Genomic DNA, 114081 nt, shown 5'->3' with positions numbered 1-114081 from the left:
CGGTGGCGGCTCGTGCTGGGCTGGCACCCCGACTCGCAGGCCGCCCACAGCTCGGCCAAGCTGATGGGGATGGCGCAGGAGGCGTACCAGGAGGTCGTCGAGCGCAACCCCGACTTCGTCGACTGGATGGCCGGCTATCCGCAGCTGGGCGTGGTGGGAAGCCTCGCCGCCGCCGCGGAGAAATGACAAGGGCCCGGCACGAGGCCGGGCCCTTGCTTCACCGAACGGTCAGACCTTGGCGGGCGACTTCGCCGCGAAGGTCAGCGCACCGTCGGCCACGTCCACCTCGACCGTCTGACCGGGGGCCAGGTCGGCCGCCAGCAGCATGGTCGAGAGCCGGTTGTCCAGCTCGCGCTGGATGACCCGGCGCAGCGGGCGGGCGCCGAACTCGGGCTGGAAGCCCTTCTCGGCCAGCCAGTCGACGGCCCCGGTGGTGATCTCCAGGGTGACGTCCTGGTTGTGCAGGCGGCGCCGCGTCTCGTCGAGCATCAGCTCGGTGATCTGGCGGACCTGCTCCTGCTCCAGCTGCCGGAAGATGATGATCTCATCGATCCGGTTGATGAACTCGGGCCGCAGCTGCTCCTTGAGCCGGCGGTCGAGCCTGTCCCGCAGCTCCTCGTCGGGCGAGGCGCCGCCGGCCGTCCCGAACCCGACGCTGCGGCGGGTGCCGTTGATCAGGTCGGAGCCCAGGTTGCTGGTCATGATCAGCACGGTGTTCTTGAAGCTCACCGTGCGGCCCTGGCTGTCGGTCAGGCGCCCGTCGTCCAGCACCTGCAGCAGGATGTTGAACACGTCCGGGTGGGCCTTCTCGATCTCGTCGAGCAGCACCACGCTGTACGGGCGGCGGCGAACCGCCTCGGTCAGCTGCCCGGCCTCGTCGTAGCCGACGTAGCCGGGAGGAGCGCCGACCAGACGCGACACGGTGTGCCGCTCCTGGAACTCGCTCATGTCGAGCCGGATCATCCGGTCCGAGTCGCCGAACAACGCCTCGGCCAGCGAACGGGCCAGCTCGGTCTTGCCGACACCGGTCGGGCCGAGGAACAGGAAGCTGCCCACCGGCCTGTCCGGGTCGCCCAGCCCGGCCCGCGAACGGCGGACCGCCTCGGCGACGGCCTCGACCGCGTCGTCCTGGCCGACCACCCGCTCGTGCAGGTGCGCCTCGAGACGCAGCAGACGCTCGCGCTCCTCCTCGGTGAGCTGCGCGACCGGGATGCCGGTGGCCCGGGACACGACCTCGGCGATGTCGGCCTCGGTCACCTGGGGCACGCCGCCCTCGGCGGTCACGCCCCGCTCGATCTCGGCCTTCAACTGGTTGATCTCGTCGCGCAGGGCCGAGGCCTTCTCGTAGTTCTCCGCCGCCACGGCCTGGTCACGGTCGCGGGACAGATCCTCGAGGCGGCGCTCCTTCTCCCGTACGCCGGCGTCCGGGGTCTTCACCCGCAGCCGCACGCGCGCGCCGGCCTGGTCGATCAGGTCGATCGCCTTGTCCGGCAGGAACCGGTCGGTGATGTAGCGGTCGGACAGCTCCGCCGCGGCGTCCAGCGCCTCGTCGGTGATCCGCACCTGGTGGTGCGCCTCGTAGTTGTCGCGCAGCCCGCGCAGGATCGCCACGGTGTCGGAGACCGAGGGCTCGCCGACCAGCACCGGCTGGAACCGCCGGGCCAGGGCCGCGTCCTTCTCGATGTGCTTGCGGTACTCGTCGAGCGTGGTCGCGCCGACCACCCGCAGCTGCCCGCGGGCCAGGGCCGGCTTGAGCATGTTGCTCGCGTCCATGCCACCGCCGTCGCCGCCACCGCCGGCGCCGACCAGGGTGTGGATCTCGTCGAGGAAGACGATCAGGTTGTCGCCCTCGCTCTGGATCTCGTCGATGACCTTGCGCAGCCGCTCCTCGAAGTCGCCGCGGTAGCGGGTGCCCGCGACCAGCCCGGCCAGGTCGAGCTGCATGACCCGCTTGTTCTCCAGGGTCAGCGGCACGTCGCCGTCCACGATCCGCTGGGCCAGGCCCTCGACGATCGCGGTCTTGCCGACGCCGGCCTCGCCGATCAGCACCGGGTTGTTCTTGGTGCGCCGGGAAAGGATCTCGACGGCCTGCTCGATCTCGTCGGCCCGGCCGATCACCGGGTCGATCTCGCCGCGACGGGCCATCTCGGTCAGGTCCACCCCGAACTGCTCCAGGGTGGGGGTGTTCGGGTTGCCGGGGGCGCCGCCACGACCCGGGGTGGGCTCGGGGGTGCCCTGCTTGCCCTGCTGCTGCAGCGCCTGCGGGTCGAGCTTGCCGGCGAGCAGACGGCCGGCCGCCGAGTCGGGGTTGAGGCCCAGCGCCATCAGGATGTGCTCGGGACCCACGTACGAGGAGCCCAGCGCCCGCGAGATCTGCAGGCTGTCGAGCAGCGCACGCTTGGCGGCCGGGGTCAGGGCGACCTGCGACGGCAGCTCCTCACGCACCCCGGCCGGGCGGCCCAGGGCGGACAGCAGCGACTCGGGGTCGGCGCCCGCACGGCGTACGGTCTGCTTCATCGGCTCCTGCTGCAGGACCGCCCACAGCAGGTGGTCGGTGTCCAGGTCGGCGACCGGACGATCCGGGTCGGCGAGCTCGGCCGCACGGCGGGCCGCGGCGGAGAGCACCTCGCGCGCGTCGCCGCTCATGTACTTGGTGATATCGATGCGCGCGGAGCGGCGCGGGTCCGCCGCGCCGAAGAAGCGCGCGAAGAAGTCGTCCCACTGGCCGGGACCAGCCGGTCCGATCGGTCCGATGCTCATACGTCTTCTCTCTTCTGCTTCGAGTCCGTCGTGCGAGCGGAACCACCCGCCGCGCACGCCCCCTATCAGCGCTGTGCGCGACGCAACCATTCCCGGATCCCGCAGAAAGTTGACTCGGGTACGCTCAACTTCATGACCGTACCTCTCGTGATCGTCGACGGGGCCAACGTTGTCGGTTCCGTCCCCGACGGGTGGTGGCGTGACCGCGCCGCGGCCGCCGTCCGGCTGCGTGACGCGCTCGTCCCGGTGCTCGCCGCCGGGCTGTCCGACCTGCCCGGTCCGGTGGAGGTTTCCCTGGTCGTGGAGGGTCAAGCACGCGACGTCCCGGCCGTCGAGGGCGGCGTCGACGTCGTCCGGGCGGCCGGCTCGGGCGACGACACGATCGCCGATCTCGTACGCCGGGAGGCCGGCGCCAGGCGCATCGTGGTGATCACCGCCGACCGCGGCCTGCGCGAGCGCGTGACGGCCCACGGCGCCGAGGTGAGGGGTCCCACAAGCGTCCCGCGCCGTTAAGATGTGACCGTGATCGCCCGTTCGCAAGCCCGCTTCGCGAGCTGGGCCACGCCCCCGTTGCCCCTCTACGGCGACGACCACGAGCGCCGCGACTTCGCGCCTTCCGCCCTGCCGCGTGTGATGCCGGCCTGGACGCCCCCGCCGCTCTGGCCCCCGTGGGCCCTCCAGCACGGCTGACATCCTTCCGCGAGGCCCGCGTCTGACGGCCTCGGTTCTCACCGCAAGCTGTCCTGCCGGCTTCGTCTCGCCGGCAAGGGATGCCTACGTTCCGCCCGACAGATCCTTTCGACCGTCAGCCGCCTGATGCCGGGCCCGTTGATCGCATCGGACACCCCCGGTACCGCCATCCCTAACCCCCACCCACCCGGGGCAGAGGGGACTTTAACAGAGGCGGAGGGCGCTTCAGCGAGGCCAAATGGGCGCTTCAGCACGGTCGAAGTGCACTTGATCGGGACAGTGGGCACCCAGCCGGACAGAACGCCCCAGCCGGGCATAGGGCTCCGACCCGGACGAGTCCGGCGGGCTCGGACCGGTCGTCCGCAGGCAGCTTGCCGTTTGTCGCACAGTCGGAAAACGGAGTCGCACCATGTCCACAGCCCCCGCCGAGCGCATCGGCGCCACAGCGGTCCTGCGCCACCCGTACGTGCCCCTGGTCCTCACCGGCAGCCAGATCGGCCGCCTCCCTCTGGCCGCGTCACCCCTGGCCCTGCTGCTCTTCGCCCGCGAGACGGTCAGCCTCGCCCTGGCCGGCGCGCTGGTCGCCGTCTTCACCGCGGGCATGGCCATCGGCGCCCCCGTGCTGGCCCGCGCCGTCGACCGGTGGCGGCAACCACCCGTCCTGTACGGCTCGGCCGCCCTCTCCACGGTCGGCTACCTGATCGCCGCGTCGGGCTCCGGCCGCCCGCTCGTCATCGGGGCCGGCGCCGCGCTGGCCGGGCTCGGCACCCCGCCGCTGGAGGCGTGCCTGCGTGCGCTCTGGCCCGCCCTGGTCCCGCCGGGCACCGTCCACGCCGCGTACGCGCTGGACATCGCCGTGCAGGAGGTCATCTTCGTGGGCGGGCCGCTCGTCACCCTCGGAGCCGTGGCCGTGGGCGGGACCTCGGCGGGCCTCTACGCCGCCGCCGCGACCCAGGTGATCGGCGTGGTCGCGTTCGTGCGGGCCCCGGCCGTACGGGAGTGGCTCGGAACCCGGACGCAGCGGCACTGGGCCGGGCCGTTGCGCTCCGGACGCCTAGCCGTGGTGGTCGGCGGCGTCACCTTCGTGGGGGCGGCCGTGGGCAGCATCCCGGTTGTGCTCACCGGATACGCCGAGGCCGCGGGTGATCGTTCCCTGACCGGCTGGCTGCTGGCCGCCCAGGCCGCAGGCGCGCTGGCCGGCGGCTTGATCTACACCCGGGCGAAACCGGGCGGGCCACGGCGGCTGCCGGTGCTGACCGCCGTGTTCGCCGTGGGCTACCTGCCGTTGCTGATCGCCCCGGGGACGACGGCCATGACCGTGCTGCTGATCCTGAGCGGGCTGATGCTCCCGCCCGTGCTGACGGCGGTCTTTCTGGCGGCCGACCGGCTGGCCCCGAGCGGCACGGCGGTCGAGGCGTTCGCCTGGATCATGACGGCGTTCAGCGTGGGGAGCGCCCTGGGGGCGGCCGCGGCGGGACCGCTGACCGATGTGGGGGTGCGCGCCGGGTTCGCCCTGGCCCCGGTGGTCGCTGTGATGGCAGTCTTGGCGATGGCCGCCGCGACGGCAAGTGATCACTGACGGGTGGCGAGGTCCACGCCCGGGGGTGAATGTCGTCGTTCCCAGGGCGGGCGTACGCTTCCCGCGAGTGCCGCCGGACTGCCACTCTCAGGGTTCATTCCTGTTCATTCGCAGGTTGGATCGAGGTCGTCCGGCAGCGCCGGATCACAGCCCTGGACATGCTGTCCAACAGGGACGCTCCACCGGGGCGGCCCCCATGGCAGGCCGCTGACGGGGCAGTAGTCTGGGGTCGACGGTCGGGTTCCGGTTACAGCAGGAGGGCTCCACGGGTGGCCAGTGTCGCCGAGGTGAAAGCGGCTGTGGACGCTGCACTGCAGCAGGTCACCGAGGGGCAGCAGGCGATACAGGCGGCCCGCGAGAAGCTCGGCGAGGCTCAGCAGAGCCTGGCCGCCGCGCTCGACGGCAGCGGTAACGACGCCGTCGGCGCCGCCCACGCCCAGCTGTCGCAGGCCGACCAGTCCCTCGAGGAATGCCTGGGCGCGACCTTGGTCGCCATCGAGCAAGCCCAGCAGTACACGGCGACCCTCTGACGAGATGTCTCTGATCCAGGAACTCGGCGCCCGGCTCCGCGCGACCTCGGAGGAGTTGCCCACCGGTCAGGTCACGGTCGCGCTCGAGAAACTGCGCAGCGCGACGGAGCTGCTGACGTGGGTGCGGGAGACGTCGCAGGACCCGATGGGCGTGCCGCAGCTCGGCAACGCTACCGAGCACGCCGAGCGGGCCGCGGCCGCGCTGCGCCTCGCGCAGGATTCGATCGCCCGTTATCTCGCGAGCATCGGCCTCTCCGGCGAGGGCGCGGCGCCGCCCGATCGCGACTGGAAGGCGGGGCTGGAGAAACCGGAACGCCGGCCGGAGCAGCAGGAGCAGGAGCAGACCGAGCAGCTGGGCCCGTGGTGGCAGACGCGGGTCACCCAGCTGACCGGGGAGTCACCCGACAATCCGGAAATGTCCGAAAAAGGGAGCGGGGCCGGTGACACCGCCGAGCTCCTCCGCCGGGTGGCCGGCGGCGTCCGTGCGGGCGACCGTGCCCGGCTGGGCCGCGAACTGCACGCCGTCAACGCGTCCACCGGCCTGGGCCTGTCGGCGGTCAGCTCCCCGTTGCTGCACCGCCTGGCCGGCGACCTGCTCGGGCACGAGCCCCGCCCCGACGACGTCCCCAAGCTGCGCTCGGCCGCCGAGGGCCGGGTCAAGTCACTGCTCCCGGGCACCTCCCCGGCCGTGCTGGAGACGCTCATCGACCGCATCTGCCGGGTGCCCGTCGCCCAGCAGCCCAAGGCGCCCACCCACCCCGCCGACAGCGCCGTCACCGCGGGGGTGCTCACCGGGGTGCTGCTCGCCCGCCTGGGCCGCGACGCCGCCTCGCTCGACCCGTCGGCGCCCGACCCGGTGCGCCGGCCGGAACAAACGACCACCCAGAACACGGGACGCCGCAATGGCTGAGCCGACCGCCCCCACCCCGCCGAGCCGGCCGGACCACAACACCACCCGGGCAACGCCCGGCCCGGCAAGCCAACCGGCCCGGAACAGCCGGACCGCGCCCGACCCCGCGAGCCGGCCGGCGCACAACAGCCGGACCACGCCCGAGCCCACGAACCGGCCGGCCCACAACAGCCCGACCGCGCCCGAGCCCGCGAGCCGGCCGGCGCACAACAGCCCGACCACGCCCGCCCCGGCGAGCCGGCCCCCGCGGGGCACTGGGAAGAACGCGGGTCGCGGCCATGGCTGAGTCGACCGCGCAGCAGGTGATCGGCATCCGGGCCGGGCTGTCCCACGCGCTCGGCGCCGCCGCGACAGCGCTCGATGCGGCCCGCCGGGAGTACAGCCGTGCCGTGGAGCGCCGCCGCCGGGTGATCGAGGCGGCCGACGCCCGCCGCCTCAAGCTGGGCGCCGCCCTGGACGCCCGGCTGGCCGAGATCGACGAGCAGCACCGGCACGACCTGGCCGCCTACGCCGGGGCCGCAGCCAAGGCCGCCGACCGGGCCGCGCCGGGCGCCGCCGGTGACCCGTGGGACGACTGGCAGGCCACCCCCCTCGACCGGGCCGCCGAGCTGCGTGTGGGCCGGCTGCTGCTCCCGCATCCCGAGGATGTGCCGGCCCTGGTGCCGCTGCTCGACCGCGGGCACGTGGTGGTGCGGGGCGACCGGGCGGCCGGCGACGAGGTGGTGGCCGGGCTGCTGCTGCGCGCGCTGGGCACGGCCGCGCCGGGAGCGGTGCAGATCATCGGGTACGACCCGGAGCACCTGGGTGGCGGGCTGGCCCGGTTCGCCCCCCTCGCACCGGCCAACGTGCTCACCTTCGTCGGGCCGGGCGGGCTGGGCTCGCTGCTCGACGACCTGACCGACCAGGTGCGGCGGATCAACGAGACGGTTCTGGCCGGCGAGTACACGTCGCTGCGTGAGCTGAACGCGGCGACCCACCGGCGGCCCGAGCCGTGGCGGATTGCCGTGCTGCTGGGCGCGGGCGAGCTGAGCCGGGCCGAGCAGGCCCAGTTGCAGCGGCTGTTGCGCACGGGCGCGGCCTGCGGCGTGCACCTGATCATCCAGGGCATGCCGGTGCAGGCCGCGGACGGCGTCGAGTTCATCACGGCAGCCCCGGGCGACCACGCGCGGATCAGCAGCGCGGGCGCTCTCCCCGTACGGCTTGATGGTGGCCCGCCGCAGGCGGTGGTGGCCGCGACGTGCCGCCGGATCGCCGAAGCGGTCGCCGCCGGTCCCGCCCCGGTGGCCCTGGACAGCCTGTTGCCGCAGGTGGAGTGGCAGGAGAGCGCCGCCTCGGGGTTGACCGCGCCGCTCGGGGACAGTCCGCAGGGCGTGCCGGTGCCGGTGACCTTGGCCGACTATCCGCCGCACGCGCTGATCGCCGGGCCGTCGGGCACCGGCAAGACCAACCTCATCTACGCCTGGATGGGCGCGCTGGCCGCCCGCTACTCCCCCGCCGAGCTGGCCTTCTATCTGCTCGACTTCAAGGAGGGCGTGTCGTTCGCGCGGTTCGCCCCGGGCCGGCGTGACCAGACCTGGCTGCCGCACGTGCGCCTGGTCGGGGTGAACGTCAACACCGACCGCGAGTTCGGGCTGGCGCTGCTGCGTTTCCTCGGCGACGAGCTGCGCCGCCGGGCCGACGCGGCCAAGCAGCACGAGGTCACCAACCTGGCCGAGCTGCGGGCGGAGGACCCGGAGGGCTCGTGGCCCCGGATCGTCGCGGTGATCGACGAGTTCCAGGTGCTGCTGTCGGGGCGCGACGCGGTCGAGAAGGAAGCCGTCGACCTCCTCGAGGACCTGGCCCGCCGGGGCCGCTCGCAGGGCATTCACCTGATCCTGGCCAGTCAGGACGTGTCGGGCATCGAGGCGTTGTGGGGCCGTCCGGCGCTGGTCGCGCAGTTCTCGCTGCGGATAGCGCTGCCCCGGGCCCGGCGGGTGCTGGCCGAGCAGAACACGGCGGCCGAGTCGCTGCCCCGCTATCACGCGGTGGTCAACGCCGATTCGGGGGCCGTGGAGGCCAACCGGGTCGTCCGGGTGCCGGCCGCCGGTGACCGCGAGCGGTGGAACGCGTTGCAGCACCGGCTGTGGCGGCGGCGTCCGGCCGATGTGGGTCCGCCGCGGCTGTTCGACGGTGACGTGGTGCCGCGGCTGGCCGACAGCCCGGATTTCCGGCGGCTGGCCCCGGCCGAGTCGATGCCCGCCCCCGTGGTTCTGCTGGGCGAGACGATCGACGTCCAAGCCCGATCAGCCCGTACGGTGTTGCGCCGCGCCCCCGGGCGCAACCTGGCCGTGATGGGCACGCGGCTGGAGGAGGCGTGCGCGGTGCTGGCCACGGCCGCGCTGTCGTTGTCCGCGCAGTTCGCTCCCGAGGATGCCCGGTTCTCGATCCTCTGCCTCGACCCGGACGCCCGCCCGGCTGCGAAGGCCCTGTGCGAGTCGCTGCCCGACTGCGGGTGGTACGAGCTGGAGAACGCCGACTGGATACTGGAGGGCGCGGCGGCCGAGGCGACGGCGTCCTGGCCCGCCGACCGGCACCACTTCCTGCTCGTGTACGCCGGCGACGCGCTGCCCGGCGGCAAGGCCGTGGCCGACCAGCTGCGCACGATCCTGCGGCAGGGACCGGAGCGGCGCATCCACGTGCTGGGCTGGTGGCGTGGCGCGGGTCTGCTGCGTGACGCCCTGGGCGGTCCGGGGACGCGAACCGACGCGATCGGCGCCTGGGTGGCCCTCGACGTGCACGGCAGTGAGCTCGCGCCGTTCTATCCGGGCGCGGGGGCTCCGGCCTGGTATCCACGGCCCTGGCGCGCCCTGCACTTCGACCGCTCGGTGCATCGCGGGGCCGAGGTCATTATCCCGTACGGGGTGAGCTGAGTGACGCATCCACAGGGTGGGCTCCAGCCGGCCGATTTCGAGACGGCCGACTACCGCAGCGTGCTGCGCCGGCTCACCACCCTGGACGAGGAGGCCGCCGTCCTGCGGGACGAGGCCCAGCGCTGGCACGACGGCCGGGTCGCCGCGGCCGACGAGGCGGTGCGCGGCGCCGAGGCAGCCGTCGCCGAGGCCAAGGAAGCGGTGGCGCAGGCGCAGCGGGAGCTCGAGGAGGTCGACGCGCGCGCCGCGAACCTGTGGTCGGAGTACGTGCACAAGGTCGGGCCGACGGCCGAGCGGTACGGGCGTACGGTCCCGCCGGCCTCGATCCCGCGGCAGCGCACCGACCGGGACGCCGGCGACTACCTCGACGAGGTGGCGACGAAGGTCAAGTACACCGCTCCGGCCCGGCCGATCAACAGCGGCGTCAAAGTGCTGTTCATCGTGTTCGGCTTCCTGGGCGGCGTGGCCGGCGCGATCGGGAACCAGGTGCTGCGCGAGAACGGCGCCGGCGCGCCCGACGGCACGTGGAAGGACGCGCTGCCGGTGGTGGCTCTGCTGGTGCTGCTGGCCTGCCCGGTCCTGGCCGTGGTGGCGGCCAAGCGGGTCGCCGACCGTCGCGGCGCCGGACTGGACGCCGCGACGGTGGCCACCGTGCTGATCACCGGCCTGGTCACGGCCGGCGTGCTGGTGGCGGTGCTGCGAACTACTTAGGCGCGGGTACGACCAGGGCCTCGTTGAGCAGGCGCCGGGCCAGCACCAGCCGGTCGGCGTCGTCGTCGAGGGGCAGATCACCCACCCGTACGGGCTCCCCGGCCAGCACGACCCGCAGCGGCGCGGCGCAGGAGGCGGGGAAACGCATCGTGCGCCCGACCAGCCGCAGCACCACGTGCTCGGGCCCGTCGTCGGCGAGCTGCCAGCGCAACCCCTCGCGCACGCGGACATGGTCGTCCACGCCGAGCCCGGCGGCGAAGTCGAGCTGGGCGAGCGGGCTGACCGGCTCGGGACGGGCGGACGGCCAGTCGCGGGCGCGCAGCCGGGCGGCGACCTCGGCCGGCTCGACGCCGGTGAGCCAGTCGCGCAACGCCTCGACGGTCTCGGTCAGTTCGGGCTCGACCGCGTCGGGGTCGGAGACGTCCACCCCGTACGGCAGGGTGGCCCGCAGGCGCGCGTCCCCGGCCGCCAGGGCCAGCAGCTCCTCGACGACGGCGTAGCGGGTGAGGGCCCGTACGCCGATGGTCAGGTGCAGCGAGCGGTGGCCGAGCGCCTCGGCCGAGTGCAGCCAGCCGCGGGGCAGATAGAGCGCGTCGCCCGGGGACAGCACGATGTCCATCGCGGGCTCGCCCTGCGCCGTCGCGGCCACCTCGTCGGCGTGCCCGCCCCAGGCCTGCTTCTCGAGCGGATCGGCCAGCACCGGCTCGTGCAGCCGCCAGCGTTTGGTGCCGTCGACCTGCAGCACGAACACGTCGTGGGTGTCGTAGTGGGTGCTGAAGCCTTGACTGCCGGGTGGTGTCAGGTACGCGTTGACCTGCAGCGGGCGGCGCAGCTCGGCGCCGAGCCGGCGGCTGTAGTCGATCAGCGGCGGCCACAGGCGGTGCAGGCCCTGGAGGACAAGGGTGGCGCCCTCCGCGTAGAGCCGCATCACCTGGTCGTCGACGACCTGGTCGCCGATCTCGGCCCCGGCCCCGCCGCCGCCGGTGAAGCGGGCCGCGGGCAGCACCTTGCCCTGCTGGGCCACGCGCAGGAAGGGGGTGCGCAGGCCGCGGCGGCTGAGCAGCTCGTCGACGGCGTCCGGGGAGAGCAGGTCGGCGAAGCCGTCCGGCCCGGCCAGCTCACCGGCGCGGGAGAGAAGCGGGGCCTTCCCCCAGTACGCGGCGGCGAACTTGCCCGGCTCGACGGCCACGGCCCGGGACAGCGCCGGGCGGGAGTCGCCCGGCGCGTCGAACGAGGTCCCGGTCATTGTCAGGAAGCGGAGCCGTCGGCGCCGCCGTCGTGCCCGTCCGGGTTGGCGCCGCCGTCGGCCGGGCCCTCGCCCGCCGAGCCGTCCGCCCCACCGTCGTGGCCGCCCGGGTTCGCGCCACCGTCCGCGGGGCCCTCGCCCGTCGCCGAGCCGTCCGCCCCACCGTCGTGGCCGCCCGGGTTCGCGCCGCCGTCGGCCGGGCCCTCGCCCGCGCCGGCACCCGCGGCCGAGGTGATGTCGTCGTCGTTCAGTGCCATGGGAACTCCTTGTTCGGTGGACGTGACAGCACCGGCGAGGTACCCCGTGATCATCAGGTCTAACCGGGCTGTGAGCGGGGTATCCGCCCTGGATGCTGTGGATCGGAACGTCCGGCTGGCAGTACCGGGACTGGAAGGGCCGTCTGTATCCGGAGAAGCTGCCGCAGCGGCTCTGGCTGGAGCATTTCGCCGCGCACTTCCCCACCGTGGAGGTCAACAACGCGTTCTACCGGCTGCCCGAGCGCAGCACGTTCCAGCAGTGGCGCGAGCGCACCCCGGACGGGTTCTGCGTGGCGGTGAAGATGAGCCGTTACCTGACCCACGTCAAGCGGCTGCGGGAGCCCGCTGAACCGGTGTCGCGGTTCTTCGAGCGGGCGAGCGCGCTGGGTGACAAGCTCGGCCCGGTGCTGCTGCAGCTGCCGCCGACCATGAGGGCGGACCTGGACGCGCTGGACGAGACGCTGACGCTGATCCCGGCCGGCACGCGGGTCGCCGTCGAGCCCCGGCACGCCTCGTGGTGGACGGACGACTGCCGCAGGCTGCTCGAACGACACAACGCGGCGCTGTGCTGGGCCGACCGCAAGAGCCGCCCGATCACTCCGCTGTGGACGACGGCCGACTTCGGATACCTGCGCCTGCACGAGGGGCGAGCGCGGCCGTGGCCACGCTACGGACGGGCCGCGCTGGCGTCGTGGCTCGACCGGCTGCCCGCCGTACGGGAGAACTTCGTGTATTTCAACAACGACCCGGGCGGCGCGGCCGTGACCGATGCCGACACGATGTCCGCCATGGCCGCCGGGCGGGGACTTAAGGTGATGTCGTGCGCATCCTCGAACTGAACGGCCGGACGCCGGACGCCGCCGAGATCCACCGTCTGGTCACGATCAACTACGGCCACTTCACGTCGATGCAGGTGCGGGACTCCGGCGTACGCGGTCTGGCCCTGCACTTCGCCCGGCTGGCCGACGGCAACGAGGAGTTCTTCGGCTGGCGGCCCGGCCTCGACGACGAGCACAGGTTGCGCCAGCTCATCCTGCACGCGCTGGGCGGCGAGACGGACGCCTCGGTGCGCGTGTCCTACCTGCCCGGCGCCGACCCGGCCGGCCCGCCCGACGTGGCGGTGGCCGTGAGCGACCCGGCGAGCGACGATCCCCTGCCCCCGCTGAGGGTGCGGATCGACCCGAAGTTCCGGCGCGAGTGGCCCGAGCACAAGCACTCGGCGACGATGGGGCTGCGGCGGGCGCAGCGGCTCGCCGAGGCGGCCGGGTTCGACGACGCGCTCTCGGTGGGCCCGGACGGGCTGGTCCGCGAGGGCACGACGTGGAATGTGGCCTTCCTCAAGGGCGACGAGGTGGTGTGGCCGCAGGCGCCGATGCTCAGGGGCGTCACGATGGTGCTGCTGCAGATCGCGATGACCATGCAGGGCGTGCCGTGGACGGTCCGGCCGGTGCCCGCCTCGGAGCTGCCCGACTTCACCGGGGCGGTCACGGTCAACTCGCGGACCGTCCGGCAGGAGATCGGCTCGATCGACGACCTGAAGTACCCCGCCGGCGACAAGCTGGCCGCGATCATGGCCGAGGCGTACGCGTCAGTCCCCCTCGACGCCCTCTAGCAGCTCGATCAGCTCGGTAGCGTTGCGCTGGGCGTAGTCGCTGTAGCAGTTGTTCATGAAGACCTGGGTGGTGTCCGCCTCGTCGGCGAGTTCGCGCAGGCGCGGCACCCATTCGGCGAGTTCCTGGCGGGTGTACTCGTAGCCGAACTTCTCGTGAATGTCCTTGCTGGTCCACTTGTCGCTGTGGCCGTGGAAGCGCACCACGGCCAGGTCGGCGGTGGCGGCCAGCACCGGCGGCACCGACGACTTGTGGCCCTGGGGCATGTCGACGCCGACGAAGGCGAGCTTGTGGGCGCGCAGGAAGTCGAGCGTCTCGTCCTGGTTGGCGCCGTCGAACCAGGTGGCGTTGCGGAACTCGAACACCGGACGGATCGGTTTGCAGCGCGCGGCGACCTCGAGCAGGTAGTCCTTGTTGGACTTGCGGATGCCGAACCACGGCGGGAACTGGAAGAGCACCGCGCCCAGCTTGCCCGCCTCGCCGAGCGGGTCGAGGGCCGACAGGAACCTGGTCCAGACCTCCTCGTACGCCTGAGCGGGCAGGTCGCCGGGGTAGACGTTCTTTTTGTCCGTGTCGGGCCGCAGGTCCTTGTAGATCGCCGACACCTTGGTCGGGTGGCCGGTCAGCAGGCTGAACGCCTTGATGTTGAAGGTGAAGCCGTCCGGTGTGCGCTGGGCCCAGAGCCGGCTGGTCTGCTCGGCCGGCGGCCCGTAATAGGTGGAGTCGACCTCGACCACGGGAAACTTCTTGGCGTAGTAGGCCAATCGTTTCTCGGGGGTGTCGGCGCTCGCCGGGTACCACCCCGAGGCGAGCAGCGTCCGGTCGGTCCACGACGCGGTGCCGATCTGGATGGCGCCCATACGCTCAAGGTAGCCCGGATGCAGCGGGTCCGCCGCGCCGTCGCGGCGGACCCGGTTTGCCTCCGCGCGGTCAGCCGGCCCGGCGCTCGCGGTTCTGCTTGCAGTTGACGCACGTGGTGGCCGACGGGAAGATCTCGAGCCGCTCCCAGGGGATCGGGTTCGAGCAACCCTCACAGTTGCCGTACGTGCCCTCGTCGAGCCGCTGCATCGCGTGCTCGGCCTGCGTACGCCGGTCGCTCAGGGTGCGGAGCAGCGACGACGCCGCGTCGCGCTCGGCCGTCTTGGACCCGCTGTCGGCCTGGTCGTCCCCGGCGGAGTCGCCCATCTCGGCCAGCCGGAGCTTCTGGTTCTCGGCGAGAGCCTGCTCGTACTCGGCGCTCAGGTCGTCGAACCGGCCCCGCAGGACCGAACGGATCTGCTCGATCTCCTCCGCCGTACGGCCCTTGGCGGCACCCTTGCCCGTGATGACTGCTCCATTGACGAGCATGTGCTCCCCCTGCCCTTCCTCTGCCCCTGCCGGCGGTCCCCCGGAGGCCGGCCCATCGCACCGTGGAGCCGGCTGATACCCGCCGCCGGAGATCCCAAACGGGCGCTCCGCTGAAAAAGTAACCGGAGCATAACTGTCAGTGGTGGGTTGCGCTACAGACTCGCTTCATCAACGTTCGACGACCATCGCCGGACGCCGTGGATCATCGACGCGTACGACCACGTCGGCGAAGGACGCGGGGTCCACCTCGCTCGCGTACCGCTCGAAGGCGGGCAGGGTCCAGGCGCTGTCGGCGAGGGTCCGGCGGGCCAGCGCGGCGGCCGACATCTCGAGGTGCACGGTGACGTCGAACCCGAGCCCGCCGCCGAGCAGCAAAGGGCCGCTGACCAGCAGAATCGTGCCGGGCTTGAGGTGGCTGTAGGGTGCGCGGGCGGCCCGGTCGGCGGAGGCGTCCCAGAGCCTGGTGAGGATGCGCCCGGAGCCGGCGGGACCGGCCGGGTCGAGCACCTCGCGGGCCAGACCGGCCTCGTCGAACCACCCCAGGTAGTACGAGTCGGGGTTGTCGCGACCGAACTCCAGGCGCAGTGACGCGGGTCGCAGGAAGTCGGCGGTGTCGATCCGCACTGTGGGACGGCCGCCGGCCCGCAGCGGGCCCACCAGGGCGTCCGCCAGGGCCTCGGGGCGGGCAGCCGGGGCGCCGTCGAGTGCGACCCGCAGGAAACTGTCGGGTTCCCGACATATCAACAGATCGGCGAGTTCTTGGACCAGAACCTCGGACGAGATCGGACGGACGCGCACGCCGTCGAAGGCTACTCGTTCGGCTTGATCACCACGTGGGCGTCGTCGCTCAGCCGGTAGCCCACGCCGTAGACGGTGGTGATCAACGGGACCGCCCCGCCCAGCTTCAGGCGCAGCCGGCGCACGTGCACGTCGACAGTGCGCTCGCCGGTGTGGTCGTAACCCCAGACGCCGGTGAGCAGCTGGGCGCGGGTGAAGACCCGGCGGGGCCGCTCGGCCAGGAACAGCAGCAGGTCGAACTCGAGGCGGGTCAGCGGCAGCGGCTCGCCGTCGACGAAGACCTGCCGGGTGCCGGTGAGCAGGCGCACCTCGGGGCCCACGGGCGTCTCGGGCTCGGGCTCGACGGCGGGCTCGAGGGCCGGCTCGAGCTGCACGGTGCCGTGACTGACCTCGACGAGCTCGCGGACGGCTTCGATGAGCTTGTGGGCCTGCGGGGAGATCGAGTCGCCGGTCAACGGGATCGCGACCGTGACGGTCAGCGCGGGTTCCGGCGGGCGGCGCGCGGCGGTGGAGCCGCGTCCCGGTCCGCCGGCATGTCGAGCGAGCCGTGGTGAAAGCGCACTGGCCGGCATTTAGTTGATCCCCCTGAAAATACGTCTTGGCAATCGAATACGGCCGATCACCGTCCGTAAAGCCGCGAACGATATTTCCGCCAGCGTCGTTGCCGGGTCAACCCGCCAACCACACTGTGGGAAAATCGTTCCACATCCATGTTGACCGCAGAAAATGCATTCCCCGAACGGATTCTGTCAGACCGATTAAACATCGCCGAACACGCATCTGGCTGCACCAACGCCCGGCACTGGCCGCAGCGCGCGTGTTTGCGCTGGCCAAAGCGTGCGCGGATGACCATCCGCGGTGGCCCGTCCGGGCAAATCCGTGAGACGGAAGACACACACCGCACCGATGCATTCTTCGTGCGGAGTGCAAAAGAAACCGGGCGTCCCGCGAAGGGGAACGCCCGGGTTCTTGTTGTTGCAATTAGTTGTTGCCGCCGGAGATGAGCCGCCGGCCCACGGCCGCAATGAGCCGATCGAGCTCCGAACCGAACGGGTTGTCGTGCACCAGGTACGTCCAGGTGGCGCTGGGCCGCACGATCTTGGCACGCTCGGGCTCCCAGCCGTCGCTGAGGTCGGCTTCCTCGAAGGCCTCGATGGTGCGGGCCTCCACGTCGAGCAGAAGCTTCTGGAAGGCCGGCACGGCGGCGCGGTGGAACTCGTCGAGCGGGTCCAGCTTGCCCAGCGCCCGCAGGTGAACACCCTCGCGCACCTCGCTCAGCTCGGCCAGGTGGTCGACCCAGAGCCGGTCGAGGTGATAGAGCGCGATGGCCCGGGCGGCGTCGGACAGGACGTCCTCGTCGAGCTCCTTGGCCTTCTCGGGCGAGCGCTCGAGCAGCATGATCGCCGCGACCTCGGAGGTGAGCAGGCGCTCACGGCGCTCGGCCAGTGCCACCCGCTGCTGCTCGATGACGACGCTGTAACGCCAGGTGTTGCGGTGGATCTCGTGGTTGACGCCCTCGGCGACGCGCTGGGCGTGCTCGACCGCGTACTCCACCTGGTCGTCGTGGACGACGCCGTCCATGTCCATCCGCGGCGAGGCGGGCAGGATGTCGCCCGCGTGCCGGGTGACCAGCTCGTCCTCGAGGCTGACGAAGAAGACGGAGCCGCCGGGGTCGCCCTGCCGGCCCGCGCGGCCCCGCAACTGGTCGTCGACGCGGCGGCTGTCGTGCCGGCCCGCGCCGATGACGTAGAGGCCACCCAGCTCGACGACCTCGTCGCGGTCGGCCTCGTCACTGCCGCCGAGGCGGATGTCGACGCCGCGACCGGCCATCTGGGTCGAGACGGTGACGGCGCCCTTCGCGCCCGCCTCGGCGATGATCCGGGCCTCCTCGGCGTCGTTCTTGGCGTTCAGCACGTTCGACGGCACCCCGACCGCTGCCAGTTGCTTGGCCAGCAGCTCGGACGCCTTGACGTCGAGCGTGCCGACCAGCACCGGGCGGCCCTTCTCGTGGGCGAGCTTGATCTCTTCGACCAGGGCCTCGTCGCGCGTCTCGTGCGCGGAGTAGATGCGGTCGGGCTCGTCCTCGCGGATGTTCTCGGCGTTGGACGGGACGACCGCGACCTCGAGCTTGAAGTACTCCCGCAGCTGCTCGCCGACGTGCACGGCGGTGGCCGTCATGCCACAGACCGTCTTGTAGAGCGCGATGTAGGCCTGCACGGTGATCGTGTTGAGGACCTCGCCCTCGGCGGTGGCGTTCAGCCCCTCCTTCGCCTCGACCGCGGCCTGCAGACCGTCGGGCCAGCGGCGCCGCTGGGCGACCCGGCCACGCATCTCGTCGATCAGTTCGACGCCGCCGTTGCGCACGATGTAGTCGATGTCGCGGCGCAGCAGGGCGTGGGCGTGCAGCGCCACGTTGACCGCGGACAGGTGCTGGACCTGGTCGTCGGCGTACAGGTCGATGCCGCCGAGCTCTTCCTCGACCTTCTTGAGGCCGGCGTCGGTGAACGCCACGCTGCGGCCGTCCTCGGCCACCTCGTAGTCCTTGCCCGCCCGCAGCTCGCGCACCAGGGCGGCGGCCTCGTGCACCGGGTCGCTCTCGGTGGTGACGCTGCCGGCGAGCACCATCGGCACGCGGGCCTCGTCGATGAGGATCGAGTCGGCCTCGTCGACGATCGCCGTGGCCAGCTCGCGCTGCACCCTGTCTTCCACGTCGGTGACGAGCTGGTCGCGCAGATAGTCGAAGCCGGCCTCGCTGACCGACACGTAGGTGACGTCGGCGAGGTAGGCCTCGCGGCGCTCGGAGTGGGTGGAAGCCTCGGTGACCCAGCCGACGGTCAGGCCGAGCAGCTTGTAGACCGGCGCCATCCACTCCGCGTCGCGACGGGCCAGGTAGTCGTTGACGGTGAGCACGTGAACCGGGCCGTGGCCGAGGCGGACATGCCCGTACGCCGCGATCGTGGCCGTCAGCGTCTTGCCCTCACCGGTGGCCATCTCGGCGACCTTGCCGGAGAGCAGGGCCATCACACCGAGCAGCTGCACGTCGTACGGACGCTGCTCGATCGCCCGGAAAGCCGCCTCACGGCCGATCGCGCACAGCTCGGTGAAGTCACTGGCCTCCCGGGCGGCGGCGGTCAGCGCCTCGTCGTCCAGCTCGCGCAACGCTTCCTCACGAGCGTCGATGGCCGGCAGCCGCTTCGAGAACGGCGCGAGGTCGACCGTTGTGCCCGGACGCTGCAAGAACTTGCGAAACCGGCTCTTCAGCCGCTGCGACACACCCATGGCGGGCAACGGTACTTCATTTTCCTGAGAGCTTGGCGACGACCTTCCGTTTGCGACACCCCCGTCGCGGGCACGTTGTGTTGGCAGGTTGGGCTTTGAAGGGGAGGCAGGGTGCCGAGTCAGCTCGTGTGCCGGCCGGAACGGGGGTTCCCGGTCGCCGCGTTGCGGGTCGCCGGCACTCTCGATCAGGTCACCGGCGACGCGCTTCAGCAGGCGGTCCGGCTGCGCCTGGCCGATCAGCCGACGGTGCTGCTGCTCGACGTGGCCCGGCTGCGGATCGGCGACCCGGTGGGCCTGTCGGCGCTCAGCTCGATCGCCTGCCAGGCGTTCGAATGGCCGGACGTGCCGGTGGTGCTGTGCGGCGCGGACAGCCGGACGACGGCGATGCTCTCGGACGTGCCGGAGTGCGCGGGACTCGACTTCGCCGGCGACTTCGCCGGGGCGCTCGCCGCCGCCCGGGCCGAGACCGTGCCGCCGCGGATCCGGGTGCGGATGCGGCCCGTCCCCGACGCCTGCCGGCAGGTGCGCCGGCTGGTGACCCAGGCCTGCGAGACGTGGAACCGGGCCGGCCTGACGTCGACGGCGACGCTGATCGCCACCGAACTGGTCGCCAACGTCGTACGGCACGCGCGCACCAGCATGGAGGTCACCCTGCGGCCGCTGAACGGCGAGCGGCTCGGCATCACCGTCCGCGACCGCAGCCGCCGGATGCCGAAGCCGGCCGACGCCGGGTTGTCCGACCCGGGCGGGCGCGGCCTGCGGCTCGTACGGGATCTGACCGATGCCTGGGGTGTGCTGCCGGTGACCGACGGCAAGGTCGTCTGGACCCGGATGCGGGCCGACGCGCGATGATCCTGAACGGGTGCCGGAGCGCCGACGTGCGGTAGCGTCTCCCCCGTGCAACCGGCCGACCCTCAATTCGAAGCGCTGCTGGTCTACCTGAAGGAGTCCCGCGGCTTCGACTTCACCGGCTACAAGCGATCGAGCCTGATCCGGCGGGTCAACCGGCGGATGGCCCAGGCCGGCGCCGGCGACTACCCCGACTACGTGGACTACCTGCAGGTCCACCCGGACGAGTTCACCGCGCTGTTCAACACCATACTGATCAACGTCACCGGATTCTTCCGCGACGCCGACGCCTGGGAATTTCTCGCCAAGGACGTGCTCGGGCCGATGCTCACGGCCAAGCCGGTCGACTCGCCGATCCGTATCTGGTGCGCCGGCTGCGCCTCCGGCGAGGAGGCCTACACGCTGGCGATGGTGCTGGCCGAGCACATCGGGCCCGAGGCGTTCAAGGAACGGGTGAAGATCTACGCCACCGACGTCGACGAGGAACAGCTCAACGACGCGCGCCAGGCGACGTACGGGGAACGCGAGATGCAGGCCGTGCCGGCCGAGCTGACCGAGCGCTACTTCGAGGCGGTCAACGGGCGGCACGCGTTCCGCAAGGACATGCGCCGCTCGATCATCTTCGGCCGCAACGACCTCGTCCAGGACGCGCCGATCTCCAGGATCGACGTGCTGACCTGCCGTAACACGCTGATGTACTTCAACGCCGAGACGCAGGCCAAGATCCTCGGCCGGTTCCACTTCGCGCTGCGCGACGAGGGCGTGCTGTTCCTGGGCAAGGCCGAGATGCTGCTCAGCCACGGCAGCCTGTTCACGCCGATCGACCTCAAGCGCCGCGTGTTCCGGCGGGTGCCGCGGCTCTACGCACGCCCCGGCGTCGCGTTCGCCGATCCGCCGCCGATCGCCGAGGCGCCCGTCACCGGCCTCGACGAACTGCGCAACGAGGCCTTCGCGGCCAGCCCGCTGGCCCAGCTGACGCTCACCGCCGACGGTCAGGTCGCACTCTCCAACCGGCAGATGGAGAACCTGTTCGGGGTCTCGTCGCGCGACATCGGCCGGCCGTTCCGCGACCTCGACCTCTCCTACCGGCCGGTCGAGCTGCGGCGATACATCGAGCAGGCCCAGCTGGAACGCCGCACGCTGCGCATCGAGGACATCGACCACATGCGCGCCGGCGAGCCGATCAACCTCGAGGCGCAGATCAGCCCGCTCGCCGGGGCGGACGGCAGCCTGCTCGGCGTCAACCTCGTCTTCCACGACGTGACAGCCTCCCGGCGCCTCAAGGACGAGCTGGAACACGCCAACCAGCAGCTCGAGGCGGCGTACGAGGAACTGCAGTCGACCAACGAGGAACTGGAGACCACCAACGAGGAGCTGCAGTCCACGGTCGAGGAGCTGCAGTCCACGGTCGAGGAACTGGAGACCACCAACGAGGAGCTCCAGTCGACCAACGAGGAACTGGAGACGATGAACGAGGAGCTCCAGTCGACCAACGACGAGCTGCAGAGCATCAACGACCAGCTGCGGATCTCCAGCACCCAGCTCGACGAGGCCAACGATTTCCTCGAGACGGTGCTGACCAGCATGCAAGCGGGTGTGGCGGTGGTCGACCCCGATCTGCGCATCCGCATGTGGAACCGCCGCGCCGAGGACCTGTGGGGCCTGCGCTCGGGCGAGGTCATCGGCCGGCACTTCCTCAACCTCGACATCGGGCTGCCCATCGAGCGCCTGCGGCCGATCCTGCGTTCCGCCCTGCAGGCCGAGGTGGCCGGCGCCGAACTGCAGGTTGACGCGGTCAACCGGCGCGGCCGTACGGTCTCGGTGCGGGTGGCGTGCACTCCGCTGCGACGACGCGAGGGTGGCGTCCAGCCCGAAGGCGCGATAATCGTGATGGAGACCGGGGCGGTCGAACCGAACTGACCCCTGTTTGCCGGTCGCTCACCGCGGGTAACCCCCAGCACGGCCCGGACTCGAAAGGCGGCAACATGGCAATCGAGTACGGGGTCGACTTCAACGGCCTGCACCTGATCGCGACGGTGTCCGGAGCCCTCGGGATGACCGAGGTGTCCGGGCTGTACACGAACATGGTGAAGTCGGTGGCCGAGCAGCCCGACGCCCTGCTGGTCGACCTCTCCCGGATGGTCGTCACCGAACCGCTGGCGCTCGCCGTCTTCACCGCGGCCAACCGGCAGGCCACCCGGTGGCCCGGCACCCCGATGGTGCTGTGCGCCCCCCAGCAGGCGACCTGCGAGCTCCTGAACGGGCCCCCCTTCCGGCACCTCGCCGTGGCCGACAGCCTCGCCGCGGCATGCGACCGGCTGGCCGGCGATCCCGCGGCGACGGTGCTCGCCCTCTCCGACGACCTGTTGCCGATCCGCGGCGCCGCCCGCCACGCCCGCGATCTCACCACCGAGGCCTGTCTGCGGTGGGACCTGCCGAACCTGGTCGGGCCGGCCTGCCTGATCGCCACCGAACTGGTCAGCAACGTGATCGACCACGCCCACACGATGATGACGCTGAACGTGTCGCTGCGCTCGCGATACCTGCACATCGCCGTACGGGACGGCTCGCCGGAGCAGGTGGGCCCGCCGATCGGGCCGCCGCCCGCAACCGGTCGCGGCCGAGGTCTGCTGCTGGTCGACGCCACCGCGCAGACCTGGGGCTGCGTGCCCTCGGCGGACGGCAAGGTGGTCTGGGCCTCCCTGCGCCGCCCGACGAACTAGTTCTGCATCAGGCGGGCCAGGCCCGTCACCTTGAGAATGCTCGCCACGTGCGGCTGGGCGCCGCACAGCGTCAGCGGGACCTCGGCCACCGACGCGGCCGAGGCTGCGTCGACCAGCACCGCGATGCCGGCCGCGTCGAGCAGCGGCACGCCGGACAGATCGATCACGACCCTGTCCCGCTCGCTCAACGCGATCGCGTGCCGCAGGCCGATCCGCAGCCGCTCGGCGGTGTCCCGGTCGACCTCGCCGCGCACCCGGGCGATCACCTCGGTGCCCTGGCGCACCGGCTCGACCTGCAGGGGGTGGCGCTCGGGACGGGTCTCGACGCCCTCCCAGCGCGGCGGGACATCGCTCAGCATCGCCTCACGCAGCCAGGAGAGGGCCCGGGTGAGCAGCCGCGACACGTGCATCTGGGAGATGCCCAGCTCGGTGGCGATCTCGGCCTGGGTGCAGTTGCCGTAGAAGCGCAGAGCCAGCATGCGGCGCTCCCGGCCGGGCAGCCGCATCAACAGGTCGGCCACGGTGACCCGGTCGTCGACCAGGTCGAGGTCGGCGTCGACGTCACCGAGCAGGTCACCGAACTCCGCGCCCTCGTCGCCGCCACCGATCGGGGCGTTCAGCGAGGACGGCGAGTAACCGGCAGCCGACTCCTGAGCCTCCCGTACGGACTCCAGCGGCAACCCGAGCCGCTCGGAGATCTCGGCGGCGGTCGGCGTACGGGAAAGCATGCTCGTCAGGATCATGGTGGCGTGCCCGACCTCGAGGCTGAGGTCCTGCACCCGGCGCGGCACGTGCACACCCCACGTCTTGTCGCGGAAATGCCGCTTGATCTCGCCCGAGATGGTGATGACCGCGTACGCCGTGAAGGAGCCGCGGCCCGGGTCGTACCGGTCGATCGCCTTGACCAGCCCGAGCCGCGCCACCTGCTCGATGTCCTCGAAGGACTCGCCGCGGCCCCGGTAGCGCCGGGCCAGCCGCCCCGCGAACGGAAGGCACAGCCGGGTCAGGGCGTCGCGAAGGGCGGCCCGCTCGGACTCGGCCCCGGACCGGATCCGATCGAAATACTCCAGGGCCGCCGCGTCGAGATCCTCGAGGCCACCGTCCGTCGCCGGAGCGGCCGCTCGATCGAGAGCCTCGACCGTTCTGTTCTCGGGCATCGGTGCTCCCCTCGACGACGCCAGTACGTTGACCGCAGCGGGGCCGTGCGTAACGGGGACGACCAAGCTGTGGCCCAGCCGCCGCCCATCGCGACATTACTGCCCGAGCCGACAGGCGCTCAAACAAAAGCGCTGATATTCACCGCTCGGATTGCTGCGGCGGGTCCGGGCGGTCCTGCTCGGTCAAGGGTTTGTTGAGCTGGCCCATGTTGGGTGCCTCGAGTTTTGGGCGGGCCGGGCGCGGATTGGTTCCCGACGCGGGCGGGCGGTTGAGCTGCCCCGGATTCTCCGGCTCCCGGCTCGTCGCCGCCCGGGGAGCGCTGTTCTGCTCGGGGCCGCCCGCACCGAAACGACCCGGACTGTTGCCGAGGCCGGGCAAGCCGCTCGGCGCCTGATCCCCCGGGTGGACGGGGGCGGACGGGCCGGCGGGCGGCTGATCCGCGTAACCGGGGGCCTGGGCCAGACCGGAAGGCGCTTGATCCTTCTGGCTGGTGGACCCGGGCGGGGTCTTGACGGGCGGCGCCTGGGACGGGGGAACCGTCAAACCGGACGGCTCGCCCCCGGCACCGGTGCCCGGCTCGCTGCCGGCGCGGGCGTTCGGCTCGCTTCCGGCGCGGGCACCCGGCTCACTGCCGGCGCGGATGCCCGGCTCCTGCTCGGCGCGAAGGCCTGGCTCACCCCCGGCGCGATTGCTTTGCTCACCCCCGGCGCGATTGCTTTGCCCACTCCCGGCGCGATTGCTTTGCCCACTCCCGGCGCGATTGCTTTGCCCACTCCCGGCGCGGATGCTCGGCTCGTTTCCGGCTCCGGTTCCGGAGCTCGGCCGGCCCAATGGCTCGTTGCCGTCCGGCGGGGCGCCCGGACCCGAGGGCTCGGAGCCGGTCCGCGCCGGAGCGCCCTCGGCGCCCGCCCGCTGCAGGGTGGTGGGGTGGACGCCGACGTCCGGGGCGTCCGGTTGCGGCTTTGCCTGCGGAGCGGCGGACGGCGCCTGGCCGGGCGGCGACGCGGGCCGAGACGGGGGCTGAGACAGGGGCTGAGACAGGGGCTGAGACAGGGGCTGAGACGGGGGCGAGGCCGCCGGGCGGTTGACGGCGGGCGGGGGCTGTGGCGGCGAGTTGAGGGCGGGCGGAGCCTGAGGCGGCTCGTTCAGCGCGGCCGGTTGCTGCGGCGCGGGGCTCCCGGGCACGGGCGGCTGCTTACCCGGGCCTGCCGGGACGTTGGACATGCCGTTGAGCCCGCCGGACCGCGAGACCGGACGGGCGGGGGTGAACTTGGGGGCGTCGAGCGGCCGGCTCTGATGCCAGTCCGGCGGCAGGGGCGGCATCGGTTTCCTGGTCGCTCCCTCTTCCGCCTCCGGGCGCGCCGGTTCCGTTCCGCCACTCGCGGCGGGCACAGTCGGGCCATCGCCCACTCCACCACCCGCCCCCGGCACAGTCCGGCCGTCGCCCGCTCCACCACCGGCCGCCGACACATCCCGTCCGACACCTACGCCACCACCCGCCGCCGCCGTCAGCCCATCACCCGCTCCACCACCCGCCGCCGACACATCCCGTCCAACACCTACGCCACCACCCGCCGCCGCCGGCACAGTGGCCCCGTCGCCCGCTCCACCATTCGCCGCCGAGACATCCCCTCCAACACCTACGCCACCACCCGCCGCCGCCGTCAGCCCATCACCCGCTCCACCACCCGCCGCCGACACATCCCGTCCAACACCTACGCCACCACCCGCCGCCGCCGTCAGCCCATCACCCGCTCCACCACCCGCCGCCGACACATCCCGTCCAACGCTTGCGTCGCCAGCCGCCGCCGGCGCAGTGGCCCCGTCGCCCGGTGCGCCATTCGCGGCCGGCGCGGTTCGTCCTGCACCGCTGCCCGAACCGGCCGGATCGGCCGTGCCCGGCGTGACGGACCCGTTCTCCCCGGGCCCACCGAACAGTCCTGCGGCGTTGCCGCCACCCTGACCGGCATTGCCGAGACCGCTGGGGGCCGCACCAGGCGTCAAGCCGCCGCTCTCCCCCGCGTCGCCGCCGGGGGCCGGGGGGATCGGGCGGGCCCCCAGCTCGGCGCCGCCGGCGCCGCTCAGCTCGGGGCGCAGGCCGGACGGGGACGATCCGGCGCCGCCCAGGCTGAGGTCGAGCGCGGGAGGCTCGGCGGACAGGGTGCCGCCGCTGAAACTCAGGTTGAGGCGCGGGCCGCTCGGCTCGTCGCCGGACCCGGGCCGGGTGGCCGGGCCGGACGACGTGGCCGGGCTCCCGCCGGTGAACGACACGCCCACCGGGCCGTCATGCCCGGAGGCGCGGTAACCCGGGCCGGTCACCGGATTGTCGTCGTCCTCGCGCTGGGCCCGCCGCGGCCGGTACTCGGACCGAGCCGGCTCGTCCTCGGCCGGAGCGTCGGACGGCGAACCGAAGGTCAGGGGCGACCCGAACGCCAGCGACGAACCGAACTCGGCCGGCCGCTCCTCCCCCGAGCCCGAGCCCGACCCGGAAGCCGGACCCGACCCGGAAGCCGGACCCGACCCGAAAGCCGAACCGGACTCGGCAACGGACTCCGGTCCGGATCCGAAAGCCGTGGCCGGCTCGTCGGCAGAACCGAAGGCCGTGGCCGGGGTGGGCGGGGCGGCCGGTTCGAAGGCGCTGGACGCGTCGGCAGCCCCGAAGGCGGTGGGCGACTGCGGAGTCGCGGTGATCTCGCCGGCGCCGGGCGGGCCCGGGGCCCACGGCGGTTCCACGTCGGCGGCGGGCGCTCCGGCCGCCGGGGCCAGCCCCGGGCCACGGAAGTCGAAACCCGACCCCGGTTCCCCGTACGGCTCCCCCAGCCCCCGCCGGGACGCGGCGATCAGCCCCGACTCCTCGGCCAGCCCGGCCGCCCTGACAACCTCGGCGGCGGCGCTGCCGGCTGCGCACGGCAAATCCTGGCCGCAGGTCGGGCAGACGGTGACGCTGCCGGAGGGGCCACGGCCGCCGGCGTGAGCCAGGAGCATCTCCCGGGCGGTCCGGGCCAGGACGCTGTCCGGATCCACGAACGCCTTGTTGGGTGCCACGTCTGCCGCCCTCCGCTACGTCCGCGAAGCCGGCACCTCACGGAACACGAATCCAGTTCACCGCCGATTCGTGCCGTTCGCGCGCTTTTCAGCTTTTCGGCGACAGGGGTGGCAGACGAGGAAGAACGGCAAACCGGTCTCCGCAGGTCGGCGACGTGCTTACGGTTCTCCCATATTCACTCACGGTGTGTGGGATATGACTCTCCGTACTATATGAGAACCCTTCAGGAGGTGATTCGCATGGATGACGTCGACCTGCACCGCGAGCAGATCCTCCGGCACGTCGGACCCGTCATCACCGGGCGGTTCGCCGGCTATCAGGCCTCGTACACGCGCGAGGTCCGGATCGGCCAGCCGCTGCTGATGGCCGTCGTCCTCGCCGCCGGCGTGATCCAGTTGCTGGCCGCACTGGTGCGGATGAAGCCGGGCCGGCGCAGCTTCAAGGAGCTCAAGAAGGGCCCGGAGTTCCTGGTGACGCCCGTCCGGGTCCGCGACGACCTGGGCCAGACCTACGAGGTCGAGATGCACGGGCAGTTACCCCAGTCGGCGCTGCACCGGGGCGACCTCGTGCAGCTCAGGACGGTCGCGCAGAAGGACGTCACGCTGCCGCACCGGCTCGTCAGCCTGGTCAACCTGACCACCATGCAGCCCCTCACGCCGCGCATCCCGACGATGTGGTCGCACCTGGGCCCGGCGTTGCTCCTGCAGGCGATCCTGGGCTTCCTCATCGTCGCCGCGGTGGTCGCCGCGGTGATGCGCTGAACCTTGGAACAGGCCTTACAGCTTGTCGAGCGGCACGGCCGCGGCCAGGGCCATCATGCCGGCGTCGTTGGGGTGCAGGTGATCGCCGCCGTCGAACTGCGGGTTGAGCCGCAACGGTTGGGCCGGGTCGCGCAACGCCTGGTCGAAGTCGGCGACCGCGTCGAACGAGCCGTCGCCGCCGGTGCGGATCCACTCGTTGACCCGCAACCGCACCTGATCCTGCGCCGGCGTGTAGGTCGTCCAGCCCTTCCACGGGGTGAGCGTGCCGACGACCACGCGCAGGCCCTGTCCGCGCGCCCGGGCCGAGAGGTTCGCGAGCCCGGCCGTGATCTGGGTGAAGTCCGTCTGCCGCGGCTGCTGGATGATGTCGTTGATGCCCGCGAAGATGATCAGCGTGCGGGCGCCGGGCCGCTCGAGCACGTCCTCGGCGAACCGGGCCTGCGCCGACCGGCCGGCCGTCGACGTGATCTGGTACCGCGGATATTGCCCGTCGAGCAGGATCCTGTTGCCGGCCAGCCCCGCGTTCGCCACGCCGTACGCGGGAGCGCCGGCCGACGCGAGCCGGGCGGCCAGCAGGTCGGGCCAGCGCCGGTTGCGGCCCGGGGTCGAGGCCGCGCCGTTGGTGATCGAGTCGCCCAGGGCCACGATCGTGCCGGACGCGCCGGTCACCTCGAGGGCCGAGACGTAGAACCAGGCCGAGGCGCCCTTCGTGAACGCCGTGGCGGCGAGGTCGCCCGCGTGGTCGGCAGCGCCGGGGCTGACGAAGGAAAGCTGCTTGGCCTCGGCGTGATAGGTCGACGCGGCCGGCTTGACCGGGGTCCAGACCGACACCAGCACGTCGGCATCGGCGGGGACGGCGAGGGGCGCGGCGTCGCTCAGGACGTCACCGCCGACCGGCACAGTCACCTCGCCCCGGCCGCCGAAGGTCACGTCGTGCAGGGTGCCCCGCACCGCCGTACCGTCGGAAGGGTTGTTGGCGCCGTCGCGGCGGCCGCCGGAGTGGGCCGAGATCGCGACGGTGACGTGACCGAACCGCACCGGCGCGACGCCGAAGCGGTTGCTCAGGCGGATGCGCACCTGGGGCCCGCCGACCGTGGTGTGCACGACGTTGCGGACAGTGTGGCCGAGCGGGCGCTGGTAGTTCGCCGACGACGGCGCGGCCGCCCACGCCGTCGACCACTCCGGGCCGGCGGCGCCCGGGACGCCGGTCGTGATGGCCGGCGCGGCCTGGGCCGAGGCGTGCGGGGACGGCGCCGACGAACGCAGCGGACCGAGCGTCATCCAAGTCACGGTCAGGATCGTGGAGAGGACCACGGTCACCACGACGCCGATCAGCAAGCGCCGCGCGTTCAAGATATTGCCCTCCCCAGGGTGCTGATCCGGATGAAATCCGGTACGGCAGGGTACCGCTGCGATCGTGTTCGCCGGCGCCGGCATCGCCTGTATCGAAAGATATGAGAGGGACACCACGTGCGATCTCATGGTTTGAGGTCGTCTGGCGCGACACACCGGCGCTGTGCGAGTTTGAGAAGACGTTGAGAGGTGGTGTGCCGTGGGCGAGGACGTCGAGCAGGCCAACTTCACCCGTGAGGACCGTGCGAAGTACAGGCACAAGATCCGCCGGAGCCTGGACGTGTTCGCGGCGATGCTGCGCGAGTCCCGGTTCGACTTCGAGCGGCCGCTGACCGGCATGGAGATAGAGCTCAACCTGGTCGACGAGAACTGCGATCCGGCCATGCGCAACGCGGAAGTGCTGGGCGCGATCGCCGACCCCGATTTCCAGACCGAGCTCGGGCAGTTCAACATCGAGATCAACGTGCCGCCGCGGCGGCTGGCCGGTGACGAGAACGCCGACCTCGAACGCACCCTGAGGGCCAGTCTCAACAACGCCGAGAAGCACTCCAGTACGGTCGGCGCGCACACGGTGATGATCGGCATCCTGCCCACCCTGCGGCGCGAGCACATGACCGACGCCGCGCTCTCGGCCAACCCGCGCTACAAGCTGCTCAACGAGCAGATCTTCGCGGCCCGCGGCGAGGACCTCGACATCCGGATCGACGGCGTGGACAGGCTGGCCGTCACGACCGACACGATCGCGCCCGAGTCGGCCTGCACCAGCACCCAGTTCCACCTGCAGGTCAGCCCGGCGCAGTTCGCGGCGTACTGGAACGCGGCCCAGGTGATCGCCGGCGTGCAGGTGGCCCTGGGGGCGAACTCGCCGTTGCTGTTCGGCCGCGAGTTGTGGCGCGAGACCCGGATCCCGCTGTTCGAGCAGGCCACCGACACCCGCTCGGAAGAGATCCGGGCCCAGGGCGTACGGCCGCGGGTGTGGTTCGGGGAACGGTGGATCACGAGCGTCTTCGACCTGTTCGAGGAGAACGTGCGCTACTTCCCGGCGCTGTTGCCGATCTGCGACGACGCCGACCCGGCCGAGCTGCTCGAGCGGGGTGAGATCCCGCAGCTGAGCGAGCTACGGCTGCACAACGGCACGGTGTACCGCTGGAACCGCCCGATCTACGACGTCGTACGGGGCCGCCCGCACCTGCGCGTCGAGAACAGGGTGCTGCCGGCCGGGCCGACCGTTGTGGACACGATGGCCAACGCGGCGTTCTACTACGGGCTCATCCGTACGCTGGCCGAGGCGGAACGTCCGCTGTGGACGCAGATGAGTTTCAGCGCGGCCGAGGAGAACTTCCACGCCTGCGCCCGGCACGGCATCGACGCCACCGTGTTCTGGCCCGGCATGGGTTACATCCAGGTCACCGAACTGGTGCTGCGCCGGCTGCTGCCGATGGCCCACCTGGGGCTGGAGCGGTGGGGTGTCTCGCAGGGCGAGCGCGAACGGCTGCTGGGCATCGTCGAGCAGCGCTGCCTGACCCACCGCAACGGGGCCGCCTGGCAGGTGCAGACGCTGCACGCGCTGGAGGCCGACGGCATGGACAGGCAGGCCGCCCTGCACGAGATGCTGCGGCGCTATCTGCCGCTGATGCACGAGAACAAGCCGGTGCACGAGTGGCCGTATCCGAGCTGACGGGCGCGGCCGTCAGAGCGATGCCAGGAAAGCGGTCAGCGCGTCGTTGAAGGCGGCCGGCTGCTCCAGGTTCGGCAGGTGGCCGGCGTGGTCGACGACGACCAGCCGCGCTCCCGGGATCAGGGCGTGCATCTCCTCGGCGTCGGCGACGGGGGTGAACTCGTCGTCACGGCCGACCACGACGAGGGTGGGCACGGCGACGGTGGTGAGCAGCTTCCGGTAGTCGTCGCGTTCGGCCCGGCCCCGCAGGGCGGCCGCCGCGCCGGCGGGCGGGGCGCTCGTCATCATCGTCATGACGTGCCCGGCCACGGCCGGCATCGCGTCGACGTTGCGGGCGGCGAGCATCTTCGACAGGTTCTGCTCGGCGTACCCGGTCATGCCCTCCGCCTCGATCCGGCCGGCGGTGGCGCGCCGGAACTCCTGTGCCTCGCCGGTGTCGGCGCGCGGGAAGGTGTCGGCCAGAATCAGGGCGCGGACGCGGGACGGGAACTGCCGGTAGCACTCCATGACGATCTGCCCGCCCATCGACAGGCCGCCCAGCACGAAGTCGCCGATCCCCAGGTGGTCGGCGAGACCGGCCACGTCGCGGGCGAACACCGGCAGCGGCGTCTTGCCCGGGATCACGGTCGTCGCGCCGTAACCACGCAGGTCCGCGGTGATCACACGCCATCCCGAGCCGGCCAGCGCCTCCACCTGCGGCCGCCACATCGAGCGGTCGAACGGATGCCCGTGCACCAGCACCAACGGGCGCCCGGCCCCGGTGTCGTCGTAGTCGATCGTGATCCCGTTGACGCTCGCTGCGCTCATGGGATCGACGCTATGCCGAGGCCCGGGGCTGCTGAACGGCCAATCCCGGAGTCGCGGCTGTCGGGGACGTCATAGCGCGGCGACCAGGCGGGTGGCGAATCCGGGGTTTCCGGCCCAGTGCAGGCGCAGATAGGAGGCGTGAACCGTGGGGGTGGCGAAGCCCTCCGGATCAGCGCCGCGCCAGGCCCAGGCCGCCCCGCCGGCCGGGGAAAGCAGGAGGCCCGAGCGAGGATGAACGGTGCTCCGGTGGAACTCGTGTCCGGTGACGCGTGTGCCCGCGGGGGCGAGCGGGCTGTCGGACAGTGCCACCGCGTCGCGATATCCCGAGGTCGTCGTGGGAGTCATGGCTGCTTCGGCGTCGATGACCGCGCACATGGGGTCGCCGTCGAGGGAGTGGCAGAGCCAGAGCAGGCCGGCGCCCTCGGCGACGATGCTGCCACCGCCGGCGGCCAGGTCGGCCACGGCTTTGCGGAGGGGTTCGTTGGCGGACAGCTCCGCGGCGTACGCCTCCGGGAGGCCGCCCCCGACGACCAGGCCGCGGGCGCCGGCGGGCAGGGCCTCGTCGCGCAGCGGGTCCACGGTGACGACCTCGGCGCCCGCGCCGCGCAGCAGTTCGGCCGTCTCGGCGTACGCGAAAGAAAACGCGGGACCGCCGGCCAGCGCCACCACCGGGCGGCCCGCCACCGGCTCCTCCCCCTGCGGCGACCACGGCGTCACGTCGAGCGGCGGGGCGGAGCGGGCGATCGCCATGACCTCGGCCAGGTCGACCGACGACTCGATCAGCGACGCCAGGGCGCCCACCGATTCCTGGGCCTCGGCCGACGGCGCCGAGGGCACAGCCACAGCGCCGGCCCTGGGCAGCGCCCCGAGCACGGGGGTGCCGACTTCCTCGCACGCCTCGCGCAGGATCGTCTCGTGCCGGTCGGAGCCGACCCGGTTCAGGATCACGCCGGCCATGCGGACGTTGCCGAAACTCCGGAAACCGTGGACCAGCGCGGCGATCGAGCGCCCCTGAGCCGCCGCGTCGACCACGAGGATCACGGGGGCGTCGAGCAGCTGGGCGACCTGGGCCGTCGAGCCGGTGTCGCCGGCGCCGGCGCGTCCGTCGTACAGGCCCTGCGCGCCCTCGACAACAGCGAGCGACGTGCCCGCGGAGCCGTGCGCGAACAGCGGCCCGACCAGGCCCTCGCCGGCCAGCACGGGGTCGAGGTTGCGGCCCGGCCGGCCCGCCGCGAGCGCGTGATGTCCGGGGTCGAGGTGGCCGGGTCCGACCTGGAACGGCGACACCGCCAGCCCGCGACGCGCGAAAGCCGCGAGCAGCCCGGTCGCCACCGTGGTCGTGCCTTGCCCCGAAGCGGGCGCGCCGATCACGACGCGCGGAATGCTCACCATGCGATGCCTGCTGTCCTTTGCGGTGTGCGGTGTGCGGCGTGCCGGGGCCGTCAACGCGGGCCGGTCGGCACCGCCTTCTCGGTGGTGGGCAGTGGCTGCGGCGCGAGCTTGTCGAGTTCCTTGACCACGTCCAGCACGGCCAGCGCCGACGTCTCGACGAGCGGCCGCAACCGCGCGTACAGCTCGGCGTCGACCGGGTCGGGCTCGGTGCGCGTGCCGAGCGGCGCGAACTCGGCCACCGCGTCGAGGTCGGGCAGCTCACCGATGGCGTGCCGGGCCAGCAGGCACGCCCCGAGCGCCGTGCCCTCCGGGGTGTCGGCCACCGACACCGGCAGGTTGAGCGTGGCCGCGAGCACCCCGACCCAGAGCTCCGACGCGACCGCGCCGCCCGTGGCCCGTACGGAGGAAAGCTCGATGCCCTCGGCCGCGAACGAATCCTTGACCAGGGCGAGCTGCTGGCACACGCCCTCGACAGCCGAGCGGACGAGGTGGGCGCGCCCGTGCTCACGACGCAAACCCAGGTAGGCGCCGCGCAGGCCGGGACGCCACCACGGGGCGCGCTCGCCGAGCAGGTAGGGCAGGCACAGCAGGCCGTCGCTGCCGGCCGGGGCGCCCTGGGCCTCGATCAGCAGGGCGGCGTCGCGCTCGTCGGCGTCCTCGCCCTCGGCGCCCGGCCGCTCGAATCCGCCCGCGAAGCTCTGCCCCGCCCAGCGCACGACCGAGCCCGCGTTGTTGACCGCGCCGCCGATCACCCATCGGTCCTCGGTCAGGGCGTAACAGAACAACCGGCCCGCCTTGTCGGCCGTGGGCCGATCGACCACCGTACGCAGGGCGCCGCTGGTGCCCAGCGAGATCGCCGCGACCCCGGGCGGGATGGCGCCGACTCCCAGGTTGGCCAGCGGGCCGTCGGCCGCCCCGATGATCAGCGGCGTCTCCTGGTCGAGGCCGGCGGCCCGTGCCACGTCGGCACGCAGCCGCAGCCGGGTGGTCGTGGGCAGCACCTCGGCCAGCTGGGCCGGCCGCACACCCGTGACCTCGAGGGCTTCCGGATCCCAGCGCCGCTCGTGGATGTCGTACATCCCGGTGCCGCTCGCGATCGACAGGTCCACCACGAACGGCCCCTCGGCCAGCCCGGCCAGCACGAGCTCCTTGACACCGCCCCAGCGCGGCGTCGACCGCAGCGCCGCCGGATCGTTGTCACGCCACCAGGCGAGCTTGGTCAGCGGCGACATCGGGTGGACCGGCGTTCCCGTACGGGCCTGCAGCCCTCTGCCCCGGCCGTCGGCCACGATGCGCTCGCTCTGCTCCCCCGCCCGGCCGTCGGCCCACGTGACGAGCGGGCCCAGCGGGGCGCCGTCCGCCTCCATCGGCACCACCGCGTGCAGGAAGGCGCTGAGGCCGATCGCCACCACACGATCCCCGTTGTCGCGGCAGGCTGCGGCGATGTCGATCAGGGCCTTGACCGCGGCGTCGCGCAGAGCGAACGGGTCGAGCTCGGCCCGCCCCGAACCGGGCACGCTCAACGGGTAGTGGACGCTGGTCAACGCGCGCAGGCTGCCGTCCGGCGCGGCGGCGATGCCCTTGGTCGCGGTCGTTCCCGTGTCGATCCCGATCACAACGTCCATGCGACCAACTTAACCGGCAGCCCTCCCGAGGATTTTCCCGTACGCCTCCCGGAGCGCGTCGAAGCCGTACCGCTCGGCCTCCCGCCCCCGGATGACACCGTGCGGATCGCCGTCCAGGAGGTGCTGCAGCACGACGACGCAGACATGCCACCCGGTCGTGACCGAGGCCGGGTCGCTCGGCTCGACAAGCGTGTGACGCAGCGTCAGCAGGGTCCCGTCACCGGCCGGTTCCAGCTCCCACCGCAGCAGGTCCTGCCCCCAGGTGTACTCGAGCACCTTGGGCGCCTCGACCACCCGGACCACGGCCGGCGTGTCCTCCCGGTTGTCCCCGTCCACCATCGTGAACGTGGTCACACCGGGCTCGTTGAGATCCCGTACGGGAACGAAAGGCGCCCACTGGTCGAGCTCGGCCGGGTCGGTGAGCGCCTCCCACACCACCGGCGGCGGTTGCCGGAGCTCCCGGACGAACACCAGAGTCCACGGCTCACCGGCCCCTTCGAGCCGCGCGTCCCTCGCCGCACCGACATCAAAACTCACCGTTCTCCTCCATCCTGACCAGCCCCTCGACCGTTCCCCGGCTTCGAGGCGGGTTGATCGGCCTGCCCGGCACGGGCCGCCGCCGGGCCCTCGGGTGACGACCCGTCGCCCGTCTTGTGCTCCAGGTGCCGCTCCAGCTCGGCGAGGTGGTGCGTCCACATCCGCCGATAGGGCGCCAGCCAGGCGTCGAGCTCGCGGAACGGCCCGGGTTCGAGCCGATAGACCCGCTGCTGGGCCCGGATCCGCGCGGTGACTACCCCGGCTTCCCGCAGCACCCGAAGGTGCTTGGAGACCGCGGGCTGGCTCATCGCGAGCGTCTCCACGAGCTCGCCCACCGTGCACTCCCGCAGCCGCAACGCGTCCACGATCCGGCGGCGGGTCGGCTCGGCCAGGGCGGCGAGGGCATCCACCCCTTCAACATGCCACCGACGTTATATAACTGTCAAGGCATGTACCGAGCCGCGGGCCGTCGCCGAGGACGGGGTCAGGCGCAGCCCGGCCCGGCCGCCTCGCCGCGGACGATGCGGTAGCCGGAGATGTCGCCCTTCACGTAACCGGCCAGCTCGCGGACCGTCTTGGGGGCGTCCCCGTGCACGCCGGCGTAGGCCAGGATCGCGGAGTCGACCGCCCGGCACGTCGCCTTCTCGGCAACACTCCGGGCCTGCCGCTCGGCGGCCCTCGCGTCGAACTGAGAGTAAGAAGCAGCAGCAATACTCAGAGTGACAGCGGCGGTCACGGGAATATGGATGAGGCGCACGGGAACACCCTAGGCAACTTCACTCACAGTACCGAGCCAACCGAACGGACGAGGAAAGCACCCACCGGTATCACTCCGGGTACAGACTCCGAAGTCCGGCGACCGGGACATTCGCCTGGAGGAAGGCCAGAATCCGACCCGACACCCGGGCATACCGAGCGTCTCCAGGGCGCAAAAACTCTCCGTGACGGGCACCCTGGAGGGTCACGAATTGTTTTGCCGGGAACGGCGCCGACGAGTACGCGTCCAGGCCCGCCCGCAGCGGAACCACCCGATCCCGGTCGCCGTGCAGGAACAGCAGCGGCGCAGCGGGCCCGCCGTAGGCGATCGGCCGCCGTCCGCTGATCGCCACCCCGGCCCGCAGGTACGCCGGATGCCCGGGCCCGAACAGCCCCAGTGTCGTGGTGCCCCCGGCAGAGAACCCGACCGCCACCACCCGGTCCACGTCGAGGTGCCCGGCCAGGGGGTCCCCGGCCGCGCGGTCCAGCGCTCGCACCGCCTTGATCACCCACGCCGCGTCGGCCGGCTGGTTGACGATGTCATGCCGGTCGACCCGCACCCGCCCGTTCGTGTGCGGGTAGGCGGGCGCCGCTACCACGTACCCCGCCTCGGCCCACCCCTCCGCCAGCGGCGCGAACTGCCGGGGCAGGCCGCCCAGCCCGTGGCTGAACAGGATGATCGGGTGACGGCCGGTGAGACGCACGCGGTGCCACAGCGTGGTCGGCAGCGGCCGGTCAATGCCACGGGCGAGGGCGAGCGCGCGGGTCACCACGGCCTGCCGCGCCGACGCCGGCGGAACCGGTCCGAAACCGTCCAGCAGCAGCGCCAGCAGGACCAGCACCACCGCGAGTCTGCGCACGCCGTGAGCGTAGGAACGGCACGCAATACGGTCGATCGCCGTTGCGGGTGACCATGCCCGGCCTGACGGCGGGGCCGCTCCCCGGTCGGGCGGCGGCCGACAGCCGATCGGACGAATCCGGCGATCCGGGTGACCTGCGGCGTGAAGGCGTGAATGACGCGCACGTGGCATGAGTGAACGTTTACGGCACCGGCACCGAGTCCGTACGGTGATGACACAGAGCAACGGTCCCATCACGCTGGAGGAACCCATGCGTCGTGCCGCCGCCGTACTCGCCCTTGTCCTCGCCGGCCTCTGGTTCGCCACGCCCGCGCAGGCCTTCGCCCACAACGCCGTTCACAACACGGCGATGCACGCCCTGCTCGATGCCCTGACCCTGGTCGTGGTCTCCGCGCCGGTGTGGACGGCGCTGCTGTGGAGCGGCGGAAACCGGTGGTGGCTGGCCGGGCTGATCGCCGTCGTGCAGATCCCGGTGGCGATCATCGGGTTCGCGCCGATCGCCAACCCGTACCTGCACCTGTCGCTCTTCGTGATCGCCATCGCCCTGACGACCGTCTCGCTGCGCGTGGTGCGTCAACAGGCCAGAGCCAACCGCCCCGCCCCGGTCAAGCCCTGACGAACGGCCGCCGGGACTCCGAGGTCAAGCCCGGGCCACAACGGTCAAGCCCTGATCCACTCGCCCGACGGCGCCCGCACGGCCAGGCCGACCACGGCCTGGCCGTCACGCACCAGTTCCACATCGGGACACCCGTCGGCCGCGGCATGCCACTCCCCCGACGGATCCTTGACGGCGTTGTGGCGGCAATGTTCCTCGTCCGCGTACCCCCACGCCCTCAGCAACTCGCGACCACCCACCGAGTAGCAGCCCACGGTCGCGACCCTGTCCCCCTCGGGACGCCGGAAGTAGTCGGCCCGCAACCCCGGCACGGGCTCCCCCTCGAACGGGGCGTCGAACACCGTCCGGTGCGGCGTGAATTCGCTCAGGTCCGGAAGCACTCGAACATCGCAGCACACCCCAGCCGCCGAACAAGGCATTTCACAGCGGACCGGCACGGCTGAGTGATCCAGTTTTAACCTGCCTGTCAAGTGTGATGCCCACAATACTCAAGTGGTGACCGAGACGATGGTGCCGGTCAACGGCATCGAGCTGTGTGTGGAAACCTTCGGCGAGCCCGGCGATCCCGCCCTGCTGCTGATCGCGGCCGCGAGCAGCTCGATGGACTGGTGGGACGACGAGTTCTGCCGCCGCCTGGCCGCGGGCGGGCGCTTCGTGGTCCGCTACGACCACCGCGACACCGGCCGGTCGACATCGTTCGGGCCGGGCCCACCGCCGTACTCCGATGTCGACCTGGCCCACGACGCGTTGGGTGTGCTCGACGCGCTCAACCTCCGCCGGGCCCATCTGGTCGGCCTCTCGATGGGCGGCGGTCTGGCCCAGCGCATCGCCGTCGAGCGCCCGCACCGGCTCCTGTCGCTCACCTTGATCGCGTCGAGCACAACCTTCCCCCCGTACGCGCTGAGCCAGGTGGACGCCGAGCGGCGCTGGTCGGATCGCCGGTGCGCGGTCGAGGGCATCGTGTCCGCCACGCGCAGCACGGGTGGCCCGTTCACCGCCGAGGATCAGCATCTGCGCCGCCTGGCCGAGCGGGTCTTCGACCGCACGCAGGACATGACCGCGGCCCGGACGAACCATCTGCGCTGCGCCGCCGGCCCGCCGGTGAGCGACCGGCTCGGCGAGATCTCCGCCCCGACGCTGATCCTGCACGGCACACTGGACCCGGTGGTTCCGCCGGCGCAGGCCGAGGCGATGTGCGCCGAGATCCCCGGCTCACGGCTGGTGTGGCTGGAGGGCGTCGGCCACGAGTACCCTCCGATGGCAGTGTGGGCCCAGGTGATCGACGAGATCCTCGATGAGGCCGGCCGCCGCACGCAGCCGGCCTGATCCCACTGCGACGCCGGCGGGACCGACGGACACACGCACCGCGGCCCGAGCGTTCTACGGGCGGCGCAGGGCGTCGAGCATGCGCATGCCGGCGAACATCGAGCCGCCCACCGCGACCATGTAGCAGAACAGCAGGCCGGCGGAGTTGGCCGTGCCCAGCATCAGGAAGAACAGCCCGGCGGCGAACGCGGCCGTGCCCGAGCCGATCGTCAGGAACCAGCCGGTGGCTTTCTCGGCCGGCGTCCACCGGGGCGACGCGCTGGCCATCAGCATCCCCGCGAAGGGTCCGACGCCCGGCATCACGAACGCACCCGCCGTCATCAGCCCGATCGCGGTGTACTCGGCCGCGCCGCCCACCGCCGCTCCCCCACCGGTGGCGGCCGGCGGGGGAGGCGGGATCAGGGCGGGCAACTTCAGGTGCGGGGGCAGGTAGCCACGCCGGGTGGCCGCCACGAGCGCTTCCGGCGGCCCTAACCGGCGCAGGATCTCGGCCGGGTCCGTGATCGGTGACGACGGCGACGTCCGGCGCATGGCGATGTAGTCAGCCACGGTCGTCATCAGCTCGTCCCGCAACTCGGGCGCCAGGTCCTCACTCTCCGCCCACAGGGCGGCGAGATAGTCCAGGACGATCACGTCCGTGTGCTCGAGCGGTGCCGTCGTCATCGTTCTCCCCCTGCCGATCAGTTAGGACCAGCATCGACGGCCGCACCCCCGCCGGCATCCGCCCGCGGACCAGATCCAGCGGCGCCGCTACGACTTTCGGCTGACCCGCCGGGAGACACTGGGCGCATGCGCCTGGTTTCGCTTCTCCCGTCGGCCACCGAAATCGTCTACGCCCTCGGCCTCGGCGACCAACTGGCCGGGGTCACCTTCGAATGCGACGAGCCTCCGGCGGCCCGCCAGGAGAAAATGGTGGTGGTCGGCGGCAAGGACACGCGCGGCATGACCCCCGCCGAGATCGACGCGTACGTGAAGGCCAGGCTCACCGACGGCGGTGACCTCTACACCCTGCACGCGGACGCCCTCGCCGGGCTGGACCCGGACCTGATCCTGACGCAGGACCTGTGCCGGGTGTGTGCGCTGCCGTCGGGCCATGTCACCGATGCGCTCGACCACCTGGGCTGCCGCGCTGATGTGGTGTCGCTCGACCCGTACAGCCTCGACGAGGTGCTGCAGACCTTCCAGGCCGTGGGCGACGCGGCCGGCGTCCCCGAACGCGCCGAGACCCTGATCGCCGGGTTGCGCAAGCGGCTGGAATCAGTCGAGCAGGCCGTCGCCGGGAGGCCTCGGAAGAGGGTGGCGATCGTGGAGTGGGTCGAGCCGCCGTTCTCCGCCGGGCATTGGGTGCCTGACCTGGTCACGGCGGCCGGAGGTGAGCCGGTGGCCGCCAATGGGGGCGCGCGGTCGGTCGAGACGACGTACGCGGCTTTGACGGCTGCTGATCCCGAGGTTGTTCTCGTCACGCCGTGCGGGTTTCACCTGGAAGGGGCGATCTCGCAGGCTCGCGTGGTCGCGCCGCATTTCCCCGATGCCGAGGTGTGGGCGCTCGATGCCGACGGGTTGATCGTGCGGCCGGGTCCGCGTCTGGTCGACGGGGTCGAGGCGATCGCTGCGATTCTGCATCCGGATGTCTTCGGGGGGCACGACGCCGCTTTCCGGGTGCAGTGATTGGTGCGCCCACCGGATTTCGGCGGTTACTCTTGATCGCTTCGCTCGCGCTGGTCGTTTGATGGATTACTCTGGTCGCGCCAGGACTTTGGTCGCGGTGACCACTTACGGCCGTCCATCGCTTGCGCCTGCCGCAACTCATCATTCGGTGGTTGCGGTCAAAGAAGAGAGAGACCGCTCCGCCGGGTGGGTGACAAAGGGTTTATCGGGTTTTCGGCCCGGACCCCAGAATGATGAGTTGCAGCCGGCCGGCGGCGAGAAGCGGCCGCGAGTGGTCACCGCGACCGAAGTCTCAGGGTGACCAAAGGAACTCACCAAAAGACCAGCGCAACCAATACACACAGGGTGACCGTCGAAATCCGGTGGGCGCATGAAAGCGACCACGGGCGACCGAACTCAATGCACCAGAGCCGGAGCAGCCCCCGACCACCGCTCCCGAGCCGCAGCCCGAATCCGCGAAGCCTTGTAGAGCCACAGAGAATCCCGCCCGAACGACCAGGTCAACGACCCCAGAGCAACGGTCAGGGCGACCATGGTCAAAAAGGTCGGCAGCAGATCGGCCGTGACCAGCGCCAGCACAATCCCCTGCAGAGCCGCGACCACCTTGCGCGAGAACCGGGGCGGCAGAGCGGCGTTGAGCCACGGAGCAAAGAGGGCAGCCGCCACGAAGACGTACCGGAAAGCCCCGATCGCCACCCACCACCAGCCGAAACGGTCACCCGCGTAGACGCTGAGCACCAGGATGAGGAAGGCGTCGACCTCCATGTCGAAGCGGGCGCCCAGGGCCGTTGTGTTCCCGGTGCGGCGGGCCACCTGCCCGTCCACACCGTCCAGGGCCAGGGCCACCCCGGCGATCACCACCAGAACGGGGGTGCTGACCGGTTGGGCGAACGACGTGACCACCATCGCGGTCACCGCGCCGACCAGCAGCGCGCGGGCCAGTGTGACCGCGTTCGCCGGGCCGATCGTCGTCAGGCCGGCGCGGTCGAGCCCGGCGCCGAGCAGGCCGCAGAGGACCAGGCCGTAGGCCGCGCCGGCGATCAGGCCGGTGGCGGTGAGGCCGAGGGTGCTGCCGAGCAGGGCCAGCAGGGCGAGCTGGGCGGCCAGTCCGACCACCGGGGCACGCGAGGAGCCGACTCCGGTGGGTGCGGTTACTGATGTCACCGTGGCCTCCATGTGCAAGATCGGCCGCCGCGTATGGTTGCCGTCGTCAGCGATTGACACGAGTTCGGACGGCGTTCGGTTCAGCGGGCGGAGGAAAGAACCCCTAGCGGGCGGAGGAAAACCCATGACGAGTGACGCGTACGCCTTCTGGATCGCCGAGCCGGGGCGGGGCGAGATCCGCCCGGTCGCCATCGGGGCGCCGGGGCCGGACGAGGTGCTCGTACGCACGCTTCACACGGGTGTGAGCAGGGGAACCGAGACGCTGGTGTTCAGCGGGCGGGTTCCCGAGAGCCAGTGGTCGGCGATGCGTGCCCCCTTCCAGGAGGGCGACTTCCCCGCCCCCGTCAAATACGGCTACCTCAACGTCGGCGTCGTCGAGCAAGGCCCCTCTGAGCTGCTCGGACGGACCGTCTTCAGCCTGTATACCCACCAGACCCGGTTTGTCGCGCCGGTCACGACGGTTTCTGTCGTGCCCGAGGGTGTGCCCGCGCACAGGGCGGTGCTTGCGGGCACGGTCGAGACCGCTGTCAACGCGCTGTGGGACGCCCGCCCGGCGATCGGCGACCGGATCGCGGTGGTCGGCGGGGGCATGGTGGGTGGTTGCGCCGCCGCGATTCTCGCGCGCTTTCCCGGCGTACGCCTGCAGCTCGTCGACGTCGACGAGAGGCGCGCCGAACTGGCCACCCGGATCGGCGTCGACTTCGCCACGCCGCAGGACGCGCTCGGCGACTGTGACCTGGTGATCCACGCCAGCGCGACGCAGGCCGGGCTGACCCGTTCGCTGGAGCTGGTGCGCGCCGAGGGCACGGTCGTCGAGCTCAGCTGGTACGGCGACAAGCAGGTCAGCGTGCCGCTGGGCGAGCACTTCCACTCCCGGCGGCTCACGATCCGCGGCAGCCAGGTCGGCGGGATCGTGCCCGGCCGCCACCGCAGCTACGCCGAGCGGCTCGCGCTCTCGCTGGAGCTGCTGAAGGACGAGCGGTTCGAGGCTTTCCTCACCGGGCATTCCGATTTCGCCGAGCTGCCCGAGGTGCTGCCCCGCCTCGCGGACGGTAGCCTTCCGGCCCTCTGCCACGTGATCGACTACCCCGAGGAGTAGCCCTTGTTCAGCGTCACCGTCCGCGACCACATCATGATCGCGCACAGCTTCACCGGCGAGGTGTACGGACCGGCGCAGAAGCTGCACGGCGCGACGTTCGTGGTCGACGCCACCTTCCGCCGGCCCGAACTGGACGACGACAACATCGTGGTGGACATCGGCGCCGCGAGTCAGCAGCTGCAGGCGATCTGCGGCGGGCTCAGCTATCGCAACCTCGACGACGAGCCCGACTTCCTGGGCATCAACACGTCGACCGAGTTCCTGGCCAAGGTGATCGCCGACCGGCTGGCCGGCAAGGTCGCGGCGGGTGAGCTGGGTGCGGGCGCGGCCGGGCTGACCGGCATCACGGTGACCTTGCACGAGTCGCACATCGCCTGGGCCTCGTACGAGCGCGACCTGTGACGTTGTGGGCGGTGCTGCCCGGCGGCATCGACGATCCGGCGGCGCCGAGCGGCGGTAACCGCTACGACCGTACGGTGCTCTCGCTGCTGCCCGACGTGCACGAGATCGCCGTACCGGGGTCGTGGCCCTCGCCCGCGCCGGCCGCTCGCACCGCCCTCGGCCGGGCCCTCGCCGACATCCCGGACGGGTCCGGCGTGCTGATCGACGGCCTGGTCGGCTGCGGCGTGCCCGAGATCCTCGAGCCGCACGCGGAGCGGCTGCGCCTGATCGTCCTCGTGCACCTGCCGCTGAGCGACGAGACCGGCCTGGCCCCCGACGTGGCCGCCGGCCTGCGCGCCCGGGAAAGGCGGGCCCTGCATCTCGCCGCGACCGTGGTTGCCACCAGCAGCGCGGCGGCCGACAGCATCAAGACCATGCACGATCTCGTACGGGTGGAGGTCGCCCCGCCCGGCGTCGACCCCGCGCCCCTGACCGTGCCCGGCCCGACCGGCCGCCGGCTGCTCTGCGTGGCCGCGGTCAGCCCCCGCAAGGGCCAGGACCTGCTGGCCGGGGCGCTGGAGAACGACCTGGCCGGGCTCGACTGGCAGTGCACGTTCGCCGGTGCGATCATCAAACCTGTCCCGCACTCGGACCCTCGCCTGCGCTTCGCGGGCCCGCTGCACGGCGGCGCGCTCGACGAGGCGTACGGGGAAGCGGATCTTTTTGTGCTCGCCTCGCGGGCGGAGACGTACGGCATGGTCGTCACCGAGGCACTTGCCCGCGGGATCCCGGTGCTGGCCACGAACGTGGGCGGGGTGCCCGAGGCGCTCGGCACAGCCCCGGACGGCACCCGGCCCGGCCTGCTGATCCCGCCCGACGACCGACCGGCCCTGGCCGCCGCGCTGCGGTCCTGGCTCACCGACGCCGCGCTGCGCGACCGCCTGCGCGCCGCCGCCCGGTCCCGCCGGGAAACCCTCCCGCGCTGGTCCGCAACCGCCTCCGCTCTGTCCGCCATCTGTGAAGGAGCCCCCCGATGACCGGTGAGTTCAGTGAGTCCTGGCTCGGCCTGCGCGAGCCCGCGGACGCCGAGGCGCGCGCGGCCGACCTGGTCGAGCGGCTGCCCGAGGGCATCCATGTGATCCGCGACCTGGGCTGCGGCACCGGCTCGATGGCCCGCTGGCTCGCGCCGCTGCTGCCCAAACCGCAGCACTGGATTCTGGCCGACCGCGACCCGAAGCTGCTGCACTACGCGACGGCGCACGTGCGGATCCCGGACGTCACCGTCGAGGGCGCGCTCGGCGACGTGACCGCCCTGACCACCCGCGACCTCGAGGGCACCGGGCTGGTCACCTGTTCGGCGCTGCTCGATCTGCTGACCTCCGACGAGATCGACGCCCTGGTGGCGACGCTGGCCGCGGCCCGGGTTCCGGCGCTGTTCACCCTGTCGGTGGCCGGGGACGTGAGCCTGGACCCGGCCGGCCCGCTGGACGCAACCGTCGCCGAGGCGTTCGACGAGCACCAGCGGCGGACAAGCGGGGAGCGCCGGCTGCTCGGGCCGGACGCTCCGGCGTACGCGGGAAAGGCTTTCGAGCTGGCGGGCGCGACGGTCGTCACCCGTCCGAGCCCGTGGCGGCTGGGCCCGGACCGCCCCGAGCTGACCGCCGAGTGGCTGCGGGGCTGGGTCGGCGCGGCCCGTGAGCAGCGGCCCTCGCTCGACCTCGACGACTATCTGGCCGGGCGTCTGGCATCGCTGCCGAACGTGTCGGTCGGGCATGTGGATCTTTTGGCGATCTTCGACTGAACCCTTTGTGCCCGTCCTGGCGTACTAGGGGAAGACGGGCGAGACGAAGGGGACGACGACGTGGGGCGTATCTGGGCTTGGGCAAGGATTCTCGGCGGGGCCGGGATCCTGGTCTTCCTGCTGTGGAAGCTCGGCACCGGCGCCTTCGTCGACGGCCTGCGGGTGATCGACGGGCCCGCCCTCACCCTGGCCTTCGCGATCGGGGTCGCCACCACGGTGTTCAGCGCCTGGCGTTGGTGCCTGGTGGCGCGCGGCCTCGGCCTGCGGCTTTCCTTCCGTACGGCGGTGGCCGACTACTACAAGGCGCTGTTCCTCAACGCCGCGCTGCCCGGCGGGGTGCTCGGCGACGTGGACCGCGCCGTGCAGCACGGGCGCGACGAGGGCGACGTGGCCAAGAGCGTGCGAGCCGTGGTGCTCGAACGCACGGCCGGGCAGCTCGTGCTGATCGCCGTCGGCGTGACCGTGCTGCTCACCGTCCCCTCCCCCGTCCTGTCCGTCCTGCAGCAACACGGTTTCGTGCTTTTTGTGGTCCTCGGCTCGCTGCTGCTGGCCGGTGTCGTGCTGGCGCTGGCCTTCCGCCGCCTGCGGCAGGGCGGCTCTCGGGTCGCCTCGGCCGTGCGCACCGGGGCCGCCGAGATCCGCACCGGGCTGCTGGCCCGCCGCAACTGGCCGATCGTGACGCTGGCCTCGGTCGTCGTGCTCGTCGGTCACCTGGCCACGTTCGTGGTGGCGGCCCGCGCGGCCGGCTCGGCGGCGTCGCTGACCCGCCTGGCCCCGCTGATGCTGCTCGCGCTGCTGGCCATGTCGCTGCCGCTCAACATCGGCGGTTGGGGCCCGCGCGAGGCCGTCACGGCGTGGGCGTTCGGCGCGGCCGGGCTGAGCGCCACCCAGGGCCTTACGACCGCGGTGGTGTACGGGGTGTTCGCGTTCGTCGCCGCCCTGCCCGGCGCGGTGGTCATTCTCACGCGGGCGGCCGTCAAGCTGCGGACCGTGGCCGCGGTGCGGGTCGCCGCCCCGATCTCGCCGGTCCCGTACGGTGTCGCAGCCGCCCCGGCCCCGCACCTCGGGCGCGAGCTGGCACGAGCCGGCGCCTAGCTTTTATGGCTGCTTTGGACAAACCGGTCGGACAGGGCGTAGCGCAGCAGGACGACGTCGCCGATCTGGCGCACCTCGGCCAGGCCGGCCCGGCGGCCCGGCCCCCACGGGAAGTCGCCGTCGCTGACGAAGCGCGGCGCCCGCGAGTCGCCGACGAAGAACGGCGCAACCACCAGTTGCAGCTCGTCGGCGAGCCCGGCGGTGAGGAACTGCGTGTGCATCGTGCCGCCGCCCTCGACCATGAGCCGGCGCACCCCGCGCCCGGCCAGGTCGGCCGTCACCCGGTGCAGGTCGACCGGGTCGCCGCCGTCGATCACCGTGGCGACCTCGCCCAGCTTCTGCCGAGCCGACCCGCACGAACCGCTCGCGCAATACACCAGTTTGTCCACATCGCCCACGGTGAAGAACTTCGCGGCCGGGTCGATGTCACACCGTCCGGTTACCGTGACCTTCAGCGGATGGGGCGCCTCGCCCCGGGCGACCCGGGCGGCGCGGCGCTCGGCCGAGCGCACCAGCAGGCGAGGGTTGTCCTGCCGGATCGTCGCGGCCCCGACCAGGATCGCGTCGCAGCCGGCACGAACGGCGTCGACCCGGTCGAAATCGGCCTCGTTGGACAACAACAACCGGTCGCGGGTCGCATCGTCGAGATACCCGTCGATGGACATGCCACAACTCAGCAAGGTGTAAGGACGCTCAACCACCGATGACGCCTCCGTTAGAGCGACGATCGTCACCCAGGCCGAACAGTTGCGTCCAAGATAATCCGCGACACGATTACAGGCACATTCGCGGTCTGTTGCGTGGCGGTGACTCCGGCAGCGGGTACAGCGGATCAGCGGGGAACCAAAGAGGAGGACCGATGTTAGAAGCCACGGTGCGGCAGAAAGTAACCGTCCCGCTACGTTTCGGCGACGGCTACGCGACCACCGCACAGGTGATGACCTTCGACGGGCTCGTCGACGGCAAGGAGCATCTGGCCCTCGGCCTGGGCGACTGGCAGCGCGCGCTGAAGAAGTCAGCGGCGGGCGGGCGGGCGCCGCTGGTGCGGCCGCACAGCGAGTGCCTGACCGGCGACGTGTTCGGCAGCCAGCGCTGCGACTGCGGGCCCCAGCTGCGCGAGGCCGTCGAGCGGATCGCCGAGCAGGGTGGCTTCCTGCTCTACCTGCGCCAGGAGGGCCGCGGCATCGGGCTCTACGCCAAGCTCGACGCGTACGCGCTGCAGGACTCCGGGCTCGACACGTACGAGGCGAACGTCGCGCTCGGCCGCGGCGAGGACGAGCGGGACTACTCGGCCGCCGCCCAGATGCTGCTCGCCCTGGGCGCCGACCGGATCCGGCTGCTCAGCAACAACCCCGACAAGGCGATCCAGCTGGAGAAGAGCGGCATCGAAGTGGCCCAGCGGGTGCCGACGGGGGTGCACATGTCGGCGGCGAATGTGCGCTACCTCGCCACCAAGGCCTCGCACACGGCTCACACGATCGAGTTACCCCTCGCCGAGTGACGCCCGGGCCCCCTCGTCCGGCAGGATGAGCCCATGGCCCACGACCCCACGCTGCTGCTCACCGCGGTCGACCAGGTGCCCTTCATCCTGACCGTCTTCGAGGGGCCCGAGCTGCGGGTGCTCACGCTCAACGCGGCCACCCGAGCGGTGATCCCGGGCCGCGAGTTCCGCAGGCGGCCCATCCGCGAGGTGCTCAGCGACCTGATGGGGCAGCAGATCGTGGACGCCTGCCACGAGGTCTACCGCACCGGCGAGCCGGTCGACGGGCGCGAGTGGCGGGTTCACCTCACGGCGCCCGACGGCTCGGTGAACGAGTTGTACGTGAATTTCAGCATCACGCCGTGGACGGTCGACGGCGAACGGCGAGGCGTTATCGGCGTCGGCTTCGACGTCACCGAGATGGTGCGGCAACGGCAGGACGCCGCCGCACAGACAGCCGAGCTGCGGCAGCGCTACGAGGAAAGCCGCAGCGTCGTGACGGCCCTGCAGCGCGAGCTGTTGCCGCCCGGTCTGCCGGTGCTGCCCGGGGCGCGGGTCGCCGCCAGCTATCTGCTGGCCGAGGCCGACACGGCCGCCGGTGGGGACTGGTTCGACGCCGTCGCCCAGCGCGACGGGCGCATCGCCCTCATCGTCGGTGACGTGGTCGGCCACGGGGTGCGCGCGTCAGGCGTGATGGGCCAGCTCCGCGCGGTGCTGCAGGACAGGCTGGAGGACGGCGCGGGCATCGTCGAGGCGCTGGCCGCGGCCGACCGGTTCGCGTCGCGGGTGCCGGCCGCCCACGCGACCACGGTGGTGCTGGTGGCACTCGACCCGGTCAGCGGCGAGATCACGTACTGCACGGCCGGCCACCCCGCGCCGCTGGTGATCACCCTGGACGGCTCGACGCGTTACCTGGCTCCGACCGGCGGGGCGCCGCTGGGCACCGGCGGAGCCTTCCCCGTACGCTCCGACCGGCTCGACGCGGATGAACTGCTGTTGCTCTACAGCGACGGCATCCTCGAACGCCCCGGCCGCACCCACGCCACCAGCTCGTCGGAGCTGGCTCAGGTGGCGGCCGACAGCGCCGCCGGCCGGGCCCTGCACGATCCGGCTGCCTCACCGGCCGAGCGGGTCTGCAACCAGACGGTCGAACTGCTGGTCCGCGCGACCGGCCACACCGACGACATCACGCTGCTGGCCGTGCAGCGCGTGCCGGTCGTACCCGACATGCGCCTGAGCCTGTCCGCCTCCCCCATCGAGCTGCGCACGACCCGGCGGGCGCTGGGCGAGTGGCTGACCGCGGTCGGCGCCACCGTCGAGGACACCTTCGCCCTGCAGCACGCGATGGGTGAACTGCTGGCCAACGCGATCGAGCACGCCGGCTCGTCCCCGTCGTCGACCGTGACGGTCCAGGCCTCGCTGACCCCCGCCGGGGCGGTGACGGCCTCGGTGCGCGACGAGGGCAAGTGGCAGGAACCGCGGGCCAGCGTCACCCGTGGCCGCGGGCTGGCCCTGGCCGCGCAGCTGGTCGACCATCTCAAGGTCGACCGCGACGCCGGGGGAACGGCCGCCGCGGTCGAGAAGCTGCTGAGCCGTCCCGCGCGGCTGCTGGACGTCGCCATGGCGACGTCCCCGCGTCCGCACCGCGGCGAGCCCCGAGCCGAACCGGAGTTCCGCATCGTCGAGCTGCCCGGCGGCGACGAGACCAGGGTCCGCGTCGAGGGGCCTCTCGACGCGACCACAGCGGTGCCCGCCCGCCAGGAACTGCTGCGCCGCAGCCGGGGTGGCACAGTCCCCCTGACGGTGGACCTCTCGGCGGTGACCCACCTGTCCAGCGCGGGCGTGTCGGCGCTGCACTACGTCAGGGGGCGGCACGAGGCCCAGAAAGCCGCCCTGGTCCTGGACGCGGAAGCCGGTTCACCAGCGCAATTGATCCTCGCGCTGGTGTCGCTGTCGCCCCGCGGCGCATAGCAAGATCGTCGGGCCGCCGGCCGGTTGTCCACAGGCCGGGGGTTGTCCACAGGGCTTCGCGCGAGGGCGGCGTTTCTCTGTACTGTCGCGGGGTGACTTCGGCAGACCAGGTTTCCGCGTACGGCTCGGGCGCGGTCGACGTCCTCAACCGGGTGTTCGGCTACCCGTCGTTCCGCGGGCAGCAACACGAGATCATCGAGCACGTGGCCGCCGGCGGCGACGCGCTGGTGCTGATGCCGACCGGTGGCGGCAAGTCGCTGTGCTATCAGATCCCGGCCCTCGTGCGCCCGGGCACCGGCGTCGTCATCTCCCCCCTGATCGCGCTGATGCAGGACCAGGTCGACGCGCTGCGCACGGTCGGCGTCAGGGCCGGCTTCCTCAACTCCGCGCAGGACTACGACGAGCGGCGCACGGTCGAGGCGGAATTCGTCAACGGCGACCTCGACCTGCTCTACGTCGCGCCCGAGGGGCTCGGTGTGGCGGCCACCCAGCGGCTGCTCGACCGGGGCAAGATCTCGCTGTTCGCGATCGACGAGGCGCACTGCGTGTCGCAGTGGGGGCACGACTTCCGGCCCGACTATCTGGGCCTGTCGATGCTGCACGAGCGCTGGCCCGAGGTGCCGCGCATCGCGCTGACGGCCACCGCCACGACGGCCACCCGCGACGAGATCGCGACCCGCCTGCAGCTCATCGGCGCGCGGCACTTCACGGCCAGCTTCGACCGGCCCAACATCCAATACCGGATCGTGCCGAAGAACGAGCCCCGCAAGCAGCTGCTCGACCTGCTGCGCACCGAACATCCCGGCGATTCCGGCATCGTGTACTGCCTGTCGCGCGCCTCGGTGGAGCGCACAGCCGAGTTCCTGGTGCAGAACGGGATCTCCGCGCTGCCCTATCACGCCGGGCTCGACAACCGGGTGCGCGCGGCCAACCAGTCCCGCTTCCTGCGCGAGGACGGGCTGGTCATGGTGGCGACGATCGCCTTCGGCATGGGCATCGACAAGCCCGACGTCCGATTCGTGGCCCACCTCGACCTGCCCAAGTCCGTCGAGGGCTACTACCAGGAAACCGGCCGGGCCGGGCGCGACGGGCTGCCGTCGACGGCCTGGCTGGCGTACGGGCTGCAGGACGTGGTGCAGCAGCGCAAGATGATCGACAGCTCGGACGGGGATCTGGCCTACCGGCGCAACGCCGCGCAGCATCTCGACGCGATGCTGGCGCTGTGCGAAACGGTGACGTGCCGCCGGGCGCAGCTGCTGAACTACTTCGGACAGACCGCCATGTCGGAGAATTGCGGCAATTGCGACACCTGCCTGGCGCCACCGGAATCGTGGGACGGCACGGTCGCGGCGCAGAAACTGTTGTCGACGGTGCTGCGGCTGCAGCGGGAGCGGGGGCAGAAATTCGGGGCCGGGCAGTCCATCGACATCCTGCTCGGCAAGGAGACCGACAAGGTCAAGCGGTTCCGCCACCACGAGCTGTCGGTGTTCGGCATCGGCGCCGAGCTGCGCGAGAGCGAGTGGCGCGGGGTGGTGCGCAAACTGCTGGCGGCGGGGCTGCTGGCGGTCGAGGGCGAGTACAGCACGCTGGTGCTGACCGATGCCAGCGCCGGGGTGCTGCGGGGCGAGACCAAGGTGATGATGCGGCGCGAAGCGCCGGCCAAGGTCCGCGCCCCCAAGCAACGGGCGGCCGCCGTCGACCTCTCCCCCGCCGACGCGTCGACCTTCGAGAAGCTGCGCGCCTGGCGGGCCTCGGTCGCGAAGGAACAGGGCATGCCCGCCTACGTGATCTTCCACGACGCGACGCTGCGAGCGATCGCGGCACTCAACCCTTCGACGCTCGAACAGCTCGGCACGGTCAGCGGCGTCGGTCAGAACAAGCTGGCCAAGTTCGGCCAGTCCGTCCTCGACACGCTGCACGGCTCGGCCGGCACTCCGGCCGGCGGCGCGGCGTCTTCGGGGGCCCCGGGCGCGGCGCCGTCACGGGTTCCGGACTCGGGAGGCGCGCCGTCACGGGTTCCGGACTCGGGGGCCGCGGCTCGGTCCGCGGGTTCTGCGGCGTCGCCGGCTCGCACCCGGCCCACCGGCCCGTCCCGGTTCGGCGACGCCGATTCGGAGCCGCCCTTCATCTTCGACGAGGAGCCGCCGGACTACGAATACGACAGCGAGCCACCGCCCGACTATCACTGACAGGCCCGCGGTTGCGCCGCGCGGTTGCGCCGCCCGGCGACCCACGCCCGCCGGCCACCACCCAGTTCCACCGCCCGCCCACAGCCCGCAACCACCGCCCGCCGGCCACAAACCCACCTCCACCGCCCGCCGGCGATCAACGCGCCCACGCCGCGCGGGGTGGCCGCTCGGCTGGAAAAGATGGCTGGGGGGGTTGTTACGGGCCGGGCGGGAGGGCCGTACCGTGCCTGGCGGTACAACACACTGCGAAGATCGACATGAGGGGGACGCACTGTGGGGGCACGTCTTGTCGTGACGGGCACCGTTCTGGTGGCTCTGGCCGGGCTGGGGTCGCTCTCCGCCTGCACGGGGTCCGACGACGACGCACCGAAGGCGACGGCCGTCGACGACACCGGCAAGGGAGTGCCCAAGGGGGACGAGGCGACGTACCTCAAGGCGTTGCGCGCCATCGACCCGGCCCTGGTGGCCGATGAGAAGACCGCGATCGACAACGGCTACAACCTGTGCCTGGACGCGCGGAACGGCATGACGACCGGCGAGCAGGTCAACGACGCGATCAGCCTCTTCGAGACCGACGTCAAGAAGGCGCAGCGAGTGCTCTCCATCGCCACGGCCAACCTGTGCGAGACCCCGCCCTCGGCCGGCAGCTGAGCCGGGCGGGTCGGGCGTGCTGAGGCGCCCGGCCCGCCGCGGCGCGGACTACTGCCGGGGCGACTACTGCGGGGGCGACTACTGCGGGGCGACCACGTCGATCATCCACGGGACGCCGTACTTGTCGATGAGCTGGCCGTAAAGGTCGCCCCACATCTGCTTCTCGAACGGCAGCTGCACGGTGCCGCCGTCGGCAAGCTTCTCCCAGACCTCCTCGAGCCCCTCGCCGGGGTCGCCGCTGAGGCTGACGGTGATCGTGTTGCCGGGGCTGAAGTCCATGCCAGGCGCCGTGTCCGAGGCCATGAGCACGTAGCCCTTGTCGGTGGTGAGCATCGCGTGCATGATCTTGTCGGCGAGCGCCGGGTCGGGCGCGCCGAACTCGCCGAAGGTGTTGACCTTGAGGTCGCCGCCGAGGACTGCGTGGTAGAACTCCATGGCCTCGCGAGCGTTGCCGTCGAACGTCAGGTACGGGTTGAGCTGAGACGCCATCGCGGACTCCCTGGGCTGGGCGAGAACGTTCAGCGCCGACGCTAGACCTTTTCCCGGGAAAAAGACCGCCGTCCGGGCGACCAGCACCCGGACGGCGACACCACAGAAACCGGCGAAAGCGGTCAGCGGTGGTCGGACCCGGCGGATTCGACGGCCGCCCGGCCGGCCTCGAGCCGGGCGACGGGCACCCGGAACGGCGAGCAGGAGACGTAGTCGAGCCCGACCTCGTGGAAGAAGTGCACCGACTCCGGGTCACCGCCGTGCTCACCGCAGACCCCGAGCTTGAGACCGGGCCGCTGCGCCCGCCCTTCCTCGGCGGCGATCCGCACGAGCCGGCCCACCCCGTCGCGGTCGATCGACTCGAACGGCGAGATGCCGAAAATGCCCAGTTCCAGGTAGCGCCAGAAGAACGCGCCCTCGACGTCGTCGCGCGAGAAGCCCCACGCCATCTGGGTCAGGTCGTTGGTGCCGAACGAGAAGAACTCGGCCGCCTCGGCGATCTGCCCGGCGGTCAGCGCGGCCCGCGGCACCTCGATCATCGTGCCGATCAGCACCTCGACACCGGAGTCGCCGACCACCTCGGCGATGATCTTCTCGGCCTCCGCGCGTACGGTCTCGAGCTCCTGCACGGCGCCGACCAGCGGGACCATGATCTCGGGGCGCGGGTTGCCGCCCTCGGCCGCCAGGGCCACCGCGGCCTCGGCGATCGCCCGCACCTGCATGGCGAACAGACCGGGGATGACCAGGCCCAGCCGCACGCCGCGCAGGCCGAGCATCGGGTTCTGCTCGTGCATGCGCCGCACCGCGGCCAGCATCCGCTCGTCGCGTTCGGACTCCTCACCCCGCGCCTTGGCCACCGCCACCTGCACCGCCAACTCCTCCAACGAGGGCAGGAACTCGTGCAGCGGCGGGTCGATCAAACGCACAGTGACCGGCAGCCCGTTCATCTCGCGGAAGATCTCGAGGAAGTCTGCCCTCTGCAACGGCTGCAGAGCGGCCAGGGCGTCGTCGCGTTCGGCCTTGGTAGGCGCCAGGATCAGGCGTTCGACCAGCTCGCGACGGTCGCCGAGGAACATGTGCTCGGTGCGGCACAGCCCGATGCCGCGGGCGCCGAAACGGCGGGCGCGGGCGGCGTCGGGACCGGAGTCGGCGTTGGTACGCACCCGCAGGGCGGCCCGCGAGTCGGCGTGGGTCATGAGCAGGTGCACGGCGGCAACCAGCGGCTCGTTGGCCTGCGCCGGGTCGAGGTCGCCCTCGAAGTACTGCACCACCTCGGACGGGCGTACGGGTACCTCGCCGAGGTAGACCCGGCCGGTGGTGCCGTCGATCGAGATGACGTCGCCCTCGCGCACGATCTGGCCGTCGACCGTGAACTGGTCGCGGCCCACCTCGACCTGGTCGGCGCCGCAGACGCAGGTCTTGCCCATGCCGCGGGCGACGACGGCGGCGTGCGAGGTCTTGCCGCCGCGGGAGGTGAGGATGCCCTGCGCCGCGATCATGCCGGCCAGGTCGTCCGGGTTCGTCTCACGGCGTACGAGGATCACCTGTTCCCCGGCGGCCGCCTGCTCGACGGCGTGCGCGGCCGTGAAGACGACCTTGCCGTAGGCCGCGCCGGGTGAGGCGCCGACGCCGCGGGTGAGCACGGCCGGGTCGGACGAGAGGTCGAAGCGGGGGAACATCAGCTGCGCCAGCTGCGCACCGGAGACCCGGGTGAGCGCCTCGTCGAGGTCGATCATGCCTTCGTCGACGAGCTGCGCGGCGATCGTGAAGGCGGCCGCCGCGGTGCGCTTGCCGACGCGGGTCTGCAGCATCCACAGCTTGCCGCGCTCGATCGTGAACTCGATGTCGCACAGGTCGTGGTAGTGGCCTTCGAGCGTCGCCATGATGCGCAGCAGTTCGTCGTACGACCTCTTGTCGATCTTTTCGAGATCGGCCAGCGGCAGCGTGTTGCGGATGCCGGCCACGACGTCCTCGCCCTGCGCGTTCTGCAGGTAGTCGCCGTAGATGCCGCTCTCGCCGGTGGCCGGGTCGCGGGTGAACGCGACGCCCGTGCCGGAGTCGGGGCCGAGGTTGCCGAAGACCATCGCGACGACGTTGACCGCCGTGCCCAGGTCGGCCGGGATGCGCTCCTGGCGGCGGTAGAGGACGGCCCGGTCGGCGTTCCAGGATTTGAACACGGCCTCGATCGCCAATTCGAGCTGCTGGCGCGGATCCTGCGGGAAATCGTGACCGACGTGCTTGACGAAGACCTTCTTGTACGCCGCCACGAGCTCTTTCAAATCGCCGGCGTCGAGCTGCACGTCGTCCTTGACGCCCTTGGCCACCTTCGCCTTGTGCAGCGCGTCGGAGAATTCCTCGCCGGGCACGTCGCAGACGGTCTTGCCGAACATCTGGATGAGGCGGCGGTAGGAGTCCCACGCGAAGCGGTCGTTGCCCCCGGCCTGGCGGCTGAGCCCCGCGACCGACTCGTCGTTGAGCCCCACGTTGAGGACGGTCTCCATCATGCCGGGCATCGAGAACTTCGCGCCCGAGCGCACGGAGACCAGCAGCGGGTCGGCCGGGTCGCCGAGCTTGCGGCCCATGGTCTGCTCGAGCGCGGCCAGATGCTGGTCGATCTCGGCGTCGAGACCGTCGACGAGCGCGCCCTCGGCGAGGAAGCGCTGACACGCCTCGGTCGTGATCGTGAAGCCCGCCGGGACCGGCAGGCCGAGGTTGGTCATCTCCGCGAGATTGGCGCCCTTGCCCCCGAGAAGGTCTTTGAGATCCTTGTTTCCCTCGGCGAAGTCGTAGACGAACTTTGTCATCGCCAGCCACCTCCGGTTTTGATTCCTCGGCCGAACTGGTTTCTGCCCCAAGGTTCGTAAGGCTATGCAGATGATGGCCTAATAGTTAACAGTGCCGTGGGGTTTTCCACAGGCGTGCGACACCCCCTGTTCGGTAAGCGCTCTCTCCGCGCAGTTCCGCGCAGCGAAACGGACGGGTACCGTGTCCGCGGTGGAGGGACTGCGACGCCGGTGCGAGGCAAGGCTGCGGGGGATCCGTGTGCCCGTGCCGTTCGACCTCGACCAGTTCTGCGACGAGGTGGCCGCCCGCCGCGGCCGCCCGCTGTTCCGCCGGTCTGTTCCCGGGCTCAGCGACGAGGCGGCCTGCGGGTTGTGGATCGGCACCGACCGGGCCGATCACGTGTTCTTCGACCCGGGCACCTCACCGTTGCACGCCGAGCACATCGTCCTGCACGAGCTCTCCCACATCCTGTGCGGACACTCCGGGTCCGACGCCGCGCTGGGCACCCTCTTCCCCGACCTCGAGCCGGGGGCCGTACGCCGTGCGCTGGGCCGGGCCCGCTACACCGACGACCAGGAGCGCGAGGCCGAGATGATGGCCTCGCTGATCCGCGGCCGGTCGGCCCGTACGCCGCGCACCCCGCTCGGCCGGACGACGGACGCGCTGGGTCTGACGTAATGATCCTCTCCGCTGCCCTGCTGACACTGTTGTGGGGCCTGGCGGTGACGCGCCTGCCCGGGCTCTGGCGGGACCAGCCGCAGCGTGCGCTCACCGCAGCCGTGCTCGCGCTGGCCGTCTCGCGTACCGCCGCCTATCCGCCCGTCGCCGAGGACTTCGAGGAGTTCCGGGCCGGCGCGATCCAGCATCTGGCGGCGATGATCGCGGCGTACTTCCTGCTCCGGTTCCTGCTGCTGGTCACCGGAAGCGGCCCGGACAGGCACCGGGTGTCGGGCGCCGTGGTGCTGAGCCTGCTGCTGATCGCGGCGGTCTCGGTCCCGCTCGCCCCCGGCCTGCTGATCGGCGAGCTGACGACCGGCGCGGTGGCGTACTGGATCGCCCTCGACCTCTACATCGGGGTGGCGCTGGCGGCGGCCGCGCGCTTCTTCTGGACGATCGCCGCCGAGATACCCGTACGGTGGTCACGGGCGGCGTTGCGGTCGCTCGCGGCCGGGGCCGGCCTGCTCGCGCTCGACGCTTTCTTCCGGGCCGGGGTGATGGTGCTGCTGGGCGCGGACGTTGCCGTCGACCTGGCCGCGCTCGACCCGCCCGCGCAGGTCGTGCAGGCGGCCAGCGCGCTGCTGATGGTGGCGGGCGGGGCGGCCACCGCGTTCCCGCGGGCGCGCGCCGCCGTGGCCGCGTACCGGTCGCTGGTGACGCTGCGGCCGCTGTGGACGACCATGCGGGACACGTTCCCCGAGATCATCCTCTTCTCGCCGCGCCGGGCGATCGTCGAGCTGGCCGGCGCCGACGACGTGCATCTGCGGCTCTACCGCCGGGTCATCGAGATCCGCGACGGCATGCTGGCGCTGCGGGGCCATCTGCCCGGCGACGACCTGGGCGACGGACCCGAGGCCGAGGCTGCGCGCATAGCCGGGGCTCTGCGGCGCCGGGCCGCGGGGGCCGAACCGCCGGACCGGCCCGGCGGCTGGGCGCAGGTCGGACCCGAGATGGCCGATGAGGTGGCGTGGCTGAGCGCGGTCAGCCGGGCGTACCGGAAATTGGGGAAGAAGCCCGTCAGCCGTCCGCCTTGTGCTCCGACTCCCAGACCTTTTGGATCAGCTCGCTGATCAAATCGCGGCCGCGCGGCGAGATGTCGGCCGCCCGCATCGCGATCTCGGTGACACCCGCAGCGCGGATGGTTTGCATCAACTGAAGTTGATCGTCGATGCGCCGGGTTTGCTCGTCGTCTATGAAATACGCCACCGGAACACCGAAGTAGGTGGCCAGCGCGGTGAGGTGCGCAACGGTCGGGTTGTCGCGGCGGCCGGTGCGCAACTGCCAGATGTAGGTGTGCGAGATGGCCACGCCCTGGCCGGAGCGAACCGCCTCGGCCACCGCCATGTAGCTGGGCTCCGGCTTGTGCTGCCGGAACAACCGGTCCAGTTTCTCGGCGATGGAGAAGGCGCCCACCCACGCCCTCCTCCCTCGACGGTGACGCCCATGAGCAGGGGCCCGAACCGCGCCGCTGCACATCCCCCGATGTAGGGCCTCATAAACTGTGGTTGATGAACCGTCAGCAGCTTAGGACACTCCTGCGCTCAAGTCCAAGCTTGTATGGTCAAGTAGTGGCGGACATTGTGGAAAGTCGCGAGGTTTCGGCACTTCTGGAGGAGCTCACCACGCTGGTGGGGCGCGAGGATCCGTACGGCCACTACGCGCGTCTGCGCGAGATCGGCGCCTTTGTGCGTGCCGACGACGGCACCCTGATCGTGACCCGGTTCGCCGAGTGCGCGGCCGTCGCCCGCGATCACAAGCTCGGCAAGATGCCCGTCGAGATGCTGGCCCACGCGGGCCTGGCCGACTGGGCCGACCACCCGGCGCTGTACGGCTACTTCACCAGCCTGCTCGGCATCAACCCGCCCGACCACACCCGCCTGCGGCGGCTGGTCAGCTCGAGCTTCACCGCCCGGCGGGTGCAGGCGCTGCGCCCGGCCACCGAGCGGATGATCGACGGCCTCATCGACGAGATGGACGGCACCGTCGACTTCGTCGCGGCGTTCGCGTTCCCGCTGCCCTGCAACGTGATCAGCGAGCTGCTCGGCATCCCGCCGGCCGACCGGGCCCAGTTCCAGCACCTGGTGTCGGACTGGTCGGCGGTGCTCGACGACATCACCCCCGAAGTGCTGTCGAAGGCCAACCCGGCGGCCCGGGCCGTACGGGATTATCTGGCCGGGCTGGCCGCCGAGCGACGACGACGGCCGCGGGAGGACCTGATGAGCGCCCTGGTCGGCCACGAGGAGGCCGGCGACAGGCTCACCGAGGACGAGTTGCTGACGATGGCCGGGCTGCTGTTCGCGGCCGGTTTCGAGACGACCACCAACCTGCTCTCCAACGGACTGGTGGCGCTGCTGGCGCACCCCGAGCAGCTGCCGTGCCTGTTCGCCGATCCGGCCTCGGCCGTGCAGGAGCTGCTGCGCTACGACTCACCGGTGCAGAACATCGACCGGACGGCCCTGGAGACCACGACGGTGGCCGGAGTGACGTTCCAGCCGGGCGACCGGATCGTGGCGTACACGGGTTCGGCCAACCGCGACGCGCGGCGCTTCCCCGACCCCGACCGGCTCGACCTGCGGCGGGGTGACAACACGTCGCTGTCGTTCGGCGGGGGCATGCATTACTGCCTGGGGGCGCCGATGGCCAAGCTGGAAGCCGAGATCGCCTTTCCGCGGCTGTTCGAGCGGCTGCCGAACCTGAAGCGGGCCGAGGGCGCGCAGCGGCGGGACAGCCTCACCATCCGGGGCTTCGACACGCTGCCGGTGACCACCGGGTAGGAAAAGTAAGACGCCGCTGCGAATTCCACGGGGGAAGAACTCGCAACGGCGCACTCGGAACATTAGACGACACTGGGCCGTCGTGTCTATCCCGCCGGGTCAGGAGACTCGCTGGACCACGCTGCCGACCAGCCGCTGCCAGTCCGCGTCGAAGTTCGGCGACGGGCTCGAGGTGTTCAGGCGATAGATCGCGTACGTGTCCACGAGAACCACGTTGCGGCTGGTCAGCACGGCTACCGCGGTGTCGGCCGTGCTGGGGTGAGCCGGTTCGTACTTCTTGTGCCGGATCACCACGAAGCCCTTCCAGCCCGACTCGTCGAGGGTCTTGATCGCGACAGTTTCGGTGTACGCCGGCTCGGCCTTCTCGTCGTTGACGGTGGCCGGCACCGACACCTCGGCCTGGCAGCCGTCGGCGACCGCCCGCAACGCCGTCTGGGCCGCCGTGGCCAGCGCCTCGTCGCCGAAGACGAACGCGGTCTGGTCGAGCGTCTGGGCGCCCTTCTGCCCCTCGTCCACGAAGGACGCGCTGACCACCTCGCCGCCGGGCGGCGCGCTGGGGGCCGTCGTGGTGCCGCCACAGATGCTGGGCAGCCGGCTGGGGTCGGCGCTGGTCTGCGGGGCGGCCCAGGCGGGCCCGATCTCGGACGCCTGCAGCAGCGCGCCGCGCATCGTGGTGACGGTGAGCAGACCGGTCGGCTCGGGGGCCGGGTCGTCGTCGCCGGAACACCCGGCCACCAGCAGCAGAGCACAGGTCCCGATCACAGCAGCACGAGCGAACATCGGGCAATGATCCCAGACCCGCGCGCCGGGCCGAGGGCGGTGCGGCAACTACTACGGGACCGATCGACAGCATCGCGCTGAGTGAGCACTCGGGTTAGGTTGTCCGGAAGGAGGGCTCATGGCAGACATCGACGCGCTCATCCGGCGGCTGCGCTCCGAGCTGGGCGCCGAGCAGGTCATCACCGACCGGCAGGAGCTGCGGACGTACGAGTGCGACGGCCTCGCCCACTACAAGGTCGTGCCCGCCGTGGTCGCCCTGCCGCACACCGCCACCCAGGTCGCCGCCGTGGTCAAGGCGTGTGTGGCAGCCGGGGTGCCGTACGTGGCCCGCGGCTCGGGAACCGGGCTCTCCGGGGGCGCCCTCCCCCACGCCGAGGGCGTGCTGATCGTGACCGCGCAGATGCGCCGCATCGTCGAGGTGGCGCCGGCCGACGAGCGGGCCGTGGTCGAGCCCGGCGTGATCAACCTGCAGGTGACGAAGGCGTCCGCCCCGCACGGCTACTACTACGCGCCCGACCCGTCCAGCCAGCAGATCTGCTCGATCGGCGGCAACGTGGCCGAGAACTCGGGCGGCGCGCACTGCCTCAAGTACGGCTTCACCACCAACCACGTGACCGGGCTGCAGATCGTCGCGCCCGACGGCGACCTCGTCCGGCTCGGCGGGCGGGCGCTCGACCCGCCGGGGTACGACCTGGTGGGCGCGTTCGTGGGGTCGGAGGGCACGCTCGGGATCGCGACCGAGGTCACCGTCAAGCTGACCCGTCTGCCCGAGTCGGTGCGCACGCTGCTGGCCGCCTTCGGAAGCATCGACCGGGCCGGGGCGGCCACCTCGGCGATCATCGGAGCGGGGGTGGTGCCTGCCGCGATCGAGATGATGGACGCGCTGGCCATCGAGGCCGCCGAGGCCGCCGTCGCCTGCGGTTACCCGCCTGGGGCGGCGGCCGTGCTGATCGTCGAGCTGGACGGCCCGGCGGCCGAGGTCGAGGCCCAGTTCGAGCAGGTCACCGGGTTGTGCGAAGCCAACGGGGCGTTCGAGATCCGGACAGCGGCCGACGAGGCGGAACGGGCCCTGTTCTGGAAGGGCCGCAAGTCGGCGTTCGCGGCTGTCGGGCGGATCAGCCCCGACTACATCGTGCAGGACGGCGTGATCCCGCGGACGGCGCTGCCCGAGGTGCTGCGGCGCATCTCGGAGGTGGCTGAGGCGCACGGCGTACGGGTGGCCAATGTCTTTCACGCCGGGGACGGCAACCTGCATCCGCTCGTCCTGTTCGACGCGCGGAACGCGGGCGAGGCGGATCGGGCCGAGACCGTGTCGGGGGCGATCATCGACCTGTGCATCGAGTACGGCGGGTCGATCACCGGGGAGCACGGCGTGGGCATGGACAAGTCGAAGTACATGCCGCGGATGTTCGGTCCCGACGACCTGGAGACGATGCAGCTCGTGCGGTGCGCGTTCGACCCGCTGACCCTGTCCAACCCCGGCAAGATCTTCCCGACGCCGCGGCTGTGCGGCGAGAAACCGGGGTCGGATCTGCGGGAGCGCTTCCCCGGCGTCGAGGTCTTCTGATGGGCGTTCTCGACGAGCTGACCCGGCCCGCCAAGGACGACGACCACGTGGGTGGGGCGCCGGCTCGCCTGGTGGCCGCGCCGGGCTCGACCGAGGAGGCGGCCGCCCTGGTCGCGGCGGCGCAGGGGCTGGCCGTGGTGGTGCGTGGCGGCGGCACGAAGCTGCACTGGGGGCCGGCCCCACGCGAACTCGACCTGATCGTCGACACCTCCCGGATGGCCGGGATGGTGGAACACGCCGCGGGCGACCTGATCACGGTGCTGAAGGCGGGCACGCCGCTCGACGACCTCGAGCTGGGCGGCCAGCAGCTCGCCCTCGACCACCCGCCGGGCGCCACCGTCGGCGGCACGGTGGCGACCGGGGCCAGCGGCCCGCGGCGGCTGCACTACGGCACCGCACGCGACCTGCTGATCGGCATCACCGTCGTACGGCCGGACGGCACGATCACCAGGGCGGGCGGCAAGGTGGTCAAGAACGTCGCCGGCTACGACCTCGGCAAGCTCTACACCGGCTCGTACGGGACCCTGGGGTTGATCACCGAGTGCGTCTTCCGCCTGCACCCGCGGCCTGCGGCGCACGCGTACGTGCGGTCGACCGCCCCGGCGCAGGCGGTGCCCTCGATCCTGGCCGCCCGGGTCGCGCCCACGGCGATCGAGGTCGACTCGGCCACGGGAGAGCTCGCTGTGCTGATCGAGGGCACTGCTGAGGGCGTACGGGAAAGGTCTGCTCTGCTCGGGAAGCTGCTGGCCGGGGAAATCACCGACGCGGCCCCGGCCTGGTGGGGTTTGCCGCCGTGGGATGCGGACGGCATCGGGATGAAGCTGTCGGTGCCGCTGTCGAAGGTGCCGGCGCTGCTCGACGCCGGGGCGACGGTGCGCGGGTCGGCGGGGACGGGGGTGCTTTATGCCGCGGCGTCGGGCATCACCGAGGTGGAGCGGCTGCGGGCGTTGTGCGTGCGGGGTGGCGGGCACGCGGTGGTGCTGACGGCACCCTCTCCCGTGAGGGACATTTTGGACATGTGGGGGCCGGTGCCGGGGCTCGCGCTGATGCGGCGCATCAAGGACCAGTTCGATCCCGCGCACCGATTCGCGCCGGGGCGATTCGTGGGAGGCATTTAGTGGTCGACGCTACGTGGGGAACCGGTGAGCCGCCGCGCGATGTGCTCGCGCCCCTGGAGTCCGGGGCCTTCGACGACCAGCATCCGCCGAAAGCCGAGCTGATCGCGGATTGTGTGCACTGCGGCTTCTGCTTGACGACCTGCCCGACGTACGTGCTGTGGGGCAACGAGGCCGATTCGCCGCGCGGCCGCATCTATCTGATGAACGAGGGCCTCACCGGCGAACCGCTCAGCGCGTCGATGGTCTCCCATTTCGACAAATGCCTGGGCTGCATGTCGTGCGTGACGGCGTGCCCGTCGGGCGTCAAGTACGACCGGCTCATCGAGGACACCCGGGCACAGGTCGAACGTCGGTACTCGCGCGGGCCCGCCGATTCACTGCTCCGGAAAGCCATCTTCGCGCTGTTCCCCTATCCGCGGCGGCTGCGCCTCTTGCGGGGGCCACTGCGGGCGTACCAGAAAACGGGTTTGCGCAAAATGGTGGCGCGCAGCGGATTGCTCGACCGGCTCGGCCCCACCCTGTCGACGCTGGAATCACTCACGCCCCAGCTGCGGAAAGTGCCGGCCCCACCGCGCCGGGTGGCGGCCCGCGGCACCCGGCGGGCGGTGGTCGGCATGCTGACCGGCTGCGTCCAGGGCGCTTTCTTCCCCGAGGTCAATTCGGCCACCGTACGCATCCTCGCCGCCGAGGGTTGCGACGTCGTGATCCCACCCGGCCAGGGTTGCTGCGGCGCACTGAGCGTCCACAACGGCCGACGCGACGAGGCACTCGATTTCGCCCGCCGCCTGATCGACGTGTTCGCGGATGCCGGCATGGACTATTTCGTCGTCAACGCGGCCGGCTGCGGCTCGTCCCTGAAGGAATACGGCGAACTGCTGGCCGACGACCCTGCTTATGCCGCGCGGGCGGCGGCCTTCTCGGCGAAGGTGCGCGACCTGGCGGAACTGCTCGACGAACTGGGCCCGGTGGCGCCGCGGCACCCCTTGCCCGTGACGGTCGCCTATCACGACGCCTGCCATCTGGCCCACGCCCAGGGAATCCGCACCCAGCCGCGGGCCCTTCTGCGCGGAATTCCGGAACTGCGACTGCGCGAGATAGCCGACCCCGAACTGTGCTGCGGTTCCGCCGGAATCTGGAACATCCTGAACCCGATACCGGCCGCCGAACTGGGCGACCGCAAAGCCGCGAACATCCTCGCCACCGGCGCCGACCTGCTCGTCACGGCCAACCCGGGCTGCATGATGCAGGTGGCCGCCGCCCTACGCCGCCAGGGCGCCGAACTGCCCATGGCCCACACGGCGCAGGTCCTCGACGCCTCGATCCGCAACGCGGGGGCTGCGGCCCTGCGCTGAGGGCCTCGTTCGAGGGGCGCTGCGCTCGACGCAGAACTCGCGGCCGAACCATCGAGGATCCGGTTCCGGTCCCGCGGGCTGCGGCGGGACCGGAACCGGATCGGGTCAGCCGATGGCGAAAGACGGGTGCGGAGGCTGGTTGTAGGCGGTGTTCTGCCAGGCCAGGGCCTCGCGGTACTGGATGTCGTGCAGCAGGGTCAGGACCCGGCGGTCGGTTTGGGCGGGGGTTGAGTAGATGCGCAGGGCGGTGTTGTCGGAGGTCGGCCAGATGACCTCCTCTCGCCAGTCGCCGAGCAGGTCGCCGCTGAGGGAGGGGGTGGCCTTGGTGCCGTTGTTGGAGTGGACGCCCGACGCGGTCAGCAGGCGGGTGTCGCCCGAGGTGCCGTACTTGTCGATGCGGGTCTGGTCGAGCAGTTCGCGTTGCGGGTCGCCGTCCCACCAGATCACGAAGTTGGCGGAGCCGGGTTTGCGCGACGACACCACGGCGCCGGAGGGACCCCGTACGCCGTCGGCTGCGGACGACCACGACTCGGCGCCCGGGCTCCCGGCCCAGACGTCGGCGGACACGCCCCGTCCGTTGTCGCCGTTCGCGGGCGTGGTCCACAGGATCTGACCCGTACGGGCGTCGGCGAACCACGACGACGGTTTGCTCGAGTCCTCACTGACTTTGAAGACTTCGAGGCCCGTACGGGACGGGTCGAGGTCACCGACGTGCAGGGCGTCGCCGTGGCCGTGGCCGGTGTTCCACAGTTTCGCGCCGTTGTCGTCGATGGCGAGCGAGCCGTACACGATCTCGTCGCGGCCGTCGCGGTCGACGTCGGCCACCGAGAGCTGGTGGTTGCCCTGGCCGGCGGTGCCGCTGTTGGTGGAGCTGTTGCTGTCGAACGTCCAGCGGCGGGCCAGCGAGCCGTTGCGGAAATCCCAGGCCACGACCACCGTACGGGTGTAGTAGCCGCGCGCCATGATCAGGCTGGGGCGGCTGCCGTCGAGGTAGGCGGTGCCGGCCAGGAAGCGGTCGACCCGATTCCCGTACGAGTCTCCCCAGCTCGACACAGTGCCGCGCGGAGGCACGTAGTCAACTGTGGACAGGGCGGCGCCGGTACGGCCGTCGAACATCGTCAGGTACTCGGGACCGGTGAGCACGTAGCCCGACGAGTTGCGGTGGTCGGCGCCCGAGGAGCCGATGACCTGCCCGGTGCCCGAAACGGTGGCGTCGGCCGTCTTCATGGCGACCTCGGCACGGCCGTCGCCGTCGTAGTCGTACACCTGGAACTGGGTGTAGTGCGCGCCGGCGCGGATGTTGCGGCCCAGGTTGACGCGCCACAGCCGGGTGCCGTCGAGCTTGTACGCGTCGACGTAGACCGGGTCGGTGACGCCGGACTGCGAGTTGTCCTTGGCGTTGTTGGGCTCCCACTTGAGCACCAGGTCGAGCTTGCCGTCGCCGTCGAGGTCGCCGGTGCCGGCGTCGTTGGCCGCGTACAGGGAACTGTTGGGGTTCTGGATCGGGACGTCGAGGTAACCGTTGGCGAAGCTGAGCGACGGGCCTTCCGCACCCTGTTCGGCGCCGTTGAGGACAGCCCGTACGGTGTACGACGCGTTCGCCGCGGCGCCGGCGTCCAGGTAGTTGGTCGAGGTGGTGAGCGGCGACGCGTTGAGCTTGGTGGCGCCGCGGTAGACGTTGAAGCCGATGCCGGACGGGTCGGTGGCCAGCCAGCGCCAGCTCACCAGGTTGCCCGAGCCGGAGCGGACGCTGATCACGCCGCGGTCGAGGCGTTCCCGCTGCTTACCGTCCGCGGGCGCGATCGTGGTGGGCGGGGTCGTCGGCGGCGCGGTGGTCGGCGGCGCGGTGGTCGGGGGCGTCGTGGTCGGGGGCGTCGTGGTCGGGGGCGTGGTTGTCGGGGGCGCGGTCGTCGGGGGCGCGGTGGTGGGCTGGGCCGCGCCGGTGCAGGCGACGCCGTTGAGGGCGAACGACGTCGGGGGCGCCGCGTCGCCGGTGGCGTTGAAGCCGAAGCCCGCGGTGCCGTTGGTCGCTATTGAAGCGTTCCAACCGGCGTCGCGGACCGACACCTGCGCGCCGGACTGCGTGACCGAGCCGTTCCACAGCTGGCCGACGGTCTGCCCGCCGGGGAAAGTGAACGTTAACGTCCAGCCGTTGACCGGGTCGCCGAGGTTGGTGATGTCGACGTTCGCGCCGAAGCCGCCCGGCCAGGAACTCGACACGGTGTAGCGCACCTGGCATCCGGCGGCCGCGTCGGCCCTGGTCGCGACCATGATTCCCGCGCACACGGCGCCGACGGCGAGAACGGCCGCGATCTGTCTTCTTCTGGCCACGAGGATCCTCCGCATAGAGGGAGATGAATGGGAGCGTTCCCAGCGTCGCCTGCCGGGCCGCCCCGGTCAAGGTTGGATTGGGAGCGCTCCCATGTCATCATGCGGAAATCTATCGTTATCAATTCCCGAGAGGTGCCCATGCTCCCACTTGGTGCGGCCTTCCCTCACCACCCGCGAAAGACCGCCTGCCCGGCTCCGCGACCCGCCAGGGGCCGGGCAGCCGCCAAACCCGCCGGGCCGCCGGCCGCGGACCCAACTCAACCAAGATCGGCGGGCGTCACGCACGACCCGAACAGCCAATCGGGGAAGCATGCGGACCCAACCGAGCAGCCGCCGGCCAACACGATTCACAACCCGAACAGCCACCCGCCCGAGAAAGCGGACCCCACCCAACAGCCACCAGCCCGCATCCAGCACGACCCGAGCGGCCGGTGGGGTGGAGAAGCTGCCGGGGAGCCGAGCCCTGAGGACGGCGGAAGGGCGCTGGCCGGCCCTGAGCGACGTCGGCTGCACGCAGACGCATCCGCACGGCTGGCGCGTGAGGACTCCGCTGGGCAGCGCCGAGGCGGGGGCCGCGATCAGACTGGCGACAGCGGCCAGACCGACCACAACCGCCAAACCGGGGACAGCGGCCAGACCGAGCACAACCGCCGGGGCGGTCGGCGGCGGGTGGCTGTGTTGGCTGCTGCTTCCGCGGTGCTGGTCGCTGGGGCGGTCGCCGTTGCCGGGCGGGCCGAGGCGGCGGCCGGCTGTCAGGTCAAGTACGCCGTGTCGAGTTCGTGGCAGGGTGGTTTCGGGGCGAGTGTGGACATCACCAACCTCGGGGACCCGGTAAGCGGCTGGGCATTGACGTTCTCGTTCGCAGCCGGGCAGACGATCACGCAGTTGTGGAACGGCTCGGTCTCGCAGTCGGGCTCGCAGGTGACGGTGCGCAACGCCGGCTGGAACGGTTCCATCGGGACCAACGGCACGGCCGGCTTCGGCTTCAACGGATCGTGGACCGGCAGCAACCCGGCGCCCACCGCGTTCGCCCTCAACGGGGTCGCCTGCACGGGCAGCACTGTCCCGACACCGCCCACCACTCCCCCGACGACACCGCCCACTACCACCCCGCCTACGACTCCCCCGACGACACCGCCCACGACGCCGCCGGTTGGCTCCGCTGTCAAGATCATGGCGCTGGGTGACTCGATCACCGGCTCGCCGGGCTGCTGGCGGGCGCTGCTCTGGCAGAAGTTGCCCGCCGACAAGGTCGACTTCGTGGGCTCACTGCCGGGGCAGGGCTGCGGTTTCCCGTACGACGGCGAGAACGAGGGCCACGGCGGAGCGCTGGTGACCACGGTGGCCAGCCAGAACCAGCTGCCCGGCTGGCTGTCGGCGAGCAAACCCGACGTCGTGCTGATGCACTTCGGCACGAACGACGTCTGGAGCACCATCGCGCCCAGCACGATCCTGGCCGCCTACACCACCCTGGTCGGGCAGATGCGCGCATCCAACCCGAACATGAAGATTCTGGTCGCCCAGATCATCCCGATGAACGCCTCGAACTGCGCTGACTGCGCCCAGCGAGTCGTCAACCTCAACGCGGCCATCCCGGGCTGGGCCGCCGGCCTGTCCACCACGGCGTCACCGATCACGGTCGTCGACCAGTGGACCGGCTTCGTCCCCGCCACCGACACCTACGACGGCGTCCATCCCAACGACAGCGGCAACACCAAGATCGCCAACCGCTGGTACCCGGCCCTCAGCGCCGTGCTCCCGTGACGAAGGCCCGGCCTGCCGCCCCGAGAGCGCCAGACCCGCCCGAGCACCAAACCCGCCCGAGCACCAAACCGGCCCGAGCGCCAGACCCGCCCGAGCGCCAAACCGGCCCGAGAGCGCCAGACCCGCCCGAGCGACAAACCGGCCCGAGAGCGCCAGGCCGGCCCGAGCGACAAACCGGCCCACGCAGCGCGCCAGAGGGCAGGTCAGCGCCAGCTGCAGGTGATGTCGCGGTAGGGCGGGCCGGCCGCGGTGGAGGCCTGCGGCCCGGTGAGCGTACGGCGCGACGTCTCCCCCTGCCGCAGGCTCTTGCCCCGCCACGTCCAGCGGGTCTCGATCGTCGAGGCGGCCGTGATGGCACCCGTACGGGGGTCGCGGGTGAACGTCGCACCGCCCGCCACCAGCTCGGGGCGCCCGTCACCGTCGACGTCGGAGCAGCCGAGACCCGCCGTACGGGTCAGGCTTGACGCCGTCTCGAAGGGCTGGCTGATCAGAACCAGGCCGTCCGGGGTCAGCGACAGCAAGTGAACCGCCGAGCCGGACTGCAGGGCCGCCTCCTCACCGGGTTCGCCGTCCAGGTCGCTGGCCTCCAGCACGGACGGGCGGTCGAGCGGCAGCAGCAGGTCGGAGGTGCGGCCGGCGGCCAGGACAGCACGGGCGGTCCAGCGATCGCCGCGCTGGTAGAGCAGCAGGGTGTCCGTACGGGAATCGCCGTCGAGGTCGGCCCGGACGAGGCTGCGGCAAACCGAGTCGGGCGGGATGAAGGCGTTGGCCGGCGTCTCCTGGCAGGTCACGGTGCCGAGGGCGGCCAGCGAGGTGGCCGCGGCTGACGGGAACTCGCCGGGCGGGGTGGACGCGACCAGCGACGTCCACGTGCCGTCGAGCGCGATGCACAGGCGGTAGTCCTTGCCCCGCCCGGCCGTCTGGCGCACGATGCCGATGTCCTCGTCGGGCAGGCCCAGGTCGGCCAGGCGCGCGGGGTAGGTCAGCAGGTTGGGGTCGGCCAGGCCGTAGACGTAGCCGTCGCGGGAGGTCTCGTCGCACGGCCAGCGCAGCGGGGGGACGGTCACCAGCGCGGCCACGGCGTCGGTGGCGCGCGGGCCGCTGAGGCTCGTGTTGGCGTACGTCAGGCCGCTCGGCGGGAGCACGTCGGTCAGCGAGTCGCGCAGCGCGGCCGCGTACAGGCGTTCCTCGGTGGCGACGACGGCCGCGGGAATGGAACCGCCCGGCTCGTTGAGGGCCTTGCCGGGGATGACGGGACTGCGCCGGGCGGTCACCTGCCACTGCTGCGGGGTTGCCGGGGAGGACGCGAGGTACCCGGTGAGGCCTCGCATCGCCGCGATCACCGACCCCCGTACGTCGGCGCGGTCTGCTCTTGCCTGGTTCTCGGGGACGCCCTCGGGGAGGATGCGCACGGCGTCGAAGGCGTCGCTCACGCAGGCGGACACCCGCCCGTCCAGGGCTTCCGGGGGCAGGGCCAGGGCACACCGTACGGCGGCAACCGTCACCTCGGCGGGCACGAACGCGGAGCTCATGACGTCGACCATGTACTCGGCCAGGGTCACGTCGGAGCCCGTACGGGTGACGAAGCTGACGGTGTGGAAAGCGCCCGGCAGTGTCAGGTCGAGCACGCCGCGACCGGGCAGGAACGTGTAGTCGCGGTCGGCCTCGGCCAGCTTGTGCCACACCGTCTCGGCCACGCTGGCCCGGTTGGGCTGGGCGACGGCGAGCTGCGGGTAACCGCCGAGCCGGGCGAACTGGCCGGTGGGGGTGTTGCTGACCACGCGCATGAGGGCCGGCCGCTCGGCTGCGCCCGCGGCCACGCACGTCTTCATCGCGCCGTCCTCGACGTGGGCCGTCCAGCGGGCGGAGCGGGTGGTGCCGCAGTCCGGGTCGGGCGCGTCGTGCGACCCGGCGCCGGCCCCGGGCACCTCGGGCGGGGTGACGACGGCCCGGCCGGCCGACACGATCGACAGGTGCCCGACGGTCGTGGTGATCGTGCCCGCGTCGCGGTCGACGATGCCGCCCTCGCTGGCCCACACCCGGTGGGCGTCGCGGGACACGACGGTGATCAGGCCGCCGCCGGCCTCGTCGAGCAGCGGCAGGGTGACGGTGGCCGAGGTGCGCAGCGTGCCCGCGCCGAGCGAGATGTCGACCGGCTCGGCGAGCCAGTCGAGCCCGTCGGGCGCCTCGACGCTCGGGCGCGGCACGATGCGGACCTGGGTGTCGGCGCTGAGCGCGCCCGGCCCGAACCGGACCGACACGCCCTCAGCGGTCGTGACGGTGCCGCCGGCCGCCGCCGTGATCCGCGCGACCGTCGCCGGCGACCGCAGCGACCAGGCGACGACGCCGCCGGTTGCCAGCAGCGCGGCCGCCACCACGGCGGCCAGGGCCACGCGCACGAGTCTCCTCCTGAATCCCGGAGGACCCACGGTAGGGAGGGGGCTCAAGTGCGGTGAACCCCCGGTCGGGCACGACCGTGCGTCTGTTCGACGGCGGGCTCGCCCAGTTCGGGCCGGTCGTTCTGATCAATAGTCTGACCGATGCACGTCGGCCAGTGCGGGCGGCGGGGTGGGAAGGGCTTCGTCCGGCCCGGGGTCACGCTTGTGCATCAGCTTGCTGGGCCACCACATCCACCGGCCGACGTCGAGGTTGAGCGCGGTCACCAGCACCGAGCGCACGATCATGGTGTCGAGCAGGACGCCGAACGCCACCGCGAACCCGATCTCGACGAACGCGACCAGCGGCAGGCTGGCCAGCGCCGAGAACGTCCCGGCGAGCACGATGCCGGCCGAGGTGATCACGCCGCCGGTCGCGGCCAGCCCGATCAGCGCGCCGCGGCGGGTGCCGTGCTGCAGGGTCTCCTCGCGTACGCGGGTCATCAGGAAGATGTTGTAGTCGATGCCCAGGGCGACCAGGAACACGAAGACGAACAGCGGGAACGACGTGTCCTCGGCCTCGAACCCGAACACGTGGCGGAACATCAGCACGCTCACGCCGAGCGCGGCGGCGAACGAGAGCACCACCGTCGCGATGAGGATCAGCGGCGCCACGATCGCCCGCAGCAGCAGGCCCAGGATGATCAGCACGACGAGCAGCACGAGCGGGATGATCAGCCGGTTGTCGTGGCGGTTGGCGTCGTTGATGTCGACCACCACCGCGGTGTAGCCGCCGACCTTCGCGTTCGCGCCGGGTATCGCGTGCAACGTGTCGCGGGCCTGTTCGACCGTACGCTGGGCCGCCGCGCTGTCGGGCGGGTTGGCCAGCGTGCCGTCGATCATCGCCAGATCGCCCTTGACCACGGGTTCCGCCACCTCGCTGATGCCCGGCACCGCGGCCAGCTCACGGCTCACCCGCTCGGCGCTCGACGCGTTGGCGATCACCGTGACGGGCTGGCCCCCGCCGGCCGGGAAGTGCCGCGCCAGGGCCTGTTCGGCGACCGTGGACGGCTGCTCGGTGGTGAACTGCTGGGCCGAGGTCAGCCCGACGGCGTTCGACTGCAGCAGGCCCAGCGCCATCGCGCCGAGCGCCACGGCCGTGCCGATCCAGACCCGGCGCGGGTGACGCGCTATCCGGGCGCCCAGCCGGGCCCAGAATCCGGTCGCGGTCGGCTCGGCGGTGCCGAAGCGCGGACGGACCGGCCAGAACAGCCAGCGCCCGCAGATCACCAGCAGGGCCGGGAGCAGCGAGATCATGGCGGCCAGGCCGACCACGATGCCGATCGCGGCCACCGGGCCGAGGCCGCTGGTCGAGTTGAGCTCGGCCAGCGTCAGGCAGAGCATGCCGACGGCCACCGTGGCGGCGCTGGCGATGATGGCCGGGCCGGCGCGGTGCAGGGCGAACTGCATCGCCTCGTGCCTGTCCTCGTGGCGGCGCAGCTCCTCGCGATAGCGGGCGACCAGCAGCAACGCGTAGTCGGTGCCGGCGCCGAAGACCAGCACGGTCAGGATGCCCGCGCTCTGCGCGTTGACCGCCAGGCCGGCGTGCTTGGCGAGCAGATAGATCACGCCCTGCGAGCTGGCCAGCGCCACGCCCGCGACGCTGATCGGCAGCAGCCAGAGCACCGGGCTGCGGTAGGTGACGAGCAGGATGATGGCCACGATGGTGAGCGTGGTGTACAGCAACGTGCCGTCGATGCCCTCGAACGCGCCGGCCGAGTCGGCGGCCGTGGCGACCGGGCCGGCCAGGTAGACGTCGAGGCCCGGCGGCGCGCCCGTCTCGGCCGTCGCCTTGATCGAGTCGGCGATGGCGGGCAGGGCGTCCCAGCCGTCGTCGTCGATCCGCACCGGGACGATGACCTCGATCGCCTGCTTGTCCGGGGCGGGGATCGGCCCGACGACCTCGCCGGTGACCCCGCTGACGGTCTTCATCCGGGCGACGTCGGCCGTGGCCTTCTCGAGGTCGGCCGGGGTGATCGTCCCGCTGGTGCGCTCATAGACGACGATCGCCGGGGCGATGTCGTCCGGCTGGAACTGCCGTTGCAGGTCGGCGACCTGGGTCGCCTCCGCCCCGCCGGGCAGCCAGGCCGAGTTGTCGTTCTTCTGGACGCTGCTCAGTTTGCCGGCCAGCGGCGCGGCCAGTATCAGGATCCCGATCCACAGAGCGAGGACGATCCACTTCGACCGACGGCCGCAGACCAGCCTCGCCACCCCACCCGTAGCCATCTCGTATCCCCCCGAGACCGCGGTGCATGACTCGCGGAGCGTAATCCCGCGGTGGCCGTCCGTCCTACCCCCTCTCAGGGTTATCTCAGGGGAAATAGGGGGAGGCAGGTCCACTGTGTCCCTCGGCGCGGCTTACGTCCTCGGGTCGCGTGCTCCAAGGTCATTTCGGCATAATCCAGGGGTGACCAATTGGGAATTCGCGCGGCTCGAGTACCGCGCCGCCGGCACGCTCGGCGCGGACAGGTTCATGGACTGGACGGCGACCTTCCACCACCCGGGTGGTGTGCTGCGGTGGGGCACCGACGAGCGCTTCGACGACCTGCGCCACCTGAACCGGGCGGGTGCGGCCGGCTGGCAGGCCTACGACCGCGCCGCCATGCATGTGCACAACGAGCCGCACAGGCTGAGCAGCGTGACTTATTCCATGCGGCGGCCCGTGCCGTAAAGCTATCGTCTCTCGCGTGAGCAGGGAGACCGGACGCAAGCTGATCGCCTCGAACAAGAAGGCGCGGCACGACTACGCCATCCTCAGGACGTACGAGGCGGGTCTCGTGCTGGCCGGCACCGAGGTGAAATCGCTGCGTGAGGGCCGGGCCTCGCTGGTCGACGCGTTCGCCCAGGAACACGAGGGCGAGATCATGCTGTACGGGCTGCACATCGCGGAGTACGGCTACGGCAGCTGGACCAACCACGCGCCCCCGCCGCACCCGCAAGCTGCTGCTGCACAAGTCCGAGATCCTCAAGATCCTGGCGCAGCTGCGCGACGGCAACGGGCTGACCCTGGTGCCGCTCTCGATGTACTTCAGCGAGGGCTGGGCCAAGGTCGAGCTCGGACTGGCGCGCGGCCTCCGGTCGTACGACAAACGCCAGGTGCTGGCCGAGCGCGACGCCAAGAAGGAGATCGCCCGCGAGATGGGCCGTCGCCTCAAGGGCCGCACGCGCTAAGACCTAGAGTGATCAAGTGGAATTCGGACTCGATACTTTCGGCGACGTCACCGTCGGCGAACACGGCCAGAAGCTGACGTACGCGCAAGTCATCCGCAACGTCGTCGAGCAGGCCGTGCTCGCCGACAGTCTGGGCATCGACGGTTTCGGCCTGGGCGAGCACCACCGCGACGACTTCGCGGTCTCCTCCCCCGAGATCGTACTGGCCGCCATCGCCTCGCGCACCGAGCGCATCAAACTGGGCACCGCCGTCACCGTGCTCAGCTCGGACGACCCCGTACGCGTCTTCGAGCGGTTCGCCACCCTCGACGCGGTCTCGAACGGGCGGGCCGAGATCATCCTGGGCCGTGGCTCGTTCACCGAGTCGTTCCCGCTTTTCGGCTTCGACCTGACCGACTACGAACGGCTCTTCGAGGAAAAGGCCGACCTGATGGTCAAGCTGCTCGACGAGGGCCCGGTCACCTGGTCGGGCACGGTCCGGCCGCCGCTGACCGACCAGCAGGTCTACCCCAAGACCGAGTCGGGCCGCATCCGTACGTGGATCGGGGTGGGCGGCAGCCCCGAGTCGGTGGTCCGGGCGGCGCAGCACGGCCTGCCGCTGGTGCTGGCGATCATCGGCGGCGAGCCGGTCCGCTTCGCCCCGTACGTCGAGCTCTACCAGCGCGCGCTCAAGGAGTTCGAGCAGCCCGAGCAGCCGGTCGCCGTGCACTGCCCCGGTTTCGTGGCCGAGACCGACGAGGAGGCCGTCGAGATCCTCTGGCCGCACGCGCGCACCATGCTCAACCGGATCGGCCGGGAGCGGGGCTGGCCGCCGCTGAGCCGCGACCGCTTCGAGATCGACGTGCGCGACGGCGCCTGGCACGTCGGCTCGCCCGAGACCGTGGCGCAGAAGGTCGCGCACACCATCAAGCACCTCGGGATCCAGCGCTTCGACCTGAAGTACTCGGCCGGCACGCTGCCCCACGAGCACATGATCAAGGCGATTTCCCTGTACGGCGAGAAGGTCGTCCCCCGGGTGCGGGAGCTGCTCGCCCAGTGACGCGAAAAGGGGGCCGCTCGGGCCCCCTTTTCACCGGTCAGCGTCTCAGCTGTCGTCGTCGTTCTTGTCCTTGGCGAACCGGCCGACACCGTGCTGCTGGCACAGCGCGAGGTACTTGCCCTTGCAGAGCTCGGCCTCGGCGATGTACTTGTCGGTCAACACGACGTCGTTGATGTTGGCCAGCGTGATCGGCTTCGGCTCCAGCGAGATGAACGGCACGTAGCCGCCCGACTCCGGGTCCTTGATCGTGTCGTTGGCCGTCGGGTTCTCACCCTTGAACAGCTGGACCGCCAGCCGGGCGGCGTTGTCCGCCTCCTGCTTCACGGCCTTGTAGACCGTCATGCACTGGTCGCCGGTCAGGATGTTCTGCACGCCCTCGAGCGTGGCGTCCTGGCCGGTGACCGGCACGACGCCGTTGCGCTTGTACTTGCGGAGCACCTTGATGACCGCGTTGCCGATGCCGTCGTTGGCCGCGAGCACGCCGCCGATCTGGGGCGACTGGGTCAGCATCTGCTCGAAGATCTTTTCGGCCTCTTCGGGCTCCCAGTCCGGCACCCACTGGGCGGGGCCGACGGTGTACTGCGCCTTGTCGTACATCTCGTTCAGCACGCCCTCATAGCCCTCCTTGAAGAGGGTGGCGTTGTTGTCCGAGGGCGAACCGTTGAGCTGGGCGATGATCGGGTTCGACACCTTCTTGGCCCGCAGGCACTTCTGCAGCCCGTACGCCTGCAGGGCGCCGACCTGCACGTTGTCGAAGCTGACGTAGTAGTTGGCGTTGCCGTTGAGCGTCAGGCGGTCGTAGTCGATCGTCGGGATTTTCTTCTCCCGCGCCTTGGCCAGCACTTCCTTGCCGCTCTCGGGGTCGAGGTTCGCGATGATCAGGACCTTGACGCCGCTGTCGAGCATCGACTCGGCGATCTGCACGAACTTGGCCCGGTCGCCCCCGGCGTTCACGATCTCGACGGGAACCTTCTGCGCGTCGAACGCCGCCTTCAGATACTTCGGGTCCTCGTTGGTCCACCGGTTCGAGCTCTTGGTGTCGGGCAGGATCACACCGACGCGTTCCTTGGTCTCACCGCTGCCGGCGTAGCTCCCGCCGCCACTCGCCTCACCGGAATCACCGGAGTCGTCACACGCAGTCATGGTGGCCGTCGCCATCAGGCCGACGGCGGCGATAGCCAACAGTTTCTTGCGCATCTTGGGGAAGCTTCCTCTCCGGGTGGAACTTCGACCTGTATGAGGTCCGCTCAAGCCGCCCAAGTATCAGGCAGGCAAGGGCGCGCCCGACAGGGGGTACGGCACCGGAGAGAAAAATAGTTCATTTCCCGTCCGTAAGCACCCTCGAGTTACGTTCGGTATCGGCAATTGTGATCTTTTGCTGGTCAGCGCCCACGGCTCCCGCCGAAAATCGTCCATCAGGACGCTCACCTCGTCCGGACGCCGCCCAGGACCAGCCATTCGGCCTGCAACCTTCCCACAAGGAACGGCAAACCTCGCCCGGCTGCAACCAAATACGCAGAGCAATTCACTAATCACCGACAGCGAAAGCGGTGCGGCATGCAACGGAACCCACGCAGTCGGGGCGCAAGAATACCGATGCGGCGGGCCGCTCGACCACGACACCGATAGAGCCGGCGGTAACGATCCGTACCGACCACCACGGGACGGGGAGGCAACATCAGTCTCGCAAGCGGGAACAGCGCTCAAGATGCGGAATCCACAGCCTGCAAATACGGAAAATTTTGTCCGGAGATGCGGAAGAAGATAGGCTGCCATCCGTGGACGGATCTCTTACCGGCATCGCTCCGCGCCAGCTGACGGCCGTGCTTGCTCGCCGCCTGACCGAGGAACCGGCGTTGGTTCTGAACGGTCCCCGCACCGTTGGCAAGAGCACCCTCCTCCACGCTCTCGCCGAGCGCTTCGAACGGTCCGTGATCGACTGCGACGATCCCGCTACACGAGCTGCGGTACGCGCGGATCCCGGGCGGTTCGTCAGTGGTCCCGGGCCTATCCTGATCGACGAGTACCAGCATGTCCCCGACCTCCTCAGCGCCATCAAGGCCGAACTGAACCGGGATCTCAGCCCAGGACGGTACGTTCTGGCCGGATCGACGCGGTACACGACGTTGCCCGAGGCGGGTCAGGCGTTGACCGGACGCGTCGACATCCTCGACGTACTTCCCCTGACCCAGGCGGAAATCGACGGCGCCGGCGGCGACCCCTTGGTGCATCGGCTGCTCGATGGCGTTGATGTGTCGCTCGGCACCACGCCGTCCACCACGACCCGGGCCGACTACGCCCGGCGGATCACCTCCGGCGGAATGCCGGTGGCGTTGCGCCGGCCCTCAGGGCGGTCCCGCTCACGCTGGTTCGCCAACTACCTCGATCTCGTCATCGAGCGTGATGTGCTCGAGCTGAGCCGGGTCCGTCAGCGAGAGATGCTTCCCCGGCTTCTCCGCGTCCTCGGCTCACGCTCGGGCCAGGTGTTGAACATCACCGGGGCGGCCTCGGCGGTAGGGATGGAGAAGTCCAGCGCGGAGAACTACCTCAAGCTCCTCGAGGCTGTCTTCCTGGTCCTGCGTCTGCCCGCCTGGGGAACAACGCTCGGCTCCCGGGTAGCCCGCCAGCCGAAAGTTCATTTGATCGACTCCGGCGTCATGGCGTGGCTTCTCGCTCTCACGCCGGAAAAGATCGCCACGAATGATCCGGCGGCGTTGACGGAGTACGGCCATCTGGTGGAGACCTTCGCAGTCGGCGAAATCCTCCGGCAGGTGAGCTGGTCGGACGCACCCGTCGCGGTCGGGCATTTCCGCACGTCCGAAGGCCACGAGGTCGATCTGGTGCTCGAACGCGACGACGGGATGGTCTTTGCGTTCGAGATCAAGGCCGGCACCCGCGTCGAGCAGCCCGACCTCGCCGGCATCAAGGCGCTTCGCGCTCGTCTCGGCAAGCGCCTCGCTACGGCCGTGGTGCTCTACACCGGCGCTCTGAGTTACCGATTCGACGACGGCACTCTGGTGCTTCCGCTGGACTCGCTCTGGTCGGCCGTGGCGTGACCGGACGAGGGACGGGTTCCGCGGGAGAATGCGGGGATGTCTCTGACGAGCCGGGTTGCCACCCGGGACGATGTTGAACTGCTGAACGGGCTGGTGGAGCTGGCCATCGCGGAGCTGCTCAAGGGGTTTCTCAACGACGATCAGATTCGCAGCAGCAAGGCGATCATGGGACTGGACACGCAGCTGATCGACGACGGGACGTACTTCGTGATCGAGTCGGACGGCGAGCCGGCGGGGTGCGGCGGGTGGAGCCGGCGGGCCACCCTGTACGGCGGCGATCACTCGGCCACCCGGGACTCGGCGCTGCTCGACCCGGCGAAGGACCCGGCCAAGGTGCGGGCCATGTACACGCATCCCGGCTTCACGCGGCGCGGGGTGGGGCGGATGATCCTCGGGCTCTGTGAGCGGGCGGCCGCCGCCGAGGGGTTCACCCGGCTCGAGCTGATGGCGACCCTGGCCGGGGAGCCGCTGTACCGCAGTTACGGCTTCGCCGAGGTGGAACGGGTCGAGGACGCCCGCGGGGGCGCCCCCGTCCCGATCGTGCGGATGCGCAAGGACATCGTCACCAGTTGACGGCGATGTACTTCGACTCGAGGTATTCGAGCAGGCCCTCGTGCCCGCCCTCACGGCCGATGCCGCTCTGCTTGACGCCGCCGAACGGCGCCGCCGGGTCGCTGACGAGGCCCCGGTTGAGGCCCACCATGCCGGCCTCGATCGCCTCGCTGACCCGCAGGCCGCGCGCCAGGTCGCCGGTGTAGACGTACGCCACCAGGCCGAACTCGGTGTCGTTGGCCAGCCGTACGGCCTCGTCCTCGCCGGTGAACGTGACGATCGGGGCGACCGGCCCGAAGATCTCCTCACGCAGGATCGGCGAGTCGGGCGCGACCCCCGTGAGCACCGTCGGCGGGTAGTAGAAGCCGGCCCCGGACGGGCGGGCGCCGCCGGTCTCGGCCTTCGCGCCGGCGTCGAGCGCGCCACGGACCAGCTCGTCGACCTTGGCCACGGTGTCCTCGTTGACCAGCGGGCCGACCTGTGTGCCCTCCTCGACGCCGGGGCCGACCTTCAGCGCCGCCATGCGAACGGCCAGGCGCTGCGCGAACGCGCCGGCGATCGACGACTCGACGTAGAACCGGTTCGCCGCGGTGCAGGCCTCGCCGCCGTTGCGCATCTTGGCGATCATCGCGCCCTCGATCGCGGCGTCGAGGTCGGCGTCGGCGAACACCAGGAACGGCGCGTTGCCGCCCAGCTCCATCGACGTGTTGATCACGTTGTCGGCGGCCTGGGCCAGCAGGATACGGCCCACCTCGGTCGAGCCGGTGAACGACAGCTTGCGGACCCGGGCGTCACGCAGCATCCGCGAGACGACCTTGCCCGAGCTGCGCGACGGCAGCACGTTGACCACGCCCGAGGGCACCCCGGCCTCGGCCAGGATCGCGGCCATGGCCAGCGCGGTGAGCGGGGTGTCGCTGGCCGGTTTGAGCACCACCGTGCAGCCCGCCGCCAGGGCCGGGCCGATCTTGCGGGTGGCCATCGCGGCCGGGAAGTTCCACGGCGTGACCAGCACACACACGCCGACCGGCTGCCGGGTGACCAGGATGCGGTTCGCGCCCGAGGGCGCGGTCGCGAGCAGGCCCTCACCCCGTACGGCCTCCTCGGCGAACCACCGGAAGAATTCGGCCGCGTACGTGACCTCGCCCTTCGCGTCGACCAGGGCCTTGCCGTTCTCAAGACTGATCATCTTGGCGAGCTCGTCGGCCCGCTCGGTCATCAGCTCCCACGCGCGCCGCAGCACTTCCCCGCGTACGCGCGGAGCCGTGGCCGCCCAGGCCGGGCCCGCCTCCGCCGCCGCGTCCACCGCGGCGATCGCGTCGCTCTCACCACCGTCCGCGACCGAGGCGATCACGTCGCCGGTCGCCGGGTCCAGCACGTCGAAACGGTTCCCCGACGACGCGGGAACCCACTTACCGCCGATGAAGAGTTCAGTTTCCACAGCCCCAGCATGGTCCAGAGCGCCTTTGACCGCCATGTTTCCGGGTAGGCCGCGGCACATGAGCTGTCGATCGTGGCCGCGGTCGCGTACTTCGTGGTGATCCTCGCCGGCGGGCGGATCAACGATGCGGAACGCCGCCGGGCCCTGGCCTTGATCCCCATGTTCATCGCCGGCGCCGCGTTCTGGTCGCTTTACCGGCAGCAGTTCACCGTGGTCACGATCTGTTCGGGCAAGCGCCGCCGCGTACAGGGCGTGAACAGCGGCACGGCTTGGCTAGTCGGTTGGCGGAAGGGGGGTTTCGACGGCCTCGGCCATGCGGGCGATCGCTGTGGCGGCGCGGATGAACGGGTTGGCGGCCAGGTCGGCGATGGTGTTGATGCCGAAGGCCAGGCGCAGGCCCTCGGCTTCCTCGTCGCTCACGCCGGAGAGGGCTGCGACCGGGGCGTTGACCAGCTCGGTCAGGGGCAGGTCGCGGAAGGGCTCGTCGAGCAGGGCGTCGAGGTTGACGGACACGGGCATGGGCTGGCCTCCGGCAGGTCGATCCGCTGGACGAACGCAGCATTGCACAGTCCACAGTGGCCGGCGGGCGGGTTTCGGATGGCGAAAGGTGACAGGCGGCCGGAGCGGCCGGCACGGGCCGAGCCCGCCGTTCCTGTCGCCGCGAGCGGCGTGAGGCCGACACCCGGCAAACCGAGATGCCGGGCAAATGCCGTGCGGATCGGGGTGCGGGGGGCCGTCCCAGGATGCTGGTCGCCGCGCTGTAGGCCACGAACCGGGAATTGGCCGCCGCCCGCAGACGGCGCGTGGATCTACGGTGAGCGGCATGACCGTGGGGTTTCTCGGGCTCGGCGTGATGGGTACGCCGATGGCCGCCAACCTGGCCCGGGCCGGCGCCGACCTGATCGTGTGGAGCCGCACCGATCGCGGCAACACTCCCCCGGGTGCGGTCCGCGCGCGTACGGCGGCCGAGGTCTTCGGCAAGGCCGGCACCGTGCTGCTGATGCTCGCCACCGAGCAGGCCATTGACGAAGTGCTCGCCGGCGTCGACGTCAGCGGGAAACTGGTCGTGCACATGGGCACCACCAGCCCCGAGTTCTCGGCCGGACTCAACGACAAGATCAAAAGCAGGGGCGGCCGGTACGTCGAGGCGCCTGTTTCGGGTTCCCGCGGGCCGGCCGAGGCGGGCGAGCTGATCGCGATGGTCGCGGGCGAGCCGGCCGACCGCGGCGAGACGGCCCGGGTGATCGCGCCGATGTGCCGGCAGACCGTCGACTGCGGGGAGGTCCCCGGCGGGCTGCTCATGAAGCTGGCCGTCAACACGTTCCTGATCAGCATGGCGACCGGGCTGGCCGAGGCGTTCCACTTCGCGGAGGCGTACGGGCTGGACCCGGGCCTGTTGCGGCAGGTGCTCGACGCCGGTCCGATGGCCAGCGCCGTCTCCCGCGTGAAGGCCGCCAAGCTGGTCACCGGCGATTTCGAGGTGCAGGCGGCGATCCGCGACGTGCTGAAGAACAACGAGCTGATCGTCGAGGCCGCGCGCCGCCGCGACGTCGCGTCCCCGCTGCTCGACGTCTGTCGTTCCCTGTACGCCGAGACGGCCGCCCTCGGGCACGGCGAGCAGGACATGGCCGCCGTCATCCACGGCCTGCGCGCCACCCGCCGGCCGGCCCCCTGAGGAGCGGCTGTCACCCCGTACGCGGAAACGGGGTTGATCTGCCCGCCCTCACGCTGGGTGACTCATTAGGCTTTACCGGTGGCGAAGTATTTCGACGTGCACCCGGACAACCCGCAGCCCCGTTCGCTCCGGCAGGTGGCCGACATCGTCCGGGGTGACGGGCTCATCGCCTATCCGACCGACTCGTGTTTCGCGCTGGGCTGCCGGATGGGCAACAAGGACGGCCTGGACCGCATCCGCGAGATCCGGCACCTCGACGACAAGCACCATTTCACGCTGATGTGCCACGACTTCGCGCAGCTGGGCCAGTTCGTGCAGATCAACAACGCGTCGTTCCGGACGATCAAGTCGGCGACGCCGGGGCCGTACACGTTCATCCTGCCCGCCACCAAGGAGGTGCCGCGCCGCCTGCTGCACCCGAAGAAGAAGACGGTCGGCGTGCGCATCCCCGACCATGTCGTCGCGCAGGCGATCCTGGCCGAGCTGGGCGAGCCGCTGGTGTCGAGCACGCTGCTGCTGCCGGGGCAGGAGGAGCCGATGACCATGGGCTGGGAGATCAAGGAAACTCTCGATCACGCGGTGGACGCGGTCGTCGACTCCGGCGACGGCGGCGTGGTGCCGACGACGGTTGTCGACCTCTCCGGCGGCGAGCCCGAGATTCTGCGTACGGGGGCGGGCGACCCCTCGCGTTTCGAGTAGCTCGTCGGGTGTTGAGCACGCCGTCGGCGCCGAGCCGGTTCGTCAGGAGTTGAGCGCGCCATCGGCGCCGAGCCGGTTCGTCAGGAGTTGAGCGCGCCGTCGGCGCCGAGCGCGAGGATGACCAGTTCGCCGCGGTGGTCGGTGGCGGTCAGGCGCTGCTCGTCGAGGCGCTGCAGGGCCGCGATGCCGGCGCCGAACTCGCCGACCACGCCGGGCCCGACCGGGGGGCCGGTCCAGTCGACCGTCCACGAGTAGAGGCGGAAGTCGTACGACGCGGCCACCACCACCGTGATCTCGGGCGTGCCGAGGAGCGCGACCGTGCGTACCGGCTCGGGGGCGCGCAGCGTGATGCCGCGTTCCACCTCGTACGCCAGCGGGTCGAGCCGGGCCACCCGCACGGCCTGATGGGCGGCCGAGACGACCACCCGGTCGGCCAGCGAGTCGATCGCCCCCACGCGCAGGTCGTGCTCGACGACGACGGTGCGGTCGTCCGGCGGCCCGGCCGTCACGACCCGGCCTTCGGCGGCGAGCACCCCGTCGCGGAAGGGGCGGGTCGGCGCGGGCAGGGCGGGCAGCGACAGCCCGGGGGTGAGCGGGGTGCCCGACGTGGCGTCGAGCAGGTAGGGCCGCCCGGCGAAGGTGGCGGTGGCCAGCACCGGGCCGCCGATCGCGAGCGAACGGGCGCGGATCGTCGGGTCGGTGAGCCGCCAGTGCGGGCGGTTGGCCGAGTCGAGGGCGGTCAGCGTCCCGTCGTACGCCCCGGCCAGCACGTGCCGTCCGTCGGCCGACCAGGTCACCGAGCGCAGCGGGGCGTCCCCGGCGGTGAGGCTGCGGACCGGGTCGAGGTGGGCGTTGCGCATCTCGATCGCGCCGTCCCGGCGGGCCAGGGCCAGGGTCGTCGCGTCCGGCGACCACGCGCAGGCCTCGACGGCGGGGGCGGCCCGGCCGGCCAGCGGCGACCTGTCCTGGGCCAGGTTGCGGACGGCCACGAAGCCGTTGGCCCCGACCGTGGCGACCAGGCCGGTGGAGCTGACGTCGAGGCGTACGCAGTCGTCGAGCTCGCCCAGGTATTTCTCGCCGAATGCCTGCCACACGGCCGCCCGGCCGTCGGCGAGCTGGCAGAGCAGGTGCTGGCCGTCGGGCATCCACGAGACCCCGGTGACGGGGGCCGGGTGCCCGCCCAGCACCTTCATCAGGTGCGGCGGACGGTCGTCGACGACGCGCCAGACCGCCGCGGTGCCCTCGGCCGAGCCGATGGCCAGCAGGTCGGACGCGCCCGGGTTCCAGGCCGCGGCAAGCACCGCCGAGCGATGGGCAAATTCGGTCATGACCACGGGGCGGGACGGATCGCTGGTCTCCCGCACGGTGACCTTGCCGTCCTGGGTCCCGCTGGCGAGCCGACGGCCGTCAGCGCGGAAGGCGACGCAGCTGACCGGCGCTGCCTGCACCGACGGGGTCCCGGGGGTCACGCGACATATGCTGGACATCTGAGCGCGGGGAGTCAATACCGTAATCGGTCTTCACCGGTCTATCACCCCAAGTGCTACGGAACGAGCCGTAACCCAAGAGACTCTACTCGACGGTAGGGTCGTGGCCTCGCCGAGGGCCGCCCGCCGGTCGCCCGCACGATCGCCTCCTTGAGCCGGGCCTCCTCCCCCGCCCGGTCGCGATGCCACGCCGCCCCCCACACGCGGTGCAGCTGCCACCCGAGTCCGGCGAGGACCTGCCCGGCGAGGCGGTCGCGGTCGCGGGCCGAGCCGATCGCGCCGTAGCGGGGCCCGTCGCACTCGATGCCGAGCACGAAACCGCCCGCGGGCGTGGGGTGCCGCACGCCGACGTCGATCCGGTAGCCGTCCAGCCCGATCCCGGCCTTCGCGCGGTAGCCCCACGAGCGCACGGTCTCCAGCACCGCGGTGACGAACGGGTCCGGGGCGGGGTCGGGGCCCGGCAGCGCCGCGGCGCCCCGCTCGGCGTAGTCCAGGTAGGCGGCGAGGTGGCGTACGCCCTCGTTGGCCGACTCCGGGATGTCGCGGGACCGGATCGACGAGATGATCTCGACGCGCCGCCGGGCCCGGGTGATCGCGACGTTGAGCCGGCGCCACCCGTTGGGCTGGTTGAGCGCGCCGAAGTTGGTGCTGATCCTGCCCTGCTCGTCCCGGCCGTACCCGATCGAGAAGATCATCACGTCGCGCTCGTCGCCCTGCACCGACTCGAGGCTCTTGACGAAGAACCCGGAGAGGCGGTCGCCGTCGAGCAGCCGTTCCAGCCCGGGGTGGCGGGTGGCCGCGCGTTCCAAAGCGGCCTCGATCGCCTCGGCCTGCGCCACCGAGAACGTGACCACCCCGTACGACAGTCCGGGCCGGGTGGTCAGGCAGGAGACGATACGTTCGGCGACCGTCTCGGCCTCGACCGGGTTGTCGCGGGTGCTGCCGCGCCGGTAGACGCCGTGGACCGGGATCAGCTCGACGCCCGTCTCGGGGTCGGTGTTGGCGCCCGGGAACGTCTGCAACCGGCCGTCGTAGAACTGGCGGTTGGCGAACGCGATCAGCGCCTCGTGCCGGCTGCGGTAATGCCACCCGAGACCGCGGCTGGGGAACGCCCCGCACCCCTTGGCCAGCTCCAGGATGGACTGGAAGTCGTTGACGTCGCTGCCGTCGTCGTCGGTGTCGGTGTCGGTGCGGGTGAAGAACGACGTGGGCGGCAGCTGCCGGTCGTCCCCGGCCGCGATCATCGCGCCGGCCCGGTACAGGCAGTTGATCGCGTCGGCCGGGGCGATCTGCGACGCCTCGTCGAAGATCACCACGTCGAACGTGAGGTCGGCCGGGAGGAACTGGCTGACCGCCAGCGGCGACATGAGGAAGCACGGCTTGCTGCTCAGCACGGTCTGCCGGGTGCGCCCGATCAGATCCCGTACGGCCAGGTGGCGGGTTTCCTTCATGCCTTCGCGGCGCAGCAGCGTCGCCTCGGCAGGCACCCGGGCCTCGATGCGCCGCTGTTCCACCGCGGCCGCGATCGTGGCGGCGGCGTGCCCGGCCGGCGTGGCGTCGAGCGCGCGGAACTCCTCGACCAGCTGGTCCCGTTCGGGGCCGCCGACCGGGTGCAGCCGTTCGTCGTCCCGGATCACCGCGTCGGCCCACGCCGCCAGCACCGCCCGTTCCACCGCCGGACGTACCTGGTCGCCGGGCAGGTCGGCGCAGAACCTGATCGCCTCCGGGGTGAGGACGCGCCGCACGCGGTCGTAGCCGAGCCATTCGTCCTGGCCGCCCGGGTCGTCGAGCAGCTCGGTCAGCAACACGCCGTCGTAGTCGTCCAGCCGCTCGGCGATCTCGGCGCGGCGGCCCGGGGCGAACGCGGCCACGACGGTGTCCCGGGCGTCCTCCCAGGCGCCGAACCGCTCGCTCAGGGCCGTGGCGCCGCCGTCCGAGCGCAGGGCCGCGGCCTGTTCCTCGGTCAGCGGCCGGTCAGCGCCCCCGGTCAGGCGCCGGACCGCCCGCGCCCATTCGACCGCTCCCCGCAGGTCGTCGTCGTGCACGGCCGCCGCGCCGAGCGCGGCCACCGCCGTGGCGTAGTCGTCGGCGAGCACCCGTTCCTCGTCGGCGGCCGCGCGGCGCAGGCGGGCCAGGGCACGGGCCTCCCCCAGGTCGACGTCGCGGCCCAGGGCCTGAGTGTACGCGTGCAGGGCGATCGCCACCTCGGTCAGCGCTCGCACCTGGGCGCGGCGGCGGGCGGCGGCGTCCCGTGGCGTGTCGGCGGCCGATTCGCCCCGGGCGAGTGCTCGGGCCCGTGCCGCCGTGGCGGCGAGACGCGAGTCGGGCACCGGGCGGCAGAGCTGGTCGGCCACCGCCGGCAGAGCGCCCGGCGGGGTGAGCCGCACGATCTCCTCGGCGAGCCGCAGGGCCTCGTGCAGCGCAGTTCCGCCCCGCCAGTACCGCCCCAGCAGGGGTGCGTACTGGTGCTCGGCGGCGGCCTGCTCGCGCAGCGCCCGCTGCCAGGTCACCGCCGCGCCGAGGTGGGACACAGCTTCCCCGGGCGGCACCCCCGGACGGGCGTACGCGGCCACGGCGTCCCAGTCCCGCCGGTACGCCCGCAGCAGTTTACGCAAGCCACGATGCTCATGGGTGAGCCGCTCGGCGAGCTGTTCGACCGGCTGCCCGACGATCTCCGGGCTGAACCAGCGGCGGCACCCGGCCTCCGCGGCGGCCACGGTCTCGGAGCAGTGCTGCAGCGCGGCCTCGGCCGCCGACACCCCGGCCGGCACCCCGGGACCGAACCAGAACGGCTCCGGGCGGTGCGGCCGGCCCGCCAGCTCGGCCAGCGCGGCGAACCGGTTCAGGTCGGCGAACGTGGCCACCGGGGGCAGGCCGAGCCGCGCGGTGGTGGCGGCGATCTCCTCGCCCAGCGCGTCGAGGGCTGCGGCCTCCCCGGTGAGGCGGCGGATCGTCTCCTCGGCGCCGGCCGCGGTGAGGGTGCGGGGCTCGACCGCCGGCGGGTCGAAGTCGGGCAGCTCGTGCCATTCGGCACCGGCCGCCTCGCGTACGGCGGCCCGGGCCCGGCGGGCGTCGGCTAGCCGGCGGGAGCGGTGCTCGGCGGCCCGCACGATCGGCTCGAGGCTGGGCGCGGTCAGCCACGCGTCGGCCACCGCGGCCGGTCGCCGGGCGGCGTGCGTGACCAGCGCCGCCAGGGTGCTCGCGCGTCCCGGTCGTACGGCGTCGAAGGCCCTGGCCAGCCTGGCGTGCGGCCGTGCCTCCTCCGCCAGCGCGTGCAGCGCCTGCCGGGCCCGGCGCAACGCCCCGCCCAAGGGCGCCCGTTCGACGACCTCGCGCCAGGGGAACGTCGCAGGGCCGGCCGCCGCCCGCCGGCAGCGTGTCAGGTCGCCGGCCGCTTCCACGACGTCACGCACCATGCGCGGGGTCAGCTCACCCGGCCGGGCACAGGGGTTGGGCACCTCGGGCAGGCCAGCCGGACGCGCGGTGGAGCTGGACACCTCGGGCAGGCGCGCGGTGGAGCTGGGCATCCCGGGCAGGCCAGCCGGACGGGCGGTGGGGCTGGACACCTCGGGCAGGCCGGGCGGGGGCGCGGTGGGGCTGGGCACGTCGGACCGGCTGGTCAGGGATGCGCAGGGGTTCGGCACCTCGGGCAGGCCGGTCAGGCGGGCGCATTCTCCGAGCACGTCGTGCAGCGTGCGGCCGAGCGGCTCACGTCGCTCGTTCATCGCCGCCGCGTAGCCGTCGAGCAGGTCGCGCAGCTCGCGCAGGCGCTCGTTGGGCGGCGGGACCGGCTCGACGCTGCGGGGCTCCACCGAGTTCGCGAGCGCGCGGGCCACCTCCCGGCGGGTTGCCTTGTGGCTGTGCAGTTCGAGCAGGTACGCGTCCAGGCCCGCCGCGGCGAGGCGGTTGCGCACGACTTCGAGGGCGGCGGCCTTCTCCGAGACGAACAGAACCGTCTTTCCGGCGTGGAGAAGGCACCCGATCATGTTCGCGATCGTCTGGGACTTGCCCGTGCCGGGCGGGCCGTCGAGCACAAAACTCTCACCCCGCAGGGCGGCCTCGACACAGGCGCGCTGGGTGGCATCGGCGTCGAGCACTAACGGGAGGTCTTCTCTTGTATACGACTCCCATCCGGCCCACCCGCCTCCTCCCCACCCTCCCGGGGTCAGGTGGTGGGAAACTACACCTGTCAAGGGGGGCTGTGCGGGTTGTCCACAGGGCAAATCGGCGTCGGAATTCTCGCACAGTGCCGCGACGAGCGGGTGGGCGACGATCCGGGACTCGTTGTCGAGCAGATCCCGGTACATCGCCTCCTTGTGGAACGTGAACCGCGACAGGCACACCGTCTCCTCGGCCTGCCAGTCCCGGTTGTCGACCAGCTCCCGCAGTTCCCGCAGGTACGCCCGCACGTCCAGCCCAGCCGGCCCGTCCACGCCCGGCATGGTGATGCCCATCCGCCGCAGCCGCAGGGCCAGCGCCGGGTTCACCACCGGGTCTTCGCCGCGTACCCGCAGCCGCGGCACGTCGGCAGGGCCGGAGCCGGCCAGTTCGGCCGGCAGCAGCAGGATGGGGCTGTTCAGCGGCACGTCCTCCTCGTCGCGCCAGTGCAGCATGCCGAGGGCGAGGTGCAGCGCGGCCACTCCCCGGTCGAGGAAGTCCTGGCGGGATTTGCGCTGCAGCCGCCGCAGTTCGGCGCCGAGGGCGGCGGCGCTGAGCCCGGTGCGGAACAGCCCGCCGGGCTGGGGTTTGGCGTGCTGCGGCAGGAACCCGTAGTCGCGGTCGCCGCGCAGCGCGGCGACGATGTCGGGGGCGGCCGGTCCGGTGATCTCCAGGGTGCCGTTCGCGGCGGGGCGGAAGTTGAGCAGGCGGTTTCCGGCGTCGAGGTTGACCAGACCGTCACGCCATGCGCGTACGGCTGCTCTGGGCGTTTCCGACACCATGGTGACGATTTCACCAAGTCGGACGGCCCTCGCGCGGGAAAATCAGAAGTATCGCTCCTCGTCCGTTTTGTGATAGTCGCGGATCTCGTCGTGCCGGCCGGCGGCGGCCAGCGTCACCCAGGCCGGGTTGCCGAGCAGCGCCCGGCCCACCGCGATCAGGTCGTACTCGCCCTGCTCGCGGCGTCGCAGCAGCTCGCGCATGCGCTCGGAGCGGGCGAAGTCGCGGGTCAGGCCGATCGAGCCGACGGTGATCGAGGGCAGGCCGGTGAGGTGTTTGGCCCAGCCGGCCAGGTTGCGGCCGCTGCCGTCGAAGACGGGTTCCCAGAAGCGGCGCTGCGAGGCGTGCAGGACGTCCGCCCCGGCCTCACGCAGCCCTTCGAGGATGCCGGCCAGCTCGGCGGGGGTCTCGGCGATGCGTGCGGTGTAGTCGCGCTCCTTGAACTGGGAGAACCGGACGATCAACGGCATGCACGAGGGGATCTCGGCCCGGACGGCGCGCACGATCTCGGCGGGGAAGTCCCGGTGGGCCAGGGTCGGGTTGCTGACCGGCCAGAGGAACTCGTCGAGCAGGTATCCGTGGGCGGCGTGCACCTCCACGGCGTCGAAACCGGCCCGTACGGCGACGCGCGCGGAAGCGGCGTACGCGGAAACGATGGTGTCGAAGTCGCGGCCGGCCATCGTCGTGGGAGTCCACGAGGCGTAACCGTCGACGGGCTCGCGCTCGCTGCCGAGATGCCACAGCTGCGCGGCGATGCGTCCCCCGGCGGCGTGGACCTCGCTGGTGACGTGCCGCCACCCGGCCTCGGCAGGGCCGGGGGTCAGGCGCGGGACATCCCGCTGGTGGCCGGCGCTGACGTGGTCGACCAGGACGCCCTCGGTGATGATCAGGCCGATCCCGTTCTCGGCGCGGCGGCGGTAGTAGGCCGCGTTCTCCGGCGTCGGCACGCCTTGCGGCGACCGTTCGCGGGTCATCGGGGCCATGACGAACGGGCTGCTCAGCGGCAGTCCGGCCAGGGTGGCGGGCTCGATCAGGGAAGCGGTGGCGGCTGTCATGCGTCTACGCTAAAACCTCACATCCGTGTAAGGGTCAAGGCTTTTCCGGGAGGATTTCCATGCGGATCGGCGACCTGTCCGCGGCGACCGGGGCGAGCGCCCGGAGCCTGCGCTACTACGAGGAGCAGGGGCTGCTGGCCAGCGTTCGCAGCGGCGGCGGACAGCGGCATTACCCGGAGACGGCGGTCGAGCGGGTCTCGCTGATCCAGTCGCTGCTGTCGGCCGGGCTCACCAGCGCGACCATTCAGGACGTGCTCCCGTGCATCAGCAACGAGGCCATCCGTACGCCCTGGCTCGCCGAGCGCCTGACGTCGGAGCTGGACAGGGTCACCAAGCAGATCGACGACCTGAACCGCACCCGCGAGATCCTCGCCGGCCTGGTCGAGCGTTATCGCGTCGATTGACGGCGGCCCTCGCTGGGCATGAGGGGCTTGTGCCCGAGGCGATGGAAGCCGTACGCAGACTGCTCGATCTGCGACATCGGGGACGGGCCGAGGACCTGCCCGCCCTGCTGCACGACGCGGCCCCGCTGCTCGGCGCGGCCACGGCCACCGTCCTGCTGGTCGACTACGCGCAGGTGCAGCTCTGTCCGCTGCCCGGCGGCGACCCGGCCGCCGCGAGCCCTGTCCTGGTCGACGGCACCCCGGCCGGCGAGGCGTTCACGACCGCGCGGGTGACCACCTCGGACGAGTGCGTGTGGCTGCCGCTGCTGCACGGCGCGGAACGACTCGGCGTGCTGGAGCTGCGCACCCGGGCCGCCGACTTCGACGAGCTCGAGGTGATCGCGGCGCTGGTGGCCGAGCTGATCGCGAGCCGGCGTGGTTACGGCGACGCGGTCGAGCACACCCGCCGGCGCGAGCCGATGCAGCTGGCGGCCGAGATCGTCTGGAACCAGTTGCCGCCGTTGACGTTCGCTGTGGACGGCACCATGGTCACCGCGGTGCTGGAGCCGTGTTACGACGTGGGCGGGGACGCGTTCGACTACGCGGCGAACGGGGACGTGCTGCACGTCGGGTTGTTCGACACGGTCGGTCACGGCATCGCGGCGAGCGCGCTGACCACGCTGACGTTGAACACGTACCGCAACGCGCGGCGCTCCGGGCTGGGCCTGACCGACACGTACCTGTCGATCGACAAGTGGATCCGGGCGCAGTACCCGGGCAGTTTCGTGACCGCGATCCTGGCCGAGCTGGACACCGTGACCGGGCAGTATCGGCGGATCAGCGCCGGGCACCCGGCCGAGCTGCTGCTGCGCGACGGCGAGGCACACAACGGGTGGCCCACGCCGACGGCGCTGCCGCTGGGGCTCGCCACCATGCTGAACCGGCCGCCACGGGTGACGACCGAGCAGCTCACGCCGGGCGACACCCTCGTGCTCTACACCGACGGGATCACTGAGGCGCGGGACCGTGCGGGGGCTCTTTTCGGTCTCGATCGGCTGACGGCCTTCCTGAGCGGGCAACTCGCCCAGGGGTTGCCCGCGCCCGAGGTGATGCGGCGGCTGATCCACACGATCGTCAGCTATGAGCAGGGCGAACTCCGCGACGACGCCACCGCGGCGATGATCCGGTGGAAGGGGTGATTCGCAGGGAATGGTCAGGCTGGTCACAGGGAGTACTGGACAAAGGCACGTACCGTTGCAGGTAGCCAGTCGAGGAGGCACACGGTGAGCGGTTCGATCAAGAGGTTGCTGATGTCGCTGCTCGCGTCGAAGCTGCACAAGCGAGGACATCACGGCGGGTACGGACATCCCGGCGCGTACGGGCCGCCGGGTGCGTACGGATACCGTGGCCACTACCGGCACCACGGCCACTACCGCCATCACGGCCACTATGGGCACCACGGGCATTACCGCCGTCGCCGCCCCTGGTGAGAAACCCCTGGCAGAAAACGGCAGGAACGGGTAGTCCTGAACAGAGCAGGGGCCGCCCTGACATCTCCCCGGTGCGCAGCGCCAGCGCGCACCGGGGTCACTCTGTCCGCAGGCCCAGCACCTCGACCGAGACTGTCGCCACGTCGCCCGCCTCCAGTTGCTGGGCCTGGCGCACCGCGCGTTTGACGGGCAGCACGTAGGCCCCGCCACCACCGCCGGGGAAGATCGACGTCTGCCAGTGACTGGTGCCGATCGAGGCCTTGACCCGGACGGAGCCGAAGCCGCGCCGGGCGCCCTCGGTGAGGTCACGGATCACGTCCGACTCCTCGACCGGCAGGCTCACGAACGTCCACGTCTCGTCCTTGCGCGCGTCCCACACCCACAGCTCACTTTCGAACTCGACGATCACGGCACCGAGCATGGCAGGGGGGTACGACATGAACGCTCGCGGCCGCCACAATGATCGCCATGCATGTGACCCCCCTCATCGATCCCGCGCACCGGGAACGGTTCGCCTGGCTGGCCGCCGGCGATGACGGGCGCCCCCTCGGCACTGCCTTCCTGTGGCTGCCGGCGGCCGGGCACACGGCCGACGTCCAGATCACTGTGCATCCGGCCGAGCGGCGGCAAGGTGTCGGCACCCGGCTGCTCGAGGCGCTGACGGGAGCGGCCGCCGAGCACGGGATACGCGCGCTGCTCACCGAGCCGGTCCGCCCCGGCGAGGACGGGTTCTGCCGGGCGCGCGGTTTCCGGGAGGTGCTCGCCCTGACGTACACACGGCTGGCCCTGAAGGACGCCGAGCCGGTCGCGGAACCGGTGCCCGGCTATCGGCTCGCGCATTGGGAGGGCGCCGTGCCCGCCGAGCTGGCCGACACGTTCGTGCAGGCCAGGTCGGCCATGGACGACATGCCGATGGGCGACACCGCGTACGTGACACTGGCGTGGGACGTAACCCGGCTGCACGCGGTCGCCGAGGCGGTCGCCAAGCGCGGCGAGACGCTCTGCACCACCGCCGCGATCACCCCGGACGGCACGATGGCCGGCTTCACCGAGCTGGTCGTCCCGGCCGAGGGCGCCGGCGACGCCCAGCACTACGGCACCGGGGTGTTGCCGGCGCACCGCGGCCGTGGCCTGGCCCGCTGGATGAAGGCGGCGCAGATCTCCCGCGTACGGGCCAATTTCCCCCGCCTCGACGGGCTGCTCGCCGACACCGCCGACAGCAACACCGCGATGCGCCGGACGAACGGGTCGCTGGGTTACGTTCCGACGCACCGCAGCCTGCTGTACCAGCGTGACCTGCCGGCCTAGGGCAGCGAGTCCCACATCGGCGCGACCGGCACGACCCGCAGGGGCATGCGCGCCTCGGCCGGGGTGCGGTCGCCCTTGCGCTGGTTGCAGGGATAGCAAGCGGCGACCGTGTTGAGCCAGCTGTTGGCGCCGCCCCGCGAGCGCGGCAGCACGTGGTCGATCGTGGACGCGACCCGTCCGCAGTAGGCGCAGCGCTTCCGGTCGCGGGCCATCACGCCGGCACGCGACCAGCCCGGGCCCCGGCTGTGCCGCCAGCGGGTGACCACGTACGTCACCAGGCGCACCACCGTCGGGACCGGCCACACGCCGATCACCCGGTCGGGCCGCGCCTCGTGCACCTCGGCCACCTGCCGCACGAGCATCCGTACGGCGTGCCGAAGGCTCACCCGGTGCAGCGGCCCCAGGTCGGCGTTGAGAACAAGCACATCACTCACCGGGTCACCTCCCTCTCCGACCGGTCAGGTGATCTCTACGGTAGGGACGGCGACGACGCCGGACAACGCATTAACCCCATCGCACGCCCGTCGTATATATAGATATCCATGCGCGCCCTACTGGTCCTCACGCTCGTCGCCGGCCTGCTGACGGCGACTCCCGCCCACGCCGCCGAACCCGACGCCGGATGGGAGGGCCCGCTGAGCACCCGCGGGCGCTACATCGTGGACGCCGACGGCAATCGCTTCAAGCTGCGCTCGGTCAACTGGCACGGCGCGAGCGGCACCTACAACGGCTCCGGCGACGTCGACACCGACGCCAACCACCACGCCGGCGAGAACTCGGGACGGGTGCCGATGGGCCTCGACCGGGCGCCGCTGACCGCCATCGCCGACGGGTTCCGCGCCATCGGCGTCACCAGCGTGCGCCTGCCGTTCTCCAGCGCGATGGTCACCGACTCCGTCCCGGTGGGCGATCGTTACGTGGCGGCCAACCCGCAGCTCAGGGGCAAGACCCCGCTCCAGGTGTACGACGCGGTGGTCGCGGCCCTGACCGGCGCCGGGCTCGCCGTGATCCTCAACAACCACACCACCACGACCCGCTGGTGCTGCGGGGTCGACGGCAACGAACGCTGGAACACCTCGCAGAGCTCGCAGGCGTGGGAGGACACGTGGCTCACGATGGCGCAGCGGTACCGCGGCAACCCGCGGGTGGTCGGCGCCGACCTCTACAACGAGGTGCGCCGCACGGTGCTGGACGACCCGAACTGGGGCTGGGGCAACGACCACGACTGGTTCGCGGCGTCGCAGCGGCTGGGCGACCGGATCTTGCGGGAGGCCAACCCCGACCTGCTGATCATCGTCGAGGGCATCAACTGGACCGGCATCCCGATCGACGGATTCGCGCACGAGCGTCCCACCCTCAAGCCCGTACGGTCGTTGTCGCACACGCTCGCGCGCTCGGGCAAGCTCGTCTACGCCGCCCACTTCTACGACTACACCGGCCCCAACCACAGCGGCGCGAGCGGCATCGGCGAGACGTCCGACCCGCGCTACCGGGACCTGAGCCGCGACGAACTGTTCCGGGTGCTGCAGCGCGACGCGCTGTACGTGGCCACCGAGGACGGGCAGCACTTCACCGCGCCGGTGTGGATCAGCGAGTTCGGGGTGGACGGCAACGCGACCGCCGGTTCCGTCCAGCGCACCTGGTTCACGAACTTCACCGACTTCCTGGTGCAGACGGACGCCGACTTCGCGTACTGGCCGGCCGTGGGCTTCACCGAGAACCGCGCCGTCAACGGCTGGGGCCTGCTCTTCTGGGACCGGGCCGGCGTGCTGAGCAGCGCCGACGACTGGCGGGCGCCGATCTGGAACCGCCTGGTCGCCTCGGGACGGTCGGGGCCGGTGGATCCGGTCACCCCCTGGTCGATGCTCAGCCCCGACCACGGCGACTTCATCGCGTCGCTGCGCCTGCGGGCCGAGCCCGACTGGGACAGCGGCGCCCGCAAGGCCTCCTGCCCCGACGGTCAGCGCCTGGCCGGGCTGGCCCACACCGGCAACCGGGCGCTGTGCACCGGCGGCGCCGAGTGGACCTCGTACCAGGTGGTCCGCAACGAGCAGCACGTCACGCAGGACTGGGCGAGCGGCTACACCAAGCTCGAATGCCCGGCCGGCGCCCTGCTCGTCGGGTACGCCGTCCGCGGGGCCGCGATGTCGAGCGCCCTGTGCGCCACCTCCCCCGACGCGGTCAACGGCGCGGCCCGTACGGTCTGGTTCGACCGCTCCGACAACCGCCCGCCCGGCAACCCCGGCGGCGACTTCGCGACGGGCCGTTACAAGGGCCAGTGCGGGCTCGGCGAATACGCCGCCGGCATTGCCTACACCGGCAGAATCGGATCCTCCCGTACGCCGGACGCCCTGCTCTGCCGCCGCCTGCCGTAGAACGCGGCCGCCCGACGTCAGAACAGCAGGTCGAGGTGGGCGTCGAGCGCTTCGAGGGCCTGGCCGGGGGTCAGCTGGCCGCCCAGCAGATAGATGCCCAGGCCCTCCATCAGGGCCAGCAGAGCCGTGGCCGAGGGGACGCCGTGCGGGTCGGGCAGCAGGCCGGCGACGAAGTCGGCCAGCTGTGAGGTGCCGGGGCGCAAACCCTCGGCGGCCTGGGGGCGTACGGCGGCGTAGGCAAGGAACGCGAGGGCCACCCGGCCGTCGTCGCGGGCGGAACCGGACAGCGGCAGCAGGGCGGCGATCATCGTGCGCAGCAGGACCCGGGGCGGGGGCTCGGAACCCAGCGCGGCCACCGCCGAGCGGATCCGGGACTCCGTACGGTCCATGACGGCCGCCAGCGCGAACGCCATCATCTCGTCCTTGGTGTGGAAGTAGTGCTGCACCATCCCCACCGACACCCCGGCCGCCGCGGCCACGTGACGCAGGCTCACGGCTTCCAGGCCCTGCTCGGCGGCCACCTTGATCAGCGCGTCGGCGATCAACCGGCGGCGCGCCTCGTGGTCGACGATCTTCGGCATGGCGGCGGCTCAGGCGGCGACGGCGTCGAGATGTGTACGGGCGGCCCGGACCAGGCCGTCCGCGTCATCGGCGTACAGGCGCAGCTCGGAAACCGGCTCGGAAGGGCCACGCGGCACGTCGAAGGCCAGCGGCCGGCGGAGGCGGACGTCGATGCTCGTCTGGCTTCCGACCACGATGTGCAACGCTCCGTCCTCGAACTGCGCCGCGCGGCTCGACGGCATCGAACGATAGCGCTTGCCGATCGACTCGACGTCGGCCCACGGCACGGTCAGGTCGATGCCGGGGCCCATCCGCACCCGGAGCCCCTCGTCGACGACCAGGTGCGGGTGCCGGATCATGCCGCCGAGGAAACCCAGCATCCACAGCAGGCCCCACACGCTGATCGCGAGCATGATCAGTCGCGCCGGGCCCCACGGGACGACGTGCTTGACGATCAGGTCGAGAATCGGGATCTCGACCACCGACAGGACGAGGAAGACCCCCAGGATCGGCTTGACCACCCCGAGATACCCGTACGCCTGTCCGCCGTGCAGCTCGACCGGGCGGCGGCTCACCCACAGGGCCAGGTTGCGCCACGTGGCCGCCTCGGCAGCCGCGGCTCGGCGGAGAACGCTCATCCTGATCCTTCCTCGACGGTGACGGTTCCGGCCGCGGCGTCGACCGTGACGATTTGGCCCGTACGCAGGTGACGCGTCGCCCCGGGCACGCAGATGACAACGGGCAGGCCGTATTCGCGGGCGACCGTGGGCCCGTGCGCCATCACCGCGCCGGTCTCGGTGACGAGCGCGCCCGCGGTGAGGAACAGCGGCGTCCAGCCCGGGTCGGTCGTCGCCGTGACCAGCACCTCGCCCGGTTCGAGCCGCGCGGTGGCGGGGTCGTGCACCACCCGTACGGGTCCTGTCGCCCGGCCCGCCGAGGCGCCGACCCCGCGCAGCGCGCCCGGAGTCACCGGTGCCGGGATGACGGCCTCGACGTCGGTGCCGTCCGAGAGCAGCGCCACCGGGACGTACCGTCGGCGGCACTCACGCTCGTACCAGGCGCGGCGCTCGCTGATGAGCCCCCGCACGTCACGCAGCCCCACCTCGTCGAGGGTCAGGAACATGATGTCGCCGGGCCGCTCCAGCATCCCGTCCGCGGCCAGCTCGGCCCCCACGGCCAGCAGGTGCCGCCGCAGATCGGCCAGGCGATAGAGACCCGCGAACTTCCCGGCCTCGCGCAACCCGGCCAGCCGCCGCGCCCGCCCGAGCAGCCAAACAGCCAACCTTCCCCGTACGGGCCTCCGCCTTCTCGCTCTTGCGGCGAGCTCGCGCAAAGTGGCCTCGGCGTGCTCGGCGGCCCGGGTGAAGCGCACGTCGGGCGCCTGCTCCGGGTCGGTCACCCGCATCAGGTTGGCCAGGGCCGCCCGTACGGGGGAAGGGTCTTCCGACCACCGCGGCACTCCGAGGTCGACCTCGGCGGCGGCCCGATGCCCGTACGTGTGCAGGAAGCCGGTGAGGTCGACGTCGGCGGCGCCGGTGGCGGTGCGGGCCAGCTCCCACAGCGCCAGGTCCATCTCGATCGTCACGTTGTGCGGCATCCCGGCCAGCACGGCGTGGACCTCCCCCGGCCTCGCGACGTCGCCCAGCAGCTTGGGCGGCAGCGCGCCGGCGAGCATGCCGGCCACGATCGGCCAGATGATCGCGTCGGCGCTGTGGCCCTGGTCGTGCTCGCGCACCAGCCTCAGCCGCTCGGCCGTGCTCAGCGTCCGGCCGTCGTCCTCGGACTCGCGCCTGATCCGCTCGACCTCCGCCTGCAGACGTTCACGGGCCTTGTCCGGATTTATCAGGGCGCCCAGCACCCCGCGCACGGCCCGGCCAACCGGAGGCAGCGAGCGACCGCCGCCTTTCCGCGCGGGCTCACTCTTCGCGCCGCCACCTCCCCGCGACCGCCCTCCTGCGCCATCCCCCGCGCTGCTGCCTCCCCGAGGCCGCCCTCCTGCGGTGTCGTCCTTCGTGCGACGCCGTCGTCCGGCGTCCCCCCGAGCGCGGCGTTGCGGCGCGAAGCGGGGGTCGTCGAGCACGTGCCGCATCACGGCCTGGGCGCGCGGCCCGAAGTCGACCGCCATCAGCGCCACGAGACGGCGGCGCGCGATGGGATCGCGTACGAGGTCGGTCATGTCGCCGTAGAGCCGCCCGCCGATGCCGGTGATCTCCACGCGCAGCCCGAGCGGGGCCAGCATCGCCCTGACCAGGTCTTTCAGCGTGTCCATGCCCATCGGGGTGACCGGCTGGAGCATGCCCTGCACGTGCCCGAACTCGAGGTAGATCCGCGGCGGCCCGGCGGCCGGGGGCGGCTGCTCGAACAGCGTCGTGATCGGCCGGGACTGCAGGATCCACAGCTCGCCGTCGTCGTCGACCGCCCACTCGACGTCCTGCGGAGCGCCGAACAGGGCCTGGAGCCGTTCCCCGATCTCGTGAAGCGGCTCGCCGGGGTCAAGGACGCGCCGGTCCACGTCGGCCGTCCCGCCGACCACGGTCTCGGCGCCGGCGGCCGACTCCACAAGCATCTCGGTGCGGTTGCCAGTGACCGGGTTGGCCGTGAACAGCACCCCGGCCTCCCGAGCCGAGACCATCCGCTGCACGACGACGCCCATGCCCGGCCCGGGATCGGCCTCCAGCCCGAAACCCCGCTCAGGAGCAGCCTCCAGCCCGAAACCCGACCCGGGAGCAGCGTCCAGCCCGAAACCCGGCTCGGCACGGGTGTGCAGCCCCAGTCCAGGTCTCGGCGAGCGGGCATGGTCCGGTCCTCTCCCCGTCGCATAGGCGGTGGCGCGCGTGTTGCCGGTCGAGGCGCGGCACTGCTCGATGGCGGCGAGCAGTTCGCCGGGGCCGCGCACGTCGAGGACGGTGTCGAACATGCCCGCGTGGCTGGCGTCCGGGCCGTCCTCGACAGCCGCACTCGAGCGCACCGCCACGGCGCCCGCGCCCAGGACCCCGTACGCGGAAAGGATCTGCTCCCGGTCGAGCGGGCCGGCGGTGACGCAGAACCCGGCGGGCGCCCGCTCCCCCGCCCGCAGCAGGGCGCCGAGCCCCACTGCCTTGCCACCGGCCTCGGCCAGCATGTCCGCGGTGACTTCCTGCAGCGCGACGACCGCCATGAACCCTCCCCGTTAGCAATACGACTGCATTGCAAAAGGTATCCGGTTTCCAATACAACTGCAACGTAAAAAGCTCGCCTCAATTCGGGACAGAGCCGGAACCACGGACGGGCTCGGATCGTCTGACCGGACATGACTCGTCTCCGCGGCACCCTGATCGCCGCCGCCGTTCCCCTGTTCCTGATCGCTGCCTGCGCGCAGCCCGGCGCCACCGGCACCGACGCCGGCGGACCCGCCCCCGACTCGTCCTCCGCATCCCCCCAGAGCGGTGACGAGCTCGTGGCGCGCGTGGAGTCGTACGGCGGGTTCGTGCCGCCGGACAGAACGATCGGCACGCTCCCCGCCGTCAGCGTCTACGCCGACGGCCGCGTGCTCACCGAGGGCCCGGTCCCGGCGATCTATCCGGGGCCCGCGCTGCCCAACGTCCAGGTGGTGACACTCGACGCCGACCAGTTGCGCAAGGTCGTCGAGGAGGGCGCCGCCACGGTCCGGCCGGGCACCGACTTCGGGCAGCCGAACGTCGCCGACGCGCCGAACACCCGGGTCACGGTGAACACCGACCGGGGCGTCCAGTCGGTGTCGGTCATGGCGCTCAACGAGGCTCAGGCCAAGGACCCGATGCTCACCGACGCGCAGCAGGCCGCCCGCGCGAAACTGGCCGCCTACGTCAAGAAGCTGCGCGACCTCGGCTCCGGTGACGGCGACGCGGCCTCGAAGCCGTACGTGCCGGAGTCGCTCGCCGCGCTGGCCCGCCCGTGGACGGCGCAGACCGGCGGCGAGCCCGCGCAGCCCGAGGTCGCCTGGCCCGGCCCGGCGCTACCCGGCGACTACCTGAACCCCGCTCTCAAGATCGGCTGCGTGCTGGTGAGCGGCGCCGACCTCGACAAGGTGACGACCGCGGCCAAGAAGGCCAACCAGATGACCCCGTGGACCGCCGGCGGGCAGAAATACCTGATCAACTTCCGGCCGCTGCTGCCCGACGAGAAGGGTTGCGCGGAGTTCAAGGGGAACCGATGACTCCTCTCGGAGTGCCGTTCGATTCCGGCCGCGACACCGTCGCGGGGGACGACGGGATCGATCGCGGGCCGGAACGGGCCGAGTCCGTTCCGGCCCGCCAGGGCTGCCGCCCCACCCCGACGGCCCCGCGCGAATCCCGCCGCTGAGGACAGAAAGTGGCCTGAATCAGCTCTAGGCTGCCTCCATGGACATGAAGATCGAGCTGATTCCCGTGCCCGTCACCGATGTCGACCGGGCCAAGGCGTTCTACGAGAAGGCAGGCTTCAACGCCGATCATGATTATCCCGTACGGGAGGGGCTGCGGTTCGTACAGCTGACCCCGCCCGGTTCCGCGTGCTCGATCGTGATCGGCGAGGGCATCACCGAGAAGGCCCCCGGCACACAGGAGATCCAGTGCGTGGTCGCCGACGCCGCCGGGGCCCGGGCGCAGCTGGTCGAGGCCGGCATCGAGGCCAGCGAGGTCGACAAGCAACCCTGGGGCGACTTCGTCTACTTCCGCGACCCCGACGGCAACAGCTGGGCGCTGCAGGCGATGCAGACCCGCCCCAACGGCTGAAACCCGTTGGCATCTGGCAAGCGCTCCCCTTCTTGACCGCCGGGGCCGCTCCTAGGCTTTCCACCGCACATCCCGTGCCGGTGGAAAGAGTTGTCGAATGCTGCGTTACGTCATGCCGGTGCTCATCGCGATCGTCTTCATCGCCCTCAACGGGCTCATCCCCGAACCGCACCGGCAGCGGATCAACGCCCTGCTGATCGCGGGCGCCGGCGGCACCTACATCAGCGGCGGGTCGTTCGGCCTGTGGGAGCTGGCGTTCTCGGCAGTGATGCTGGCCGTCGCCTACTTCGGCCTGCGCTGGTGGCCGGCCATCGGCGTCGGCTGGCTGCTGCACACGGTCTGGGACGTCCTCCACCACCGGCGGGGCGATCCCCTGATCCCGTCCGTGCACGACTCGTCGTTCGGCTGCGCGATCTGCGACCCGGTGATCGCCCTGTGGTGCTTCACCGGCGGCCGCTCGATCTGGCGGTGGAAAAGGCCGGCCGTCAGGGTCTGAGCTCGGCCTCGACCTGTTCCTGGGTCAGGCCGGCGGCCTCGCGGCACCTCTTCGGCTCGGCTCCGAGGCGCCGGCGGCTCAGCGTTGGTCCGGGCACAGCGCCATGGTGGAGCGCGCTCAGCCAATCGGCCCGGTGGGTGTGGCGCCACCGCAGGGGCGGCGCCACCCCTCGGCGTCACTGCACGCCGAGCAGATCCACCACGAAGACCAGGGTCTCGTTCGGCTTGATCACGCCGCCCGCGCCGCGCGCGCCGTAACCCAGGTGCGGCGGGATGGTGAGCCGGCGACGGCCGCCGACCTTCATGCCGGCCACACCCTGGTCCCAGCCGGCGATGACCTGGCCGCCGCCGAGCGGGAAGGCGAAGGGCTCGCCACGGTTGTAGGAGGCGTCGAACTCCCGGCCGGTCGAGTGCGACACGCCCACGTAGTGCACGTTGACGTACTGACCCGGCTTGGCCTCGGCTCCCTCGCCGACCGTGATGTCCTCGATGACGAGGTCGGCCGGGGGCGCGCCCTCGATCGGGCCGACGTCGGGCTTGTCCATGGGAACTCCATTCGTTGACTGTCGAGCCCCGCCATGCAATCACACGCCGCGACGAGGCCGTCGGCGGACGTGCTGAACGACTCAGGTCATTTCTGCGTACTGCAGGAACGTGAGATTCGATCGTCTGGCCGCGGGCGCCGTGGCGGTGACCGCCGCGACGGCTCTGGCGCCCGCTCCGGCCCTGGCCCACGGGGCTCCGACCACGCCGATCAGCCGCACTGCCGCGTGCGCCGACGGCGGCGAGAAGACCGGCAGCGCGGCGTGCGAGGCGGCCCGCAAAGCCAACGGGCGCGGGTTCGGCAACTTCGACAACCTGCGCATCGCCGGCGTCGGGGGCAAGGACCGCCAGGTCGTGCCGGACGGAAAGCTGTGCAGCGGGGGGCTCGAGCCGTTCCGGGGCCTCGACCTGCCCCGCGACGACTTCCCCGCCACCAAGGTCACCCCGGGCCAGAGCCTGACGATCAACTACCGGGCGACGATTCCGCACGCGGGCGAGTTCCGGATCTTCCTGACCAAGCCCTCGTACGATCCCACCAAGCGCCTCACCTGGGACGACCTCGGCAGCAAGCCCCTGGCCACGGTCACCGACCCCGACCTGGACGACGGGGCGTACCGGCTGCGGGCGAAACTGCCCGAGCGCACCGGGCGGCACATGCTCTACATCGTGTGGGAGACGTCGAAGACCCCGGACACGTACTACTCCTGTTCGGATCTCGTGTTCCCGGCCGCTTCCGTCACCACCGCCGCGCCCGCGCCCTCGGCCGAACGGGCAAAGGCCGCTAAGCCCGAGCCCACCGCGACAGCGACCGCCGCCCCACGAAAGACCACCGCGCCCACGAGCGAAGCGCCCGTGGCCCAGCTCAACCCGGTGGCGACACAGAAGGCCGACACCGGCCGAGTGACTCTGGGTCATTGGATCGTCGGCGGAGCGTTGCTCGTCGGTTTCGTGGCGATTGCGTGGGCGGGCACGGGCACATTTCTTCGCAGACGACGCGAAAACCGTTGAACCGCAACGGTTGCCGTCTCGTACTGATGGGCGTCGACACCACACAGCAAGCTTTCAGTTGGCCCCCCAGAGATTCAGGAAAGGCCGAGATGAGCCGAGTTCGTTACGGTCAGCGAGGCGTGAACCGTCGCCGTGTCCTGGCGATCGCCGCCACCGCCGGTGTGGGCGTCTCCGTGGCCGGTGTGGCCGGGCTGAGCCTGGCCGGTGAGAACGACGAGTCGCCGAAGGGCGCCGGTCCGCTGGTCCTGTCGTTGCGTGACGCCGAGAAGGGCACGTTCGACGTGTTCGTCGGCGGCTCCAAGAGCACGCTCACCGACAAGAAGCTCGCCGCCAAGCTGCTCAAGTCGGCTCAGGGCTGAGGGGGGACGCCACATGTCATCACATCGCGAGGCCCCCGAGATCAGCAAGGATCCGGTCGCCGACAGCTCCGACCTCTACGCGTTCGTCAGCCCCGACGCGCCCGACACGGTGACGATCATCGCGAACTACGTCCCGCTGCAGCTCCCCGCCAGCGGCCCGAACTTCTTCGAGTTCGGCGACGACGTGCTCTACGAGATCCACATCGACTCCAACGGTGACGCCCGGCCCGACCTGACCTATCAGTTCCGGTTCCGCACCGAGCTGCGCAACGACAAGACGTTCCTCTACAACACCGGCCCGATCGACTCGCTCGACAGCGAGAACTGGAACCGGCGACAGTTCTTCTCGGTGACCAAGGTCGACGCGTACGGGAAGAGCACCGTGCTGGCCAAGAAGCTGCCGTGCCCGCCGTGCAACGTCGGCAAGCTGTCGATCCCGGATTACGACGGCCTGGCCGCCGACGCCGTGGCCAAGCTCAAGACCGGTGAGAAGGTCTTCGCCGGCCAGCGCGCCGACGCGTTCTTCGTCGACCTCGGCGCCATCTTCGACCTGGGCACGCTGCGCCCCTTCCAGGACAAGCACCTGGTCGGCCAGACGCTGTTCAACTACGCGGGCAAGGCCGTCAACGCCACCGACAAACTCAACGTGCACAGCATCGCGATCCAGGTGCCGCTTTCCGCCGTACGCCGGGACGGCAAGAAGAAGGTGCGCGGGCGCGACCCCGAGGCGGTGATCGGCGTCTGGACGTCGGCCAGCCGCCGCCAGGTGCAGGTGCGCAACGGGGACAAGAAGAACGACGACGTCGTGGTCGGTCCCCAGGTGCAGGTCTCGCGCCTCGGCAACCCGCTGTTCAACGAGGTCATCGTGCCGATGGCCGAGAAGGACAAGTGGAACAGCCTGTCCCCCGCGGAGGACAAGCGCTTCGCCCAGTTCGTCGAGAAGCCCGAGCTGCAGACGCTGCTGCCGGTGCTCTACCCCGGCCTGTTCGACAACCTGGCCGAGCGTGACAAGGCCGGCAAGGCCCGCGCCGACCTGGTCGCGATCCTGCTCACCGGCATCCCCGACGGGATCATCGAAAACTTCCAGAACAACACCGGCGAGGTGCAGGCCGACATGCTGCGGCTCAACACCGCGGTGCCGCCGGCGGCCAAGCCCAACAAGTTCGGCATTCTCGGCGGCGACCTGGCCGGCTTCCCCAACGGGCGGCGCATCGCCGACGACGTGGTTTCGATCTCGCTTCGGGCCATCGCCGGCGTGACCCTGCCGCTGGTCGAAAAAGACTTCAAGCCGGACGCGGCGGCCGCGCTGGTCGAGCAGGGCCTCAGCATCAAGGACGCGAGCGCCGGCCTGCTCAAGAAGTTCCCCTACCTCGGCACCCCCTTCGACGGATTCGGCAACCCCTCATGAGCCACAATCACAGCCACGAGCACTCCTGGCACAGCATGACCCCGTCGGGCCAGGGCACAGTGATGCTGAACATCGGCAACGGCATCGGCGCGCTGATCATCAACACGCCGGGCCGCATGCACGGCCGCGAGATCGAGGTCAGCCCCGTCGACGACCCGGCCCGCCGCACGCACGCGGCCGTCCGCGCCCGCTACGTGTGGGGCGGCGTCTGCTACAGCGTGGTGCTCGACAGCCTGCCCGAGGGCCGCTACACGGTCTGGGACGACCCGATCACGCCGCTCGGCGAGGTCGACGTGCCCGGCGGCGGGGTTGCCGATTTCACCTGGCCGGTGGCCGCGGTCACCGCACACGTGTCGATGCCCGCACGGGTCTAGTCTGGACGCCATGGTTGGCGTTGAGCAGACGCGACCGGACATGTCCGCCCTCTCCTCGCTCGTCACCACCGATGTGGACGAGGCGAGAGCGTTCTGCCGTCGCATGTTCTACGGTCCTCTCAAGGTGAACCCGGTCGGTGACCGGTCCGGGTTCGCCTTCCGGGGCGACGTCGTGTCGCTGGGCCCGATCACGGTGGGCGAGATCAGCTACGGCAGCGACATCCACCTCGCGATCTCCGAGCTGGAGACGTCGTACCACGTGCTCGCACCGATCACCGGCATGCTGCGCTCGCGGCACCGGGGCACCACGGTGCTGGCCGACGAGACGCGGGCCGCTGTCTACCGCCCGGTCGGCGACATCGACCTGGACTGGCCGGGCAGCTGCCGGCTGCTCAGCGTCAAGGTCGAACGCGGCACCCTCGAACGCGAGCTGGACGCCGCCCTCGATCAGCAGGTGGTCACGCCGCTGCTGCTGGGCGACAGCTTCAACGTGATCGACGCCCCCGGGCGTACGTGGGTCGCCCTGGTCCGGTTGCTCTTCGGCGAGCTACGGCGGGGCAACGGCCTGTCGGCTCAGCCCCGGATGGCCGCCCGCTGGCGCGACATGGTGGTCAGCGGCCTGGCCCTGACGGTCGAGCACCCGTACGGCGACGAGCCGGCCGGCCTGCAGGGGCCGAACCGCCCCCGTACGGTGAAACGGACCCTGGACGCCATGCACGCCGAGCCGTGGCGCCCGTTCACCGCCACCGACCTGGCCTCGATCGCCGGGGTGGGCGTCCGCGTGCTGCAGGAGTCGTTCCGCCAGCACGTGGGCATGTCGCCCCTGACCTACCTGCGCCGATTACGCCTCGACGGGGCGCACTCCGAGCTGTCGCGCTCGGACCCCTGGCAGGTGAACGTGTCCGAGGTGGCCTACCGCTGGGGGTTCACCCACCTCGGGCGGTTCGCCGGGGCCTACCGCGAGCGGTACGGCGTGTCCCCGTCGCAGACCCTGCGGGAACGCAGGTAGCTACAACTCCGCCCGCCATCCACAGCCCCGGCCGCCGCCCCGAAACGGTGTCAAAGTTCGACTCTCTGTCCTTTGCCGATGACGACCACGCCGCTGTCCGAGACGGTGTAGAGCTTGCGGTCACGGTCGAGGTCGACGCCGATCTGCGCGCCCTCGGGGATGATGACGTTCTTGTCGATGATCGCGTTGCGGATGATCGCGCGACGGCCGACCGACACGCCCTCCATCAGCACCGAGCCCTCGACGTGGGCCCACGAGTTCACCCGCACGTTCGGCGAGATCACCGACCGCTCGACGAGCGAGCCCGAGACCACCACCCCGGGCGAGATCATCGATTCCGTGGCGCGGCCCTGCCGGTCGTCGAAACCGTGCACGAATTTCGCCGGCGGCCACGAGCCGTAGTTGGTGAAGATCGGCCAGTCGTGGTTGTAGAGGTTGAAGATCGGCTCGGTCGCGATGAGGTCCATGTGGGCCTCGTAGAACGAGTCGAGCGTGCCCACGTCGCGCCAGTAACCGCGGTCGCGGTCGTGGCTGCCCGGCACCACGTTGTCGCGGAAGTCGTAGACGTTGGCCTCGCCGCGCTCGACCAGCATGGGGATGATGTTGCCGCCCATGTCGTGCTTGCTGTCCGGGTCCTGCGCGTCCAGCGACACCGCCTCGCACAACGCCCGGGTGGTGAAGACGTAGTTGCCCATCGACGCGTAGATCTCGTCGGGCGAGCCGGGCAGGCCGTCGACCTCTTTCGGCTTCTCGCGGAAGGCCCGGATGCGCTTGCCGTCCTCGGCCACGTCGATGACGCCGAACTGGTCGGACATCGACCTGGGCTGCCGGATGCCGGCCACCGTGACCGAGGCGCCCGAGGCGATGTGGTCGTCCACCATCTGCTTCGGGTCCATGCGATAGATGTGGTCGGCGCCGAAGACGATGACGTAGTCCGGCTTCTCGTCGTTGATCAGGTTCAGGCTCTGCCAGATGGCGTCGGCCGAGCCGGCGAACCACCGCGGGCCGAGCCGCTGCTGGGCCGGCACGGGGGTGACGTAGTTGCCCAGCAGCGTGGACATGCGCCACGTCTTGGAGATGTGCCGGTCGAGGGAGTGGGACTTGTACTGGGTCAGCACGACGATCTTGAGATAGCCGCCGTTCGCGAGGTTCGACAGCACGAAGTCGATCATGCGATAGATGCCGCCGAACGGGACGCCGGGTTTCGCCCGGTCCGCCGTCAGGGGCATCAGGCGCTTACCTTCACCACCGGCCAGAACGATCGCAAGCACCTTGACAGCCATGAAAGGACGCTAACTTTCCGCCAGCCGGAGCGCCAGCCGAAGAAGGGAAACACGCCGAGGACGCACAGGCTATCTGATCTTGGTCCCCGGGGGCGAGACATCTGATCAGGGATTAGGCTGCGGGCGTGGCCGAACGACTGCGCGTTGACCTGATTACCCGCGAATACCCGCCGGAGGTGTACGGAGGGGCGGGGGTGCACCTGGAGTACCTCACCCGCGACCTGCGCGACCTGGCCGACGTCCGGGTGCACTGCTTCGGCGCGCCCCGCGACGAGCCGGGGGTGACCGCCTATCCGGAGCCGGCCGAGCTCGCCGGGGCCAACGCCGCGCTGCGCACCATGGGGGTCGACCTCGAGATCGCCGCGGGGGCCGAGGGCACCGACATCGTGCACAGCCACACCTGGTACGCCAACTTCGCCGGGCACACGGCCAAGCTGCTGCACGAGGTTCCCCACGTGGTCACCACGCACAGCCTCGAGCCGCTGCGGCCGTGGAAGGCCGAGCAGCTGGGCGGGGGCTACGCGCTGTCGTCGTTCTGCGAGCGGGTCGCCATCGAGAACGCCGACGCCGTCATCGCCGTCTCCGGCGGCATGAAGCGCGACGTGCTCACGGCGTACCCGTCGGTCGACCCCGACAAGATCCAGGTCGTCTACAACGGCATCGACACCGAGCTCTACCAGCCCAACCGCGGCACCGACGTGATCGAGCGGCTGGGCATCGACCTGAGCCGGCCCAGCGTGGTCTTCGTCGGCCGGATCACCCGGCAGAAAGGCCTGCCCTACCTGCTGCGGGCCTGCCGTTCGCTGCCGCCCGAGACGCAGATCGTGCTGCTGGCCGGCGCGCCCGACACCAAGGAGATCGCGGCCGAGGTCGAGGGCCTGGCCGACGAGCTACGCGCCGCCCGCGACCCGCAGGGCGTGATCTGGGTGCAGGAGATGCTGCCCAAGCACGAGGTCATCCAGGTGCTCACGCACGCCACCGTGTTCGTCTGCCCTTCGGTCTACGAGCCCATGGGCATCGTCAACCTCGAGGCGATGGCCTGCGAGACGGCGGTGGTGGCCACGGCGACCGGCGGCATCCCCGAGGTGGTGGCCGACGGCGAGACCGGGCTGCTGGTGCCGATCAAGCAGGTGCGGGACGGCACTGGCACCCCGGTCGAGCCGGACAGGTTCGTCGCCGACCTGGCCGCCACGATGACCGAGCTGGTCCGTGACCCGGGCAGGGCCCGCGAGATGGGGCTGGCCGGGCGCCGGCGCGCCGTCGAGAAGTTCAGCTGGGCCCGGATCGCGGAGGAGACAATGGCCGTGTATCGGGCGGTTCTCTGACGGCAAGGCACACTGGTCCCCATGGTCCGCCTCCCTCGCCCACCCGTACGGCTGACTCTCGCCCTCGCCTCCGTCCTGTTCGCGACGGCGGTTCTCGGCATCGGGCTGCTGCGCGCGGCCACCTACAAGCCCACCTCGGCGGCCGGCGCCCCCGTGTCCTCAGCGCCGGCCCCGGGCACACCCGGCAAGTGCGGCCCTGTTCCGGTGCAGGCGGCCCGTGAGCTGCGCGGGATGTGGCTCACCACGGTCAACAACATCGACTTCCCCAGCCGGCGTGGGCTGAGCCAGGCCCAGGTCAAGGCCGAGTACCAGCGCTGGCTCGACCTGGCCGTGGCGCAGCGCCACAACGCCATCTTCGTGCACGTGCGGCCCAGCGGCGACGCGTTCTGGCCCTCGGCGTACGCCCCCTGGTCGGAGTGGCTGACCGGCAAACGCGACGGCAAGTCCCCCGGGTGGGACCCGATGGACTACATGATCAAGGAAGCGCACGCCCGCAACCTGGAGTTCCACGCCTGGTTCAACCCCTACCGGGGCACCCAGCCCGGCCCGGTCGGGCCCGGCGCCGACTTCGCCAAGCTCGCGCCCAACCACCCCCTGCTCCAACACCGCGACTGGGCGATCGCGCACCCGCGGGGCAAGAGCACGGCCCGGCTCTACTTCGACCCGGGCATCCCGGCCGCCCGCAAGTTCGTCGAGGACTCGATGCTCGAGGCGGTGCAGAAGTACGACGTCGACGGCGTGCACTTCGACGACTTCTTCTACCCGTACCCGGCCGGCGGCGAGTTCCCCGACGACGCCAGCTACGCCAAGTACGGCGCCGGCAAACCCCGCGCGCAGTGGCGGCGCGACAACGTGGACACGCTGGTCCGCGAGATGGACGAGCGGATCAAGGCGCTCAAGCCGTGGGTGAAGTTCGGGATCAGCCCGTTCGGCATCTGGCGCAACCTCACCACCGACCCCGACGGCTCGGCCAGCAAAGGCCTTCAGGCGTACGACGCCATCTACGCCGACACCCGCAAATGGGTGCAGCAGGGCTGGCTCGACTACATCGTGCCGCAGCTCTACTGGACCATCGGGTTCGACAAGGCCGACTACGCCAAGCTGCTGCCCTGGTGGACGGCGCTCACCAAGGGCACCGGCGTGCAGCTCTACATCGGCATGGCCGACTACCGCATCGGCGAGGAGGGCGACTGGAGCGACCCGGCGATGCTCGACAAGCAGATGGTCCTGAACGACAAGCACGGCGTGCAGGGGCAGGTGCACTTCAGCGCCAAACAGATCCGGGCCGACCGGCTCGGGGCGGTCACCCGTTACCGCGACAAGCACTACGCGTCGCCGGCGCTGCTGCCCCGCATGGCCGGGTTGCCGGTCGCCGCCCCCGGCGCGCCGCGGCTGACCGGGGCCGCCCGCTTCGACAAGGGCCTGCGCTTACAGGCCGCCACCGGCGACGCGACCAGCTGGGCCCTGTATCGGGTCGCGGGCGACTCGGCCGCGCTGGTGGCCACCGGGCGCGCCAGCACCGAGGTGGTCGACCCGGCGCCGCCCGCCGGGCCGGTGACGTACTGCCTCAGCGGCCTCGACCGCTCGGGCAACGAGGGGCCGGTCAGCGCGCCGCTCACCGCCTCGTGAGCGCCCTCCTCCTGCCGCGCCGGACACCCGTGCCGCGTACGACGGTCAGGCGGGAGCTTGCAGGTCCGCGTACATGATGTGCAGGCCGACGCGTCCCTCGACCGGGTGGGCGAAGGCGCCCGGGACCGTGCCGATGATTGTGAAGCCGAGGCGCTCGTAGACGGCGACGGCCGAGCGGTTGGACTCGGCCACGGCGTTGAACTGCATGCCCGCGAAGCCGTGCTGCCGGGCCCACTCGAGGGCGAACCGGCACAGCGCCGTGCCCACCCCCTGTCCCCGGCTGACCGGCGCGACCATGAAACTCGCCGTGGCGACGTGCGAGCCGGGGCCGGGCCGGTTGGCGCCGACCTTGGCCGTGCCCAGCACCTCATCGCCGTCGACCGCGACGACGGTCTCACCGGGCGGCGCCTCCAGCCAGATCTGCCGCGCCTGCTGCTCGGTCATCGCCGGATCGTAGGTGAACGTGTCGGCGGCGCGGACCACCGACCGCACGATCTCCCACACCTGCGGCCAGTCGGACTCGGTGAACTGCCGGATCAACACGATGCGCACGATACCCAGTCTTCTCCGTCGCGGTGAGTGATTTCCGCGGCCCCCGCCCCTTCCCGGCAACCGCTTCCCCGACCGGATGCGCCGATCGACCCTCCCTCCCCGGCCGCCGGCGTCGACCTGGCCCAGATCAACCTCGAGCAGGCCGTCGCTCGCTTGTGGTGGGACGTTCTCGACTACTCGGGCCGCGCCGACCTGGCCCGCGCCGTGGTCACGTCCGCAGTTGACGAGGCGCCCCGGAACAGCCCGCGCATCAAGTTCCTGCGTGACCTGCTCGACGGCCGTCCCGTCGGCACCGAGGGCGAACCCCGGGGAGCATACGGGGCTCCGCGGTTCCTGCACGGCGACGACCAGGTCATGGCGAACGAGGCCCGGCTCTATCACGAAGACCTGACCGCCGGCCGACGATCCGCCCGCTCCCCCGAGTCTTTTCGGGGCGGCGCAGACTCTGACCGGCTTGTGTGACGAGCTGGGGCCGGAGCCTTCGCCCGGGTTGCTCCTGCTGCATCTGCCACAGCTCCGCGAGGTGCTGCGCGAGATCGAGGGGCTCCTGGAGCAGTGGCGGGAGAGTGTGGGCGGGTCCACGATGCCGGTCGACGCCCGCATCGACCTCGTCGCCGGGATCACGAGGATGCTGGACGCTCAGCAGGAGGCAGCGGCCGCGCTGGTGGAAGTGGGTGAGCCGACGTCGGGGCCGGCACGCCGGCTCGCTCGGGCCGTGGAAGCACTCGCCGAGATCAACTGAGCCGGGCGCCGTGGCACAACAACCGCCGTCGACGCTTTACCAGACCATTGTCGAGACCCAGGGCGCTGTCGACTTCGGCCGGCTCTGCGCGAGGTGCGGCGCGCGTGTGACGACCTGGCCACCGGTTTGGCCAGGCTGAAGCCGCTGGTGGCCCCGGCTCAGGCGGCCCGCCGGCGGCGTCCGGGCATTCGCGCCGACATCGAGCGGGACGCCGGTTGAGCCGGATGGCCGGCCCGTGGCATCGGGCCGGCCATCGTTCAACGGGCGGAGTGGGGGCCTATTTGACCGAGCCGAGCGACAACCCCTGCACCAGTTTGTCCTGGGCGGCGAAGCCGGCCACCAGCACCGGCAGCGAGACCACGAAGGCGGCCGCGCAGAGCTGGGCCAGGAAGAGGCCCTGGCTGGTGACGAACGAGGTCAGGAAGACCGGCGCGGTCTCGGCGACGGTGGCTGTCAGGACCCGGGCGAACAGCAGCTCGTTCCAGCTGAAGATGAAGCAGATCAGCGCGGTGGCGGCGATGCCGGGCATGACGACGGGGGCGATGACCGAGCGCAGGGTCTTGGTCAGGCCGGCGCCGTCGACGGCGGCTGCTTCGAGCATCTCGACCGGCACCTCGGACAGGAACGAGCGCATCATCCACACCGCGATCGGCAGGTTCATCGCGGTGTAGAAGAGGATGAGCAGCCAGATGTTGTCGAGCAGGCCGGTGTTCTGCGCGAACAGGTACAGGGGCAGCAGGCCGGCCACGACCGGCAGCATCTTGGTCGACAGGAAGAAGAAGAGCACGTCGCTCCACTTCTTCACGGGCTTGATGCTGAGCGCGTACGCCGCCGGGATCGCCAGCAGGAGCACCAGGATCGTCGACACCACACTGGCGGTCAGCGAGTTGAGCAGCGGCGGCCACGGTGACGCGCCGCCGGAGAAGAACTCGCGGTAGCCCTCGAGCGTCAGCGGCGCGAAGACCGCGGGCGGGTTGGTGGCAGCGTTCGCCTCGGAGTGGAACGAGGTCAGCACCATCCACACCACCGGCAGCACGAACAGGATGCCGACGATCCAGGCGAGGAGGCTGAGCCAGATGTTGGCGCCCTCGCGGCGCTTCCTGATCGGGCGGCCCCGCTCGTCGCGGGTGGCCGGTACAGGCGCGGTGTCGGTGACGCTGGCGCTCATCGGCCGGCCTCCTGTTTGACGAGCGACGAGACCGTACGCAGGGCGAACGTCGCGATGATGATGGTGCCGATCACGACGACGACCGCGGCGGCGGATGCCCGGCCGTAGTCGTGGGCCTGGTAGAAGATCTGGTAGATCGTGTACGGCAGGTTGGCCGTGCCGAGGCCGCCCGAGGTGATCGTGAAGACGGCGTCGAAGTTCTGCACGATGTAGATCGAGCCGAGCAGCGCGCCCAGTTCCAGATACTGCCGCAGGTGCGGGAGCGTCATGCTGCGGAAGATCTGCCAGTTGTTGGCGCCGTCGATGCGGGCCGCCTCGATCACGTCGAGCGGGCGTCCCTGCAGGCCGGCCAGCAGGATCAGCATCATGAACGGGGTCCACTGCCAGACCAGGGCGAAGATGACCGCCCACAGCGGCATGTTGCTGATCCAGTCCGGCTGCGGCGGGTTGTCCGAGCCGAACAGGCCCCAGATCCAGGTCAGCGCGCCGTTGAACAGGCCGTACTCGGGGTTGTAGAGGGCGTGCTTCCAGATCAGCGCGGCCGCCACGGGCACGACCAGGAACGGCGCGATCATCATGGTGCGTACGGCGCCTCGGCCCTTGAACTTGCGGTCGAGCAGCAGCGCGATGCCGAGACCGAGCACCAGGCTGATCAGGACGACACCGGCGGTGAGCAGGATCGTGGTCCAGACCGCGTCACGCATGTTGACGTCGGTGAAGACCCGCGCGAAGTTGTCGAACCCGGCGAAGCCGACCTCGTCGGGGTAGTACGCGTTCCAGTCCATGAACGAGATGACCAGCGTGGCCAGGAACGGCAACTGGGTCACGACGATCATGAAGATGAGCGCGGGCAGCAGCGGCGCGCGGCGGGCCCAGGCGGAGGCACGGCGGGCCGCTCCCGGTCGCGGCGTCTCCGCGGCGCCGACCTCTGACTTCTCGGCAACCGAAGTCATTGCTGATCCTCCTCCCGCGACTTGTAGCGTTCGGCGACGTCCTCGGCCAGTCGCTGGCCGCGTTCCAGGGCCTCGTCGACGCTCATCTGGCCGGCGATCGCCGAGCTCACGTACTGCGAGACCTGGGTGCCGAGGTCGGTGAACTCGGGGATGTCGACGAACTGGATGCCGATCGCGGGGCGTTCCTGCACGCCGGGGTTGCGCGGGTCGGCGGACTCGATCGCGGCGCGGGTGGGCTCGGCGAACGAGGAGGCGACGCCGAGGTAGTCCTGGTTCTCGTACGTGGAGGCGCGCTTGCCGGCCGGGACGCTGGACCAGCCGACCTGCCGGCCGACCAGTTCCTCGTACTGCTTTCCGGACGCCCACGAGATGAACTTCCAGGCGTTGTCCTTCTTGTCGCTGGCCTGCTGGATGCTCCACGACCAGGCGTACAGCCAGCCCGAGCTGTCCGTCTTGACGACCGGGGCCGGGGCGTACCCGATCTTGCCCTTGACCGGGGAGTCGTCGGCCTCGAGCGAACCGGCGGCGCTGGTCGCGTCGTACCACATGGCCACGTTGCCCTGGATGAGGTTGTTCAGGCACTCGGTGAAGCCGGCCTGCGGGGCGCCGTTCTCGCCGTGGGCCCGTATGAGGTCGACATAGAACTTGGTGGCCTCGGTGAACTCGGGCGCGTCGACCTTGGGCGTCCAGTCCTTGGAGAACCAGGTGCCGCCGAACGTGTTGACCACGGTGGTGAGCGGGGCGAAGATCTGGCCCCAGCCGGGCTGGCCCCGCAGGCAGATGCCGCGCATGCCGGGTTGCCGGTTGTCGACCTGGGCGGCGATGCCGGCCACCTGCTGCCAGGTCGGCTTCTCGGGCATCGTCAGGCCGGCCGATTCGAGCACGTCCTTGCGGTACATCAGGAACGAGGACTCGCCGTAGAAGGGCTCGCCGTACAGTTTGCCGTCGTCGGCGGTCAGCGACTGCGTCATCGGCTTGAGGATGTCGTCCTGGTCGAACTGGGTGTCGGCGGCGACGTAGTCGTCGAGCGGGGCGATCCATTTCGACTTCGCGTAGATCGGGATCTCGAAGTTGCTCAGCGAGGCCACGTCGTACTGCCCGGCCTGGCTGGAGAACTCCTGACTGATCTTGTCGCGGACGTCGTTCTCGGGCAGCACCGTGAAGTTCACGTTGATGCCGGTTTCGGCGGTGAAGTTGTCCGCGGTCAGCCGCTGCAGGTCGATCATCTGCGGGTTGTTGACCATCAGGACGTTGATGCTGTTCGGCCCGCCGCCGCCTGGCCCGCCGCCCCAGCCGGCGCACCCCGTCAGGGTGAGCACGGCGGCAGCGGTGGCGGCAAGCAGGGCTCGTGTGTGCCTGCGTGACATCCGGCCTCCCCGGCGAGGCTTGATCCGTTGGGGCGCCACCTACCCAAAAGTGTGACGCCAGTAACACACCGGGATCAGTACATGCCTGAGATCGACAGAATGTCAACCTTTCATCACATTGCGTTGCGCTTTCCCGCAAAGTCCTATGTGGAGACGACCCGAGCCTGTTTGCCGAGGACCTCGACG

General features: G+C 71.3%; 105 protein-coding genes and 1 pseudogene (2 of these 106 only partly in view). 59 read left to right on the top strand and 47 right to left on the bottom strand.

All coding sequences use genetic code 11. From position 1 onward, the window contains the following. Positions 1-186, top strand: partial view of a LysR family transcriptional regulator gene (locus C8E87_RS33050; protein WP_133877380.1) — the 3' end only. The gene continues 804 nt to the left of window position 1, outside the view; the window shows 186 of its 990 coding nt (coding positions 805-990); the start codon falls outside the window, past its left edge; it ends in the stop codon at positions 184-186. Positions 187-228: 42 nt separating this feature from the next. On the opposite strand, the gene C8E87_RS33045 is transcribed toward C8E87_RS33050, so the two are convergent. After that, positions 229-2760: an ATP-dependent Clp protease ATP-binding subunit gene (locus tag C8E87_RS33045; RefSeq protein ID WP_133877379.1), complete on the bottom strand. Its 2532-nt coding sequence runs from the start codon at positions 2758-2760 to the stop codon at positions 229-231. A gap of 132 nt (positions 2761-2892) precedes the next feature. Between C8E87_RS33045 and C8E87_RS33040 the strand changes: the two genes are divergently transcribed. From C8E87_RS33040 to C8E87_RS33015, 7 genes are all read left to right on the top strand, one after another. Then, positions 2893-3273 carry a PIN domain-containing protein gene (locus C8E87_RS33040; protein WP_133877378.1) on the top strand — a complete coding sequence of 127 codons (381 nt, stop codon included), beginning with the start codon at positions 2893-2895 and terminating at the stop codon, positions 3271-3273. Between the two features lie 9 nt (positions 3274-3282). Then, entirely contained in the window at positions 3283-3450 is a 168-nt protein-coding gene (locus C8E87_RS43950) for a hypothetical protein (protein ID WP_166661363.1), read from the top strand. 409 nt (positions 3451-3859) lie between these two features. Next, on the top strand, positions 3860-5029 hold the full coding sequence (locus C8E87_RS33035; protein ID WP_239080151.1) for an MFS transporter: 1170 nt from the start codon (positions 3860-3862) through the stop codon (positions 5027-5029). Between the two features lie 269 nt (positions 5030-5298). Then, a complete protein-coding gene (locus tag C8E87_RS33030) occupies positions 5299-5559 on the top strand; it encodes a hypothetical protein (protein ID WP_133877377.1) in 261 nt (86 codons plus the stop codon). A 4-nt stretch (positions 5560-5563) separates the two neighbouring features. Next, positions 5564-6469 carry a hypothetical protein gene (locus C8E87_RS33025; RefSeq protein ID WP_133877376.1) on the top strand — a complete coding sequence of 302 codons (906 nt, stop codon included), beginning with the start codon at positions 5564-5566 and terminating at the stop codon, positions 6467-6469. A 278-nt stretch (positions 6470-6747) separates the two neighbouring features. Then, positions 6748-9378 (top strand): FtsK/SpoIIIE domain-containing protein, encoded by a 2631-nt coding sequence (locus tag C8E87_RS33020; protein ID WP_133877375.1) that lies wholly within the window; start codon positions 6748-6750, stop codon positions 9376-9378. Then, positions 9379-10089: a hypothetical protein gene (locus tag C8E87_RS33015; protein ID WP_133877374.1), complete on the top strand. Its 711-nt coding sequence runs from the start codon at positions 9379-9381 to the stop codon at positions 10087-10089. It begins immediately after the preceding gene. On the opposite strand, the gene C8E87_RS33010 is transcribed toward C8E87_RS33015, so the two are convergent. Continuing rightward, a complete protein-coding gene (locus tag C8E87_RS33010; protein ID WP_133877373.1) occupies positions 10082-11335 on the bottom strand; it encodes a cupin domain-containing protein in 1254 nt (417 codons plus the stop codon). The two genes, C8E87_RS33015 and C8E87_RS33010, sit on opposite strands and share 8 nt — an antisense overlap. A 2-nt stretch (positions 11336-11337) precedes the next feature. Beyond that, the gene (locus tag C8E87_RS33005) at positions 11338-11592 is read right to left on the bottom strand and encodes a BatC protein (RefSeq protein ID WP_133877372.1); all 255 of its coding nucleotides are present in this window, start codon (positions 11590-11592) and stop codon (positions 11338-11340) included. A 92-nt stretch (positions 11593-11684) separates the two neighbouring features. On the opposite strand from C8E87_RS33005, the gene C8E87_RS33000 reads away from it, so the two are divergent. Next, a complete protein-coding gene (locus tag C8E87_RS33000) occupies positions 11685-12431 on the top strand; it encodes a DUF72 domain-containing protein (protein ID WP_133877371.1) in 747 nt (248 codons plus the stop codon). Then, entirely contained in the window at positions 12413-13204 is a 792-nt protein-coding gene (locus tag C8E87_RS32995; RefSeq protein ID WP_133877370.1) for an aminotransferase class IV, read from the top strand. Before C8E87_RS33000 ends, C8E87_RS32995 begins: the two co-directional genes overlap by 19 nt. Here the strand turns inward: C8E87_RS32995 and C8E87_RS32990 are convergent. From C8E87_RS32990 to secA2, 5 genes are all read right to left on the bottom strand, one after another. Then, positions 13181-14062, bottom strand: a complete 882-nt coding sequence (locus C8E87_RS32990; RefSeq protein ID WP_133877369.1) for a DUF72 domain-containing protein — start codon at positions 14060-14062, stop codon at positions 13181-13183. The two genes, C8E87_RS32995 and C8E87_RS32990, sit on opposite strands and share 24 nt — an antisense overlap. 70 nt (positions 14063-14132) lie before the next feature. Continuing rightward, positions 14133-14549 (bottom strand): TraR/DksA family transcriptional regulator, encoded by a 417-nt coding sequence (locus tag C8E87_RS32985; RefSeq protein WP_133877368.1) that lies wholly within the window; start codon positions 14547-14549, stop codon positions 14133-14135. 168 nt (positions 14550-14717) lie between these two features. Beyond that, a complete protein-coding gene (locus tag C8E87_RS32980) occupies positions 14718-15347 on the bottom strand; it encodes a nucleoside/nucleotide kinase family protein (RefSeq protein WP_133877367.1) in 630 nt (209 codons plus the stop codon). 11 nt (positions 15348-15358) lie between these two features. After that, positions 15359-15919, bottom strand: coding sequence for a winged helix-turn-helix domain-containing protein (locus tag C8E87_RS32975; RefSeq protein WP_133877366.1), 561 nt, complete (start codon positions 15917-15919; stop codon positions 15359-15361). Between the two features lie 409 nt (positions 15920-16328). Beyond that, the gene (secA2, locus tag C8E87_RS32970; RefSeq protein ID WP_133877365.1) at positions 16329-18626 is read right to left on the bottom strand and encodes an accessory Sec system translocase SecA2; all 2298 of its coding nucleotides are present in this window, start codon (positions 18624-18626) and stop codon (positions 16329-16331) included. A gap of 111 nt (positions 18627-18737) precedes the next feature. On the opposite strand from secA2, the gene C8E87_RS32965 reads away from it, so the two are divergent. The 3 genes from C8E87_RS32965 (at position 18738) to C8E87_RS32955 (ending at position 22198) form a co-directional block, all read left to right on the top strand. Continuing rightward, positions 18738-19478 (top strand): ATP-binding protein, encoded by a 741-nt coding sequence (locus tag C8E87_RS32965; protein WP_133877364.1) that lies wholly within the window; start codon positions 18738-18740, stop codon positions 19476-19478. Between the two features lie 45 nt (positions 19479-19523). Then, on the top strand, positions 19524-21395 hold the full coding sequence (locus C8E87_RS32960) for a CheR family methyltransferase (protein ID WP_133877363.1): 1872 nt from the start codon (positions 19524-19526) through the stop codon (positions 21393-21395). Positions 21396-21460: 65 nt separating this feature from the next. Continuing rightward, the gene (locus tag C8E87_RS32955) at positions 21461-22198 is read left to right on the top strand and encodes an ATP-binding protein (RefSeq protein ID WP_133877362.1); all 738 of its coding nucleotides are present in this window, start codon (positions 21461-21463) and stop codon (positions 22196-22198) included. Here C8E87_RS32955 and C8E87_RS32950 read toward each other — a convergent pair. Next, positions 22195-23355, bottom strand: a complete 1161-nt coding sequence (locus tag C8E87_RS32950; protein WP_133877361.1) for a SigB/SigF/SigG family RNA polymerase sigma factor — start codon at positions 23353-23355, stop codon at positions 22195-22197. The genes C8E87_RS32955 and C8E87_RS32950 overlap by 4 nt on opposite strands. Positions 23356-23494: 139 nt before the next feature. Next, a complete protein-coding gene (locus C8E87_RS46500; RefSeq protein ID WP_279536914.1) occupies positions 23495-26401 on the bottom strand; it encodes a hypothetical protein in 2907 nt (968 codons plus the stop codon). A 240-nt stretch (positions 26402-26641) separates the two neighbouring features. Here C8E87_RS46500 and C8E87_RS32935 point away from each other — a divergent pair, with 240 nt between their 5' ends. Further along, positions 26642-27163: a hypothetical protein gene (locus C8E87_RS32935; RefSeq protein WP_133877358.1), complete on the top strand. Its 522-nt coding sequence runs from the start codon at positions 26642-26644 to the stop codon at positions 27161-27163. Between the two features lie 15 nt (positions 27164-27178). Here C8E87_RS32935 and C8E87_RS32930 read toward each other — a convergent pair whose 3' ends face one another. Next, positions 27179-28516, bottom strand: coding sequence for an SGNH/GDSL hydrolase family protein (locus tag C8E87_RS32930; protein WP_133877357.1), 1338 nt, complete (start codon positions 28514-28516; stop codon positions 27179-27181). A gap of 199 nt (positions 28517-28715) precedes the next feature. On the opposite strand from C8E87_RS32930, the gene C8E87_RS32925 reads away from it, so the two are divergent. Then, positions 28716-30194 carry a glutamate-cysteine ligase family protein gene (locus tag C8E87_RS32925; RefSeq protein ID WP_133877356.1) on the top strand — a complete coding sequence of 493 codons (1479 nt, stop codon included), beginning with the start codon at positions 28716-28718 and terminating at the stop codon, positions 30192-30194. A gap of 12 nt (positions 30195-30206) precedes the next feature. Here the strand turns inward: C8E87_RS32925 and C8E87_RS32920 are convergent, their stop codons facing one another. The 7 genes from C8E87_RS32920 to C8E87_RS32890 form a co-directional block, all read right to left on the bottom strand. Further along, positions 30207-31001, bottom strand: coding sequence for an alpha/beta fold hydrolase (locus tag C8E87_RS32920; protein ID WP_133877355.1), 795 nt, complete (start codon positions 30999-31001; stop codon positions 30207-30209). Between the two features lie 69 nt (positions 31002-31070). After that, positions 31071-32393 carry a cobyrinic acid a,c-diamide synthase CobB gene (locus C8E87_RS32915; RefSeq protein ID WP_133877354.1) on the bottom strand — a complete coding sequence of 441 codons (1323 nt, stop codon included), beginning with the start codon at positions 32391-32393 and terminating at the stop codon, positions 31071-31073. Between the two features lie 50 nt (positions 32394-32443). Beyond that, the gene (locus C8E87_RS32910; RefSeq protein WP_133877353.1) at positions 32444-34018 is read right to left on the bottom strand and encodes a gluconokinase; all 1575 of its coding nucleotides are present in this window, start codon (positions 34016-34018) and stop codon (positions 32444-32446) included. A gap of 9 nt (positions 34019-34027) precedes the next feature. Beyond that, entirely contained in the window at positions 34028-34555 is a 528-nt protein-coding gene (locus C8E87_RS32905; protein ID WP_133877352.1) for an SRPBCC family protein, read from the bottom strand. After that, a complete protein-coding gene (locus C8E87_RS32900) occupies positions 34552-34965 on the bottom strand; it encodes an ArsR/SmtB family transcription factor (protein WP_133877351.1) in 414 nt (137 codons plus the stop codon). The genes C8E87_RS32905 and C8E87_RS32900 overlap by 4 nt, the downstream gene beginning before the upstream one ends. Before the next feature lie 74 nt (positions 34966-35039). Beyond that, the gene (locus tag C8E87_RS32895; protein ID WP_133877350.1) at positions 35040-35312 is read right to left on the bottom strand and encodes a hypothetical protein; all 273 of its coding nucleotides are present in this window, start codon (positions 35310-35312) and stop codon (positions 35040-35042) included. Positions 35313-35382: 70 nt separating this feature from the next. Beyond that, on the bottom strand, positions 35383-36171 hold the full coding sequence (locus C8E87_RS32890; protein ID WP_133877349.1) for an alpha/beta hydrolase family protein: 789 nt from the start codon (positions 36169-36171) through the stop codon (positions 35383-35385). A gap of 211 nt (positions 36172-36382) precedes the next feature. On the opposite strand from C8E87_RS32890, the gene C8E87_RS32885 reads away from it, so the two are divergent. Beyond that, positions 36383-36787: a hypothetical protein gene (locus tag C8E87_RS32885; RefSeq protein WP_239080162.1), complete on the top strand. Its 405-nt coding sequence runs from the start codon at positions 36383-36385 to the stop codon at positions 36785-36787. A gap of 44 nt (positions 36788-36831) precedes the next feature. Here C8E87_RS32885 and C8E87_RS32880 read toward each other — a convergent pair whose 3' ends face one another. Beyond that, positions 36832-37167 (bottom strand): hypothetical protein, encoded by a 336-nt coding sequence (locus tag C8E87_RS32880; protein WP_133877348.1) that lies wholly within the window; start codon positions 37165-37167, stop codon positions 36832-36834. A 112-nt stretch (positions 37168-37279) separates the two neighbouring features. On the opposite strand from C8E87_RS32880, the gene C8E87_RS32875 reads away from it, so the two are divergent. Then, positions 37280-38113 (top strand): alpha/beta fold hydrolase, encoded by an 834-nt coding sequence (locus C8E87_RS32875; protein WP_239080163.1) that lies wholly within the window; start codon positions 37280-37282, stop codon positions 38111-38113. A gap of 54 nt (positions 38114-38167) precedes the next feature. On the opposite strand, the gene C8E87_RS32870 is transcribed toward C8E87_RS32875, so the two are convergent. Further along, positions 38168-38776, bottom strand: coding sequence for an HAAS signaling domain-containing protein (locus C8E87_RS32870; RefSeq protein WP_133877347.1), 609 nt, complete (start codon positions 38774-38776; stop codon positions 38168-38170). Between the two features lie 126 nt (positions 38777-38902). On the opposite strand from C8E87_RS32870, the gene C8E87_RS32865 reads away from it, so the two are divergent. Then, positions 38903-39781: an ABC transporter substrate-binding protein gene (locus tag C8E87_RS32865; RefSeq protein ID WP_133877346.1), complete on the top strand. Its 879-nt coding sequence runs from the start codon at positions 38903-38905 to the stop codon at positions 39779-39781. 396 nt (positions 39782-40177) lie between these two features. On the opposite strand, the gene C8E87_RS32860 is transcribed toward C8E87_RS32865, so the two are convergent. Beyond that, complete coding sequence (locus C8E87_RS32860; protein WP_239080164.1) at positions 40178-40945, bottom strand: CDP-alcohol phosphatidyltransferase family protein; 768 nt, start codon at positions 40943-40945, stop codon at positions 40178-40180. Between the two features lie 124 nt (positions 40946-41069). On the opposite strand from C8E87_RS32860, the gene C8E87_RS32855 reads away from it, so the two are divergent. From C8E87_RS32855 to C8E87_RS32835, 5 genes are read left to right on the top strand one after another with little or no spacing between them, the layout of a single operon-like run. Beyond that, positions 41070-42044 (top strand): zinc-dependent alcohol dehydrogenase, encoded by a 975-nt coding sequence (locus C8E87_RS32855; RefSeq protein WP_133877344.1) that lies wholly within the window; start codon positions 41070-41072, stop codon positions 42042-42044. 3 nt (positions 42045-42047) lie between these two features. Next, positions 42048-42446: a 6-pyruvoyl trahydropterin synthase family protein gene (locus tag C8E87_RS32850; RefSeq protein WP_133877343.1), complete on the top strand. Its 399-nt coding sequence runs from the start codon at positions 42048-42050 to the stop codon at positions 42444-42446. Continuing rightward, entirely contained in the window at positions 42443-43462 is a 1020-nt protein-coding gene (locus C8E87_RS32845; protein WP_133877342.1) for a glycosyltransferase family 4 protein, read from the top strand. The genes C8E87_RS32850 and C8E87_RS32845 overlap by 4 nt, the downstream gene beginning before the upstream one ends. Continuing rightward, positions 43459-44226, top strand: coding sequence for a class I SAM-dependent methyltransferase (locus C8E87_RS32840; RefSeq protein ID WP_133877341.1), 768 nt, complete (start codon positions 43459-43461; stop codon positions 44224-44226). The genes C8E87_RS32845 and C8E87_RS32840 overlap by 4 nt, the downstream gene beginning before the upstream one ends. A gap of 60 nt (positions 44227-44286) precedes the next feature. Continuing rightward, complete coding sequence (locus C8E87_RS32835) at positions 44287-45321, top strand: lysylphosphatidylglycerol synthase transmembrane domain-containing protein (RefSeq protein ID WP_239080165.1); 1035 nt, start codon at positions 44287-44289, stop codon at positions 45319-45321. On the opposite strand, the gene C8E87_RS32830 is transcribed toward C8E87_RS32835, so the two are convergent. Then, entirely contained in the window at positions 45318-46022 is a 705-nt protein-coding gene (locus tag C8E87_RS32830; protein ID WP_133877340.1) for a RibD family protein, read from the bottom strand. The genes C8E87_RS32835 and C8E87_RS32830 overlap by 4 nt on opposite strands. 158 nt (positions 46023-46180) lie before the next feature. Between C8E87_RS32830 and C8E87_RS32825 the strand changes: the two genes are divergently transcribed. The 4 genes from C8E87_RS32825 to C8E87_RS32810 all read left to right on the top strand — a co-directional run bounded on the left by C8E87_RS32825 (position 46181) and on the right by C8E87_RS32810 (position 51612). After that, positions 46181-46822, top strand: a complete 642-nt coding sequence (locus C8E87_RS32825; protein ID WP_133877339.1) for a GTP cyclohydrolase II — start codon at positions 46181-46183, stop codon at positions 46820-46822. Positions 46823-46855: 33 nt separating this feature from the next. Beyond that, positions 46856-48772 (top strand): SpoIIE family protein phosphatase, encoded by a 1917-nt coding sequence (locus C8E87_RS32820; RefSeq protein WP_133877338.1) that lies wholly within the window; start codon positions 46856-46858, stop codon positions 48770-48772. Between the two features lie 92 nt (positions 48773-48864). Then, the gene (recQ, locus tag C8E87_RS32815; RefSeq protein WP_133877337.1) at positions 48865-50961 is read left to right on the top strand and encodes a DNA helicase RecQ; all 2097 of its coding nucleotides are present in this window, start codon (positions 48865-48867) and stop codon (positions 50959-50961) included. A gap of 291 nt (positions 50962-51252) precedes the next feature. Then, a complete protein-coding gene (locus tag C8E87_RS32810) occupies positions 51253-51612 on the top strand; it encodes a DUF732 domain-containing protein (RefSeq protein ID WP_133877336.1) in 360 nt (119 codons plus the stop codon). Positions 51613-51690: 78 nt separating this feature from the next. On the opposite strand, the gene C8E87_RS32805 is transcribed toward C8E87_RS32810, so the two are convergent. Together C8E87_RS32805 and ppdK are read right to left on the bottom strand one after the other, a co-directional pair. Continuing rightward, on the bottom strand, positions 51691-52101 hold the full coding sequence (locus tag C8E87_RS32805) for a VOC family protein (protein ID WP_133877335.1): 411 nt from the start codon (positions 52099-52101) through the stop codon (positions 51691-51693). 122 nt (positions 52102-52223) lie between these two features. Further along, on the bottom strand, positions 52224-54905 hold the full coding sequence (gene ppdK / locus C8E87_RS32800) for a pyruvate, phosphate dikinase (RefSeq protein WP_133877334.1): 2682 nt from the start codon (positions 54903-54905) through the stop codon (positions 52224-52226). Positions 54906-55095: 190 nt separating this feature from the next. On the opposite strand from ppdK, the gene C8E87_RS32795 reads away from it, so the two are divergent. Together C8E87_RS32795 and C8E87_RS32790 are read left to right on the top strand one after the other, a co-directional pair. Beyond that, the gene (locus C8E87_RS32795) at positions 55096-55563 is read left to right on the top strand and encodes a hypothetical protein (protein WP_239080166.1); all 468 of its coding nucleotides are present in this window, start codon (positions 55096-55098) and stop codon (positions 55561-55563) included. Further along, positions 55563-56672 (top strand): MAB_1171c family putative transporter, encoded by a 1110-nt coding sequence (locus C8E87_RS32790; RefSeq protein ID WP_133877333.1) that lies wholly within the window; start codon positions 55563-55565, stop codon positions 56670-56672. The genes C8E87_RS32795 and C8E87_RS32790 overlap by 1 nt, the downstream gene beginning before the upstream one ends. Here C8E87_RS32790 and C8E87_RS32785 read toward each other — a convergent pair. Further along, entirely contained in the window at positions 56620-57015 is a 396-nt protein-coding gene (locus tag C8E87_RS32785; protein WP_133877332.1) for a helix-turn-helix domain-containing protein, read from the bottom strand. The two genes, C8E87_RS32790 and C8E87_RS32785, sit on opposite strands and share 53 nt — an antisense overlap. 155 nt (positions 57016-57170) lie before the next feature. Here C8E87_RS32785 and C8E87_RS32780 point away from each other — a divergent pair, with 155 nt between their 5' ends. Then, positions 57171-58376 carry a cytochrome P450 gene (locus C8E87_RS32780; RefSeq protein ID WP_133877331.1) on the top strand — a complete coding sequence of 402 codons (1206 nt, stop codon included), beginning with the start codon at positions 57171-57173 and terminating at the stop codon, positions 58374-58376. Between the two features lie 99 nt (positions 58377-58475). On the opposite strand, the gene C8E87_RS32775 is transcribed toward C8E87_RS32780, so the two are convergent. Next, on the bottom strand, positions 58476-59156 hold the full coding sequence (locus C8E87_RS32775) for a hypothetical protein (protein ID WP_133877330.1): 681 nt from the start codon (positions 59154-59156) through the stop codon (positions 58476-58478). 118 nt (positions 59157-59274) lie between these two features. Between C8E87_RS32775 and C8E87_RS32770 the strand changes: the two genes are divergently transcribed. The 3 genes from C8E87_RS32770 to C8E87_RS32760 are packed head-to-tail and all read left to right on the top strand — an operon-like array spanning position 59275 to position 63193. Continuing rightward, the gene (locus tag C8E87_RS32770) at positions 59275-60723 is read left to right on the top strand and encodes an FAD-linked oxidase C-terminal domain-containing protein (RefSeq protein ID WP_133877329.1); all 1449 of its coding nucleotides are present in this window, start codon (positions 59275-59277) and stop codon (positions 60721-60723) included. After that, complete coding sequence (locus C8E87_RS32765) at positions 60723-61841, top strand: FAD-binding oxidoreductase (RefSeq protein WP_133877328.1); 1119 nt, start codon at positions 60723-60725, stop codon at positions 61839-61841. Before C8E87_RS32770 ends, C8E87_RS32765 begins: the two co-directional genes overlap by 1 nt. Continuing rightward, positions 61841-63193, top strand: coding sequence for a (Fe-S)-binding protein (locus C8E87_RS32760; protein WP_203720617.1), 1353 nt, complete (start codon positions 61841-61843; stop codon positions 63191-63193). The genes C8E87_RS32765 and C8E87_RS32760 overlap by 1 nt, the downstream gene beginning before the upstream one ends. 105 nt (positions 63194-63298) lie before the next feature. Here C8E87_RS32760 and C8E87_RS32755 read toward each other — a convergent pair whose 3' ends face one another. After that, positions 63299-65539, bottom strand: a complete 2241-nt coding sequence (locus C8E87_RS32755) for a rhamnogalacturonan lyase family protein (RefSeq protein ID WP_133877327.1) — start codon at positions 65537-65539, stop codon at positions 63299-63301. Between the two features lie 660 nt (positions 65540-66199). Between C8E87_RS32755 and C8E87_RS32750 the strand changes: the two genes are divergently transcribed. Further along, on the top strand, positions 66200-67288 hold the full coding sequence (locus C8E87_RS32750) for a cellulose binding domain-containing protein (RefSeq protein WP_239080178.1): 1089 nt from the start codon (positions 66200-66202) through the stop codon (positions 67286-67288). Between the two features lie 203 nt (positions 67289-67491). On the opposite strand, the gene C8E87_RS32745 is transcribed toward C8E87_RS32750, so the two are convergent. After that, positions 67492-69687: a hypothetical protein gene (locus C8E87_RS32745; protein WP_133877325.1), complete on the bottom strand. Its 2196-nt coding sequence runs from the start codon at positions 69685-69687 to the stop codon at positions 67492-67494. A gap of 126 nt (positions 69688-69813) precedes the next feature. Next, on the bottom strand, positions 69814-71949 hold the full coding sequence (locus tag C8E87_RS32740; RefSeq protein WP_133877324.1) for an MMPL family transporter: 2136 nt from the start codon (positions 71947-71949) through the stop codon (positions 69814-69816). 181 nt (positions 71950-72130) lie between these two features. Between C8E87_RS32740 and C8E87_RS32735 the strand changes: the two genes are divergently transcribed. The 3 genes and pseudogenes from C8E87_RS32735 (at position 72131) to C8E87_RS32725 (ending at position 73933) form a co-directional block, all read left to right on the top strand. Next, on the top strand, positions 72131-72394 hold the full coding sequence (locus C8E87_RS32735) for a hypothetical protein (RefSeq protein ID WP_133877323.1): 264 nt from the start codon (positions 72131-72133) through the stop codon (positions 72392-72394). A gap of 16 nt (positions 72395-72410) precedes the next feature. Continuing rightward, positions 72411-72894 (top strand): annotated as a pseudogene (smpB, locus tag C8E87_RS32730) (SsrA-binding protein SmpB). 16 nt (positions 72895-72910) lie between these two features. Continuing rightward, positions 72911-73933 carry an LLM class flavin-dependent oxidoreductase gene (locus C8E87_RS32725; RefSeq protein WP_133877322.1) on the top strand — a complete coding sequence of 341 codons (1023 nt, stop codon included), beginning with the start codon at positions 72911-72913 and terminating at the stop codon, positions 73931-73933. 45 nt (positions 73934-73978) lie between these two features. Here the strand turns inward: C8E87_RS32725 and C8E87_RS32720 are convergent, their stop codons facing one another. Continuing rightward, complete coding sequence (locus C8E87_RS32720) at positions 73979-75130, bottom strand: sugar ABC transporter substrate-binding protein (protein WP_133877321.1); 1152 nt, start codon at positions 75128-75130, stop codon at positions 73979-73981. 353 nt (positions 75131-75483) lie between these two features. Between C8E87_RS32720 and C8E87_RS32715 the strand changes: the two genes are divergently transcribed. Both C8E87_RS32715 and C8E87_RS32710 read left to right on the top strand, forming a co-directional pair. After that, positions 75484-76989, top strand: a complete 1506-nt coding sequence (locus C8E87_RS32715; protein WP_203720619.1) for an ATP-binding protein — start codon at positions 75484-75486, stop codon at positions 76987-76989. A gap of 36 nt (positions 76990-77025) precedes the next feature. Further along, complete coding sequence (locus C8E87_RS32710) at positions 77026-77562, top strand: GNAT family N-acetyltransferase (protein ID WP_133877320.1); 537 nt, start codon at positions 77026-77028, stop codon at positions 77560-77562. Here C8E87_RS32710 and C8E87_RS32705 read toward each other — a convergent pair. Together C8E87_RS32705 and C8E87_RS32695 are read right to left on the bottom strand one after the other, a co-directional pair. Next, complete coding sequence (locus tag C8E87_RS32705) at positions 77552-78979, bottom strand: NAD-dependent succinate-semialdehyde dehydrogenase (protein WP_133877319.1); 1428 nt, start codon at positions 78977-78979, stop codon at positions 77552-77554. The two genes, C8E87_RS32710 and C8E87_RS32705, sit on opposite strands and share 11 nt — an antisense overlap. Positions 78980-79252: 273 nt before the next feature. Beyond that, on the bottom strand, positions 79253-79498 hold the full coding sequence (locus tag C8E87_RS32695; RefSeq protein WP_133877318.1) for a hypothetical protein: 246 nt from the start codon (positions 79496-79498) through the stop codon (positions 79253-79255). A gap of 187 nt (positions 79499-79685) precedes the next feature. On the opposite strand from C8E87_RS32695, the gene C8E87_RS32690 reads away from it, so the two are divergent. Next, complete coding sequence (locus tag C8E87_RS32690; protein ID WP_133877317.1) at positions 79686-80654, top strand: NAD(P)-dependent oxidoreductase; 969 nt, start codon at positions 79686-79688, stop codon at positions 80652-80654. Between the two features lie 78 nt (positions 80655-80732). Then, positions 80733-81353 (top strand): L-threonylcarbamoyladenylate synthase, encoded by a 621-nt coding sequence (locus tag C8E87_RS32685; RefSeq protein WP_133877316.1) that lies wholly within the window; start codon positions 80733-80735, stop codon positions 81351-81353. A gap of 80 nt (positions 81354-81433) precedes the next feature. Here the strand turns inward: C8E87_RS32685 and C8E87_RS32680 are convergent, their stop codons facing one another. The 3 genes from C8E87_RS32680 to C8E87_RS32670 all read right to left on the bottom strand — a co-directional run bounded on the left by C8E87_RS32680 (position 81434) and on the right by C8E87_RS32670 (position 88833). Next, entirely contained in the window at positions 81434-82822 is a 1389-nt protein-coding gene (locus C8E87_RS32680) for a WD40 repeat domain-containing protein (protein WP_166661360.1), read from the bottom strand. A gap of 74 nt (positions 82823-82896) precedes the next feature. After that, positions 82897-87780: a PDDEXK-like endonuclease domain-containing protein gene (locus C8E87_RS32675; RefSeq protein WP_133877314.1), complete on the bottom strand. Its 4884-nt coding sequence runs from the start codon at positions 87778-87780 to the stop codon at positions 82897-82899. A gap of 42 nt (positions 87781-87822) precedes the next feature. Beyond that, a complete protein-coding gene (locus C8E87_RS32670; RefSeq protein WP_133877313.1) occupies positions 87823-88833 on the bottom strand; it encodes an oxidoreductase in 1011 nt (336 codons plus the stop codon). A gap of 59 nt (positions 88834-88892) precedes the next feature. Between C8E87_RS32670 and C8E87_RS32665 the strand changes: the two genes are divergently transcribed. The 3 genes from C8E87_RS32665 (at position 88893) to C8E87_RS32655 (ending at position 90706) form a co-directional block, all read left to right on the top strand. Then, entirely contained in the window at positions 88893-89237 is a 345-nt protein-coding gene (locus C8E87_RS32665) for a MerR family transcriptional regulator (RefSeq protein WP_133877312.1), read from the top strand. Positions 89238-89266: 29 nt separating this feature from the next. Then, the gene (locus C8E87_RS32660; RefSeq protein WP_133877311.1) at positions 89267-90415 is read left to right on the top strand and encodes a PP2C family protein-serine/threonine phosphatase; all 1149 of its coding nucleotides are present in this window, start codon (positions 89267-89269) and stop codon (positions 90413-90415) included. An 84-nt stretch (positions 90416-90499) separates the two neighbouring features. Continuing rightward, a complete protein-coding gene (locus tag C8E87_RS32655; protein ID WP_133877310.1) occupies positions 90500-90706 on the top strand; it encodes a hypothetical protein in 207 nt (68 codons plus the stop codon). Positions 90707-90803: 97 nt separating this feature from the next. Here C8E87_RS32655 and C8E87_RS32650 read toward each other — a convergent pair whose 3' ends face one another. Then, positions 90804-91115 carry a DUF1905 domain-containing protein gene (locus C8E87_RS32650; RefSeq protein ID WP_133879090.1) on the bottom strand — a complete coding sequence of 104 codons (312 nt, stop codon included), beginning with the start codon at positions 91113-91115 and terminating at the stop codon, positions 90804-90806. A gap of 59 nt (positions 91116-91174) precedes the next feature. On the opposite strand from C8E87_RS32650, the gene C8E87_RS32645 reads away from it, so the two are divergent. Next, positions 91175-92014, top strand: coding sequence for a GNAT family N-acetyltransferase (locus tag C8E87_RS32645; RefSeq protein ID WP_203720620.1), 840 nt, complete (start codon positions 91175-91177; stop codon positions 92012-92014). Here the strand turns inward: C8E87_RS32645 and C8E87_RS32640 are convergent. After that, positions 92011-92448, bottom strand: coding sequence for an HNH endonuclease (locus tag C8E87_RS32640; RefSeq protein ID WP_133877309.1), 438 nt, complete (start codon positions 92446-92448; stop codon positions 92011-92013). The two genes, C8E87_RS32645 and C8E87_RS32640, sit on opposite strands and share 4 nt — an antisense overlap. Before the next feature lie 108 nt (positions 92449-92556). Between C8E87_RS32640 and C8E87_RS32635 the strand changes: the two genes are divergently transcribed. After that, entirely contained in the window at positions 92557-94389 is a 1833-nt protein-coding gene (locus tag C8E87_RS32635; protein WP_133877308.1) for a glycoside hydrolase family 5 protein, read from the top strand. 17 nt (positions 94390-94406) lie between these two features. Here C8E87_RS32635 and C8E87_RS32630 read toward each other — a convergent pair whose 3' ends face one another. Genes C8E87_RS32630 through C8E87_RS32620 form a run of 3 tightly spaced genes read right to left on the bottom strand, consistent with a single transcriptional unit; the run spans position 94407 to position 98107 of the window. Beyond that, positions 94407-94970 carry a TetR/AcrR family transcriptional regulator gene (locus tag C8E87_RS32630; protein WP_133877307.1) on the bottom strand — a complete coding sequence of 188 codons (564 nt, stop codon included), beginning with the start codon at positions 94968-94970 and terminating at the stop codon, positions 94407-94409. Between the two features lie 9 nt (positions 94971-94979). Then, the gene (locus C8E87_RS32625; protein WP_133877306.1) at positions 94980-95588 is read right to left on the bottom strand and encodes a hypothetical protein; all 609 of its coding nucleotides are present in this window, start codon (positions 95586-95588) and stop codon (positions 94980-94982) included. Continuing rightward, complete coding sequence (locus C8E87_RS32620; protein WP_133877305.1) at positions 95585-98107, bottom strand: PEP/pyruvate-binding domain-containing protein; 2523 nt, start codon at positions 98105-98107, stop codon at positions 95585-95587. Before C8E87_RS32620 ends, C8E87_RS32625 begins: the two co-directional genes overlap by 4 nt. 132 nt (positions 98108-98239) lie before the next feature. Between C8E87_RS32620 and C8E87_RS32615 the strand changes: the two genes are divergently transcribed. From C8E87_RS32615 to C8E87_RS32605, 4 genes are all read left to right on the top strand, one after another. Then, positions 98240-99124, top strand: a complete 885-nt coding sequence (locus tag C8E87_RS32615) for a hypothetical protein (RefSeq protein WP_133877304.1) — start codon at positions 98240-98242, stop codon at positions 99122-99124. Further along, the gene (locus tag C8E87_RS43945) at positions 99121-99270 is read left to right on the top strand and encodes a hypothetical protein (RefSeq protein WP_166661359.1); all 150 of its coding nucleotides are present in this window, start codon (positions 99121-99123) and stop codon (positions 99268-99270) included. The genes C8E87_RS32615 and C8E87_RS43945 overlap by 4 nt, the downstream gene beginning before the upstream one ends. A 38-nt stretch (positions 99271-99308) precedes the next feature. After that, positions 99309-99680 carry a VOC family protein gene (locus C8E87_RS32610; protein ID WP_133877303.1) on the top strand — a complete coding sequence of 124 codons (372 nt, stop codon included), beginning with the start codon at positions 99309-99311 and terminating at the stop codon, positions 99678-99680. A 97-nt stretch (positions 99681-99777) separates the two neighbouring features. Continuing rightward, positions 99778-100176 (top strand): DUF6010 family protein, encoded by a 399-nt coding sequence (locus C8E87_RS32605; RefSeq protein ID WP_133877302.1) that lies wholly within the window; start codon positions 99778-99780, stop codon positions 100174-100176. A gap of 175 nt (positions 100177-100351) precedes the next feature. Here C8E87_RS32605 and C8E87_RS32600 read toward each other — a convergent pair whose 3' ends face one another. Next, positions 100352-100720, bottom strand: a complete 369-nt coding sequence (locus C8E87_RS32600; RefSeq protein ID WP_133877301.1) for an FKBP-type peptidyl-prolyl cis-trans isomerase — start codon at positions 100718-100720, stop codon at positions 100352-100354. 109 nt (positions 100721-100829) lie between these two features. Here C8E87_RS32600 and C8E87_RS32595 point away from each other — a divergent pair, with 109 nt between their 5' ends. The 5 genes from C8E87_RS32595 (at position 100830) to C8E87_RS32575 (ending at position 104876) form a co-directional block, all read left to right on the top strand. Then, positions 100830-101726 carry a lytic polysaccharide monooxygenase gene (locus C8E87_RS32595; protein ID WP_239080168.1) on the top strand — a complete coding sequence of 299 codons (897 nt, stop codon included), beginning with the start codon at positions 100830-100832 and terminating at the stop codon, positions 101724-101726. Between the two features lie 119 nt (positions 101727-101845). Next, positions 101846-102085: a hypothetical protein gene (locus C8E87_RS32590; RefSeq protein ID WP_239080169.1), complete on the top strand. Its 240-nt coding sequence runs from the start codon at positions 101846-101848 to the stop codon at positions 102083-102085. Positions 102086-102098: 13 nt separating this feature from the next. Further along, entirely contained in the window at positions 102099-103493 is a 1395-nt protein-coding gene (locus C8E87_RS32585; protein ID WP_133877299.1) for a DUF4331 domain-containing protein, read from the top strand. Then, a complete protein-coding gene (locus C8E87_RS32580) occupies positions 103490-103867 on the top strand; it encodes a phospholipase (RefSeq protein WP_133877298.1) in 378 nt (125 codons plus the stop codon). The genes C8E87_RS32585 and C8E87_RS32580 overlap by 4 nt, the downstream gene beginning before the upstream one ends. Before the next feature lie 10 nt (positions 103868-103877). Then, entirely contained in the window at positions 103878-104876 is a 999-nt protein-coding gene (locus C8E87_RS32575) for an AraC family transcriptional regulator (protein WP_239080170.1), read from the top strand. A gap of 50 nt (positions 104877-104926) precedes the next feature. Here the strand turns inward: C8E87_RS32575 and glgC are convergent, their stop codons facing one another. Next, on the bottom strand, positions 104927-106159 hold the full coding sequence (gene glgC, locus C8E87_RS32570; RefSeq protein WP_133877297.1) for a glucose-1-phosphate adenylyltransferase: 1233 nt from the start codon (positions 106157-106159) through the stop codon (positions 104927-104929). Positions 106160-106284: 125 nt separating this feature from the next. Here glgC and glgA point away from each other — a divergent pair, with 125 nt between their 5' ends. Together glgA and C8E87_RS32560 are read left to right on the top strand one after the other, a co-directional pair. Then, positions 106285-107484: a glycogen synthase gene (gene glgA / locus C8E87_RS32565; RefSeq protein WP_239080171.1), complete on the top strand. Its 1200-nt coding sequence runs from the start codon at positions 106285-106287 to the stop codon at positions 107482-107484. Between the two features lie 21 nt (positions 107485-107505). Then, a complete protein-coding gene (locus C8E87_RS32560; RefSeq protein ID WP_133877296.1) occupies positions 107506-109113 on the top strand; it encodes a glycoside hydrolase family 10-like protein in 1608 nt (535 codons plus the stop codon). Between the two features lie 45 nt (positions 109114-109158). Here C8E87_RS32560 and C8E87_RS32555 read toward each other — a convergent pair whose 3' ends face one another. Then, a complete protein-coding gene (locus tag C8E87_RS32555) occupies positions 109159-109656 on the bottom strand; it encodes a GNAT family N-acetyltransferase (protein ID WP_133879085.1) in 498 nt (165 codons plus the stop codon). A gap of 36 nt (positions 109657-109692) precedes the next feature. Here C8E87_RS32555 and C8E87_RS32550 point away from each other — a divergent pair, with 36 nt between their 5' ends. Both C8E87_RS32550 and C8E87_RS32545 read left to right on the top strand, forming a co-directional pair. Beyond that, on the top strand, positions 109693-110127 hold the full coding sequence (locus C8E87_RS32550) for a hypothetical protein (protein ID WP_133877295.1): 435 nt from the start codon (positions 109693-109695) through the stop codon (positions 110125-110127). Then, entirely contained in the window at positions 110120-110407 is a 288-nt protein-coding gene (locus C8E87_RS32545; RefSeq protein ID WP_133877294.1) for a hypothetical protein, read from the top strand. The genes C8E87_RS32550 and C8E87_RS32545 overlap by 8 nt, the downstream gene beginning before the upstream one ends. Positions 110408-110684: 277 nt before the next feature. Here the strand turns inward: C8E87_RS32545 and C8E87_RS32540 are convergent, their stop codons facing one another. From C8E87_RS32540 to C8E87_RS32525, 4 genes are all read right to left on the bottom strand, one after another. Further along, positions 110685-111575: a carbohydrate ABC transporter permease gene (locus C8E87_RS32540; protein ID WP_133877293.1), complete on the bottom strand. Its 891-nt coding sequence runs from the start codon at positions 111573-111575 to the stop codon at positions 110685-110687. Further along, positions 111572-112528 carry a carbohydrate ABC transporter permease gene (locus C8E87_RS32535; protein ID WP_133877292.1) on the bottom strand — a complete coding sequence of 319 codons (957 nt, stop codon included), beginning with the start codon at positions 112526-112528 and terminating at the stop codon, positions 111572-111574. The genes C8E87_RS32540 and C8E87_RS32535 overlap by 4 nt, the downstream gene beginning before the upstream one ends. Continuing rightward, positions 112525-113895 carry an ABC transporter substrate-binding protein gene (locus C8E87_RS32530; protein ID WP_133877291.1) on the bottom strand — a complete coding sequence of 457 codons (1371 nt, stop codon included), beginning with the start codon at positions 113893-113895 and terminating at the stop codon, positions 112525-112527. The genes C8E87_RS32535 and C8E87_RS32530 overlap by 4 nt, the downstream gene beginning before the upstream one ends. A 143-nt stretch (positions 113896-114038) precedes the next feature. After that, a protein-coding gene (locus C8E87_RS32525; protein WP_133877290.1) for an RNA-binding S4 domain-containing protein crosses the window boundary here: on the bottom strand, positions 114039-114081 show its final stretch. 170 nt of this gene lie beyond the right edge of the window; 43 of the gene's 213 nt are visible here — the last part of the coding sequence; the start codon falls outside the window, past its right edge; its stop codon occupies positions 114039-114041.

Source organism: Paractinoplanes brasiliensis (assembly GCF_004362215.1).
GTDB classification, from domain to species: Bacteria; Actinomycetota; Actinomycetes; order Mycobacteriales; family Micromonosporaceae; genus Actinoplanes; species Actinoplanes brasiliensis.
This window is presented reverse-complemented; position numbering and strand designations above follow the sequence as displayed.

Bases quoted from the DNA above. Each gene is read 5' to 3' on its own strand.
- ppdK (WP_133877334.1), bottom strand. From the start codon at position 54,905: ATGACAAAGTTCGTCTACGACTTCGCCGAGGGAAACAAGGATCTCAAA.
- C8E87_RS33045 (WP_133877379.1), bottom strand. From the start codon at position 2,760: ATGAGCATCGGACCGATCGGACCGGCTGGTCCCGGCCAGTGGGACGAC.
- C8E87_RS32885 (WP_239080162.1), top strand. From the start codon at position 36,383: ATGACACAGAGCAACGGTCCCATCACGCTGGAGGAACCCATGCGTCGT.
- C8E87_RS32560 (WP_133877296.1), top strand. From the start codon at position 107,506: ATGGTCCGCCTCCCTCGCCCACCCGTACGGCTGACTCTCGCCCTCGCC.
- C8E87_RS32985 (WP_133877368.1), bottom strand. From the start codon at position 14,549: ATGCTCGTCAATGGAGCAGTCATCACGGGCAAGGGTGCCGCCAAGGGC.
- glgC (WP_133877297.1), bottom strand. From the start codon at position 106,159: ATGGCTGTCAAGGTGCTTGCGATCGTTCTGGCCGGTGGTGAAGGTAAG.
- C8E87_RS32675 (WP_133877314.1), bottom strand. From the start codon at position 87,780: ATGGTGTCGGAAACGCCCAGAGCAGCCGTACGCGCATGGCGTGACGGT.
- C8E87_RS32865 (WP_133877346.1), top strand. From the start codon at position 38,903: ATGCGCCTGGTTTCGCTTCTCCCGTCGGCCACCGAAATCGTCTACGCC.
- C8E87_RS32620 (WP_133877305.1), bottom strand. From the start codon at position 98,107: ATGGCGGTCGTCGCGCTGCAGGAAGTCACCGCGGACATGCTGGCCGAG.
- C8E87_RS32530 (WP_133877291.1), bottom strand. From the start codon at position 113,895: ATGTCACGCAGGCACACACGAGCCCTGCTTGCCGCCACCGCTGCCGCC.
- C8E87_RS32765 (WP_133877328.1), top strand. From the start codon at position 60,723: ATGGGCGTTCTCGACGAGCTGACCCGGCCCGCCAAGGACGACGACCAC.
- C8E87_RS32955 (WP_133877362.1), top strand. From the start codon at position 21,461: ATGGCAATCGAGTACGGGGTCGACTTCAACGGCCTGCACCTGATCGCG.
- C8E87_RS32585 (WP_133877299.1), top strand. From the start codon at position 102,099: ATGTCATCACATCGCGAGGCCCCCGAGATCAGCAAGGATCCGGTCGCC.
- C8E87_RS32825 (WP_133877339.1), top strand. From the start codon at position 46,181: ATGTTAGAAGCCACGGTGCGGCAGAAAGTAACCGTCCCGCTACGTTTC.
- C8E87_RS33005 (WP_133877372.1), bottom strand. From the start codon at position 11,592: ATGGCACTGAACGACGACGACATCACCTCGGCCGCGGGTGCCGGCGCG.
- C8E87_RS32605 (WP_133877302.1), top strand. From the start codon at position 99,778: ATGCTGCGTTACGTCATGCCGGTGCTCATCGCGATCGTCTTCATCGCC.
- C8E87_RS32910 (WP_133877353.1), bottom strand. From the start codon at position 34,018: ATGGACGTTGTGATCGGGATCGACACGGGAACGACCGCGACCAAGGGC.
- C8E87_RS32635 (WP_133877308.1), top strand. From the start codon at position 92,557: ATGCGCGCCCTACTGGTCCTCACGCTCGTCGCCGGCCTGCTGACGGCG.
- C8E87_RS32770 (WP_133877329.1), top strand. From the start codon at position 59,275: ATGGCAGACATCGACGCGCTCATCCGGCGGCTGCGCTCCGAGCTGGGC.
- C8E87_RS32805 (WP_133877335.1), bottom strand. From the start codon at position 52,101: ATGGCGTCTCAGCTCAACCCGTACCTGACGTTCGACGGCAACGCTCGC.
- C8E87_RS32820 (WP_133877338.1), top strand. From the start codon at position 46,856: ATGGCCCACGACCCCACGCTGCTGCTCACCGCGGTCGACCAGGTGCCC.
- C8E87_RS33010 (WP_133877373.1), bottom strand. From the start codon at position 11,335: ATGACCGGGACCTCGTTCGACGCGCCGGGCGACTCCCGCCCGGCGCTG.
- C8E87_RS33040 (WP_133877378.1), top strand. From the start codon at position 2,893: ATGACCGTACCTCTCGTGATCGTCGACGGGGCCAACGTTGTCGGTTCC.
- C8E87_RS32840 (WP_133877341.1), top strand. From the start codon at position 43,459: ATGACCGGTGAGTTCAGTGAGTCCTGGCTCGGCCTGCGCGAGCCCGCG.
- C8E87_RS32670 (WP_133877313.1), bottom strand. From the start codon at position 88,833: ATGACAGCCGCCACCGCTTCCCTGATCGAGCCCGCCACCCTGGCCGGA.
- C8E87_RS32600 (WP_133877301.1), bottom strand. From the start codon at position 100,720: ATGGACAAGCCCGACGTCGGCCCGATCGAGGGCGCGCCCCCGGCCGAC.
- secA2 (WP_133877365.1), bottom strand. From the start codon at position 18,626: ATGGGTGTGTCGCAGCGGCTGAAGAGCCGGTTTCGCAAGTTCTTGCAG.
- C8E87_RS33000 (WP_133877371.1), top strand. From the start codon at position 11,685: ATGCTGTGGATCGGAACGTCCGGCTGGCAGTACCGGGACTGGAAGGGC.
- C8E87_RS32630 (WP_133877307.1), bottom strand. From the start codon at position 94,970: ATGCCGAAGATCGTCGACCACGAGGCGCGCCGCCGGTTGATCGCCGAC.
- C8E87_RS32935 (WP_133877358.1), top strand. From the start codon at position 26,642: ATGGATGACGTCGACCTGCACCGCGAGCAGATCCTCCGGCACGTCGGA.
- C8E87_RS32855 (WP_133877344.1), top strand. From the start codon at position 41,070: ATGACGAGTGACGCGTACGCCTTCTGGATCGCCGAGCCGGGGCGGGGC.
- C8E87_RS32720 (WP_133877321.1), bottom strand. From the start codon at position 75,130: ATGCGCAAGAAACTGTTGGCTATCGCCGCCGTCGGCCTGATGGCGACG.
- C8E87_RS33035 (WP_239080151.1), top strand. From the start codon at position 3,860: ATGTCCACAGCCCCCGCCGAGCGCATCGGCGCCACAGCGGTCCTGCGC.
- C8E87_RS32665 (WP_133877312.1), top strand. From the start codon at position 88,893: ATGCGGATCGGCGACCTGTCCGCGGCGACCGGGGCGAGCGCCCGGAGC.
- C8E87_RS32625 (WP_133877306.1), bottom strand. From the start codon at position 95,588: ATGAGCGTTCTCCGCCGAGCCGCGGCTGCCGAGGCGGCCACGTGGCGC.
- C8E87_RS32755 (WP_133877327.1), bottom strand. From the start codon at position 65,539: ATGCGGAGGATCCTCGTGGCCAGAAGAAGACAGATCGCGGCCGTTCTC.
- C8E87_RS32690 (WP_133877317.1), top strand. From the start codon at position 79,686: ATGCCGTGCGGATCGGGGTGCGGGGGGCCGTCCCAGGATGCTGGTCGC.
- C8E87_RS32615 (WP_133877304.1), top strand. From the start codon at position 98,240: ATGACTCGTCTCCGCGGCACCCTGATCGCCGCCGCCGTTCCCCTGTTC.
- C8E87_RS32950 (WP_133877361.1), bottom strand. From the start codon at position 23,355: ATGCCCGAGAACAGAACGGTCGAGGCTCTCGATCGAGCGGCCGCTCCG.
- C8E87_RS32575 (WP_239080170.1), top strand. From the start codon at position 103,878: ATGGTTGGCGTTGAGCAGACGCGACCGGACATGTCCGCCCTCTCCTCG.
- C8E87_RS32790 (WP_133877333.1), top strand. From the start codon at position 55,563: ATGATCCTCTCCGCTGCCCTGCTGACACTGTTGTGGGGCCTGGCGGTG.
- C8E87_RS32710 (WP_133877320.1), top strand. From the start codon at position 77,026: ATGTCTCTGACGAGCCGGGTTGCCACCCGGGACGATGTTGAACTGCTG.
- C8E87_RS33025 (WP_133877376.1), top strand. From the start codon at position 5,564: ATGTCTCTGATCCAGGAACTCGGCGCCCGGCTCCGCGCGACCTCGGAG.
- C8E87_RS32610 (WP_133877303.1), top strand. From the start codon at position 99,309: ATGGACATGAAGATCGAGCTGATTCCCGTGCCCGTCACCGATGTCGAC.
- C8E87_RS32920 (WP_133877355.1), bottom strand. From the start codon at position 31,001: ATGAGCGCAGCGAGCGTCAACGGGATCACGATCGACTACGACGACACC.
- C8E87_RS32535 (WP_133877292.1), bottom strand. From the start codon at position 112,528: ATGACTTCGGTTGCCGAGAAGTCAGAGGTCGGCGCCGCGGAGACGCCG.
- C8E87_RS32645 (WP_203720620.1), top strand. From the start codon at position 91,175: ATGCATGTGACCCCCCTCATCGATCCCGCGCACCGGGAACGGTTCGCC.
- C8E87_RS32975 (WP_133877366.1), bottom strand. From the start codon at position 15,919: ATGCCGGCCAGTGCGCTTTCACCACGGCTCGCTCGACATGCCGGCGGA.
- C8E87_RS32870 (WP_133877347.1), bottom strand. From the start codon at position 38,776: ATGACGACGGCACCGCTCGAGCACACGGACGTGATCGTCCTGGACTAT.
- C8E87_RS43945 (WP_166661359.1), top strand. From the start codon at position 99,121: ATGACTCCTCTCGGAGTGCCGTTCGATTCCGGCCGCGACACCGTCGCG.
- C8E87_RS32540 (WP_133877293.1), bottom strand. From the start codon at position 111,575: ATGAGCGCCAGCGTCACCGACACCGCGCCTGTACCGGCCACCCGCGAC.
- C8E87_RS32695 (WP_133877318.1), bottom strand. From the start codon at position 79,498: ATGCCCGTGTCCGTCAACCTCGACGCCCTGCTCGACGAGCCCTTCCGC.
- C8E87_RS33020 (WP_133877375.1), top strand. From the start codon at position 6,748: ATGGCTGAGTCGACCGCGCAGCAGGTGATCGGCATCCGGGCCGGGCTG.
- C8E87_RS32580 (WP_133877298.1), top strand. From the start codon at position 103,490: ATGAGCCACAATCACAGCCACGAGCACTCCTGGCACAGCATGACCCCG.
- C8E87_RS32775 (WP_133877330.1), bottom strand. From the start codon at position 59,156: ATGTTCGCTCGTGCTGCTGTGATCGGGACCTGTGCTCTGCTGCTGGTG.
- C8E87_RS32915 (WP_133877354.1), bottom strand. From the start codon at position 32,393: ATGGTGAGCATTCCGCGCGTCGTGATCGGCGCGCCCGCTTCGGGGCAA.
- C8E87_RS32740 (WP_133877324.1), bottom strand. From the start codon at position 71,949: ATGGCTACGGGTGGGGTGGCGAGGCTGGTCTGCGGCCGTCGGTCGAAG.
- C8E87_RS32990 (WP_133877369.1), bottom strand. From the start codon at position 14,062: ATGGGCGCCATCCAGATCGGCACCGCGTCGTGGACCGACCGGACGCTG.